This window comes from Bradyrhizobium sediminis (genome assembly GCF_018736105.1).
Classification (GTDB): domain Bacteria; phylum Pseudomonadota; class Alphaproteobacteria; order Rhizobiales; family Xanthobacteraceae; genus Bradyrhizobium.
The window spans coordinates 3,086,909-3,200,632 of the sequence record NZ_CP076135.1 but is presented as its reverse complement, the minus strand read 5'-3'; the positions used below and the strand labels follow the sequence as shown (position 1 = coordinate 3,200,632).

General features: G+C 63.9%; 103 protein-coding genes, 3 tRNA genes and 3 pseudogenes (1 of these 109 running past the window's edge). 76 read left to right on the top strand and 33 right to left on the bottom strand.

Annotated elements, in window-relative coordinates; translation table 11 throughout:
* Window positions 1–81: the 3' end of a hypothetical protein gene (locus KMZ68_RS15240; protein ID WP_215612096.1), read on the top strand. It extends 156 nt beyond the left edge of the window; 81 of the gene's 237 nt are visible here — the last part of the coding sequence; its start codon lies beyond the left edge, outside the window; its stop codon occupies window positions 79–81.
* A 207-nt stretch (window positions 82–288) separates the two neighbouring features.
* Window positions 289–569 (top strand): annotated as a pseudogene (locus tag KMZ68_RS15235) (antibiotic biosynthesis monooxygenase family protein).
* Between the two features lie 16 nt (window positions 570–585).
* Here KMZ68_RS15235 and KMZ68_RS15230 read toward each other — a convergent pair.
* Window positions 586–1,713 carry an AI-2E family transporter gene (locus tag KMZ68_RS15230; RefSeq protein ID WP_215612095.1) on the bottom strand — a complete coding sequence of 376 codons (1,128 nt, stop codon included), beginning with the start codon at window positions 1,711–1,713 and terminating at the stop codon, window positions 586–588.
* Window positions 1,714–1,866: 153 nt separating this feature from the next.
* Between KMZ68_RS15230 and KMZ68_RS15225 the strand changes: the two genes are divergently transcribed.
* Window positions 1,867–2,559, top strand: a complete 693-nt coding sequence (locus tag KMZ68_RS15225; RefSeq protein WP_215612094.1) for a hypothetical protein — start codon at window positions 1,867–1,869, stop codon at window positions 2,557–2,559.
* An 11-nt stretch (window positions 2,560–2,570) separates the two neighbouring features.
* On the opposite strand, the gene KMZ68_RS15220 is transcribed toward KMZ68_RS15225, so the two are convergent.
* Entirely contained in the window at window positions 2,571–3,986 is a 1,416-nt protein-coding gene (locus KMZ68_RS15220) for an amidohydrolase family protein (RefSeq protein WP_215612093.1), read from the bottom strand.
* Window positions 3,987–4,075: 89 nt separating this feature from the next.
* Between KMZ68_RS15220 and KMZ68_RS15215 the strand changes: the two genes are divergently transcribed.
* Window positions 4,076–4,717, top strand: a complete 642-nt coding sequence (locus KMZ68_RS15215) for a TetR/AcrR family transcriptional regulator (RefSeq protein ID WP_215612092.1) — start codon at window positions 4,076–4,078, stop codon at window positions 4,715–4,717.
* Between the two features lie 109 nt (window positions 4,718–4,826).
* Window positions 4,827–5,597: a gamma-glutamyl-gamma-aminobutyrate hydrolase family protein gene (locus KMZ68_RS15210; RefSeq protein ID WP_215612091.1), complete on the top strand. Its 771-nt coding sequence runs from the start codon at window positions 4,827–4,829 to the stop codon at window positions 5,595–5,597.
* Between the two features lie 77 nt (window positions 5,598–5,674).
* Here the strand turns inward: KMZ68_RS15210 and KMZ68_RS15205 are convergent.
* The 4 genes and pseudogenes from KMZ68_RS15205 to KMZ68_RS15195 all read right to left on the bottom strand — a co-directional run.
* Window positions 5,675–6,628: pseudogene (locus KMZ68_RS15205) on the bottom strand (2-dehydropantoate 2-reductase); the annotation flags it as partial.
* Between the two features lie 105 nt (window positions 6,629–6,733).
* A pseudogene (locus KMZ68_RS26035) lies at window positions 6,734–7,504 on the bottom strand (fumarylacetoacetate hydrolase family protein); the annotation flags it as partial.
* A 231-nt stretch (window positions 7,505–7,735) separates the two neighbouring features.
* Window positions 7,736–9,145, bottom strand: coding sequence for a type I glutamate--ammonia ligase (glnA, locus tag KMZ68_RS15200; protein WP_215612090.1), 1,410 nt, complete (start codon window positions 9,143–9,145; stop codon window positions 7,736–7,738).
* 119 nt (window positions 9,146–9,264) lie between these two features.
* Window positions 9,265–9,603, bottom strand: coding sequence for a P-II family nitrogen regulator (locus tag KMZ68_RS15195; protein WP_011441447.1), 339 nt, complete (start codon window positions 9,601–9,603; stop codon window positions 9,265–9,267).
* A 391-nt stretch (window positions 9,604–9,994) separates the two neighbouring features.
* Here KMZ68_RS15195 and KMZ68_RS15190 point away from each other — a divergent pair, with 391 nt between their 5' ends.
* Window positions 9,995–11,497 (top strand): NAD(P)H-hydrate dehydratase, encoded by a 1,503-nt coding sequence (locus KMZ68_RS15190; RefSeq protein ID WP_215612089.1) that lies wholly within the window; start codon window positions 9,995–9,997, stop codon window positions 11,495–11,497.
* A gap of 67 nt (window positions 11,498–11,564) precedes the next feature.
* On the opposite strand, the gene KMZ68_RS15185 is transcribed toward KMZ68_RS15190, so the two are convergent.
* Window positions 11,565–12,647, bottom strand: coding sequence for an enolase C-terminal domain-like protein (locus KMZ68_RS15185; RefSeq protein WP_215612088.1), 1,083 nt, complete (start codon window positions 12,645–12,647; stop codon window positions 11,565–11,567).
* 168 nt (window positions 12,648–12,815) lie between these two features.
* Between KMZ68_RS15185 and KMZ68_RS15180 the strand changes: the two genes are divergently transcribed.
* Genes KMZ68_RS15180 through KMZ68_RS15165 form a run of 4 tightly spaced genes read left to right on the top strand, consistent with a single transcriptional unit; the run spans window position 12,816 to window position 15,621 of the window.
* Window positions 12,816–13,211: a RidA family protein gene (locus KMZ68_RS15180; protein ID WP_215612087.1), complete on the top strand. Its 396-nt coding sequence runs from the start codon at window positions 12,816–12,818 to the stop codon at window positions 13,209–13,211.
* Between the two features lie 11 nt (window positions 13,212–13,222).
* A complete protein-coding gene (locus tag KMZ68_RS15175) occupies window positions 13,223–14,548 on the top strand; it encodes a (Fe-S)-binding protein (RefSeq protein WP_215612086.1) in 1,326 nt (441 codons plus the stop codon).
* Entirely contained in the window at window positions 14,545–15,285 is a 741-nt protein-coding gene (locus KMZ68_RS15170; protein WP_215606458.1) for a Crp/Fnr family transcriptional regulator, read from the top strand. The genes KMZ68_RS15175 and KMZ68_RS15170 overlap by 4 nt, the downstream gene beginning before the upstream one ends.
* A 36-nt stretch (window positions 15,286–15,321) precedes the next feature.
* Entirely contained in the window at window positions 15,322–15,621 is a 300-nt protein-coding gene (locus tag KMZ68_RS15165) for a DUF1330 domain-containing protein (protein WP_215612085.1), read from the top strand.
* A gap of 5 nt (window positions 15,622–15,626) precedes the next feature.
* Here the strand turns inward: KMZ68_RS15165 and KMZ68_RS15160 are convergent, their stop codons facing one another.
* Window positions 15,627–16,958, bottom strand: coding sequence for a multicopper oxidase family protein (locus tag KMZ68_RS15160; protein ID WP_249779368.1), 1,332 nt, complete (start codon window positions 16,956–16,958; stop codon window positions 15,627–15,629).
* Between the two features lie 249 nt (window positions 16,959–17,207).
* Here KMZ68_RS15160 and KMZ68_RS15155 point away from each other — a divergent pair.
* The 6 genes from KMZ68_RS15155 (at window position 17,208) to KMZ68_RS15130 (ending at window position 24,361) form a co-directional block, all read left to right on the top strand.
* Window positions 17,208–17,292 (top strand) — tRNA-Leu (locus tag KMZ68_RS15155).
* 174 nt (window positions 17,293–17,466) lie between these two features.
* Window positions 17,467–18,828 (top strand): trigger factor, encoded by a 1,362-nt coding sequence (gene tig / locus KMZ68_RS15150; RefSeq protein ID WP_215612084.1) that lies wholly within the window; start codon window positions 17,467–17,469, stop codon window positions 18,826–18,828.
* A gap of 278 nt (window positions 18,829–19,106) precedes the next feature.
* On the top strand, window positions 19,107–19,742 hold the full coding sequence (locus KMZ68_RS15145) for an ATP-dependent Clp protease proteolytic subunit (RefSeq protein WP_215612083.1): 636 nt from the start codon (window positions 19,107–19,109) through the stop codon (window positions 19,740–19,742).
* 421 nt (window positions 19,743–20,163) lie between these two features.
* Window positions 20,164–21,438 (top strand): ATP-dependent Clp protease ATP-binding subunit ClpX, encoded by a 1,275-nt coding sequence (gene clpX / locus KMZ68_RS15140; protein ID WP_028345767.1) that lies wholly within the window; start codon window positions 20,164–20,166, stop codon window positions 21,436–21,438.
* 310 nt (window positions 21,439–21,748) lie between these two features.
* Window positions 21,749–24,175: an endopeptidase La gene (gene lon, locus KMZ68_RS15135; RefSeq protein ID WP_215612082.1), complete on the top strand. Its 2,427-nt coding sequence runs from the start codon at window positions 21,749–21,751 to the stop codon at window positions 24,173–24,175.
* A 109-nt stretch (window positions 24,176–24,284) separates the two neighbouring features.
* Window positions 24,285–24,361: transfer RNA gene (locus KMZ68_RS15130), tRNA-Val, on the top strand.
* Window positions 24,362–24,463: 102 nt separating this feature from the next.
* On the opposite strand, the gene KMZ68_RS15125 is transcribed toward KMZ68_RS15130, so the two are convergent.
* Genes KMZ68_RS15125 through KMZ68_RS15115 form a run of 3 tightly spaced genes read right to left on the bottom strand, consistent with a single transcriptional unit; the run spans window position 24,464 to window position 26,430 of the window.
* The gene (locus KMZ68_RS15125; RefSeq protein WP_215612081.1) at window positions 24,464–24,667 is read right to left on the bottom strand and encodes a YgaP family membrane protein; all 204 of its coding nucleotides are present in this window, start codon (window positions 24,665–24,667) and stop codon (window positions 24,464–24,466) included.
* Between the two features lie 36 nt (window positions 24,668–24,703).
* Window positions 24,704–25,147, bottom strand: coding sequence for a thioredoxin TrxC (gene trxC, locus KMZ68_RS15120; protein ID WP_215612080.1), 444 nt, complete (start codon window positions 25,145–25,147; stop codon window positions 24,704–24,706).
* On the bottom strand, window positions 25,144–26,430 hold the full coding sequence (locus KMZ68_RS15115) for an NAD(P)/FAD-dependent oxidoreductase (protein WP_215612079.1): 1,287 nt from the start codon (window positions 26,428–26,430) through the stop codon (window positions 25,144–25,146). The genes trxC and KMZ68_RS15115 overlap by 4 nt, the downstream gene beginning before the upstream one ends.
* Before the next feature lie 127 nt (window positions 26,431–26,557).
* Between KMZ68_RS15115 and KMZ68_RS15110 the strand changes: the two genes are divergently transcribed.
* The 4 genes from KMZ68_RS15110 (at window position 26,558) to KMZ68_RS15095 (ending at window position 32,169) form a co-directional block, all read left to right on the top strand.
* The gene (locus KMZ68_RS15110) at window positions 26,558–26,866 is read left to right on the top strand and encodes an ArsR/SmtB family transcription factor (protein WP_215612078.1); all 309 of its coding nucleotides are present in this window, start codon (window positions 26,558–26,560) and stop codon (window positions 26,864–26,866) included.
* 96 nt (window positions 26,867–26,962) lie between these two features.
* Window positions 26,963–27,952, top strand: coding sequence for an efflux RND transporter periplasmic adaptor subunit (locus KMZ68_RS15105; protein WP_215612077.1), 990 nt, complete (start codon window positions 26,963–26,965; stop codon window positions 27,950–27,952).
* Entirely contained in the window at window positions 27,949–31,158 is a 3,210-nt protein-coding gene (locus KMZ68_RS15100) for an efflux RND transporter permease subunit (RefSeq protein WP_215612076.1), read from the top strand. Before KMZ68_RS15105 ends, KMZ68_RS15100 begins: the two co-directional genes overlap by 4 nt.
* Window positions 31,159–31,311: 153 nt before the next feature.
* Window positions 31,312–32,169, top strand: a complete 858-nt coding sequence (locus KMZ68_RS15095) for a class I SAM-dependent methyltransferase (protein WP_215612075.1) — start codon at window positions 31,312–31,314, stop codon at window positions 32,167–32,169.
* A 12-nt stretch (window positions 32,170–32,181) separates the two neighbouring features.
* Here the strand turns inward: KMZ68_RS15095 and pepT are convergent, their stop codons facing one another.
* On the bottom strand, window positions 32,182–33,450 hold the full coding sequence (gene pepT / locus KMZ68_RS15090; protein ID WP_371741334.1) for a peptidase T: 1,269 nt from the start codon (window positions 33,448–33,450) through the stop codon (window positions 32,182–32,184).
* Window positions 33,451–33,569: 119 nt separating this feature from the next.
* On the bottom strand, window positions 33,570–33,869 hold the full coding sequence (locus KMZ68_RS15085; protein WP_215612073.1) for an HU family DNA-binding protein: 300 nt from the start codon (window positions 33,867–33,869) through the stop codon (window positions 33,570–33,572).
* 213 nt (window positions 33,870–34,082) lie between these two features.
* Between KMZ68_RS15085 and KMZ68_RS15080 the strand changes: the two genes are divergently transcribed.
* Window positions 34,083–34,159, top strand: a tRNA-Asp gene (locus KMZ68_RS15080).
* A 125-nt stretch (window positions 34,160–34,284) separates the two neighbouring features.
* Window positions 34,285–35,904, top strand: coding sequence for a hypothetical protein (locus KMZ68_RS15075; protein WP_215612072.1), 1,620 nt, complete (start codon window positions 34,285–34,287; stop codon window positions 35,902–35,904).
* Between the two features lie 103 nt (window positions 35,905–36,007).
* Here KMZ68_RS15075 and KMZ68_RS15070 read toward each other — a convergent pair whose 3' ends face one another.
* A complete protein-coding gene (locus KMZ68_RS15070) occupies window positions 36,008–36,205 on the bottom strand; it encodes a hypothetical protein (protein ID WP_215612071.1) in 198 nt (65 codons plus the stop codon).
* Between the two features lie 586 nt (window positions 36,206–36,791).
* Between KMZ68_RS15070 and KMZ68_RS15065 the strand changes: the two genes are divergently transcribed.
* The 21 genes from KMZ68_RS15065 to KMZ68_RS14965 all read left to right on the top strand — a co-directional run bounded on the left by KMZ68_RS15065 (window position 36,792) and on the right by KMZ68_RS14965 (window position 55,972).
* Entirely contained in the window at window positions 36,792–37,157 is a 366-nt protein-coding gene (locus KMZ68_RS15065) for an NADH-quinone oxidoreductase subunit A (protein WP_215606475.1), read from the top strand.
* Entirely contained in the window at window positions 37,148–37,744 is a 597-nt protein-coding gene (locus KMZ68_RS15060) for a NuoB/complex I 20 kDa subunit family protein (RefSeq protein ID WP_215606476.1), read from the top strand. Before KMZ68_RS15065 ends, KMZ68_RS15060 begins: the two co-directional genes overlap by 10 nt.
* Window positions 37,745–37,754: 10 nt before the next feature.
* The gene (locus KMZ68_RS15055; protein ID WP_215612070.1) at window positions 37,755–38,369 is read left to right on the top strand and encodes an NADH-quinone oxidoreductase subunit C; all 615 of its coding nucleotides are present in this window, start codon (window positions 37,755–37,757) and stop codon (window positions 38,367–38,369) included.
* A 2-nt stretch (window positions 38,370–38,371) separates the two neighbouring features.
* Window positions 38,372–39,568, top strand: a complete 1,197-nt coding sequence (locus KMZ68_RS15050; RefSeq protein WP_215612069.1) for an NADH-quinone oxidoreductase subunit D — start codon at window positions 38,372–38,374, stop codon at window positions 39,566–39,568.
* On the top strand, window positions 39,568–40,524 hold the full coding sequence (locus KMZ68_RS15045; RefSeq protein ID WP_215612068.1) for an FkbM family methyltransferase: 957 nt from the start codon (window positions 39,568–39,570) through the stop codon (window positions 40,522–40,524). Before KMZ68_RS15050 ends, KMZ68_RS15045 begins: the two co-directional genes overlap by 1 nt.
* A gap of 14 nt (window positions 40,525–40,538) precedes the next feature.
* Window positions 40,539–41,150, top strand: a complete 612-nt coding sequence (gene nuoE / locus KMZ68_RS15040) for an NADH-quinone oxidoreductase subunit NuoE (RefSeq protein WP_215612067.1) — start codon at window positions 40,539–40,541, stop codon at window positions 41,148–41,150.
* A complete protein-coding gene (locus KMZ68_RS15035; protein WP_215616483.1) occupies window positions 41,147–41,362 on the top strand; it encodes a hypothetical protein in 216 nt (71 codons plus the stop codon). Before nuoE ends, KMZ68_RS15035 begins: the two co-directional genes overlap by 4 nt.
* A gap of 19 nt (window positions 41,363–41,381) precedes the next feature.
* The gene (nuoF, locus tag KMZ68_RS15030; protein ID WP_215612066.1) at window positions 41,382–42,707 is read left to right on the top strand and encodes an NADH-quinone oxidoreductase subunit NuoF; all 1,326 of its coding nucleotides are present in this window, start codon (window positions 41,382–41,384) and stop codon (window positions 42,705–42,707) included.
* Between the two features lie 11 nt (window positions 42,708–42,718).
* Window positions 42,719–44,794, top strand: coding sequence for an NADH-quinone oxidoreductase subunit NuoG (nuoG, locus tag KMZ68_RS15025; RefSeq protein ID WP_215616350.1), 2,076 nt, complete (start codon window positions 42,719–42,721; stop codon window positions 44,792–44,794).
* 4 nt (window positions 44,795–44,798) lie between these two features.
* Complete coding sequence (nuoH, locus tag KMZ68_RS15020; protein WP_215606482.1) at window positions 44,799–45,869, top strand: NADH-quinone oxidoreductase subunit NuoH; 1,071 nt, start codon at window positions 44,799–44,801, stop codon at window positions 45,867–45,869.
* A 7-nt stretch (window positions 45,870–45,876) separates the two neighbouring features.
* Window positions 45,877–46,371, top strand: coding sequence for an NADH-quinone oxidoreductase subunit NuoI (gene nuoI / locus KMZ68_RS15015; protein WP_215606483.1), 495 nt, complete (start codon window positions 45,877–45,879; stop codon window positions 46,369–46,371).
* 9 nt (window positions 46,372–46,380) lie between these two features.
* Entirely contained in the window at window positions 46,381–47,019 is a 639-nt protein-coding gene (locus KMZ68_RS15010; RefSeq protein ID WP_215612065.1) for an NADH-quinone oxidoreductase subunit J, read from the top strand.
* On the top strand, window positions 47,016–47,324 hold the full coding sequence (gene nuoK, locus KMZ68_RS15005; protein ID WP_171581897.1) for an NADH-quinone oxidoreductase subunit NuoK: 309 nt from the start codon (window positions 47,016–47,018) through the stop codon (window positions 47,322–47,324). Before KMZ68_RS15010 ends, nuoK begins: the two co-directional genes overlap by 4 nt.
* Window positions 47,325–47,332: 8 nt before the next feature.
* On the top strand, window positions 47,333–49,396 hold the full coding sequence (gene nuoL, locus KMZ68_RS15000; protein WP_215612064.1) for an NADH-quinone oxidoreductase subunit L: 2,064 nt from the start codon (window positions 47,333–47,335) through the stop codon (window positions 49,394–49,396).
* Window positions 49,396–50,904, top strand: coding sequence for an NADH-quinone oxidoreductase subunit M (locus tag KMZ68_RS14995; protein WP_215612063.1), 1,509 nt, complete (start codon window positions 49,396–49,398; stop codon window positions 50,902–50,904). Before nuoL ends, KMZ68_RS14995 begins: the two co-directional genes overlap by 1 nt.
* A 10-nt stretch (window positions 50,905–50,914) precedes the next feature.
* Window positions 50,915–52,351, top strand: a complete 1,437-nt coding sequence (nuoN, locus tag KMZ68_RS14990) for an NADH-quinone oxidoreductase subunit NuoN (protein WP_215612062.1) — start codon at window positions 50,915–50,917, stop codon at window positions 52,349–52,351.
* Entirely contained in the window at window positions 52,352–53,164 is an 813-nt protein-coding gene (locus tag KMZ68_RS14985; protein WP_215612061.1) for a biotin--[acetyl-CoA-carboxylase] ligase, read from the top strand. It begins immediately after the preceding gene.
* A complete protein-coding gene (locus tag KMZ68_RS14980) occupies window positions 53,164–54,834 on the top strand; it encodes a ribonuclease J (RefSeq protein ID WP_215612060.1) in 1,671 nt (556 codons plus the stop codon). The genes KMZ68_RS14985 and KMZ68_RS14980 overlap by 1 nt, the downstream gene beginning before the upstream one ends.
* 78 nt (window positions 54,835–54,912) lie before the next feature.
* Window positions 54,913–55,317, top strand: a complete 405-nt coding sequence (gene mce, locus KMZ68_RS14975) for a methylmalonyl-CoA epimerase (RefSeq protein WP_215612059.1) — start codon at window positions 54,913–54,915, stop codon at window positions 55,315–55,317.
* Window positions 55,318–55,319: 2 nt separating this feature from the next.
* On the top strand, window positions 55,320–55,595 hold the full coding sequence (locus KMZ68_RS14970; protein WP_215612058.1) for a DUF1467 family protein: 276 nt from the start codon (window positions 55,320–55,322) through the stop codon (window positions 55,593–55,595).
* A gap of 29 nt (window positions 55,596–55,624) precedes the next feature.
* Window positions 55,625–55,972 (top strand): hypothetical protein, encoded by a 348-nt coding sequence (locus tag KMZ68_RS14965; RefSeq protein WP_215612057.1) that lies wholly within the window; start codon window positions 55,625–55,627, stop codon window positions 55,970–55,972.
* A 5-nt stretch (window positions 55,973–55,977) separates the two neighbouring features.
* Here KMZ68_RS14965 and KMZ68_RS14960 read toward each other — a convergent pair whose 3' ends face one another.
* From KMZ68_RS14960 to KMZ68_RS26240, 5 genes are all read right to left on the bottom strand, one after another.
* Window positions 55,978–56,403, bottom strand: coding sequence for a globin (locus KMZ68_RS14960; protein WP_215612056.1), 426 nt, complete (start codon window positions 56,401–56,403; stop codon window positions 55,978–55,980).
* A 390-nt stretch (window positions 56,404–56,793) separates the two neighbouring features.
* The gene (locus KMZ68_RS14955) at window positions 56,794–57,507 is read right to left on the bottom strand and encodes a sulfite exporter TauE/SafE family protein (protein WP_215612055.1); all 714 of its coding nucleotides are present in this window, start codon (window positions 57,505–57,507) and stop codon (window positions 56,794–56,796) included.
* 87 nt (window positions 57,508–57,594) lie between these two features.
* Window positions 57,595–57,834 (bottom strand): hypothetical protein, encoded by a 240-nt coding sequence (locus tag KMZ68_RS14950; protein WP_215612054.1) that lies wholly within the window; start codon window positions 57,832–57,834, stop codon window positions 57,595–57,597.
* Window positions 57,834–58,571: an SCO family protein gene (locus KMZ68_RS14945; RefSeq protein ID WP_249779366.1), complete on the bottom strand. Its 738-nt coding sequence runs from the start codon at window positions 58,569–58,571 to the stop codon at window positions 57,834–57,836. Before KMZ68_RS14945 ends, KMZ68_RS14950 begins: the two co-directional genes overlap by 1 nt.
* A gap of 40 nt (window positions 58,572–58,611) precedes the next feature.
* Entirely contained in the window at window positions 58,612–58,938 is a 327-nt protein-coding gene (locus KMZ68_RS26240; protein WP_371741333.1) for a hypothetical protein, read from the bottom strand.
* Between the two features lie 340 nt (window positions 58,939–59,278).
* On the opposite strand from KMZ68_RS26240, the gene KMZ68_RS14940 reads away from it, so the two are divergent.
* The 26 genes from KMZ68_RS14940 to lpxB all read left to right on the top strand — a co-directional run bounded on the left by KMZ68_RS14940 (window position 59,279) and on the right by lpxB (window position 90,975).
* Window positions 59,279–59,734 carry a DUF2946 family protein gene (locus KMZ68_RS14940; protein ID WP_215612053.1) on the top strand — a complete coding sequence of 152 codons (456 nt, stop codon included), beginning with the start codon at window positions 59,279–59,281 and terminating at the stop codon, window positions 59,732–59,734.
* Between the two features lie 161 nt (window positions 59,735–59,895).
* Window positions 59,896–62,199 carry a TonB-dependent receptor gene (locus KMZ68_RS14935; RefSeq protein ID WP_215612052.1) on the top strand — a complete coding sequence of 768 codons (2,304 nt, stop codon included), beginning with the start codon at window positions 59,896–59,898 and terminating at the stop codon, window positions 62,197–62,199.
* Window positions 62,200–62,380: 181 nt separating this feature from the next.
* Window positions 62,381–62,761, top strand: a complete 381-nt coding sequence (locus KMZ68_RS14930; RefSeq protein WP_215612051.1) for a DUF2946 domain-containing protein — start codon at window positions 62,381–62,383, stop codon at window positions 62,759–62,761.
* A 93-nt stretch (window positions 62,762–62,854) separates the two neighbouring features.
* Complete coding sequence (locus KMZ68_RS14925; protein WP_215612050.1) at window positions 62,855–65,074, top strand: TonB-dependent receptor family protein; 2,220 nt, start codon at window positions 62,855–62,857, stop codon at window positions 65,072–65,074.
* A gap of 147 nt (window positions 65,075–65,221) precedes the next feature.
* Window positions 65,222–65,755: a copper chaperone PCu(A)C gene (locus KMZ68_RS14920; protein WP_215612049.1), complete on the top strand. Its 534-nt coding sequence runs from the start codon at window positions 65,222–65,224 to the stop codon at window positions 65,753–65,755.
* 8 nt (window positions 65,756–65,763) lie between these two features.
* Window positions 65,764–66,285 (top strand): YcnI family protein, encoded by a 522-nt coding sequence (locus KMZ68_RS14915; protein ID WP_215612048.1) that lies wholly within the window; start codon window positions 65,764–65,766, stop codon window positions 66,283–66,285.
* 9 nt (window positions 66,286–66,294) lie between these two features.
* Window positions 66,295–67,869, top strand: coding sequence for a copper resistance CopC/CopD family protein (locus KMZ68_RS14910; RefSeq protein ID WP_215612047.1), 1,575 nt, complete (start codon window positions 66,295–66,297; stop codon window positions 67,867–67,869).
* A 187-nt stretch (window positions 67,870–68,056) separates the two neighbouring features.
* Window positions 68,057–69,376, top strand: a complete 1,320-nt coding sequence (gene proS / locus KMZ68_RS14905; protein ID WP_215616348.1) for a proline--tRNA ligase — start codon at window positions 68,057–68,059, stop codon at window positions 69,374–69,376.
* Window positions 69,377–69,451: 75 nt separating this feature from the next.
* Window positions 69,452–70,732: a lipoprotein-releasing ABC transporter permease subunit gene (locus KMZ68_RS14900; protein ID WP_215612046.1), complete on the top strand. Its 1,281-nt coding sequence runs from the start codon at window positions 69,452–69,454 to the stop codon at window positions 70,730–70,732.
* Entirely contained in the window at window positions 70,713–71,438 is a 726-nt protein-coding gene (locus KMZ68_RS14895; RefSeq protein ID WP_371741332.1) for an ABC transporter ATP-binding protein, read from the top strand. Before KMZ68_RS14900 ends, KMZ68_RS14895 begins: the two co-directional genes overlap by 20 nt.
* A gap of 219 nt (window positions 71,439–71,657) precedes the next feature.
* Window positions 71,658–71,858, top strand: a complete 201-nt coding sequence (locus KMZ68_RS14890; RefSeq protein WP_215612045.1) for a hypothetical protein — start codon at window positions 71,658–71,660, stop codon at window positions 71,856–71,858.
* A gap of 471 nt (window positions 71,859–72,329) precedes the next feature.
* Entirely contained in the window at window positions 72,330–75,842 is a 3,513-nt protein-coding gene (gene dnaE / locus KMZ68_RS14885; protein ID WP_215612044.1) for a DNA polymerase III subunit alpha, read from the top strand.
* 182 nt (window positions 75,843–76,024) lie between these two features.
* Window positions 76,025–77,023 carry a 30S ribosomal protein S2 gene (locus tag KMZ68_RS14880; RefSeq protein WP_215612043.1) on the top strand — a complete coding sequence of 333 codons (999 nt, stop codon included), beginning with the start codon at window positions 76,025–76,027 and terminating at the stop codon, window positions 77,021–77,023.
* Between the two features lie 134 nt (window positions 77,024–77,157).
* A complete protein-coding gene (gene tsf, locus KMZ68_RS14875) occupies window positions 77,158–78,081 on the top strand; it encodes a translation elongation factor Ts (RefSeq protein WP_215612042.1) in 924 nt (307 codons plus the stop codon).
* Between the two features lie 70 nt (window positions 78,082–78,151).
* A complete protein-coding gene (gene pyrH / locus KMZ68_RS14870) occupies window positions 78,152–78,868 on the top strand; it encodes a UMP kinase (protein ID WP_215612041.1) in 717 nt (238 codons plus the stop codon).
* A gap of 72 nt (window positions 78,869–78,940) precedes the next feature.
* Window positions 78,941–79,504 (top strand): ribosome recycling factor, encoded by a 564-nt coding sequence (frr, locus tag KMZ68_RS14865; RefSeq protein ID WP_215601784.1) that lies wholly within the window; start codon window positions 78,941–78,943, stop codon window positions 79,502–79,504.
* Window positions 79,505–79,520: 16 nt separating this feature from the next.
* Entirely contained in the window at window positions 79,521–80,279 is a 759-nt protein-coding gene (locus KMZ68_RS14860; protein WP_215601785.1) for an isoprenyl transferase, read from the top strand.
* A complete protein-coding gene (locus KMZ68_RS14855; protein WP_215612040.1) occupies window positions 80,276–81,121 on the top strand; it encodes a phosphatidate cytidylyltransferase in 846 nt (281 codons plus the stop codon). Before KMZ68_RS14860 ends, KMZ68_RS14855 begins: the two co-directional genes overlap by 4 nt.
* Window positions 81,122–81,125: 4 nt before the next feature.
* A complete protein-coding gene (gene dxr, locus KMZ68_RS14850) occupies window positions 81,126–82,349 on the top strand; it encodes a 1-deoxy-D-xylulose-5-phosphate reductoisomerase (protein ID WP_215612039.1) in 1,224 nt (407 codons plus the stop codon).
* 44 nt (window positions 82,350–82,393) lie between these two features.
* Entirely contained in the window at window positions 82,394–83,545 is a 1,152-nt protein-coding gene (gene rseP, locus KMZ68_RS14845; RefSeq protein WP_215612038.1) for an RIP metalloprotease RseP, read from the top strand.
* A gap of 172 nt (window positions 83,546–83,717) precedes the next feature.
* Complete coding sequence (bamA, locus tag KMZ68_RS14840; RefSeq protein WP_215612037.1) at window positions 83,718–86,243, top strand: outer membrane protein assembly factor BamA; 2,526 nt, start codon at window positions 83,718–83,720, stop codon at window positions 86,241–86,243.
* A gap of 127 nt (window positions 86,244–86,370) precedes the next feature.
* The gene (gene lpxD / locus KMZ68_RS14835) at window positions 86,371–87,438 is read left to right on the top strand and encodes a UDP-3-O-(3-hydroxymyristoyl)glucosamine N-acyltransferase (RefSeq protein WP_215616346.1); all 1,068 of its coding nucleotides are present in this window, start codon (window positions 86,371–86,373) and stop codon (window positions 87,436–87,438) included.
* Window positions 87,438–87,899: a 3-hydroxyacyl-ACP dehydratase FabZ gene (gene fabZ / locus KMZ68_RS14830; protein WP_215612036.1), complete on the top strand. Its 462-nt coding sequence runs from the start codon at window positions 87,438–87,440 to the stop codon at window positions 87,897–87,899. Before lpxD ends, fabZ begins: the two co-directional genes overlap by 1 nt.
* Before the next feature lie 205 nt (window positions 87,900–88,104).
* The gene (gene lpxA / locus KMZ68_RS14825; RefSeq protein ID WP_215612035.1) at window positions 88,105–88,908 is read left to right on the top strand and encodes an acyl-ACP--UDP-N-acetylglucosamine O-acyltransferase; all 804 of its coding nucleotides are present in this window, start codon (window positions 88,105–88,107) and stop codon (window positions 88,906–88,908) included.
* Window positions 88,909–88,930: 22 nt separating this feature from the next.
* Entirely contained in the window at window positions 88,931–89,785 is an 855-nt protein-coding gene (locus KMZ68_RS14820) for an LpxI family protein (RefSeq protein WP_215612034.1), read from the top strand.
* Window positions 89,785–90,975, top strand: coding sequence for a lipid-A-disaccharide synthase (lpxB, locus tag KMZ68_RS14815; RefSeq protein WP_215616345.1), 1,191 nt, complete (start codon window positions 89,785–89,787; stop codon window positions 90,973–90,975). Before KMZ68_RS14820 ends, lpxB begins: the two co-directional genes overlap by 1 nt.
* A gap of 77 nt (window positions 90,976–91,052) precedes the next feature.
* Here the strand turns inward: lpxB and gltA are convergent, their stop codons facing one another.
* Both gltA and gltX read right to left on the bottom strand, forming a co-directional pair.
* Window positions 91,053–92,354, bottom strand: coding sequence for a citrate synthase (gene gltA, locus KMZ68_RS14810; protein WP_215612033.1), 1,302 nt, complete (start codon window positions 92,352–92,354; stop codon window positions 91,053–91,055).
* Window positions 92,355–92,513: 159 nt separating this feature from the next.
* Window positions 92,514–93,938, bottom strand: a complete 1,425-nt coding sequence (gene gltX / locus KMZ68_RS14805; RefSeq protein ID WP_215612032.1) for a glutamate--tRNA ligase — start codon at window positions 93,936–93,938, stop codon at window positions 92,514–92,516.
* A gap of 135 nt (window positions 93,939–94,073) precedes the next feature.
* Here gltX and KMZ68_RS14800 point away from each other — a divergent pair, with 135 nt between their 5' ends.
* Together KMZ68_RS14800 and KMZ68_RS14795 are read left to right on the top strand one after the other, a co-directional pair.
* Complete coding sequence (locus tag KMZ68_RS14800; protein ID WP_215612031.1) at window positions 94,074–95,756, top strand: glutamine--tRNA ligase/YqeY domain fusion protein; 1,683 nt, start codon at window positions 94,074–94,076, stop codon at window positions 95,754–95,756.
* Between the two features lie 26 nt (window positions 95,757–95,782).
* Entirely contained in the window at window positions 95,783–96,169 is a 387-nt protein-coding gene (locus KMZ68_RS14795; protein WP_215612030.1) for a YybH family protein, read from the top strand.
* Window positions 96,170–96,199: 30 nt separating this feature from the next.
* Here KMZ68_RS14795 and KMZ68_RS14790 read toward each other — a convergent pair whose 3' ends face one another.
* On the bottom strand, window positions 96,200–96,535 hold the full coding sequence (locus KMZ68_RS14790) for a hypothetical protein (protein ID WP_249779365.1): 336 nt from the start codon (window positions 96,533–96,535) through the stop codon (window positions 96,200–96,202).
* Between the two features lie 143 nt (window positions 96,536–96,678).
* Here KMZ68_RS14790 and KMZ68_RS14785 point away from each other — a divergent pair, with 143 nt between their 5' ends.
* Window positions 96,679–98,958: a ComEC/Rec2 family competence protein gene (locus KMZ68_RS14785; RefSeq protein WP_215612029.1), complete on the top strand. Its 2,280-nt coding sequence runs from the start codon at window positions 96,679–96,681 to the stop codon at window positions 98,956–98,958.
* A 38-nt stretch (window positions 98,959–98,996) separates the two neighbouring features.
* On the opposite strand, the gene KMZ68_RS14780 is transcribed toward KMZ68_RS14785, so the two are convergent.
* From KMZ68_RS14780 to KMZ68_RS14750, 7 genes are all read right to left on the bottom strand, one after another.
* The gene (locus KMZ68_RS14780) at window positions 98,997–99,227 is read right to left on the bottom strand and encodes a hypothetical protein (RefSeq protein ID WP_249779682.1); all 231 of its coding nucleotides are present in this window, start codon (window positions 99,225–99,227) and stop codon (window positions 98,997–98,999) included.
* 61 nt (window positions 99,228–99,288) lie between these two features.
* Complete coding sequence (locus KMZ68_RS14775; protein ID WP_215612028.1) at window positions 99,289–99,708, bottom strand: hypothetical protein; 420 nt, start codon at window positions 99,706–99,708, stop codon at window positions 99,289–99,291.
* 248 nt (window positions 99,709–99,956) lie between these two features.
* A complete protein-coding gene (gene lexA / locus KMZ68_RS14770) occupies window positions 99,957–100,664 on the bottom strand; it encodes a transcriptional repressor LexA (RefSeq protein WP_215601799.1) in 708 nt (235 codons plus the stop codon).
* A gap of 215 nt (window positions 100,665–100,879) precedes the next feature.
* Window positions 100,880–102,091, bottom strand: a complete 1,212-nt coding sequence (locus KMZ68_RS14765) for a molybdopterin molybdotransferase MoeA (RefSeq protein ID WP_215612027.1) — start codon at window positions 102,089–102,091, stop codon at window positions 100,880–100,882.
* A 134-nt stretch (window positions 102,092–102,225) separates the two neighbouring features.
* A complete protein-coding gene (locus tag KMZ68_RS14760) occupies window positions 102,226–102,855 on the bottom strand; it encodes an HAD-IA family hydrolase (protein WP_215612026.1) in 630 nt (209 codons plus the stop codon).
* Between the two features lie 67 nt (window positions 102,856–102,922).
* Window positions 102,923–104,146 (bottom strand): MFS transporter, encoded by a 1,224-nt coding sequence (locus tag KMZ68_RS14755; RefSeq protein WP_249779364.1) that lies wholly within the window; start codon window positions 104,144–104,146, stop codon window positions 102,923–102,925.
* A gap of 192 nt (window positions 104,147–104,338) precedes the next feature.
* Window positions 104,339–104,581: a hypothetical protein gene (locus KMZ68_RS14750; protein WP_215612025.1), complete on the bottom strand. Its 243-nt coding sequence runs from the start codon at window positions 104,579–104,581 to the stop codon at window positions 104,339–104,341.
* Window positions 104,582–104,817: 236 nt separating this feature from the next.
* Between KMZ68_RS14750 and KMZ68_RS14745 the strand changes: the two genes are divergently transcribed.
* Window positions 104,818–105,990 carry an NADH:flavin oxidoreductase/NADH oxidase gene (locus KMZ68_RS14745; protein WP_215612024.1) on the top strand — a complete coding sequence of 391 codons (1,173 nt, stop codon included), beginning with the start codon at window positions 104,818–104,820 and terminating at the stop codon, window positions 105,988–105,990.
* 81 nt (window positions 105,991–106,071) lie between these two features.
* Here KMZ68_RS14745 and moaC read toward each other — a convergent pair whose 3' ends face one another.
* The 4 genes from moaC to KMZ68_RS14725 are packed head-to-tail and all read right to left on the bottom strand — an operon-like array spanning window position 106,072 to window position 110,354.
* A complete protein-coding gene (gene moaC, locus KMZ68_RS14740; RefSeq protein WP_215612023.1) occupies window positions 106,072–106,581 on the bottom strand; it encodes a cyclic pyranopterin monophosphate synthase MoaC in 510 nt (169 codons plus the stop codon).
* Between the two features lie 3 nt (window positions 106,582–106,584).
* A complete protein-coding gene (gene trpC / locus KMZ68_RS14735) occupies window positions 106,585–107,406 on the bottom strand; it encodes an indole-3-glycerol phosphate synthase TrpC (RefSeq protein ID WP_215612022.1) in 822 nt (273 codons plus the stop codon).
* 15 nt (window positions 107,407–107,421) lie between these two features.
* Window positions 107,422–108,435, bottom strand: a complete 1,014-nt coding sequence (trpD, locus tag KMZ68_RS14730) for an anthranilate phosphoribosyltransferase (RefSeq protein ID WP_215612021.1) — start codon at window positions 108,433–108,435, stop codon at window positions 107,422–107,424.
* 17 nt (window positions 108,436–108,452) lie between these two features.
* The gene (locus KMZ68_RS14725; protein ID WP_215612020.1) at window positions 108,453–110,354 is read right to left on the bottom strand and encodes a peptidylprolyl isomerase; all 1,902 of its coding nucleotides are present in this window, start codon (window positions 110,352–110,354) and stop codon (window positions 108,453–108,455) included.
* 245 nt (window positions 110,355–110,599) lie between these two features.
* On the opposite strand from KMZ68_RS14725, the gene tpiA reads away from it, so the two are divergent.
* The 3 genes from tpiA (at window position 110,600) to KMZ68_RS14710 (ending at window position 113,700) form a co-directional block, all read left to right on the top strand.
* Window positions 110,600–111,358 (top strand): triose-phosphate isomerase, encoded by a 759-nt coding sequence (gene tpiA, locus KMZ68_RS14720; protein ID WP_215612019.1) that lies wholly within the window; start codon window positions 110,600–110,602, stop codon window positions 111,356–111,358.
* 148 nt (window positions 111,359–111,506) lie between these two features.
* A complete protein-coding gene (gene secG, locus KMZ68_RS14715) occupies window positions 111,507–111,902 on the top strand; it encodes a preprotein translocase subunit SecG (RefSeq protein ID WP_215612018.1) in 396 nt (131 codons plus the stop codon).
* 166 nt (window positions 111,903–112,068) lie between these two features.
* The gene (locus tag KMZ68_RS14710; RefSeq protein WP_215612017.1) at window positions 112,069–113,700 is read left to right on the top strand and encodes a CTP synthase; all 1,632 of its coding nucleotides are present in this window, start codon (window positions 112,069–112,071) and stop codon (window positions 113,698–113,700) included.
* Window positions 113,701–113,724: the final 24 nt, after the last annotated feature.

Genomic DNA, 113,724 nt, shown 5'->3' with positions numbered 1-113,724 from the left:
ACGCCGCGCAGCCGCTTGCCGCTGGCGACGTTCGCCGGCTGCACGCTGGTGGTCGCCGTCACGGTGCTGCTCTTCAGCTAGGCTTGCGCGAACGGGGAATGCCGGGGGCGCCGCAGGGCGCCCTTTTGCTTTGCAACCGGCTGGGCTAGAGACGTGAACGCTCCAGAGCCTTTTCCGTTCCGATTGAATCGGAACGGGGCTCTATCTTTTTTTGTTTTGACGCGTTTTCTTCACGCGAACCGGTATCCACTTCGCTTGAAAACGCTCCAGCGAAAGGCCGCAACCCCGATGATCACCGAAATCGCACAGATCGACATCAAGCCCGGCTCCGAGAAGGACTTCGAAGCCGCCGTCGCCAAGGCGCGCGCAGCTTTCGGCCGCTCCAAGGGGTTTCACGGGTTTGAGCTGCATCGCTCGATCGAGAAGCCGCAGCGCTATCGTCTGATGGTCAAATGGGAAACCCTTCCGCGGCTCGGAGAGTTTCACGGAATGGCGCGGGCTGGTCGGGCCGTATTTTGCTTCGCCCCCCGAGGTCGAACACCGAGACGGTGCTGACCTCGGCGAGCTGAACGGCGACGCGCCCTCTCAGGCCGCCACCGCTTCTGGCTGTCTGCCCGCCTTGAAATGATCGATCATGACTTTCGCGATCGCCATCAGGGGCAAGGCCAGCGCCAGGCCCCAGATCCCGAACACCACGCCGAGCAGGATCTGGAAGGCGAATAGCGTGGCCGGCGGGATGTCGAGGGCCTGACGCTGGACGATCGGCGTGAGGATGTAGCTCTCCAGCGCGTGGACGCCGAGAAACAGGATAAATGCGCTGAGCGCGGCGACCCATCCGGAGGCGAGGCTTGCCAGCACCACGATCAGTCCGCCGAGGATGGCGCCGACGGTCGGAATGAAGGCCAGCAGTCCCGCCTGGATGCCCAGGATGAACGAACTCTGGATGCCGATGAGCTTGAGGCCGATCCAGGTGACGAAGAAGACGGCGGCCATGGTGATGATCTGCGCGATCAGCCAGCGCTCCAGCGTCCATCCGATGCGATCGATGATGACGGTGGCGCGGGCGCGGTGTCTTGCCGGCGCCAGGAACAGCAATCCGTTTCGATAGACGCTCGGCTGCGCCGCAAAGGCCAGCCCGAGAAACAGCACGATGAAGAAGTGTCCCACCGCGCTCACAGTACCCAGCAGGAGTTTGAGCGTCTGGCCCATGATCGCGCCGCCGCTCGAGGCGATCGTACTGGCGCTCGGCAGATTATGCGTCGCCGCGGCCCCCGGCGCGGCCGGAGTCGAAGCCGCCGATGGCGCCGCTTCCTGATTGATGAAGTCGAGATAGCTGGTGTCGATGCCGTTCTTCTCGAGGAAGGCTTTGACGTTGACCAGTTGCGACTTCATCGTATCGCTCAGCACCGCCGCCTGTTGCGCGATGGTGCTGCCGCCGAGGAACACGACGCCCGACAACATTCCGGCGAGCACGAGGCACACGATGGTCAGCCGCACCGACTGCGGCAGCTTGACCGCACGGCCGAGCAGATCGCTCATGGCGTTGAGAGCGACGCCGAGCAGCATGCCGGCGAAGATCAGAAACAGCGTCGCGGCGAAATGCCAGGTGAACAGCAGCAGGGCGGCAAAGGCGACCACGCCGATGCCGCCGACCGATATCGCCCATGCCAGATCGTTGCGGGCCCGAAGTCGATCGTCAGCCGAGACTGCCAAGGTGATTCCCCTTCAAAACCGGTTCGGCCGGCACTCTTTCGCCAAATGAAGCCGGGATCAAGCGCCGAACACGCGCCGGTTTGACGCTGGCGGATTCGTTGTGCAAAGCGGGGAGCGGAATAAGAATCGCGGGGGAGACGAGGGGCTGATTGTATGAACTTCAAATGGTTCGGGCCGCTGGCGCTGCTGGCCGCGCTGGTGATCGGCGACCAGATCAGGATCAACCGGCCCGGTCATAAATTCCGGCTGACGGTCGAGGTGGAGACCCCCGAAGGGGTCAGGTCGGCCTCGGGCATGATGGCGGTTCACCCCGATCGAAGCTACAGCCGCGGCGGCAAGACCACCGCCAAGGGCGATGCCGTCTATGTCGAACTCGGCGGCGGCAAGAACCTGGTCGCATTGCTGGCCCATATCGACAAATCGGTCGACTTCGACGACATCAACTATGTGGCGCTGCGCGCCTACAAGGCCGCGGGCCGCAATGTATCCTTCAATCAGATGACCCAAATGACCGGCACGGTACCGGTCAAGGGCACGGTGATGCCGGTGCTGGTGAGCTTCACCGACCCCGCCGATCCCGGGACGGCGCGCGTGGTGCCGCCCGATGAAATGGAAACGGCTTTGGGGAAGGGCATCCGGCTCCGCGGCATTTCGGCCGAGGTGGTGCCGAACGGGGTGTGGCCGCTCGATTTCGGCGGGCCGCTCGGCGAGCCCGTGACACGTGGCATCGAAGCAAGATTGCCGTGGCTGGGCGGTGCGGACAACGCCGCGGGCAGGGCGCTGAAGGCGGCGGGATTGCAGACGGCCGATGGGATCGATGCCAGACAGGCCTTCACCCGGAAGTAGCGGCCGCAAAACTATCTCTGGCCCCGCCCGAATGCGCGATCCAGCGCTTGTTCGGCGCCGCGGCGGGCCAGCGGCCTGATCAAGGGGGAGTTGAACCAGGCCTGGCTCGATCGAAGCGCGCGATCGAGATCTGCGATGCGATACAGCCTGCCCGCCGCGACCACGGCTTCGAGGCTGGAAAGGTTGCCGATGGCTTGGGTCGGATCGCGCCGAAACAACAGAATGTCGGCCGGCGCATCGGTTTCGATGCGGCCCAACCCGCGCACGCCGAGCCGGTCGCCGGCATCTGATGTCGCGAGCTTCCAGACCTGCTCGGCATTGATTCCGGCGTCGGCAAACAGCGCCATCTCCTCAAGCAGGCTGGCGCCCGGAATGACGAACGGCTGCGCGACGTCGGTTCCGAGATATAGCTGCGCACCGGCGTCGAACAGCTTCCTTGCCAGCCGCTGTTTTTTTGCGACCGCCGGGGCCACCTGCCGCTCCAGATAGTCGCGCGCCATCCGGTTACTCGCGCGGTCGGGGTGCCAGATCACGTCGAGATAGAACGGGGGGACTCTCAGCATATCGGGATGCCGGCGGGCAGCTTCGAAATCCCGGTAACACAGCATCCGCTGGTTGGTGACGATGGTCGGAGTGTTGGCGATGCCGTACTTCAGCGTCGTTTCGACGATGCGATCCATCCGTCGCTCGTCGACGGCGTGCCAGTCGCAGGAGCGATTGACCAGCGCGTCGCGCTCCAGCGTACCTGGCTCCGGAACGCCAAAGAAATGCTGGACTTCCGCAATGCGCGCCTCTTCGTAGGTTATTCCGGCCGGCACGTGGCCCATCATCTTGAGGCCGTGCTTTTCGCAGGAGCGCTCCAGCGAGCGGATCATCAGCTCGGTCAGGCCTTCGTAGAATTTGAGGAAGCTCGCCCCGGTTGCCTTGACGCGGGCTGCGGCCGCGTCGGCCGCAGCCGCGCTGGCGTCCGCCAGCAGGATCGTATTCTTGAAGGTCGCCTTGCCGGCGCCGACGAAGGGCCCGCAGGAGAACACGCGCGGCACTGGATGAACGCCTTCGTCGCTCAATCTCCGTGCCGCGGCGACGGCGGTTCCGTCGAGGTCGCCGGCTTCGCGTACGCTGGTCACGCCGTGCAGCAGATAGAGAAGTGCCGCTGCCTGCGTAAGTTTCAAGGCATTGTCCGGCGGCAAATGGACGTGCATGTCGACCAGCCCGGGCAGGGCGAAACATCCTGCGAACTCGGACGGCGGCTCGGTCCGCGTATCGGAAATTCCCGAGATCGCCCCGTCGGAGACGGCAATCGTCGCGTCCGTGCGCCGATCGCGCGTCGGGTTGATGACGGTGACGCCATCGATCTGGAATCGTCCCTCGGCGGCCCGCCGCGGTGGACCCGGCCGCCGAAGCCCAAGACGGTTGAGAAAATTCATTGCAAGACCCGCCCGATATGCCACAACGTCCGCAGCGATAATCATGAATATGAGCATATATTCATAATGTCAACGGAGTTGTGCGCGACATGGCCAAGAAGGCGATTGGCAAACCAGCCGGGCTGCGCAAGCTGCCCACCCAGGCGCGCAGCCGGGCGCGTGTGGCTGATATTCTGAAGGCGGCCGCAGCACTGCTGAGCGAGGTCGGCTACGATGGCCTTTCAACCAATCTGGTCGCCGAGCGCGCGAAGGTCCCGGTAGGCTCGATCTATCAGTTCTTCGAGGGCAAGGACGACATCGTCGCGGCGTTGGTCGAGCAGTTCCAGGACAGTATCCTGAGGCTTGCGAGCGAACAGCTCGATGCAGCCGGCGCCAGACGAGACCGCCGCGCTTTCATCGCGAAGCTTGTCGACGGGGTCGCCGGCATTCAGGCGGAGGCGTCGGCTTTCGTATGCGTATTTTCCGGCAGCCCATCGCACCCGCGGTTCGATAGTCTGGCGCGCGAGCTTCGCGGCACGCTGATGAGCCACCTCGACCGGGTCTTCGCCGAAGCGTTTCCGCGCCTGCCCAGGGACGACCGGAGCCGGATGCTTGCCGCATGGTCGGAAATCACCGGCGCAATGATCTCGAGCCTCGACCGGAGCAGGCCGGGCGAGCGCGGCAAGCTGCTTGAAGAACTCAAGATCATCCTTTGCGCCTATCTCGACGCCAAGCTGGCGGCTGTGGGTTGAGATTCCTGCAGAGCAGCGAGGTCCTGGAAGGGGGCGTAAGATATTGATCCGGCGTCTATTGGCGGGCATGATCCGCCCAAATTCGTGATCTGAGATTGGATAATCAGCGATGAGGAGGCCGGTGGTCGGTGTGATCGCAAACGCGTATCGCATCGAGGATCGATTTGCGACACAGATGTCCGGCGAGCGAAATCTGCGCGCGGTCGCCGAGGTCGCGGGCGCGCTGCCGCTGATGTTTGCCGGCTCCCCCGAAATCACCGATATCGGCGCGCTGCTGGATACCGTTGACGGCGTGGTGCTGACCGGCGCCCGCGCCAATGTCCACCCCGCGCATTTTCGCGCCGAACCGGACCCCAAACACGAGCCCTACGACCTGCATCGCGACGACATGGCGCTGGCATTGTCGCGAGCCTGTGTCGAACGCGGCGTACCGCTGTTCGGCATCTGCCGCGGCCTGCAGGAGATGAACGTCGCCTTCGGCGGCTCGCTGCACCCGGAAATCCGGGAATTGCCCGGTCGCATGAACCATCGGATGCCGCGGCTCGAGAACGGCGAAATCCACCCCGACCCGCTGGTCGTCTTTGCCGACCGGCATGACGTCAATCTCGTTCCCGGCGGTACTTTTGCGAAAATTCTGGGGCGCGAGACCATTCGCGTCAATTCGCTCCACGGCCAGGGCATCCTCGAACCCGGCGAACGCGTCGTGGTCGAGGGGGTGGCGGAAGACGGCACCATCGAGGCGATCCGGATCGCGGACGCGCCCGGCTTTGCACTCGGGGTGCAATGGCATGCGGAATACGATCCGCAACGCAATCCGATCAACCGCGCCTTGTTTCAGGCGTTCGGCGAGGCGCTGGTGGCGCGCAAGCGCCCCACCTAGCCGTCCGCGCCGCGCGCGCTGGGCATCTCTCCGATATGATGAGTGGGCAGCATCCATCCGGAAGGGCCCAAATCTCCTCAAGCCGCCTTGTTCGCTTTCTCCACCCTCACGCCGCCGCCCTCCAGCAACATGACCTTGTTGAGGAGCTTCACCAGCGCATAGACGGCCTCTATCGCGGGCGCCGCCGTATTGGTCAGCTTTGCCATTTCCAGGATCGAACCGATCAGTGCCTCGGTTTCGAGCGAGCGGCCGGCTTCCACATCCTGCAGCATCGACGTCTTGTGCGCGCCGACCGCTTCCGCGCCGGCGATGCGCTTGTCGATGCTGACGCGGAAGCTCACGCCGAGCTTCCGGGCGATGTCCTGCGCTTCCTTCATCATGGTCGCCGCCAAAGCGCGCGTCTCGGCGAACTGGCAAATGTCCACCAGCGTGGCGTGGGTGAGCGCCGAGATCGGGTTGAACGAGAGATTGCCCCATGCCTTGAGCCAGATCTCCGAGCGGATATCCGGCAGCACCAGCGATTTCAGCCCGGCCTTGATGAAGACGTCGTGCAATTCCTTGACGCGTTCGGTCGCCTTGCCGTCGAGTTCCCCGATCGGGAAGCGATCGCCCTCGACGTGGTGGATCACGCCCGGCGCCGTTGCCGCCGCCGCGGGATAAACCACGCAGCCGATAATGCGTTTCGGGTCGATATTCCCGGTGAGGACGCCCGAGGGATCGAGGCTCTCCAGCCGGTGATTGTCGTACTCGCCGCCGAGCCTCTGGAAATACCACCATGGCAGGCCGTTCTGCACCGTCAGAACGACGGTGTCGGGACCAAGCAGCGCATCGATGTCGCGCACCACCTGATCGAGGAAATGCGCCTTCACCGCCAGCACGACGATATCCTGCTTGCCGGCCTCGGCCGGCTTGTTGACGGCCTTCATCTTGGCGGTCTGGACCTTGCCGTCGTGCCACTCCAGCTTGAGTCCGTTCTTCTGGATCGCGGCGAGATGCGCGCCCTGGTCGATGACCGTGACATCCTCGCCCGCCAGCGCAAACTTTGCCGCCAGCAGGCCGCCGATGGCGCCGGCGCCTACCACGCAAATCTTCTTCTGCCTGGGTGGGGCGCCCAACAGATACGGACTGGGCAGCACCTGGTCGAAGACATTGCTGAGGCTGCCGACGCCGTCGATCACGATATCGACGACGTTGTGGGCGTCGGCCATCGTGCCGGCGCCGAGCGAGGTGCCGCAGGCGATGATGTCGCCCGGCATCAGCGTCACGTCCCTGGAAATCGCGGCGACGAGCTTGTGCGGCGGAAAGAACATGTCGGCGACGGGATAGTTCTGCCGCTCCTTGCCGTTCAGGATGGTCTTGACTGACAGTTTTAGCGGATCGAGGCCGGTGGCGATCACAGGGCCGAACACACCGAACGTGTCAAAACTCTTCGCGCGCGCCCATTGTTCGAACGACTTATCCTTGCGCAGCAGGTCGACGGCGGTGACGTCGTTCACGCAGGTATAGCCGAAGATATAGTCGCCGGCTTCGGCTTCGCTGATGTTGAAGCATTTCTTGCCAATGACGACTCCGAGTTCGCCCTCGTAAATGATTTTTCCGGCATAGGTGGCGGGACGCTCGATCGGCTTGTTCGCGGGCCAATACGCATTCGGCGCCTTGAGAAACCACAGCGGTTCTTTCGGCTCCGTGAAATCGTTCTTGGCCGCGAGCTGGTGGAAATTGTTCCACAGACAGATCATTTTCGAAGGATCGCACGGCGTCAAAACCTGAACGGCCGAGAGCTTCAGCGTCTGGCCGCTCGGCTTCGCGCCGGCGAACAGGTCGCCGGTATGAACCGCGATGGTATCGCCATCCAGCGTGCCGAAACCGGTCTTTCCGTCCTGCTCGAAGCGGATCCACTTTGCCATATGCGACCTCCCGGTGCGGTACAGCCAGCGTCGTTTGAAAGCGCGGCCGTTGCTTATTCTAGTCCTCATGCCCGGCCCTGTAACCGTGCACCGCATCATTGGGAGCGCGACCAAGCCGCCGTGGCTTCCCAGTCCGCCGGGAAGGCGCCGCCGCAAAACAAAAGGCGCCCCTCTCGGAGCGCCTCCTGCATTCTCAGGCGGTGGCGTCGGCGGGAAAACCCGCCGGCAACATCACTGCGAATAGTACATGTCGAATTCGACCGGATGCGGGGTCATCTCGAAACGCTCGACTTCGGTCATCTTCAGCTCGATGAAGCTGTCGATGAAGTCGTCGTCGAACACGCCGCCGTTCTTGAGGAAGGCGCGGTCCTTGTCGAGATTCTCCAGCGCCTCGCGCAGCGAACCGCACACCGTCGGAATCGACTTCAGCTCTTCCTTCGGCAGGTCGTAGAGGTCCTTGTCCATCGCCGGACCCGGATCGATCTTGTTCTTGATGCCGTCGAGGCCGGCCATCAGCATCGCGGCGAAGCCGAGATACGGATTGGCCATCGGATCGGGGAAACGCACCTCGACGCGCTTGGCCTTCGGATTGGTGGTGTAGGGGATGCGGCAGGAGGCCGAGCGGTTGCGCGCGGAGTAGGCGAGCAGCACCGGCGCCTCATAGCCGGGCACCAGGCGCTTGTAGGAGTTGGTCGACGGGTTGGTGAAGGCGTTGATCGCCTTGGCGTGCTTGATGATGCCGCCGATGTAATGCAGGCAGGTCTCCGAGAGGTCGGCGTATTTGTTGCCGGCGAACACCGGCTTGCCGTCCTTCCAGATCGACTGGTGGACATGCATGCCCGAGCCGTTGTCGCCATAGACCGGCTTCGGCATGAAGGTGGCGGTCTTGCCGTAGATGTGGGCGACCTGATGGATGCAGTATTTGTAGATCTGCATCTGGTCGGCCATCAGCGTCAGGGTGTCGAACTTCATGCCGAGCTCGTGCTGGGCGGAAGCGACTTCGTGGTGATGCTTCTCGACCTTGACGCCCATCTTGGCCATCGCGCCGAGCATTTCCGAGCGCATGTCCTGCACCGAGTCCTGCGGCGGAACCGGGAAGTAGCCGCCCTTGGTGCGGATGCGGTGGCCGAGGTTGCCGCCCTCATATTCGGTGTCCGAGTTGATCGGCAGTTCCGAGGAATCCAGCTTGAAGCCGGTGTTGTAGGGCGTGGTCTGGTAGCGGACGTCGTCGAACACGAAGAATTCGGCTTCCGGTCCGACGAAAACGGTGTCGCCGATCCCCATCGACTTGACCATCGCCTCGGCCTTCCTGGCGATGCCGCGCGGGTCGCGGTTATAGGGCTCGCCGGTGGTCGGCTCCAGCACGTCGCAGGTGATGACCATGGTGGTTTCGGCGAAGAAGGGATCGATCGTCGCGGTGACGGGATCGGGCATCAGGCACATGTCGGATTCGTTGATCGCCTTCCAGCCGGCGATCGAGGAGCCGTCGAACATCGTGCCTTCGGCGAAGATCTCCTCGTCGATCATGCCGATGTCGAAGGTCACATGCTGCCACTTGCCGCGCGGATCGGTGAAACGCAGGTCGACGTATTTGACGTCGTTGTCCTTGATCGATTTCAGGACGTCTTTGGCGGTCTTCATGAATACCCCTTTTGGCTTACAGGTCATCGCGATCGGGCCGCGGGCGGCGACCGTCAGGCATGGTCAATACAATTGGGCCAAGCCCAACACAATATCAGAGTGCCGCCGAAACCGGCGATTCAGATGGCATCCAGCCCGGATTCACCGGTCCTGATGCGAATGGCTTCCTCGATGTTGGACACGAAGATCTTGCCGTCGCCGATGCGTCCGGTCTGGGCCGCGCGCCGGATGGCGTCGATCGCCTTCTCGACCAGGTCGTCGCCGATCACGATCTCGATTTTGACCTTGGGCAGAAAGTCCACGATGTACTCGGCGCCGCGGTAGAGCTCGGCGTGACCCTTTTGCCGCCCGAACCCCTTGGCCTCGGTAACGGTGATGCCCTGCAGTCCGACTTCCTGAAGCGCCTCTTTCACCTCGTCGAGCTTGAACGGCTTGATGATGGCTTCTATTTTTTTCACTGAACGCCTCCCGGGCACTTCCATATTTCAGACTGCGGTTGGTTTCCACCCGACGCACGTTGCGCAGGTGATCGATCGTTCGTCCTGGACCCTCGTGCGACGATGTCCCGCCGGCCCGGCGAGCGGGCAACCTCATACAATTGACGGTCAACACGATGGTCCAGAGCCGGCTTCCTCAAAAGCAGGGTCTATGCCAAGTTGTTAAGGTGCCTGATTTTGAAATGTTATCAGACTTTTGACGGGCATTGACCAGCGGTTAGAGCGACCGGCCTATGATACTGAAGCACACAAAATAGGCAAACAGCTCAATTGTCATGCAGTCGTCGAAGCTCTGGGATGTGTGAGAGACCGGAAATGCCTCAGGATGAGGCGCGTGGATCGGGAATTCGGCATGGAAGTTCTCACGACCGCTGAGATGGAGCGCGCTGACCGTCTGACCATCGCGGCGGGCACCCCCGGATTCGCGCTGATGCTCAGCGCCGGCCAGGCTGTTGCGGAGGCTGCGATGGACCTGGTGGAGGAGGGACCCATCCTGGTGGTCGCCGGCAGCGGCAACAATGGCGGCGACGGCTTCGTGGCGGCAGCCGAACTCGCCGCGCGCGGCCGCGAAGTCTCGGTCATCCTGCTGTGCGAGCGGGACAGCCTGCAGGGCGATGCGGCGTCCGCTGCGAAGGGGTGGAAATATCCGGTGCTGCCGTTCAATCCGCAGGCGATCGGCAGGCCCGCGCTGATCATCGACGCGCTGTTCGGCGCCGGCCTCAACCGGCCGGTGGAGGGCGCCCCCTTCGACATGATCGAGGCCATCAACGCCAACGGCGCACCGGTTCTCAGCGTCGATCTGCCGAGCGGTATCAACGGTACCACCGGCGCCGTCATGGGCGTTGCGATCCGTGCCACCGAAACGGTGACGTTCTTCCGGAAGAAGCCGGCGCATCTGCTGCTTCCGGGCAGGATGCATTGCGGACGCCGGGTGCGCGTTGCCGATATCGGCATCGATGCGAGCGTGCTCGAGGAAATCCAGCCGCAGACCTTCGAGAACGTTGCTTCGGCCTGGCACAAGTCGTTTCCGGTGCCGCGGATCGACGGCCATAAATACGCCCGGGGCCATGCGGTCATCGTCTCCGGCGATATGGCGGCGACCGGTGCCGCGCGGCTGGCGGCGCGGGGCGCCTTGCGGGCCGGCGCCGGGCTGGTGACGCTGGCATCGCCCCTTGGCGCGCTGGCGGTCAACGCCGCGGCGCTGACCGCGGTGATGGTTCGCGCCATCGACACCGTGGTGGAGTTCGGCGAGCTGTTGGCCGACAAGCGCCTCAACGCCCTCGTGATCGGCCCGGGCGCCGGCCTCGGCGACCGCACCCGCGATCTCGTCCTCACGGCGCTGTCGGCGAAGCGCGGCCTGGTGCTCGACGCGGATGCGCTGACGAGCTTTGCAGAAGCGCCCGATCGCCTGTTCGAGGCGATCAAGGCTTCGCACGATCCGCAGGTCGTCCTCACCCCGCATGAAGGCGAATTTCCGCGGCTGTTCAGCGACATCAGCAACAAGCATCCGCTTCGCTCGAAACTTGAACGGGTACGGGCCGCCGCCGAACGCAGCGGCGCCGTCGTCCTGCTCAAGGGGCCGGATACCGTGGTGGCCTCGCCGGACGGCCGGGCCTCCATCGCCGCCAATGCGCCGCCCTGGCTGGCCACCGCCGGCGCCGGCGACGTGCTGGCGGGGATCGTCGCAGGGTTCCTGGCGCAGGGCGTGCCGGCGTATGAGGCCGCCTCTATCGGCGCCTGGATGCACGGCGAGGGCGCGCGCGAGGCGGGTCCCGGCCTGATCGCGGAGGATTTGACGGAGGTGCTGCCCGCGGTGTTTCGGCGGCTCTATGACGAGTTCGGCATCGACTATTGAGAAGGGCTGCGAGCCGAGCATTCTACTTTGCATGGGGTTGTTTTAGCGATTTTTTGTAGCGAGCCGTTCAAACCAGGTATCTGGCGACTGCCGCTTCGTCCCAGACAAGCCCGAGGCCGGGCCCGCGGGCGGTGACCGCCCCGTCGACGATCGCGACGGGCTCGGCGAGGATGGCGCGAGCGATGTCGAGGACCTCCAGCCAGTGTGCGGTCGGCGTCACCGCCAGCATATGCGCGCTCGCCTCGGCGAACAGGTGGCTCGACATCGGGATCGATGCCGCCTCCGCTTGCGCCGCGACGCGCATCCAGCCGGTGACGCCGCCGCATTTCATCAGATCGGGCATGATGAAATCGCTGGCGCCGGCCGCGATGGCCTCGGCAAAGCCGCGCGGAAACCACCAGTTCTCGCCGGCCTGAATCGGGGTCGGAGAGGTTTCCCGGACCTTGGCGTGACCGAGCAGGTCTTCCTGCGGCACCGGTTCTTCGATCCAGTGCAGGTCGTAGGGCGCCAGACGTTCGATACGGCGTGTCGCTTCAGCCGGATCGAGCGATTGGTTGAAGTCGATCATGAGCGCGATATCCGGGCCGATCAGGGCGCGGACGCCCTTGACCACCCGCTCGTCATTGGCGGCGTCGCCGTCGCCGCCCTTGATCTTGATGCCCTTGAATCCCTGTTCGAGCGAACGTTTCAGGTCGTTGGCGTCGGCAACGGGGTCGACCACGCCGTAACTGTCATAGGCCCGGATCGGCCGCGCCGAGCCGCCGAGCAGGGTGACCAACGGCTGGCCCGCCGTCTGGCCCAGCGCATCCCAGAACGCCATATCGAGGCCGGACACCGCCATGCCGACCAGGCCCTGCCAGCCGAGCAACCTGAACCTGGCATCCATCGCAGCCATCAGGTCGAACGGCGCGATCGGCCTGCCGGTCAGTTCGCGGCCGATCTCTTCGACCAGATGCACCAGCGGCTTTAGCGTCATCTTCGTGTAGGCAAAGATGTAGGAGCGTCCGGTAACGCCTTGATCGGTCGTGACATCGATCAGCACCAAGGGGGCTGCCTCGATCACGCCGAAGGCGGTTTTCACGGGCCGCGCGATCGGGGCGACGACGGCGCGGGCCCTGACGCTGCGAATGGTCGGCGTAGCTGTGCTCATGGTGGTTTCCTCACTCGATACTCTACCATATTGACCATCTTGGGAGGTGCGCCGCCGCTGGCTCGCGGTCTCTTCGATCGACAGCGCCCGGCCAATGTCGAGTTGTTGGCACAGAAACCTCCGCTTTCCAGGCTATGTCAGAATTCCCCTTATGTGTGAGGAACCGGCATGTCGCGCGAACCTTTGACGCTTGGAAAGCCATTCGAAAAGAAGGTGTTGTTTTCGCTCGGCGTCGTCTCGTCAGGCCGGATGCTTCACACTGCCGGCATTACCGCCCGGGACGCCAATGGCGATCTGGTGGGCGCTGGCGATATGCGGGCGCAGGTCGAGCAGTGCTTCAGCAATCTGGGGGATGTGCTGGAAGCCGCGAATGCGAGTTTCGGCGACGTCGTGAAGTATACGATCTATACCACCGACATCGCCCTGTTCGACAGCACGACACGCGACATTCGTTTCCCTTTTTTCGTCGACCGGCCGGCCTCGACGCTGATCGAGGTGAGCCGGCTCATCGATCCCGGGATGCTGGTTGAGATCGAAGCGATCGCCTGTCTCGGTGAGTCATGAGGGGCGAGCCGTTGCTCCCGGAGCGTCCGCTCGCGGACTTCCTCAACGCCGAAGCTGCGCAGCTTGCTGAGGCCTGTACCCGGTGCGGCAAGTGCGTCGAGGTTTGTCCGGTGGTTCCGTTCGGTCCGATGGCCTCGGTGCCGCCGCAGGATGTGGTGGAGCCCGTGGCTGCCTTTCTGGCGGAGGGGCGGCCGATGTCCGAGGCCGCAGGCGCCTGGACGGCGGCCTGCAATGGCTGCGGTGCATGCCTGCCGGCATGTCCTGAAGCCATCAATCCGCGAAAGATGCTGATGCTCGCGGCCGCGAAGCAATCCCGGATATCGTCAAAGACGCCGGAGCTGTTTCGCAGGATGTCGCGCTCCATCAAGATCATGATCGCGATGCAGCTTGTGCCGCAGGAATTCGCAAAATTGTTCGTGCCGGCGCGTCCGCGCGAGGCCGCCATGGTGTTCTATCTCGGCTGCAACGCGTTGCGCACGCCGCATCTGCTGTTCAACACCATGTTTGTGCTCGACGCGCTGGATGTCGATTACGAAGTCGTCGGCGGACCTTCATCGTGCTGCGGCGTGATCAGCACCAAGTGGGAGGGGGCGATATCGACGGGTCAGCGCGTGACCAACAACACCATATCCCAATTCGAAGGGTTCAACCCCGAGAAGGTCCTCAGCTGGTGTCCGACCTGCCAACTACATCTTGGCGAAACGCTGGACGGTTATCGGAAGACGTCGTTTTCGTTCGATCACGTAACGGCCTATCTGGTTTCCCGGTTCGACGATGTGAAGCGCCGGATTGTCCGTCCGGTCGCGCGCCGGGCGGTACTGCATATCCATGCCGGTTGTATCGACGTCGGCCATGCCGTGGAGCGGCTGCTCCGGGCTGTCCCGGGCCTGGACCTTGCCGATATGGTGGTGGAGTCGGGCTATACCTGCGGAGGATCAGGCTGCAGCAGGTCGCCGGAACTGGCGGCCATCGAGCATGCAGCCTTGCTCGATCGCGTGCGGGAGAACGGCGCCGATACGCTGGTGACGCTCTATCACGGATGCCACGCGATCTTTGCCGGCGCGGAAAGCGAGGGGACGTTTGAAGTCCTCAACTTCACCGACATTCTGGTCGAGGCCATGGGCGGCATTCCGCACCAGGACATGCTGAAAAGGTACAGGCTGCTGGATGATTGGGAGATGATCGTCACCGAAGCCCAGCCCTATCTCAGGGCCAACGGGATCGAGATCGACGACGATTGGCTAAAGCGGCATGGGCCGGATATCCTGGCATCAGCCGAATTCAAGGGAGGCCTCGATTGTCTCGGCGTCGCCGCGGCAAGAGCCCAACGACCATGAGCCGCGCGGCCATCATTGCTGCGCCCGTCGCCATGGCGGAAAACGGCCTGTCGCCCAAGTGGAGCCTCGCGCTGTCCGGATTGTCCGCGGCGCAGCGCAACGACATCAGAAAGCGCATGCGGACGCAGATCCTGCCGCCGCGGTCGATTTTGTTCCGGCAGGGTGCCCCCAGCGACACGCTGGTCGTACTGGAAGATGGCCGGGTCAGGCTGCTTCAAACCCAGCGCAACGGCGAGCAATTTGCGTTCGGCGTGTTTGTAGGGGGGACCGTGCTTGGCCTTGCGGCGCTCGTCCTCGACCGGCCGCGCATTCTGACGGCAGAGGCCATCGACCAGGTCGTGATCTCGGTAATGCCGCGGAGCGACTTCGTGGCCTGCACGCGGAATGTGCCGGGCTTTCTCGACAACATCACGCGGCTGCTGGCGTTGCTTTCGGTCGAGAGCATCGAGCGCAGCGGTCCGCTCGCACTCGATGACGCCTGGGTCAGGCTCGGCTCTATCCTGGTGTCGCTGGCGCGCAACGATAGCCGGAATTCCTGCCCGACGATCTCGGGGCTGACTCAGGAGGATCTGGCCAAGATGGTCGGCGTGAGCCGCGCCTGGGTCGGCGCCGCGCTCGCCGAATTCGAACGCCTGTCGCTGATTTCGAAGCGACGCAGCCGGATCACGATCGAGCAACCCGACCGGCTGGCCGATTTCGTTGCGGCAAGCCGTAACCGTTCGCCCCTCCGGCGCTGATCGCGCCGCAACTTTCAGGAAACTGCGAGAACAGCCATGACCGTCTATGTGATCGCTCAAGTAAAATTCACCAGGGAAGAATGCTATCGGCGCTACCAATCGCGGTTCGCCGATGTTTTCAAACAGTTCACGGCGCGGCTCCTGGTCGCCGACGAGAAGCCGAAAGTTCTCGATGGCGAGTGGACGCGCGACAAGGTGGTCGTCATGCAATTTCCCGATGAGCCGGAAGCGATGCGCTTTCTGGACTCGCCGGCCTATCAGGAGATTTCAAAAGACCGCATCGCCGGCGCCGAGGTGTTGTCGCTGCTCGTGAAGGGACTGCCGTCGCCGCTTTGAGCCATTCAGCTCTCGATTGCGTACCACCGCACGAGGCGCGCCGCCGCCCAGTCGGTCGCGACGGTCTCGATCAGCCAGCGTCCGGCGAAATCCGCGGCGAATGCGATCCGCTGGGTCTGGCCGGGATCAATCGCCAGCGTATCCAGCCAGAACGGCTTCCAGCCGTCGTCGAGCCGGTCCAGCAGCCTGAAATGATGGCCGTGCAAGTGGAAGACTTCGGGGATGTCGCCGCGATTGGTCAGGGCCAGCACCACGGTGCGGCCCGTCTTGGCGCGGAAGGCGGGGGCGGCAGTGGCAGCGAACTTCGCCGGCGTCACCCAATCGCCCTGAGGGCCGCCGAGTGTCAGGTCGATGCGCAGGGCGTTCTTGAGGTCGAGCTGGGCCGGCAGGTCATTGGGGGGCAGCGCGGCGGCGATCGGCAACGGCGCGCTCCTGATCGCGGGCTCCCCGGAGGTGACCAGCCGGGCGATCGGGCGGGCCTCTCGGCCGTCATGGAGCAGGATCGATGAGACCGAGCCCGGCGGCGCCGATGCGTCGACGAAGGCGTCGACCCGGCTTCCCGGCGCCAGCACGAACCCGTCGCCGCGGGCCAGGAAAGGTTCGGCCGGCTGACCGTCGAAGGCCATCAAGCGGACCTCGTGGCCCTCAATTTTGACTGCAATGACATTGCGTTGGCTACCATTGATGAAGCGGAATCGCAGCCGTTCGTTGACGCGGGCAGGGATGTCGAGCGTCGTCAGCCCATTGATGGTGAATTGCGGCGTCGTGTCCCTGGGGTCGGTGCCAGGGGCAATGGCGGTCCCGTCCGGACGCAGACGCCAGTCTTCGATCAGGAATACCTCGTCGCGGTCGACGGCGACCGGTTCGCTCTCCCCAACGATCAGCGCCCGAACCGGCGATGGGCGCGCCTGGCCATCGCCGAGCAGGCGGAGGTCGCAAAGGAATGTGCCGGCGTGGCGCAAGGGAATAGTGATGGTCTTGCTTGCCCCGGGCGCCAATGCTGCGCGCCCGGCCAGCGGTTCGGCGGACGGAACGCCATCGATGCCGCGCCAGCTCGCTGCCGCAGCGATCGGGAGCCCGTTTCCGAGCGCGATTTCGACGGTTTCGCCGCGCTTGAACCGAAGATCGGGTCCGGCGAGCGTCCAGATCGGCGTATCCGGCCCTCCCGGCCGCAAGGCGATGGCACCATCCCTGGTCTGCAGCGCCAGCGACGGCCGTCCCTGGGCGGCCGCGACGGGAGACATGACCGGGGCGAGGGCGGTGGCACCCAATCCGGCCAAAAGCGCGCGTCGGTCCAGCCGGAGAATGCGATCTGCCATGGCCTCGATGCGGACCATTTTCCGCCGGAGATGTCCAGTTGCCGCAGGTCGGCCGGGAGGGGCTCCCGGACGGCCATTTTTTTGCTGCGAACAGGTTCGCTCATGTTATAAGCCCGCCGCAACAATCGCGTTGATGACTTAGATGATGGCATGCAAGCCATAAACACGATTGATTCCATTAACTTGGAGCATGATTGGCCGCCCGAAAACCGCTTCACACTTTTCGGCAGTCATGCGCGGGCATCGCGGCCGGACATGATGCTATCAGCGGGCGTGGCGGAACTGGTAGACGCGCTGGATTTAGGTTCCAGTGACGAAAGTTGTGGGGGTTCGAGTCCCTCCGCCCGCACCAAGCGCCGATAGCGTTTGCGAGACGAATTACGGGGGGACCGGTTTCCGAAAGGGCGATGCCCCCTGAAGAAATGGGTTCGCCGATCCACCGGCGCAGGCTTTCGGGCCGCGCGTCGACTAGATTGACAATGTTCGCGCCGTTTGGGCCGGACGAAAGCGGAAGAAGATTGACGCCATGCAGGTCACCGAAACCCTCGTTGAGGGATTGAAGCACGAATTCCAGATCAGCGTTCCCGCATCGGATCTCGATGCCAAGGCGGACGCGCGCCTCGTCGACCTCAAGGACAAGGTCCGTCTCAACGGCTTCCGTCCCGGCAAGGTGCCGGTGAGCCACCTCAAGAAGGTGTATGGCCGTTCGGTGATGGCGGAGACCATCGACCAGACCATCCGCGATACCAACACGCAGATCTTCACCGAGCGCGGATTCCGTCTTGCGACCGAGCCCAAGGTCACCATGCCGACCGAGGAAAAAGCGGTCGAGGATATCCTCACCGGCAAATCCGATCTCACCTACACGGTCGCAATCGAGGTCGTGCCCTCGATCCAGCTCGCCGATTTCAAGAGCTTTAGCGTCGAGAAGCCGGTCGTGGACGTGACTGACGCCGATGTCGACGAGGCCATCAAGCGTATCGCGGACCAGAACCGCTCCTACGCCGCGAAGAGCGAGGGCGCCAAGGCCGAGACCGGCGACCGGGTGACGATCTCGTTCAAGGGCACCATCGACGGCACCCCGTTCGACGGCGGCACCGGCGAGGGCATCCAGGTCGTGATCGGCACCGGACAGTTCATCCCGGGCTTCGAAGAGCAGCTGATCGGCATCGGCGCGGGCGAAACCCGCACCCTGAAGGTTTCCTTCCCGAAGAATTACGCCAGCGAGAAGCTCGCCGGCCAGCCGGCCGAGTTCGAAACCACGGCCACCGCGATCGAGGCGCCGCAGGATACCAAGATCGATGACGAGTTTGCCAAGACGCTCGGCCTCGAATCGCTCGACAAGCTGAAGGAAGCCGCGCGCGAGCGGCTGGTGGCTGAATTCGCCGGCGCCACCCGCCAGCGGGTCAAGCGCATGCTGCTGGACCGCCTCGACGAAGCCCATCGCTTCGAAGCGCCGCCGTCGCTGGTCGAGGAAGAATTCAACCTGATGTGGAATTCGATCAAGGCCGAGATGGAATCCAGCGGCAAGACCTTCGCCGACGAGGACACCACGGAAGAAGCCGCTAAGGAAGAGTACCAGAAGATCGCCGACCGCCGGGTGCGGCTCGGCCTGGTGCTGTCCGAGATCGGCGAGAAGAACAAGATCACGGTTACCGACGACGAAGTCAGCCGCGCGGTGATCGAGCGCGCGCGCCAGATGCCGGGCCGCGAGAAGGAAGTCTGGGACTACTATCGCAGCAACGCAAATGCGCTGGCCCAGCTTCGTGCACCGATCTACGAGGACAAGGTCGTCGACTTCATCCTGGAATTGGCCAATGTGACCGAAAAGAAGGTCACCCGTGAGGACCTCTACAAGGACGACGAGGCGGAAAAGAGCGCGGCCTGATTCCGACAATCTTGTCAGTCGGGCGTTAAGGTTGAGAAGCGAAAGGGGCGTGGCGACGGTATCCGTCGCTATGCCCGGCGGCGCGAATCAGCTTCAACTGCAACGAATTCCGCACGCTATCGACCCGGTCTTGTCACCGGGGAATTGGCCCATATCTGTGAACTGTCCTTGAAGTCCTGCATCACGGGACGTTCGTCCGCGCCCGGCAAATCCAGCCCTTCTGTCTTGCCGATGGATGTCCGCCTCCGCCAACCTGTCTACTAACCCTTGGGTGACTAATGCGCGATCCGGTCGAAACCTACATGCAACTTGTGCCGATGGTGGTCGAGCAGACCAACCGCGGCGAACGCGCCTACGACATTTTCTCGCGTCTCCTGAAAGAGCGCATCATCTTCGTGACCGGACCGGTCGAGGATGGCATGTCGACGCTGACGGTCGCGCAGCTGCTGTTCCTCGAAGCCGAGAATCCGAAGAAGGAAATCTCGATGTACATCAACTCGCCGGGCGGCGTGGTGACGTCGGGCCTTGCGATTTACGACACCATGCAGTTCATCCGCCCGCCGGTGTCGACGCTTTGCACCGGGCAGGCGGCATCGATGGGATCGCTGCTCCTGGCCGCCGGCCATAAGGACATGCGCTTCTCGCTGCCGAATTCGCGCATCATGGTCCACCAGCCTTCCGGCGGCTTCCAGGGCCAGGCCACCGACATCATGCTGCACGCCCAGGAAATCCTGAACCTGAAGAAGCGGCTCAACGAGATCTACGTGAGGCACACCGGCCAGACCTACAAGGCGATCGAGGATGCGCTGGAACGCGACAAATTCCTCACCGCCGAAATGGCCCGTGACTTCGGCATTGTCGACAAGGTGATCGACAAGCGCCAGGAAGACCCGACGCCGCCGAAAACCCCGTAATAATCCCGGCCGTAAGCACGCATTGAGCTTAACATGGGTCGTCGGCGGCCATTTCGGGCCTCCGGCGGGACAACTATGCCCCCTTATGGGCAGGAAGTTCCGCATTCGTGCTGGTTTGGCGGCGTGGCAATCGCGCAACGCTCCCCCGATTTCGACAGGTTCGCCTCGTGCGAACGGCACAAATCACGGTATTGTCACGGGTATCGGAAGCCCCGCCAATTAGCGAATTCTTGATAGTCGGGTGCGACCATGATTGGCTAGGGGAGCTTGGCGGGGGATTCGAGTTAGCCGCGATTCGTGCGGTATCTGAAGCGTAGGGTCTTTTTTGGTACGGATTTTGCTCTATCTAAATCTCTACCCCGGTTTAGTGCCGGAATGGGGCGATTGAGCAGACGGGATCGAACGGCGGACGGAGATAAGAATGAGTAAGGTCGGCACGAGCGACTCCAAGAACACGCTGTATTGCTCGTTCTGCGGCAAGAGCCAGCATGAAGTCCGCAAATTGATTGCGGGTCCCACTGTATTCATCTGCGACGAATGCGTGGAACTCTGCATGGACATTATCCGTGAGGAGAACAAGTCCTCGCTGGTGAAGTCGCGCGACGGCATTCCGACGCCGAAGGAAATCTGCAAGGTTCTCGACGACTACGTGATCGGCCAGAGCCATGCCAAGAAGGTGCTCTCGGTCGCCGTGCACAATCACTACAAGCGGCTCAATCACCAGACCAAGCACAACGACGTCGAACTCGCGAAGTCGAACATCCTGCTGATCGGTCCGACCGGTTCGGGCAAGACGCTGCTGGCCCAGACGCTGGCGCGGATTCTCGACGTGCCGTTCACGATGGCGGACGCGACGACGCTGACCGAAGCCGGTTACGTCGGCGAGGACGTCGAAAACATCATCCTGAAGCTGCTGCAGTCGGCCGACTATAATGTCGAGCGCGCGCAGCGCGGCATCGTCTATATCGACGAGATCGACAAGATCAGCCGCAAGTCCGACAATCCATCAATCACCCGCGACGTGTCCGGCGAGGGCGTGCAGCAGGCGCTGCTGAAGATCATGGAAGGCACCGTTGCCTCGGTTCCTCCGCAGGGCGGCCGCAAGCATCCGCAGCAGGAGTTCCTGCAGGTCGACACCACGAACATCCTCTTCATCTGCGGCGGCGCGTTTTCAGGGTTGGAGAAGATCATCTCCGCGCGCGGCCGCTCGACCTCGATCGGCTTCGCAGCCCAGGTGCTGGCGCCGGAAGACCGCCGCACCGGCGAAATCTTCCGTCACGTCGAGCCTGAGGATCTCCTCAAGTACGGCCTGATCCCGGAATTCGTCGGACGTCTGCCGGTGGTCGCCACGCTCGAGGATCTCGACGAGACTTCGCTCAAGAAGATTCTGACCGATCCGAAGAACGCGCTGGTGAAGCAGTACCAGCGGCTGTTCGAGATGGAGAACATCGAGCTGACCTTCGCCGACGAGGCGCTTGGCGCGGTCGCCCGCAAGGCGATCGAGCGCAAGACCGGCGCGCGGGGCCTGCGTTCGATCCTCGAGAGCATCCTGCTCGAGACCATGTTCGACCTTCCGGGCCTGGAAGGCGTGGAAGAGGTGGTAATCTCGCGCGAGGTGGTCGAAGGAACCGCGCGTCCCCTGTACATCTACGCCGATCGTTCCGATCGCGCCGTGGAAAGCAGCGCCAGCGCCTGATCGCGCCTTCGCGGCGGACGGATTGAGCGACCAACGAGAGCGGCTGCCGGGCCTCCGGCGGCCGTGGTGGCGTCGGTTCGATTCCGCATTCAGCCCCGATTGGCGGGCTCTTTTCAGTGACTTGACACCCCCATCGTCGATAGCCACCTAATGCTATCGGTGATGAAAGCCTAACCGTGAGATTCGCCGCTCCAACGATCCGGAGAGGTGGCCGAGAGGTGGCCATCCGACCCGGAACTTACAGGCACCTTGTGGCGGTTGCGCAAAATTGCGGGCTGCGTGCAGGGGGGCAAAACAAAAGGAACAGGCCATGACTACCGCAAAACCCCGGCCATCTATCGTTCACGGCGAAAGCCACTCTTATCCGGTGCTGCCGCTTCGCGACATCGTGGTCTTTCCGCACATGATCGTGCCGCTGTTCGTCGGCCGCGAGAAATCGATCCGCGCCCTCGAAGAGGTCATGAAGAATGACGCGCTGATCATGCTCGCGACGCAGAAGAACGCGTCGGACGACGATCCGAACCCGGATTCGATCTACGAGACCGGTACGCTCGCCAGCGTGTTGCAGCTGCTCAAATTGCCGGACGGCACCGTCAAGGTGCTGGTGGAAGGGCTCGAGCGCGCGCGCGTGCAGAAATACACCGACCGGTCGGAATATTACGAAGCCACCGCAGTCGCGCTTGCCGACACCGATGCGACGTCCGTCGAGGCGGAAGCGCTGGCGCGCTCGGTGGTGTCCGACTTCGAGAGCTATGTGAAGCTCAACAAGAAGATCTCGGCCGAAGTCGTCGGCGTGGTGCAGGCCATCACCGACTTCGCCAAGCTCGGCGACACCGTTGCCTCGCACCTCGCCGTCAAGATCGCCGATCGCCAGGGCATCCTGGAGACGCTGTCGGTCACCGCGCGCCTCGAGAAGGTGCTCGGCCTGATGGAGAGCGAGATCTCGGTGCTGCAGGTCGAGAAGCGCATCCGCTCGCGCGTCAAGCGCCAGATGGAGAAGACCCAGCGCGAATATTATCTCAACGAGCAGATGAAGGCGATCCAGAAGGAGCTCGGCGACGACGAAGGCCGCGACGAACTGGCTGATCTGGAAGAGAAGATTGCCAAGACCAAGCTTTCCAAGGAAGCGCGCGAGAAGGCGCAGCACGAACTGAAGAAGCTGCGCCAGATGTCGCCGATGTCCGCGGAAGCGACCGTCGTGCGCAACTATCTCGACTGGCTGCTGTCGATCCCGTGGAACAAGAAGTCCAAGGTCAAGAAGGATCTGGTCGCAGCCCAGGCCGTGCTCGACAGCGATCACTACGGTCTCGAGAAGGTCAAGGACCGCATCGTCGAGTATCTCGCGGTGCAGTCGCGCGCCAACAAGCTCACCGGACCGATCCTGTGCCTGGTCGGCCCTCCCGGCGTCGGCAAGACCTCGCTCGGCAAGTCGATCGCGAAAGCGACGGGGCGCGAATTCGTGCGCGTCTCGCTCGGCGGCGTGCGCGACGAGGCCGAGATCCGGGGTCACCGCCGCACCTATATCGGCTCGATGCCCGGCAAGGTCATCCAGTCAATGCGCAAGGCCAAGACCTCGAATCCGCTGTTCCTGCTGGACGAGATCGACAAGATGGGCGCCGACTTCCGCGGCGATCCGTCATCGGCGCTGCTCGAGGTGCTCGACCCCGAGCAGAACTCGACCTTCAACGACCACTACCTCGAGGTCGATTACGATCTGTCCAACGTGATGTTCATCACGACCGCGAATACGCTGAATATTCCGGGGCCGCTGATGGACCGCATGGAGATCATCCGGATCGCCGGCTACACCGAAAACGAGAAGGTCGAGATCGCCCGCAAGCATCTCATCCCGAACGCGATCTCCAAGCATGGCCTGGATTCCAAGGAATGGTCGATCGACGACGATGCGCTGCTCCTGATGATCCGGCGTTACACCCGCGAAGCGGGCGTGCGTAACCTGGAGCGTGAGCTTTCGACACTCGCCCGCAAGGCGGTGAAGGAGCTGATGATCTCCAAGAAGAAGTCGGTCAAGGTCACCGAGAAGACTCTGGAAGAGTTCCTCGGCGTTCCCAAGTACCGCTTCGGCGAGATCGAGAGCGAGCCTCAGGTCGGTATCGTCACGGGCCTGGCCTGGACCGATGTCGGCGGCGAACTGCTGACCATCGAAGGCGTCATGATGCCCGGCAAGGGCAAGATGACGGTCACGGGCAATTTGCGCGACGTGATGAAGGAGTCGATTTCGGCGGCGGCGTCTTACGTCCGCTCGCGCGCCGTCGGCTTCGGCATCGAGCCGCCCTTGTTCGACCGGCGCGACATCCACGTCCACGTGCCTGAAGGGGCGACCCCGAAGGATGGACCCTCCGCGGGTGTCGCGATGGCGACAGCGATCGTCTCCATCATGACCGGCATCCCGGTCCGGCACGATGTCGCCATGACCGGCGAGATCACCTTGCGCGGACGCGTGCTGCCGATCGGCGGGTTGAAGGAGAAGCTGCTGGCCGCGGCCCGCGGCGGCATCAAGACGGTGCTGATCCCCGAGGACAACGCCAAGGATCTCACGGAGATTTCCGATGCGATCAAGGGCGGGATGACGATCATCCCGGTGGCACGGCTCGACGACGTCGTCTCCAAGGCCCTGGTGCGGCCGCCGGTGCCGATCGTCTGGGAAGAGGACACCAAGGTGCCGGTCAAGCCCGACACGTCAGACGAGGCGGCGGGCGGCCTGACGGCGCACTGAGCGTCCGGCTTCCAATGATACACGAGCGGCGTCCTTCGGGGCGCCGCTTTTTTGTGAGGCGATACACGGCTTGCGCCCGGGGGCGGGGCAGCGGTAAACAGGCAGGCGAGGGCGGCTAGCTCAGCTGGTTAGAGCATCTCGTTTACACCGAGAGGGTCGGGAGTTCGAATCTCTCGCCGCCTACCAGCCTTCGCTCGCTGCGCGAGATCAGGCTCGGCAAGCCCCCGCGTAGCGAAGGCCGTCGCGCTGAAGTCGCGAAGCGACGGCGGCGAACCGATCCGAGCGCGTTTACGAAAACGCGTTGCCGCCGCGCAGGCCGAGCTTCTTGAAGATCATCGCCGCGGGACAGAAGCCGGTGAAGGCTGCCTGCAGCATGTTCAGCCCGGCGAAGGCGGTCAGCAGGTACCAGTAGGGATGCACCAGCCAGCCCAGCGTGAGGCCGAGAAGCACGACAAATCCTGCGAAAGCGAGCACTGCCTTATCGATGTTCATGACGTATTTCTTTCCTTCCAGGTGGGTTTGAAGTCATCAGGACCGGGCAAGCCCGGCCATCGTCCATGCAACGATTCTCTTGGTATCCATCGCGCCAGCGCTCCGTGCGATCTCCCGGCCCTTGTGCATCAGCAGCAGGGTAGGGATGCCGCTGATGCCGAGGCGGGAGGAGACGGAGGGCGCGTTGTCCGAGTTCAGCTTCAAGAGCCGAACCCTGGGCTCGAGTTCCTGCGCGGCCCGTTCGAACATCGGCGCCATGGAGCGGCAGGGGCCGCACCAGGGCGCCCAGACATCGACGAGGACGGGGATGTCGCTGCTGGCGACGTGGCGGCCGAACGCCTCCTCGTCCACCTCGATGGGGTGACCGCTGAAGATCGGCTGGTGACACGACCCGCAACGCGCGTCCGTTGCGGTCCGTTCGGCCGGCAGCCGGTTGATCTTGCCGCAATGTCCACAGACGACCTGGTGACTCGCACTCATGTTCCGGTCTTGACCTCCTTGATTTTGGCGATGTTGAGCTTGTCGAGCAGGAAGCGCTCGTAGAACGGCTCGCTCTCGCCGCGCCGGATCTTGCGCAGGAAGTATTTCTCGAACGCGACCTTGGCGAAATGAACCCATTCGCCCTTCGACGACCAGTTGACGTTGCGCGGAGGAATCTGCGGCTGCGCCAGGAAGGCGACGCCGGAGTCGCCGAAATCGGCAAGGCAGATCGCGTTCCAGGTCGGCTGCGCCGCGGGGGCCTGGCCCTTGAGCAGCGAGCCGATGTTCATCGCCGTCGCCGTCACCATCGACTCGATCATGAATCCGGTCTTCGGCACGCCGACCGGGACCGGGGTGGCTCCGACCGGCGCAATCGCCACGCAGACGCCGATCGCGAAGATGTTGGGATATTCGGGATTGCGCTGATGCTTGTCGACGATCACGAAACCGCGCGGGTTGGTCAGCTTCTCGATGCCTCTGACAGCGCCGACGCCGCGGAACGCCGGCAGCATCATCGAATAGGCGAACGGCAGTTCGTGGGTCTTGCGGATCGATCCGTCTTCGGCGATCTCCTCGACGGTCATCTTGCCCTGCTCGACGCCCTTGACCCGGGCGTTGGTGATCCATTTGACGTGCTTCTCGCGCATCTCGCTTTCGAGCAGGCCCTTGGTGTCGCCGACCCCGTCGAGACCGAGATGCCCGATATAGGGCTCCGAGGTGACGAAGGTCATGGGCACGCGGTCGCGAAGCTTGCGGCGGCGCAGCTCGGTTTCCAGGATGAACAGGAATTCGTAGGCCGGCCCGAAGCAGGAGGCGCCTTGCACGGCGCCGATCACCACCGGACCCGGATTGGCGGCGAGCTTCTCGAAGGCGTCCTTGGCGTGGGCGGCGTGATCGACGTGGCAGACCGATTGGGTGTGGCCGTCCGGCCCGAGCCCGGGGATTTCGTCGAATGCGAGTTCAGGCCCGGTAGCGACCACCAGGTAGTCGTAATCGATCGAGGCGCCGTCCGAGAGTTCGACGCGGTTTTCGGTCGGATGCACGCGCTGTGCGCCCTGCGTCAGAAGCCGGATGCCCTTGCGCTTCATGATGTCGACAAGGTCGATCTCGATATCGCCGCGCTTGCGCCAGCCGATCGCGACCCAGGGATTGGAGGGGACGAAATGATAGACCGGCCCCTGGGAGACAACGGTCAGACGATCGCCCTTCCTCAGTTGCGGTAACAATTCGTAGGCCATCAGCGTCCCGCTGAGACCGGCTCCGATAACGACAACTTCCGCCATGAAAACCTCCGTTTGCTGCATTCCCTGTTGCGGCTGCGCCAATTTGCCTTGGCTTGTTCGACCGCCTGCCTTGACTATATATTCGAATAATCGTATATACGCAAGTATGAAAATAGATAGCACGTTAATGGAGTCGGCGGCCGATCGGGCCAGCGACCTCCTGAAGGCGCTTTCCAATCGTCATCGGCTGCTGATCATCTGCCAGCTGATCGACGGCGAGCGCTCGGTTGGCGATCTCGCGGAGTTCCTGAGCCTGCGCGATTCCACGGTGTCCCAGCATCTTGCTTTGCTCCGCAAGGATGGCTTGGTGTCGGCGCGGCGTGATGCCCAGACGATCTACTACTCGATCGCCAGCGATCCCGCGCGCGAGATCCTGAAAACGCTCTATCAGGTCTATTGCGCGCCGAAAGCCAGAACCAGCAAGACTAAATTATAGGAGCGCGCAGGCGACGCCTTGAGGCAGGTCAACGTCGTCGCGGCGAACTTCAATGAGATGCCCGAACAACCGCCAGGGAGCGGAAAGGCAATGACCATGCGTAGATTGATTGCATTCGGCGTTCTTGCGGCAGCGGCATTGGGCGGCCAAAGCGCCGATGCCGAAACCCTGACCGTGGCGCTGCGGCCGGTCGCCGACGAGAAGGCGGTGTTCGCAACCGTCGAGAGCATCAGCGTGGTTCCGGCCCGCGGGCGTATCGGCGGCACCATCGTTCAGCTCAACGTTCGCGAAGGCGATCCGGTAACGCGCGGACAGGCGATCGCCACGATCGGCGACGAAAAACTTGGCCTTCAGATGAAATCGCTGGATGCGCAGATCGACGCGCTGCAGGCGCAGTCGAATCAGGCGCAGATCGATTTTTCCCGGATCGAGGGACTGGTGGAGCGCGGGACGCTTCCCCGGGTCAAGCTCGACGAGGCGCGCACCGTGCTCAACGTGGCGGAGAACGGTCTGCGGGCGAAGACCGCCGAACGTGCCGTGGTCCAGCAGCAATTCAACGAAGGGCAGGTGCTGGCGCCCGCCGGCGGGCGCGTGCTGAAGAAACTGGCGGCCGTTGGCTCCGTCGTATTGCCCGGCGACCCCGTTGCGATGATTGCGCAACAGAATTTCAAGTTGAGGCTGCGGGTGCCGGAACGGCATGCCCGCTTCCTGAAGACCGGTGACAAGATCAGGGTCGATGGCGCCGAGTTCGGCGACCAGAGTCCGAAATCGGGTGTGATCGATCTGGTTTATCCGCAGATCGAGGACGGCCGCGTGATCGCGGACGCCACCGTCGAAAACCTCGGGGAATATTTCGTCGGCGACCGTTTGCGGGTCTGGATATCCGGCGGCGAGCGGATGGCGTTCGTGATTCCATCTGATTACGTCACCACGCGCTTCGGCATCGATTACGTCCAGATACGCCAGGGCGATCGCACCGTCAGCGCGCCGGTGCAGCGCGGGCGGAATCTGGCGAGCCCCGATCTGCCCAATGGTCTCGAAATCCTGTCCGGTATTCGTACCGGCGACCAGTTGGTGCAACCGTGAATCTCGGACTTTCGGGCCGGCTCACCCGGGCCACCATCGGATCGCCGCTGACGCCATTGTTCCTGCTCGCCTCGCTGGTCGTCGGCATGATCGCCGTGGTGGTCATTCCGCGCGAGGAAGAGCCTCAGATCAGCGTCCCCATGGTCGACATCCGCATCAATGCGGACGGATTGCGCGGCCCGGATGCGGTTGAACTGGTCACCAAGCCCCTTGAAGCCATCGTCAAGGGCATCGATGGCGTGGAACACGTTTACAGCCAGACCGAAGACGATCGCGTCATGGTCACCGCGCGTTTTCTGGTCGGGACCAAGTCCGAGGACGCCATCCTTCGCGTTCATGAGAAGATCCGCGCCAATCTGGACCGTATTCCCGTGGGCATTTCCGAGCCCTCGATCGTCGGCCGCGGCATCAACGACGTCGCCGTGACCGTGCTGACGCTTTCGCCGAAGCCCGAGGCCGCCGGCCGGTGGACGGACAAGGATCTCTACGAACTCGCCGACAAGCTGCGCGCGGAGTTGATGAAGGTCGACAGCATCGGCCTGACCTATATTTCCGGCGGCGGAGCCCAGCAGATCCGGGTGGAGCCCGATCCGGAAAAGCTGTCGCTGTTCGGCGTGACGCTGCAGCAGCTCGTCGCCAAGGTGAAGGACGCCAACCGGTCGTTCATGGCGGGACAGGTCCGCGACGCCGGCAAGGTGCGCAGCGTGTCGGCGGGCCAGACGCTGACCGGCATTCCCGACATCGGCCTGCTGCTGATCTCGACGCGTGACGGACGTCCGGTCTACGTCAAGGACGTCGCCAGCGTGGTCATCGGACCCAATGCGATCGAGCACCGCATCTGGAGCGATGCGCGTGACGGCAAGGGTAAGTGGGAGCGGGTTCCGGCGGTCAGCCTGGCGCTTGCCAAGCGGGCGGGCGCCAATGCGGTGGTCGTTTCCGAAGAAATTACGCACCGGCTTGCCGGGCTGAAATCGCGCCTCATCCCGGAGGATGTCGAGGTCACCGTCACCCGCGACTATGGCGAGACGGCGAACGAAAAGGCCAACGAACTCCTGTTTCACCTCGGCCTGGCGACGATCTCGATCGTGGTCCTGATCGCGATTGCGATCGGCTGGCGCGAGGCGCTGGTGACGCTGGTCGTGATCCCGACGACCATCCTGCTGACGATGTTTGCCGCGAATTTGATGGGCTACACCATCAACCGCGTCAGCCTGTTCGCATTGATCTTCTCGATCGGCATCCTGGTCGACGACGCCATCGTGGTGGTCGAGAATATCGCCCGCCACTGGGCGATGCGCGATGGGCGGCCGCGGCTGCAGGCCACCATCGAGGCCGTCGCCGAAGTCGGCAATCCGACCATCGTTGCGACCCTGACCGTCGTTGCCGCTTTGCTGCCGATGCTGTTCGTGTCGGGGCTGATGGGCCCGTATATGGCGCCGATACCGGCCAATGCGTCCGCGGCGATGCTGTTCTCGTTCTTTGTGGCGATGGTGGTGGCGCCGTGGCTGATGCTGCGGCTGGCGCCGAAAGAGGGTGTTGCCGGCGCGGCGCATGACGCACACGACGAAGGCGTGCTCGGGCGCCTCTATCGTCGCTTCGCAACCCCGATCGTCGCCAACAGGCGTTCGGCCTGGACATTCCTGATCGGTGTCGGGGTCGCCACGCTGTTGTCGATGACCTTGTTCGCCACCAAGTCGGTGACGGTCAAATTGCTGCCGTTCGACAATAAATCCGAGATCGCGGTGGTGGTCGATCTTCCCGAGGGCGCCAGCCTCGAGGATACCGAACGAACGCTGTTTGCCGCCGCCGATGTCGCCCGCGGCCTGCCCGAGATCACCTCGGTGCAGTCCTATGCCGGCACCGCCGCGCCGTTCAATTTCAACGGCCTGGTCCGGCACTATTATTTGCGCGCGCGTCCGGAACTGGGCGAACTGCAGGTCAATCTTGCCGCGCGATCCGATCGCAAGCGGGCGAGCCATGACATTGCGCTCGATCTGCGTCAGCGGCTCAAGGCCGTCAGTGTCCCACCCGGCACCAGCATCAAGGTCGTCGAAGTGCCGCCCGGTCCGCCGGTGCTGGCGACGTTGCTGGCCGAGGTCTACGGACCCGATGCGGCGACCCGCCGGGCGGTGACGGGCGAACTGAAGAAGATCTTCGCCGAAGTGCCGTTCATCGTCGATATCGACGATTCGATCGGGGAGAAGCGGCCGCGGCTGCGGCTTTCGATCGACCAGGACCGGCTCGAATTCTTCGGCGTCGAGCAGCGCGATGTCTACGACACCATCCAGACGCTGTTCGGCGGCGTCTCCGTGGGCTATTCGCACCGCGGCGAGGACCGCAATCCGATCGAGATCGCGGTCCGGCTGCCGAAGCGCGACCTCGCCTGGACCGAAGCGCTGGCTTCCACACCGGTGCCCGCCAACACGCTTCCCGGCAGCAAGACCGTCGTCGAGTTGGGGCAGCTGGTCAAGGCGACCGTCGAAGAAGGATCGCCGACGATCTTTCGTCGCGACGGCCGGTTCGCCGACATGGTGATGGCAGAACTGGCGGGCCGCTTCGAGGCGCCGCTTTACGGTATGCTCGCGGTTTCCGACCGGATCGACGCGCACGATTGGGGCAAGCTGCAGAAGCCCGTCATCGGCCTACACGGACAGCCGGCCGATGAGTCCCGGCCGACGCTGTTGTGGGACGGCGAATGGGAGATCACCTATGTCACCTTCCGGGACATGGGCGCGGCGTTTGGCGCGGCGATCCTCGGGATCTACGTGCTGGTGGTGGCGCAGTTCGGCAGTTTCCGGCTGCCGCTGGTGATCCTGACGCCCATACCGCTGACCCTGATCGGCATTCTGCTCGGGCACTGGCTGCTGGGCGCGCCGTTCACCGCGACTTCCATGATCGGCTTCATCGCGCTTGCCGGCATCATCGTCCGCAATTCGATCCTGCTGGTCGACTTCATCCGCCACAGCGGGGGCGAGAACAGGTCGATGCGCGATGTCGTGCTGGAAGCCGGCGCCGTGCGCTTCAAGCCGATCCTGCTTACCGCGCTGGCCGCCATGATCGGCGCCGCGACCATCCTGCTCGATCCGATCTTTCAGGGGCTCGCGATTTCGCTGCTGTTCGGCCTGGCTTCGTCGACCCTGCTGACGGTTCTGGTCATTCCCGCGATCTACATCGCGCTACGCGACAGATCGCCCAAGGCATCCTGAACGGCTCGAGCGGCGGTGGCCGACAGCACCGGTTCCCTCATGGATCGATCGGTGTCGGCATGCTAAACGTCAGGCAAAGAGCAAACGCATGAGAATCGTCCCCGCTGCAGCCGTGATCGCGGCTATGGCCGGGCCTGCGGTGGATTAGGCGCGATGGATATTCCCACAGGCCACCAACAAAACGCCGACCAGATTGCGTACTGGAACGGCCCCGCCGGCCAGCGCTGGACCGACCGGCAGGCGGGGCAGGACATCGTGCTCGCGCCGGTCTCCGAGATCCTGATCGACCGCGCCAAAGTCAGGGCAGGCGAGCGGATCATCGATGTCGGCTGCGGCTGCGGCGCCATCACCATCGCGCTGGCGCAGCGAACCGGCCCGACTGGCCATGTGCTGGGCATCGACATCTCGGCGCCGATGCTGGCGCGCGCCCGGCAGATCGCGCCGCCGGACCTGCCGGTCGACTTTGTGCTTGCGGATGCCACCGTCTACCCGTTCGACCCCGCCAGCTTCGATCTCCTGGTCTCGCGGTTCGGTGTAATGTTCTTCGCCGAACCGGCGCTTTCCTTCGCCAATATGCGCAAGGCGTTGCGGCCGTCGGGACGACTGGCCTTCGCCTGCTGGCGCGAGCCGCGCCACAATCCCTGGATGATGGCGCCGCTGCAGGCGGTCTATAAGCACGTGCCGAAGCTGCCGCAGCAAGGGCCCGAGGACCCCGGTCCGTTCGCGTTTGCCTCCGAGCAGCGCGTGACGAGGATTTTGAGCGAGGCCGGATTTTCTGACATAGCCATGGAGCCGTGCAATCTGTCGCTCGACATCGCGATCGGCCGCGGTCTCGACGCCGCGGTCGATTCTGCGCTCGAAATCGGACCGTCCAACCGCGCGCTGGAGGGGCAGCCGGCAGAGGTGCGAACGGCCGCCAAACAGTCGATACGCGAGGCGCTGGCGCCCTTTGTCCAGGGCCAAACAGTGCCGCTCGGCGGATCGATCTGGATCGTGACGGCAAGCGCCTAAGGCGAGCGCGCGTCAGGCCCGCTCTTCCCAGATCATCGCCAGATGCACGATGGTCTGCATGGCTTTTTCCATGTCCTGCACGCTGACCCATTCCAGCCGCGAATGAAACGCGTGCTCGCCGGCGAAAATGTTGGGGCAGGGCAGTCCCATGAACGACAGCCGCGAGCCGTCGGTGCCGCCGCGGATCGACGTCTTCACCGGCGTGAGCCCGGTGCGGCGGATCGCTTCCATCGCATTGTCGATGATTTCGGGGTGACGATCGATCACCTGCTTCATGTTGCGGTACTGCTGCTTGACCTCGAGCCGGTAGGTCGAGCGCGGAAAGCCCTTCATCACGTCCTTGACGATGCCTTCCAGCAGGGCTTCCTTCTCTTTCAGGCCTGCTTCAGTGAAGTCGCGCACGATGAAGCCGATCGTGGCTTGCTCCAAAGCGCCTGAAATGCCGATCGGATGCAGGAATCCTTCCTCGCCTTCGGTGGTTTCCGGCGAACAGGTGGTCTTGGGCAAGCGCTCGACGATGGCAGCTGCGATCTTGATCGCGTGCTCCATCTTGCCCTTGGCGAAGCCCGGATGGGTGCTGACGCCTTCGATTGAAATGGTGGCGCTGTCGGCGGAAAACGTTTCGTCCTCGATATTCCCGGCGGTTTCGCCGTCGATGGTGTAGGCGAAATCGGCGCCGAGCTTTTTCAGGTCGGCCTTGTCGACGCCGCGTCCGATCTCTTCATCGGGCGTGAACAGGATCTTGATGGCGCCGTGCTTGATCTGCGGATTGTGGATCAAGAAATGCGCCGCATCCATGATTTCGGCGAGGCCGGCCTTGTTGTCGGCGCCTAACAGAGTGGTGCCGTCAGTGGTGATGATGTCGTTGCCGATCTGATCCGCGAGCGCGGGATGGTCGGCGGCGCGGATCACCTGCGTGGGGTCGGCGGGCAGCACGATGTCGCCGCCGCGGTAATTCCTGACGATCTGCGGTTTGACGTCCTTGCCGGTGCAGTCGGGCGAGGTGTCCATATGCGAGCAGAAGCAGACCACTGGAACCCGCTTGTCGGTATTCGCCGGGATCGTCGCATAGACATAGCCGTGTTCGTCGAGATGGGCGTCGCGCAGCCCCATCGCCTGCAACTCGCTCGCGAGCAGGCGGCCTAGATCTTTCTGTTTTTCGGTGGAAGGGCAGCTGGGGGAGGCCGGGTCCGACTGGGTGTCGATGACGACGTAGCGCAGAAAGCGCTCGGTCACGGTGTGCGTGAACCCTAACGGCGAAGCTGCAGAGGGCGAAACCACAATCAAAACCGCCGACAGGGAGGGGGGAGACTGAACCTGGAACCAAGCGTCATAACCGGGCGTCATTCCGGGGGCCGCTACGCCGGAATGACGCCAAGTCGGGACAGAAACCTGTCTTATCAGACGGCTTCCTTGAGTTCCTTGGCCGCGCGGAAGGCGACCTTCTTGCTGGCCTTGATGTGGATGGCTTCGCCGGTGGCGGGATTGCGGCCCATACGGGCGGCGCGCTTGCGCACCTGCAGGATGCCGAGGCCGACGATACGGATGCGTTCGCCCTTCTTCAGGTGCTTGGTGATCCGGGTGACCAGGTCGTTCAGGATCGATTCGGCCTGCTTCTTCGACAATTCCTGCTCATCGGCGATCGCCGCCGCCAGATGCTTGAGCGTCACGGTGGTCGGGGTCGCTGCTTTCTTCGCCATGTTTGGCCCTCCTCGTTGTTGATGGCTTACGGAAAGTAAGGCGTATCAGGCCTTAAATGATTCGGGGGCGGAATGACTACGCTGTTTTGCCTGCAAACAGGCCATTATTTGCATCGACGTCCCAAAAATGCCCGAGTGACAGGGGGATTCGCAACAACCTTGACTTGGATTGGTCCCGCCTTTAAGTCCCACCTCGCGCGGTTTCGAAATCACGCGGGAGTAGCTCAGTTGGTTAGAGCGCCGGCCTGTCACGCCGGAGGTCGCGGGTTCGAGCCCCGTCTCTCGCGCCATTGAATCAATGGCTTAGCCCCGGTCCGCGAGTTCCCCTTCGGTCCGCCGGCGCCGACGCCCGCTTTCCCGGCTGTTCTTCTGCAGGCTCTCGAATTCGGCTCGTCTTTGGTGGGGCAGGCAGGTCATGAAATATTTTCCGGATGAGCCGGCCAGCGGCATCTGGGCGAGATACGCGGTTGCCGCGCTCCCGCTCGTCTATCTCGCGGTGGCTCTGCTCTATTCGGCCTGGTCGGCGCCGTGGGGGCAGCAGGTCGACCCGGAATCCGCCTATGCGATGAACGGTCTCGCCTGGGCAGCAGGCTATCCCATGATCAAGAACGATCATCCCGGAACGACCACGATCCTGCTGATCGGGTTGATCGTCAAACTGTGGACGTTCCTTGCCGGCCGTTCGGATGTCGTCGAATTCGGGCTGAAGAACTACGACGCGATCATCTACGCCTCGCGTGCGGCCGAGGCATTGATCCTGTCCGGCGCGCTGCTGGCATCCGGCATCATCGTCAGGAACGCGACGCGGAGCGCGCTGGCGGCCTTGCTGTTCCAGGTCGCGCCGTTCGTGCATCTCGAAGCCATGCATTTCGAGATACTGCTGATTCCCGAAAGCCTGATGGTTTCCTCGGCGATTTTCGGGACGGCGCTGGTGCTCAAGGCAGCGCTCGACGAAACGCCGCCGAGCGTCCGCCTCGGCTTCGCCCAGGGACTGGTATTCGCGCTCGGCCTGTCATCCAAATATTTGTATGCCCCGCTGGCCATCCTGGGGGTGAGTCTGCTGCGAAACCGACGGGCGTTCGCAACAGCGACGCTGGTCGGCGTGATCGCGTTCTTCATCTTCAACCGGGTTCTCAATCCCTACGTTTTCACGAGCGGCTTTCGCTGGCTCGTCAATCTGGCGACCCACAAAGGTGTCTACGGCGAAGGCGAAGCAGGCTTCATCGACTTCAACGTTTTCTGGCCGAACATGGCCCAAATCATTTCGTCCGGACCGCTTCTGTTCGCCGTGTTCGTGACCGGCGCACTGGCCGCGCTGGCACAGATGCTGACCAGCCGCCGCCTTTTCGATCCGGTCAGCCTGACACTGGTGGCATCGTTCATGGCCTTTGCCGCGCTACTCGTGGCGACCTCGAAGCATTTCCACCTGCACTACATGGTCGCTTCGTGGGTGCTGACCGGCGGCGTTCTGGTCCTGACCTCGATCGAGGTCAGAAGGTTGATCCCCAGGCTTTCGCCGTCGGTGACGTTCGGCGCTGCCGCTCTGGTTTGCGTCGGATTGATCGCGACGACGTTGCTCGAGGTCAGGAGCCGGGCGCTCGGTTGGCGCGCCCTCAACGATATCGGGGCAAGGCTGTCGAAGGCCGTGGTGGCGGCCGGTCCGTCATGCGCCAACGTCTCCGGCATGTTCGTGCGGGCCCCTGAGAATGAACTGAACCACGGCGCGGACATGACGCTGGCCACCCCGCAGATGGAACACAGGTTTTCCGAAGCCTACCTCCGCGTTTTCGATGTGCCTCTGCTGGATCACAGCTATTACCGCCACCTGCTGCTCAAGAACCTGCTTCCCTACAGCTATGCCAGGCTCGCCGCGGAATATCCCTGCATCGTGGTGCGGACCTCCGAGAAGCTCAACGCAAAGACGTCGGCTGGATTGCTGGAATTGAAGCCGGAGCATTGCGTGGTCGAGGGCATTCAGGTCTACACGGTCGGAATCGCCTGCGCGAAGATCAAGGACGCCATGCAGAGCCGGTGAAGACGGCCCTTTTGGCCATTCCAGGGGTGAGGAACGTGGCCGGAAAGCAAAAGGCCGCCCGAAGGGCGGCCACCTGCCAAATCGCTGGATATCCGGTTTTGTCCTAGCGGACCAGCGAGGCGTTGGAACTGGTCACTGTCATCAACTTGCCGGCCTTAACGACCTGGGCGGTCTGGGTGTAGTCCGACGAACTGGTGCGGGCGGAGATGCCGAAGGCTGCCACCGCGATACCGGCCACGAGGGCGACGACCACGATCTTCAGGTGGGTGGAGCGGTCCGCTGAGTGAATTGAATGGTTCATCTGAGCCTCCTGGCGACTTCTGCCGCCTCGCCGTTGGCTGCAGGAGTACGCCGGCTCTGTTTCAGGATCGTTTCGCGGGTTCCCCAAAATGGTTTCGTGGGTATTTCCGGGCTATTTCGGGCTCCCGCCGGTCCGGTCTGCCAGGAAGGTCAGGTCGCCCGCTGGATATCGTTGCGGATGGAGCGTGCCGCCCACCCGAACAGCAGGGCGCCCGGCGTGGTCGTGACCGCCGCCAGCGGATCTCGCCCGATGCCCGCCTGGCAGGCGGGCTCATCCGCCGGCGGCCTCCGAAAATCGCGATGGCACCGGGGTCATGTATTCCGCAGCTTTCCTGGCTGTTGTGTCTTTGATCCCGGTCAAATCTTGCGGTCACCCGGGGAGCAGTCGGTGCTCAAGTTGGCGTCGATCGGCCGCAATTATCCCTCGAACGCATCCGGCATTCCTGAGTTATCCCGCCGCATCTGGGGCCGGACGGAGCCTCAAAAATAGCTTGTCTTGCGCCCCTTGTTGCGCTGCGCTAAGGCTCAGAACAATTCCAATTAACGAATCTGCGGTCCCCCGAAACCGCGGAATAAGGGCACCGCCGATGACCGGCATTCTGCAGAATTACCTTCCCCTTGTGGTGTTTATCGGGGTCGCGGCCCTGATCGGTTTGGCGTTGTTGATCGCTCCCTTCCTGCTGGCCTTCCAGCAGCCCGACCCGGAAAAGCTGTCCGCCTATGAATGCGGATTCAACGCTTTTGACGATGCCCGCATGAAGTTCGACGTCCGGTTCTATCTGGTGGCCATCCTCTTCATCATCTTCGACCTCGAAGTGGCATTCCTGTTCCCTTGGGCGGTGGCGTTCGGGAAACTCGGGGCCACCGGTTTCTGGTCGATGGTGGTTTTCCTCGCCGTCCTCACCGTCGGCTTTGCTTATGAATGGAAGAAAGGCGCGCTCGAATGGGATTGAGCCCCACCGCCGCAACGCCGGGATTTGCACCAGCGGTAGCACCTGCCGCCACCGGCATCCTCGACCCGCGCACCGGCCGGCCGGTCGGCGCCAACGACCCGTATTTTCTCGAGGTCAATCACGAACTGTCCGACAAGGGCTTCTTCGTCACCGCCACCGATGACCTGATCACCTGGGCGCGCACGGGATCGCTGATGTGGATGACCTTCGGTCTCGCATGCTGCGCGGTCGAGATGATGCAGATGTCGATGCCGCGCTACGATGCCGAACGGTTCGGCTTTGCGCCGCGCGCTTCGCCGCGGCAGTCCGACGTGATGATCGTCGCCGGCACCCTGACCAACAAGATGGCCCCGGCGCTGCGCAAGGTCTACGACCAGATGCCGGAGCCGCGCTACGTCATCTCGATGGGATCGTGCGCCAACGGCGGCGGCTACTATCACTACTCCTATTCGGTGGTGCGCGGCTGCGACCGCATCGTGCCCATCGACATTTACGTGCCCGGCTGCCCGCCGACGGCGGAAGCGCTGCTTTACGGCGTGATGCTGCTGCAGAAGAAGATCCGGCGCACCGGAACCATCGAACGCTAAGGGTTTGGGTATGGACGACGGCAGGCTCGACGCCCTGGGGCAGACGATCGTTGGCGCACTAGCGGGTGCCGCGATCGACCACAGGATCGCGTTCAATCAGCTCACGGTGACGGTGCAGGCCGGCAAGATCGTGGAAGTCGTCAAGTTCCTGCGCGACGATCCCGGCTGCCGCTTCGTCAGCCTGATCGACGTCACCGCGGTGGACTATCCCGGCCGCGAAAAGCGCTTCGACGTGATCTATCACTTCCTGTCTCCGACGCTGAACGAGCGCATCCGCCTGCGCGCGGAAGCCGATGAGACCACCCAGGTGCCTTCGATCATCGAGGAGTTCCCTGGCGCCGACTGGTTCGAGCGCGAGACCTACGATCTCTACGGCGTGATCTTCACCGGCCATCCGGATATGCGGCGGCTGTTGACCGACTACGGCTTCGACGGCCATCCGCTGCGCAAGGATTTCCCGCTCACCGGCTTTGTCGAGGTGCGCTACGACGACCAGGAGAAGCGGGTGGTCTACGAACCCGTCCGCCTCAACCAGGAATTCCGCAAATTCGATTTCCTCTCGCCGTGGGAAGGCGCGGACTATCCGGTCCTGCCGGGCGATGAGAAGGCGGGGCCGAAGGTCTGACCATGAACGAGCAAAGCCAGAACCTCCGCAATTTTACCATCAATTTCGGCCCGCAGCATCCCGCGGCGCACGGCGTGCTGCGTCTGGTGCTGGAGCTTGACGGCGAAGTCGTCGCCCGCGTCGATCCGCATATCGGGCTGTTGCATCGCGGCACCGAAAAGCTGATCGAGCACAAGACCTATCTGCAGGCGATCCCATATTTCGACCGGCTCGATTATGTGGCGCCGATGAACCAGGAGCACGCGTTCTGCCTCGCGGCGGAAAAGCTGCTCGGCATATCAGTGCCGCGCCGCGGACAGCTGATCCGGGTGCTGTATTGCGAGATCGGCCGCATCCTGTCGCATCTGCTCAACGTCACCACGCAGGCGATGGACGTCGGCGCGCTGACCCCGCCGCTGTGGGGCTTCGAAGAGCGCGAGAAGCTGATGGTATTCTACGAGCGCGCCTCCGGCAGCCGCATGCATGCGGCTTATTTCCGCATCGGCGGCGTGCACCAGGACCTGCCGCCGAAACTGATCGACGATATCGACGCCTGGTGCGATCCGTTCCTGCAGGTGGTCGCCGATCTCGAGACGCTGCTCACCGGCAACCGCATCTTCAAGCAGCGCAACGTCGACATCGGCGTGGTGACGCTGAAGCAGGCCTGGGAATGGGGCTTCTCCGGCGTGATGGTGCGCGGCTCCGGCGCGGCCTGGGATCTGCGCAAGGCGCAGCCCTATGAGTGCTACGCCGAGATGGATTTCGATATTCCGATCGGCAAGAACGGCGATTGCTACGACCGCTACTGCATCCGCATGGAAGAGATGCGCCAGTCGGTGCGGATCATGAAGCAGTGTATCGCAAAGCTGCGCGCGCCGGACGGGCAGGGGCCGGTTGTGGTCGAAGACAACAAGATCGCGCCGCCGCGCCGCGGCGAGATGAAGCGCTCGATGGAAGCGCTGATCCACCATTTCAAGCTCTACACCGAGGGCTTCCACGTGCCGGCCGGCGAGGTCTATGCCGCGGTCGAGGCGCCGAAGGGCGAGTTCGGCGTCTATCTGGTCGCCGACGGCGGCAACAAGCCCTACAAATGCAAGATCCGCGCGCCGGGTTTTGCCCATCTGCAGGCGATGGATTTCATCTGCAAGGGCCATCTCTTGGCCGACGTCTCCGCCATCCTCGGCTCGCTCGATATCGTGTTCGGAGAGGTCGATCGGTGATGGCGATGCCGCCCATCCAGTTTGACCGGGCTACCGGCGTGCTCCAGGGCGCAAATGCGTGGGAGCGTCTGGCTGCGGTTGCTCTGTCGGCGGGTTCGAAGGTGGCGTCGTCGTTTTCGCATCGCGGCTACAACATGTGCGCCAATATGCTGCGCAGGACGCTGCCCGAGCGCGACATTGACATCAGGCTCAACGCGGACGCGACCTTCGCGTTTCCCTATGGCGACGGCTACTGGAGCAAGCTGCTCAACCGCTCGTTCTCGTATGAAAACGAACTCGAACTGCTGTTTCGGGATTCCGCCGATGTCGATTATACGCTGCTCGATTGCGGCGCCAATTACGGCTACTGGTCGGTGCTGATCTCGAGCGCGCCCTACGGCTCGCACAAGGCGATCGCGATCGAGCCGTCGTCGCAGAATTTCGCCAAGCTCAAGCACAACGCCGAGATCAACGGCAACCGTTTCGAAGCGATGAAATGCGCGATCGGCGCGGCGCGGGGCACCGCGCGGCTGTCCGGGACCAAGCACGAGGCGCTCAGCATCGCCGGCGCCGCCGCTGACGGCGGCGAGGACGTGCCGGTGATCGCGCTCGACAACCTGCTCGACGACGGCAAGGTTTCCGCCGGCGGAAAATTCCTGATCAAGCTCGACGTCGAGGGCGTCGAGATCGAGGCCATCAAGGGCGGCACGCGGCTGTTGCAGGGCGACAGCGTGCTGCTGTGCGAGGAGCACGGCAACGATCCGCATCATACCGTGTCGCGCTACATCCTCGAACAGACGCCGCTCAAGCTGATCGTCTACGATCCCCGCTCAAGTCGCATGGAGACGGTGACCGAGCTTTCGATCCTCGATCGCATCAAGGTTTCAACCCACGTTGGCTATAACGTGTTCGGCACCGCAAGCGTTTTCTGGCTCGACCGGATCAGCGCTCTGAACGCTAAGCGCCGCGCGCAATGAGAGACTGAGAGACCATGTCCGTCCGCCGCCTTGCACCGAAGGAACTTCAGCCCGCGAGCTTCACGTTTACAGCGGAGAACCTCGCTTGGGCAAAACAACAGATCGCCAAATATCCGGAAGGCCGGCAGGCCTCGGCCGTGATCGCGATCCTGTGGCGGGTCCAGGAACAGCATGAAGGATGGGTCTCGGAAGCGGCGATCCGCGCCGTCGCGGACCTGCTCGAAATGCCCTACATCCGCGTGCTCGAAGTCGCGACCTTCTACACCATGTTTCAGCTGCAGCCGGTCGGCAAGAAGGCCCATGTGCAGGTCTGCGGCACCACCCCGTGCCGGCTGCGCGGCGCCGGCGACATCATCGAGGTGTGCCAGAGCCGCATCCACCACGATCCCTTCCATCTGTCGAAGGACGGCAATTTCAGCTGGGAAGAGGTCGAGTGTCTCGGCGCCTGCGTCAACGCGCCGATGGTGCTGATCTGGAAGGACACCTACGAGGATCTGACCAAGGAGAGCTTCGGCAAGGTGCTGGACGGCTTTGCCTCCGGCAATCCGCCGAAGCCGGGACCGCAAATCGACCGGCAGTTCTCGGCGCCGGTGGGCGGACCGACCACGCTGAAGGAAACCACATGAAGCGGGACCGCACATCACAGGCGGCCGGACAGGGGAGTGTCGGTACGATGAAGCACTGGCGCTATATCGCTCTGCATACGGTGGCGGCGGCCGCGTTCATTTTCCTGCTGCAGCGTTACGCGCTGAGCGCGACGCTTGAATCAAGCCTGCTTTGGGCGCTGACCTTCGGCGGATGCGCCGCAGGTCTCGCCTACATGCAGTCCAATCGCTGACCTTAGGAAGCTTCACGTCATGCTCGCTGACAAGGACCGCATCTTCAAGAACCTCTACGGCCTCCACGACTGGGGCCTCGAGGGTGCGCGCCGCCGCGGCGCCTGGGACGGCACCAAGGCGATCATCGACAAGGGCCGCGACTGGATCATCAACGAGATGAAGGCTTCGGGCCTGCGCGGACGCGGCGGGGCGGGATTTCCGACCGGGCTGAAGTGGTCGTTCATGCCGAAGGAATCGACCGACGGCCGGCCGAGCTATCTCGTGGTCAACGCCGACGAATCCGAGCCCGGCACCTGCAAGGACCGCGAGATCATGCGGCACGACCCGCATCTCTTGGTCGAGGGCTGCCTGCTCGCGAGCTTCGCGATGGGCGCGCACGCCTGCTACATCTATGTGCGCGGCGAATTCATCCGCGAGCGCGAGCATCTGCAGGCTGCGATCGATCAGGCCTATGAGGCCAAGCTGGTCGGCAAGGACAACGTCAACGGTTGGCCGTTTGACGTCTACGTCGCGCATGGCGCCGGCGCCTATATCTGCGGCGAAGAGACCGCGCTTCTTGAAAGTCTCGAGGGCAAGAAGGGCCAGCCCCGGCTGAAGCCACCATTCCCGGCCAATGTCGGCCTCTACGGCTGTCCGACCACGGTCAACAACGTCGAGTCGATCGCGGTGGCGCCGGACATTCTGCGGCGCGGTGCGGCGTGGTTCGCCGCCATCGGCCGGCCCAACAATGTCGGCACCAAGCTGTTTTGTATTTCCGGCCATGTCGAGCGGCCCTGCAACGTCGAAGAGGCGATGGGGATCCCGTTCCGCGAATTGATTGAGCGCCATTGCGGCGGCATCCGCGGCGGCTGGGACAATCTCAAGGCCGTGATCCCCGGCGGCTCCTCGGTGCGCATGGTGCCGGCCGAGCAGATCATCGATACGCCGATGGATTTCGACAGTCTCGGCAAATTGCGCTCCGGCCTCGGCACTGCCGCTGTGATCGTGATGGACAAGTCGACCGACCTGATCCGGGCGATCGCGCGGATCTCCTATTTCTACAAGCACGAGAGCTGCGGCCAGTGCACGCCATGCCGCGAAGGCACGGGGTGGATGTGGCGGGTGCTGACGCGCATGGCCGAGGGCCGTGCCCACAAGCGCGAGATCGACATGCTGTTGGAAGTGTCCAAGCAGGTCGAAGGCCACACCATCTGCGCGCTCGGCGACGCCGCGGCCTGGCCGATCCAGGGCCTGATCGCGCATTTCCGTCACGAGATCGAGGCGCGCATCGACGAATATTCGCACAAGGCGGACGTTGACGATGTCGGCGTGCGCGATCCCGCGCACATGGTCGCGGCGGAGTAGTTACGATGGCAATGACCAAACTCATCGTCGACGGCAAAGAGATCGAGGTTCCCGCGGAATACACGCTGCTGCAGGCGTGCGAAGCTGCCGGCGCGGAAATTCCCCGCTTTTGCTACCACGAGCGGCTGTCGATCGCCGGCAATTGCCGGATGTGCCTAGTCGAGGTGAAGGGCGGCCCGAAGCCGGTCGCGAGCTGCGCCTGGGGCGTGCGCGATTGCCGGCCCGGCCCCAAGGGCGAGCCGCCGGAAATCTCGACCCGCTCGCCGATGGTGAAAAAGGCGCGCGAAGGCGTGATGGAATTCCTGCTGATCAACCATCCCCTGGATTGCCCGATCTGCGATCAGGGCGGCGAATGCGACCTGCAGGACCAGGCGATGGGCTACGGCGTCGACACCAGCCGTTTTGCCGAGAACAAGCGCGCGGTCGAGGACAAGTATCTCGGCGCGCTGGTCAAGACCTCGATGAACCGCTGCATCCAGTGCACGCGTTGCGTCCGTTTCTCCGCCGAAGTCTGCGGCGCGCCGGAGATGGGCGCAACCGGTCGCGGCGAGGATATGGAGATCACGACCTATCTGGAATCGGCGTTGACCTCCGAACTGCAGGGCAACCTCGTCGACATCTGTCCGGTCGGCGCGCTGACCTCGAAGCCCTATGCGTTCGCCGCACGGCCCTGGGAACTCGGCAAGACCCAGTCGATTGATGTGATGGACGGCGTCGGCTCGGCGATCCGGGTCGACACCCGCGGCCGCGAGGTGATGCGGATCCTGCCGCGCGTCAACGAGGCGGTGAACGAGGAGTGGATTTCCGACAAGACCCGCCATGTCGTTGATGGCCTGCGCACGCAGCGGCTCGACCGGCCCTATGTCAGGGAGAACGGCAAGCTGCGCGCGGCGTCGTGGCCGGAGGCCTTCGCGGCGATTGCCGCCAAGGCCGGCCGCATCGACGGCAAGCGGATCGGCGCCATCGCGGGCGATCTGGCCGCGGTGGAAGAGATGTTCGCGCTGAAGGAGCTGCTGGCGAAATGCGGCTCCGCCAATCTCGCGGTACAGGGCGGCGATGGCTTCGACGTCAAGGCGGGCCGCGCCTCCTATATCTTCAATCCGAGCATTGCCGGGATCGAGCAAGCCGACGCATTGCTGATCGTGGGCTCGAACCCGCGCAAGGAGGCGGCGCTGCTCAATGCGCGCATCCGCAAGCGCTGGCGCACCGGCCAGCTCAAGGTCGGCGTGATCGGCGCCAAGGCCGATCTCACCTACACTTACGATTATCTCGGCGCGGGCACGGATTCGCTCGGCGAACTCGCCGCCGGCAAGCATGCCTTCTCAAGCGTGCTGAAGGACGCCAAGAACCCGATCGTGCTGGTCGGCGCCGGCGTGGCAGCGCGGCATGACGGCGCGGCCGTCCTCGCAGCGGCCGCCAAGCTTGCGCTCGATGTCGGCGCGGTCAAGGACGGCTGGAACGGTTTCGGCATCCTGCACGACACCGCCTCGCGGGTCGGCGCGCTCGATATCGGCTTTGCTGCCGGTGCCGGCGGCCTCAGCGCGGCGCAGATGGCGACGTTCGGCACGCTCGACGTGCTGTTCCTGCTCGGCGCCGATGACGTCAAGGTGCCGGACGGTACCTTCGTGGTCTACATCGGCACCCATGGCGACCGCGGCGCGCATCGCGCCGACGTGATCCTGCCGGGGGCGGCCTATACCGAAAAATCCGGCATCTACGTCAACACCGAGGGCCGGGTGCAGATGGCCAACCGCGCGGCATTCCCGCCGGGGGAGGCGCGAGAGGATTGGGCGATCATCCGCGCGCTGTCGGACGTGCTGGCCAGGAAGCTGCCCTACGATTCGCTTGCCGCGCTGCGGCAGGCGATGTTCAAGGCGGTGCCGCACCTGATGCGCATCGACCAGATCGAGGCCGGCAAGGCGGATGACGTCAAGAAGCTCGCGGGCAAGGGCGGCAGTGTCGAGAAGGCGCCGTTCAGGATTACCGTTGAGGATTTTTACCTGACCAACCCGATCGCGCGTGCGTCGGCGGTCATGGCGGAATGTTCCCGCCTGGCCTCCGGTCAGATGCTGACGGCGGCGGAGTGAGCTGATGGCTGAATTTTTAGCAAGCGGATTCTGGACCGGCTTCCTGTGGCCGCTGATCGTCATGCTGGCGCAGAGCGTGCTGCTGCTCGTGGTGCTCCTGATCGCGATCGCCTACATCCTTCTGGCCGACCGCAAGATCTGGGCGGCGGTGCAGATCCGGCGCGGACCCAATGTGGTCGGGCCCTGGGGCCTGTTACAGTCATTTGCCGATCTCCTGAAGTTCGTGCTGAAGGAGCCGATCATCCCCTCCGGCGCCAACAAGGGCGTGTTCCTGCTGGCGCCGCTGGTGAGCTGCGTGCTGGCGCTGGCGGCCTGGGCGGTGATCCCGATGGATCTCGGCTGGGTGATCTCCGACATCAATGTCGGCGTGCTCTATATTTTTGCGATCTCGTCGCTGTCGATCTACGGCATCATCATGGCCGGCTGGTCGTCGAACTCGAAATACCCGTTTCTCGCGGCACTTCGCTCGGCGGCGCAGATGGTGAGCTACGAAGTCTCGATCGGCTTCGTCATCATCACGGTGCTGCTGTGCGCGGGCTCGCTCAATCTGTCGGCCGTGGTCGAGGCGCAGAATGCCCATGGGCTCGCCAGCCTGATCGGCCTGCCCAAGCTGACGTTCCTGAACTGGTACGTGTGGCCGCTGTTCCCGATGTTCGTGATTTTCTACGTTTCGGCGCTGGCGGAAACTAACCGCCCGCCGTTCGATCTGGTGGAAGCCGAATCCGAACTGGTCGCGGGCTTCATGGTCGAATACGGCTCGACGCCGTATCTGTTGTTCATGCTCGGCGAATACGTCGCGATCACCACGATGTGCGCGATGGCCGCGATCCTGTTCCTGGGCGGCTGGCTGCCGCCGGTCGCGGTGGTGCCGTTCACCTGGGTACCCGGCGTGATCTGGTTCACGCTCAAGGTATTTTTCATGTTCTTCCTGTTTGCGATGGCGAAGGCGATCGTGCCGCGCTACCGCTACGATCAGTTGATGCGGCTCGGCTGGAAGGTGTTCCTGCCGTTGTCGCTGGCGATGGTGGTCGTCGTTGCCGGCGTGCTGCACTTCGCCGACATCGCGCCGAAATGAGGTCGCTATGAGTGTCAATGTAAACGCCACGGCCCGCTCGCTTCTGCTGTCCGAATTCGTGTCGGCGTTCTTTCTCGCCATGCGTTATTTCTTCCAGCCGAAGCCGACGCTGAATTATCCGTTCGAGAAGGGGCCGATCTCGCCGCGCTTCCGCGGCGAACACGCGCTGCGCCGCTATCCCAACGGCGAGGAACGCTGTATCGCCTGCAAGCTGTGCGAGGCGATCTGCCCGGCGCAGGCGATCACGATCGAGGCCGGCCCGCGCCGCAACGACGGCACCCGCCGCACGGTGCGCTACGACATCGACATGGTGAAATGCATCTATTGCGGGCTGTGCCAGGAGGCCTGTCCGGTCGATGCCATCGTCGAGGGACCGAATTTCGAATTCGCGACCGAGACGCGCGAGGAACTCTATTATGACAAGGCGAAACTGCTCGCCAATGGTGACCGCTGGGAGCGCGAGATTGCGAAATCAATCGAACTCGATGCGCCGTACCGGTGAGGTGAGGGCATGATCCTTCCAGCGCTGTTCTTCTATCTGTTCGCCGGCATCTGCGTTGCCTCGGCGGTGATGGTGATTGTGTCGCGCAATCCCGTGCACTCCGTGCTGTATCTGATCCTGGCCTTCGTCAACGCATCCGGGCTGTTCGTGCTGATGGGTGCCGAATTCCTGGCGATGATCCTGGTCGTGGTCTACGTCGGCGCCGTCGCGGTGCTGTTCCTGTTCGTGATCATGATGCTCGACGTCGACTTCGCCGAACTGCGCGAGGGCTTCCTTGAATACCTGCCGATAGGCCTCGTGATCGGCGCGATCTTCCTCGCCGAACTGCTGCTGGTTGGCGGCGGCTGGGTCATCAGCCCCAATGTCGCGAAGTCGATCACGGCGGCGATCCCGGCCAATGTCAGCAACACCGAGGCGCTCGGGCTCGTGCTGTATACGAAGTACATCCACTACTTCCAGATCGCCGGCATGGTGCTGCTGGTGGCGATGATCGGCGCCATCGTGCTGACGCTGCGCCACAAGGTCAGCGTCAAGCGGCAGGACATCAACGTGCAGAACGCGCGGACGCCCGAGCTTGCCATGAGCGTGCGCAAGGTGGCCTCGGGGCAGGGCCTGCAGGACGCGGACGCTGCGGAGTGGGTGAAATGACGATCGGTCTCGGACACTACCTCGCAGTCGGAGCGATCCTGTTCACGCTCGGGATTCTCGGCATCTTTCTCAACCGCAAGAACATCATCGTCATCCTGATGTCGATCGAGCTGATCCTGCTCGCGGTCAACATCAACCTGGTGGCGTTCTCGACCTTCCTCGGCGACATCGTCGGGCAGGTATTTGCACTGCTGGTGCTTACGGTGGCCGCGGCGGAAGCGGCGATCGGGCTCGCGGTGCTGGTGGTGTATTTCCGCAACCGCGGCTCGATCGCGGTTGAAGACGTCAATCTGATGAAGGGTTAACGCGCCAAATGATCCAGGCAATCGTCTTTCTGCCGCTGATCGGCGCGATTCTCGCGGGCCTGATCTCCATCTTCGGTGCGCATGCGCGCAACCCGAGCGGCGACACGGTCGAGCATCATGATGACGGGCACGGTCATGGCGCCGACGCCCATGCGCCGGATGCGCATGGCGACCACGGCCACGACGACCATCATGCGGCCGAGCCGGCGGCGGCGGGGTCGCGGGCGGCCGAACTGATCACGACCGGCCTGCTGCTGGTCTCGGCCGGCCTGTCCTGGGTCGCCTTGGTCGACGTCGGCTTCATGCATCATGACGCGCGGATCGCGCTGTTCTCCTGGATCAATTCCGGCGACCTGCAGGTAGCGTGGTCGCTGCGGGTCGATACGCTGACCGCCGTGATGCTGGTGGTGGTCAACACCGTGTCGTCGCTCGTGCACCTCTATTCGATCGGCTACATGGACGAGGATCCGTACCGGCCGCGGTTCTTTGCCTATCTTTCGCTGTTCACCTTCGCGATGCTGATGCTGGTGACCGCGGACAACCTGGTGCAGATGTATTTCGGCTGGGAGGGCGTCGGTCTCGCCAGTTACCTCCTGATCGGGTTCTGGTACCAGAAGCCGTCGGCGAACGCCGCCGCCATCAAGGCCTTCGTGGTCAATCGGGTCGGCGATTTCGGCTTCGCGCTCGGCATCTTCGCAATCTTCATGCTGGTCGGCTCGACCGATTTCGAGACCATCTTCGCCGGCGCGCCGGCGCTGACCGGCAAGACCATCAACTTCTTCGGCTGGCACGCCGACGCGCTGACGCTGACCTGTCTGCTGCTGTTCATGGGTGCGATGGGCAAATCCGCCCAGTTCCTGCTGCACACCTGGCTGCCGGACGCCATGGAAGGCCCGACGCCGGTTTCGGCGCTGATCCACGCCGCGACCATGGTCACCGCCGGGGTCTTCATGGTGGCGCGGCTGTCACCGTTGTTCGAACTCGCGCCCAATGCGCAGGCCGTCGTGATGTTCTTCGGCGCCACCACCGCGTTCTTCGCTGCCACCGTCGGCCTCGTGCAGAACGACATCAAGCGCATCGTGGCGTATTCGACCTGTTCGCAGCTCGGCTACATGTTCGTGGCGATGGGGGCGGGGGCCTACTCCGTCGGCATGTTCCACCTGTTCACGCACGCGTTCTTCAAGGCGCTGCTGTTCCTGGGCTCCGGCTCGGTGATCTACGCGATGCACCACGAGCAGGACATCCGCAACATGGGCGGGTTAAAGGATCGGATTCCCTTCACCTACATCGTGATGGTGATCGGCACCCTGGCGCTGACCGGCTTCCCGCTCACCGCCGGCTACTTCTCCAAGGACGCGATCATCGAATCCGCTTATGTCGCGCACAATCCGTTCGCGTTCTACGGCTTCCTGATGACCGTGATCGCCGCGGGCCTGACCTCGTTCTATTCATGGCGCCTGATCTTCAAGACCTTCCATGGCGAGCCGCACGATCAGGAGCACTACGAGGCCGCGCATGAGAGCCCGCTATGGATGCTGGTGCCGATCGGCATTCTCGCCGCCGGATCCATCCTGGCCGGGTTCCCGTTCAAGGAATTGTTCGCCGGCCACGGCGTGGCGGAATTCTTCCGCGAATCCGTCAAGATGCATCCGCACATCATCGACGAGATGCACCACATCCCGCAGACCATCGCGTTCCTGCCGACGGTGATGATGGCGCTGGGATTCGTGGTGTCGTGGCTGTTCTATATCCGCCGGCCCTACCTCCCGGTCGAACTCGCCAGCCAGCACCAGGTGCTCTACCGGTTCCTGCTCAACAAATGGTATTTCGACGAGCTCTACGATTTCATCTTCGTGGGCCCGGCGAAGTGGCTCGGCCGCTTCCTGTGGAAGAAGGGCGACGGCTACGTGATCGACGGCTTCGGCCCCGATGGCGTGTCGGCGCGGGTGCTCGATATCACCCGTAACGTGGTGAAGATCCAGACCGGCTATCTCTATCACTACGCTTTCGCGATGCTGATCGGGGTCGCAGGCCTGATCACCTGGTTCATGTTCGGCGCGGGAGCCCAGTGATGACAACCTGGCCCATTCTTTCCGTTGTCACCTTCCTGCCGGTGGTCGGCGCGGCACTGGTCTATCTGAGCCGCGGCGACGACGAGGCCGCGCGGCGCAATTCGCGCTGGATCGCGCTGTGGACCACGGTGATCACCTTTGTCGTGTCGCTGATCCTGGTCTGGCGTTTCGATCCCGCCCAGCCGGATTTCCAGTTCGTCGAAAAGGCGCCATGGCTCGCCAATACCATCACCTATCACATGGGCGTCGACGGCATTTCGCTGCCGTTCGTGATCCTGACAACTGCATTGATGCCGTTCTGCATCCTCGCGAGCTGGAAATCGGTCACCGTGCGGGTGCGCGAATACATGATGGCGTTCCTGCTGCTGGAGACGCTGATGGTCGGCACCTTCGCCGCGCTCGACCTCGTGCTGTTCTATTTGTTCTTCGAGGGCGGCCTGATCCCGATGTTCCTGATCATCGGGGTGTGGGGCGGACCGCGCCGGGTCTATGCTTCCTTCAAGTTCTTCCTCTACACGCTGCTCGGCTCGGTCCTGATGCTGCTGGCGATCATGGCGCTGTACTGGAATGCCGGTACCACCGATATCCCGACCCTGATGCACACCGCCGTGCCGCGGTCGCTGCAAACCTGGGCGTGGCTGGCGTTCTTTGCTTCCTTTGCGGTGAAGATGCCGATGTGGCCGGTCCATACCTGGCTGCCGGACGCGCACGTCGAGGCGCCGACCGCGGGGTCGGTGATCCTGGCCGCGATCCTCCTGAAGATGGGCGGCTACGGCTTCCTGCGCTTCTCGCTGCCGATGTTCCCGCTGGCGTCGCATGATTTCGCGCCGCTGATCTTCACGCTCTCGGTCGTCGCCATCATCTACACCTCGCTGGTGGCCCTGATGCAGGAAGACATCAAGAAGCTGATCGCATACTCGTCGGTCGCCCATATGGGGTTCGTCACCATGGGCATTTTCGCCGGCACCACCCAGGGCGTCGCCGGCGGCGTGTTCCAGATGGTGTCGCACGGCATCGTCTCGGGCGCGCTGTTCCTCTGCGTCGGCATCGTCTACGACCGAATGCACACCCGCGAGATCGCGGCCTATGGCGGTCTGGTCAATCGAATGCCGCTCTACGCGCTGGTGTTCATGGTGTTCACCATGGCCAATGTCGGCTTGCCCGGCACCTCCGGCTTCGTCGGCGAGTTCATGACGCTGATCGGCACCTTTAAGGTCTCGATCCCGACCGCGACCGCGGCGACGTTCGGCGTCATCCTGTCGGCGGCCTATGCGCTGTGGCTCTATCGCAAGGTGGTGTTTGGCGCGCTGACCAAGCCGACCCTCGCCAGCATCAAGGATCTCACCTTCCGCGAGAGTCTGATTCTGATGCCGCTGGTGGCGCTCACGATCCTGTTCGGCGTCTATCCGAAGCCGGTGCTCGACATGTCGGCGTCGTCGGTGCAGCAACTCGTCAACAACTACAACACCGCAGTGACTGCCGTTAAGGCAGCCGCGCTGCTGCAGTAAGGCCTTAGACATGAGCTTCCAGAGTGCAGGATATCAACTGCTGCCCGTGCTGCCGGAGCTGGTGCTCGCCGTCGGCGCCATGGTGCTGCTGATGCTAGGTGCCTATCGCGGGCAGGAGACGACGCGGCTCGTCACCGGCCTTGCGGTCTGTCTGCTGGTCCTGACCGGCGTGCTGGAACTGACACTGCCGGCCGGCAGGCTCACGACCTTCGGCGGCAGTTTCATCGTCGACGACTTCGCCCGCTTCATGAAGATATTGGTGCTGATCGGCTCGGCGGCGACGCTGATTCTCTCGGTGGAGTTTCTGGCCGACCCGTCCCGGCGCATCTTCGAATATTCGATCCTGGTGCTGCTCTCGACGCTCGGCATGATGGTGCTGGTCTCGGCCGGCGACCTGATCATGCTCTATCTCGGGCTTGAACTGATGTCGCTCGCGCTCTACGTGGTCGCCGCCAGCAACCGCGACAACGCGAAGTCGACCGAGGCCGGCCTGAAATATTTCGTCCTCGGCGCGCTGTCGTCGGGCATGCTGCTGTACGGCGCCTCGCTGATCTACGGGTTCACCGGCACGGTCGGCTTCGCCGGCATCGCGGCGGCGGCGAAGACCGGCAATGTCGGCCTGGTGTTCGGTCTGGTGTTCCTGCTCGCGGGGCTCTGCTTCAAGATCTCGGCGGTGCCGTTCCACATGTGGACGCCCGACGTCTATGAGGGCGCGCCGACGCCGGTGACGGCATTCTTCGCCTCGGCGCCGAAGGTCGCGGCGCTTGCCATGTTCACCCGCGTCACCCTGACGGCTTTCCCAGGCATTGTCTCGCAATGGCAGCAGATCGTGGTGTTCGTGGCGATCGCCTCGATGGTGCTGGGGTCGTTCGCCGCCATCGGCCAGACCAACATCAAGCGGCTGATGGCCTATTCGTCGATCGGCCATATGGGCTTCGCGCTGGTGGGGCTCGCCGCCGGCACGGTGGAGGGCGCGCAGGGCGTGCTGGTCTACATCACGATCTATGTGGCGATGACGCTCGGCACCTTCGCCGTCATCCTGACCATGAAGCGCAACGGCCAGAACGTCGAGAGCATCAGCGATTTCGCCGGGCTGTCGCGCACCAATCCGCTGCTGGCGTTCTTCTTTGCGATGCTGCTGTTTTCGCTGGCCGGCGTCCCGCCGCTGGCGGGCTTCTTCGCCAAGTTCTACGTCTTCGTCGCGGCGATCAAGGCCGGGATGTTCACGCTGTCCGTGGTGGGTGTCCTCGCCAGCGTGGTCGGAGCCTACTACTATCTCCTGATCGTCAAGGTGATGTATTTTGACGAGCCGCTCGCTCAGGTCGATCCGATGCGGATGGAACTGCGCACAGTGCTGGCGGTGGCGGGCCTCTTCAACATCCTGTTCTTCGCCTATCCGGGACCGCTGGTCAGCGTGGCCACGGTCGCGGCGAAGTCGCTTTTCTAGATGACATTCAAGCTCGGTCCTCGAGCCATATCGGCGGGTTACCGGCTCGCCACCTTTGACAAGACCGGCTCGACCAACGCCGAAGCGATGGCGCGGGCGCGCGATGGGGAGCGCGGGCCGATGTGGTTCGTGACGTCGGAGCAGACGGCCGGACGCGGGCGACGGCATCGTCCCTGGGTGGCGCCGCGTGGTAACCTCGCCAGCAGCATCCTCGAAGTCATCGATGTATCGCCGGCTGTCGCGGCGACACTCGGCTTTGCCGCGGGACTTGCACTGGAGGCGGCGCTACAAAGGGTAAGCGTCGAGGCGTCGCTGAGGTCAGCGGGATCGGATCATATGAAATACCAGCTGAAATGGCCCAATGACGTGCTGGCGGGACGGCAAAAGATTGCCGGCATCCTGCTGGAAGCCGAGGCCGTGGCCGACAATCGCCTGGCCGTCGTGGTCGGCATCGGCACCAACGTCATCGCCGCACCGGAGGGCACGCCGACGCCGGCGACGTCGCTGGCAGCGCTCGGGGTCCAGGTCGGCGCGGAGGAACTGTTCGCGGAGTTCTCGGACGCCTGGGTGGAGTTCCGCGGCCTCTGGGACGACGGGCGCGGCTTTGGCGAGATCCGGCGGCTTTGGCTGGAACGCGCGGCCGGGCTGGGACAGCCGGTCGCGGTGCAGGCGGGCGGCGCGACCGTCGAAGGGACCTTCGACACCATCGATGAGCAGGGTTGCCTGATCGTCCGCAAAGCGGACGAGAGCCGGGTTCCGGTATCGGCGGGCGACGTCTATTTCGGTTCGGCGGCGTCGGCGGGGGCAGCCTGATGGCGCGGCCGGATGAACTGACCTTTGCGCCGCTCGGCGGCGTCGGCGAGATCGGCATGAACCTGTCGATCTACGGCCTCGGTAACCGCCACCAGCGCAGCTGGCTCGCGGTCGACCTCGGCGTATCCTTCGGTGACGAGGAACATCTGCCGGGGATCGATCTCATCATGCCCGATATCCGCTTTCTGGAAAAAGAGCGGAAGAACCTCGTCGGCCTGGTGCTGACCCACGCCCATGAAGATCATTTCGGCGCCATCATCGACCTGTGGCCGAAACTGAAGTGCCCGATCTACGCGACCCAATTCAGCGCATCGCTGTTCGAGGCCAAGTGCAATTCCGAGCGCAACCCGCCGAAAATTCCGGTGACGGTGGTGCCGTCTGGCGGGCGGATCGATCTCGGGCCGTTCAATGTCGAGTTCATTCCGGTGGCGCATTCGATTCCGGAATCCCACGCGCTGGCCATCCACACCTCCGCCGGCACGGTGCTGCACACCGGCGACTGGAAGATCGATCCGACCCCTATCATCGGCAAGCCGACCGACGAGCGGCGGCTGCGCGAACTCGGTGACGCCGGCGTGCTGGCGCTGATCGGCGATTCCACCAACGCGGTGCGGGAAGGGCGCTCGCCGTCGGAGGCCGAAGTCGCCAAGACCATCACCGAACTGGTAAAGAACGCCAAGGGCCGGGTCGCCGTGACCACCTTTGCGTCCAACGTCGCACGGCTGCGCGCGGTGGCGGACGCCGCCAAGGCCGCCGGCCGCGAGGTGGTGGTGGTCGGCCGCGCCATGGAGCGCGTGGTGCAGGTGGCGCGCGAGACCGGTTTTCTCGACGGCGTGCAGAATTTCCGCGGCGCCGATCTCTACGGCCACTTTCCGCCGGACAAGGTGCTGGCGATCTGCACGGGAAGCCAGGGCGAGCCGCGCGCGGCGCTGTCGCGCATCGCCAATGACGATCATCCGCAGGTCACGCTGAACAAGGGCGACTGCGTGATCTTTTCCTCGCGCACCATTCCCGGCAACGAGAAGGCGGTCGGCGCCATCATCAACGGCCTGGTGACGCAGGGTATCGAGGTCATCACCGACCGCACCGATCTCGTCCACGTGTCGGGCCATCCGCGCCGCGACGAATTGCGTGACATGATTTCTTGGGTGCGTCCGCAACTCCTGATCCCCGTCCATGGCGAGGCGCTGCATCTGTCCGAGCACGCCAAGCTGGCGCGTGCCGCCGGCGTGCCCAAGGTCCTGATCTGCCGCAACGGCGATCTGGTCAAGCTCGGGCCCGGGGAGCCCGCCATCATCGATGAATTGCCCTCGGGGCGGCTCTACAAGGACGGCTCGATCCTCGAGGAGTCCAAGTCGCGCGCGGTCGTCGAACGGAAGAAACTGGCCTTTGCCGGCTGCGCCTTCGTGGCGGTCGCGGTGACCGAAAAGGGCGAACTGGCCGACGATCCCGAGGTTGATCTGGTCGGAATCCCCGAAAAGAATACTGCCGGAGAGATCATCGACGAGATCGTGTTCGACACCGTGGTGTCGACGGTCGAGGGCCTGCCGCGGGCGCGGCGCCGCGACCCCGACGCGATGGCGGAGTCGGTACGTCGGGCGGTGCGTGCCACGATCAACCAGCATTGGGGCAAGAAACCCCTGTGCTACGTTCACGTTCTGACGGTGTAGGATTTGGCGCGTGTTCCGCAAAGGCGGGGTACCGCTTTTGCGATCAGGACACGCGCAAACGCAAAGCGGAGGAGTTCCATGCTGGGCCGGCTCAATCATGTGGCGATCGCGGTCAAGGACGCCGAGAAAGCCGCTAGGATCTACGGCGCGGCGTTCGGCGCCGAGATCTCTGCGGCGGTGCCGTTGCCGGAGCACGGCGTCATCACCGTGTTCGTGACGCTGCCCAACACCAAGATCGAATTCATCCAGCCGCTCGGTGAGACTTCGCCGATCGCCAAGTTTCTCGAGCGCAATGCCGACGGCGGCATCCACCATGTCTGCTACGACGTGCCGGACATCGTCGCGGCGCGCGACACCCTGATCAAGGAAGGCGCGCGGGTGCTCGGCGACGGCGTGCCCAAGATCGGCGCCCATGGCAAGCCGGTGCTGTTTCTGCACCCGAAGGATTTTTCCGGCGCGCTGGTCGAAATCGAGCAGGCCTGACCATGGCCTATTCGATCTCAACCGCGCTGGCGATCTACTTCGTGCTGTGGTGGGTCACCCTGTTCCTGACGCTGCCGTTCGGCGTGCGCAGCCAGCATGAAGATGGCGAGGGTTCACCCGGCACCGATCCCGGCGCACCGATCAAGAGCCAGATGGGGCGCAAGCTGATCTGGACCACATTGATTTCCGCGGTCATCTTCGGCATCGGAATGGCGGCCTATCGTGCCGGCTACCTGAATATCGAACGGCTGTCGAAGCTGATGGGGTTTCCGCTCTGAGTGCTGGATTTCCGGGTGGGGGGAAGGAAATGACGTTTCAAAGATTGATTGTCGGGGTGTTGGTCCTGCTGATCGCGGGTCTTGCGGGCGCCTTCTACATGAACTGGAAAACCCTCACCCAGCTTCGGACCATGAAAGCCTTCGTCGAGGGCTATGTTTTTGCCGAAGCCGTGGCGGCCTGCGAAAGGGCCCAGAGCACCACCCCGTTCAAATGGAACGACGGCACCAGGACGTCGATCCTCGGCTTGAACTCGGTCAAGCTGGACAAGTACACGGTGATTGCGAGCTACACGCTGGTCGCCGACGGCGTCTATTGCGATTACGACCCGATCAAGAAGAAGGCCAATATCGGTTCGAATTTCCTCGAGCGGGATTGAGGACGTCAGGCCTCGATCTGCGCCTGGCTCTCGGCGACCAGGCGATCGATCTCATCCAGCAATTGGCGCCACGCGTTATCGACCTCCGGCGTCCAATCGTGCCCGAGGACCTCGCGCATCGTGTCGGCGACTACGCCGAAGAACGATCCGAACAGGTCGCGCGGCGTGCCGTAGGCGTCGTGCGACTGCACCTCGCAGCCGATCAGGCGGAAATGGCCGGTGCGCTCGCCGGCCAGGTCCAGCATCGCATCGATGGCCAGCGCCAGCATCGAGCCCTTCACCAGATCGCCGCCTTCGCTGCGAAACAACGATTCGGCTTCGGGGTGCTCGCGGAACAGGCGGCGATAGACCAGCGGCGTCAGATCCTCGCAACGTTCCGCGGCGAGCTCGAAACTGTGCTGGATCGGATTGGCCGGTGTCGTCGTGTCCATTGCGTTGCGATCCCGATGCGTCGGCGACGTCCAAGCTTCACGAAAGCCACTTCGCGAAAAAAAAGAGCAGGGCGCAAGCCCTGCTCTAAAAATTGTGTCGACCCTATTTCCCCGAAAATTTGGATTTGATCTTGATTGACGGGGCGACGCTGCTTGTGCGCGCCAGGGCTCCTCCCGAGACTTGGACCACCAGACTTAACCTCTCGGCCAGCCTGAGCCCGAACACGTAGACTAATTTTTTCGTCTTGTCACCAATTTCAGCAACGATTGTTCAAAATTCGAGCAATCTGCGAAATGATCGGAATTCTACCACTGCGGGTTGTGTTCGGCTGTAGGAATTAGCACTGAGGGCAAGAAAAGCAGGGGAGCGGACTGACTTGCCGGGACGCTTCAGCCAGACCGGCACCACGCCGCAAACTCGGCCGGCGATATGCCGGCGCTGGCGATTCCCACCAAGATAATGGCGATTCCGACCCCGTTCCGCAGCCATACCGAGGTCGCCCGGCGGCGCAGCAGCGGAAGCCCGAGGCCGGAGCCGGCCAGAACCGGCAGGGTGCCTAGTCCAAAACCGGACATCGCCAACGCCCCGCCGAGCCATGAGCCCGAGAGCATCGCGTAGAACAGGGCAGCGTAGACCATGGCGCAGGGAAGGAAGCCCCACACCGTCCCGCTTACGAAGAGCCCCAGCGCCGGCGGCAATCGTGCCGCACCCGCGACGGCGTCCATCGCCTTGCTGACGCGTGAGCCGAGCCGATACAGCATGACGGGGAGCGGCAGGACCTCGAGCATCGAAAGCCCGATCCAACCCAGCGCCGCCGCGGCGGCCCAGCGCAGAACCGCGTGGCTGAATGATTGGTCGAACGCGCCGAATACGCTCGAACCGACGCCGCCGACGATCGCGCCCGCGATCACGTAGCCGGCGATCCGCCCCGCGTTGATCAGCAACGTCGTTGCCAGGAGATCGCGTGCGGGACGATGGGAATCGAGACCGGCGGCGAAATGGAGGCTGGCTGCGATGCCGGAGCACATGCCGAAGCAGTGCAGGCTCGATGACAGCCCCAGCAGCAGTCCGGCAACAAACAGCGGTTGGTCGAAGTCGAACATCGGAGGGTCCATAGCTAGACCGAACTTGTATCCGACACCGGAGCCGCGGGATCATTGCGCTGTATCAAATTGCGTTGTGATCCCCTGTCAATTATCGATCAGGAAGCCAATCGCCTGGTTGGTGCCGATCGCCAGCGAACCGAAGGCGCAGGCGATCGGGATGAGGCCGATGTCGAGGATGCTGCCTCCGCTCGCGGTGACCAGCGTTCGCATGCTGCCCACGTCCAGGTAATACACGGCGCACAGGAAGAACGCGCCCAATCCGGCCCCGGTCGCAAATGGAATAGCGACATGGGCGGTCAGTAACCTCAGGTTCGTCCGGCTCATCACTTGGCCCCCAGATCGATCAGTCGCCGAAGTTTCACGCGCGCCGTCATTTCCGGCTCCTGATAGTTCATCAGGCCGGTGAATTGCCCCTTGCTGTTCATCATGTAGATCGTTGCCGTATGATCCATGGTGTAATCGCCGCCTTCCAGCGGGACCTTTCGCGCGTAGGCACGGTACCCGGCCATGGCGTCGGATATCTTCTCGGGCGTTCCGGACAAGCCGGTGATGCGCGCGTCGAACGACGAGAGATAGAGCGCGAGTTGCTGCGGCGTATCGCGCTCTGGATCAACAGTGATGAACACAACGTTCAATCGGTCGGCGTCGGGACCGAGCTCCTTGAGCCTCGTCGTCAATTCAAACAGCGTCGTCGGGCACACATCCGGGCAATGGGTGAACCCGAAGAAGGTCAGCGTAGGTTTGCCCAGATAGTCTCGCTCGGTGACGGATTTGCCGCGGTGATCGACGAGCGTGAACGGCCCGCCGATTCCGGTCATCGCCGGCAATTTGTTATCCTTGCGTGTGGCCAGCCAGATCATGGTAATCGCGAAAACAACGATCGGAATGGCAAGCGCCGCCCCGATCCGTGCGGCCTTCAGATTGGTTGCAGGCATCGCTAAGTAACCGTGTGTTCGAGTTGAAGCCAAGCCTCGCGGCGGCGGCCGCGGTAGGAGGAATTCGCATGCATTTGGCGCTCCGCGCATTGCGCCCATGTCCAGCAGCGTCGCTGCCGGGTTCAATCAGTGGGGAGACGTAGGCCGCCAAGGGCCGCAAAGCGCTTCAGGTCAAGTGTGGAGGCGCGCGGGGTTTGATTGGCAACAGTTCGGCTGCACCAAGCGGGCCCAGTGCGATGCGCGGCGTCGGCGGAAAAGAGCGCGACGATGGATAGTTCGGTGCCGCAACGCCAATTTCGTCACCGGCCGCAGCCAGCCCGGGGACCATGCAAAGGATGCAGCATGCGTCGTGCGGGTGATCGGCGGGCGTATCGGGAGCCTGGTCCTGGGTCGCTGCGGTGCCTGACGACAGGCAGATGATGGACAGGCTGTCGAGCGGATTGGCCTTTCCCTGGGGCTGCGGGGCAAGGTTGGATAGCAGAGCCGAAAGCATCAGCGCGCAGGCCGCGACAAGCGCGACATACGCTCTCCAGTGCGGTTGCCGTCGATCCATCATGCCTTAGACATACAGAGCAGGCCTATCGCTGCGATGACACACTATAGAGGACGTGGCTCCGTCCGGCGAGAGCCCATCTCGTTGGAAGTGTATCGCGAAGAGATCTATTCTGCCTCGAACGCTTCAACCGGAAGTCATTTGTCGAATACCAGCTCGTGCAAAAAAGCGGTTGCATGGGGGATTGCTGTCCGGTCTATTCCATGTTTAGGGGAACCGGCATCGGTAAGGGGCTCGATTGAAGACGGGGCGGCACCAGCGTCAACTTATCCGGAAGCGGATGAATCGGCCTGCGCGCGAGCGCGCGGGCCTTTGGCGCATGCTCCGGGATGTTGCCGCGGCTGCTCGCGGCTTTCCGGGCAGCAGGAATGTTCTCGGCGCCGTCCGTTTTGCCGTCATCTGGTTCGCAACGCTCGCGTTGATTTTTCAGACCTCCCTTGCGGCGGTTTCGACGGCGGCAAACGCAGGCCAGTCGAATATGCTGGCGCTCTCGGCGATCTGCAGATCTGTTGACCAGCAAGACCCTTCGGATTCCCACGATCGGGTCGCAGCAGGCCATCTCAAATGCATCGCCTGTGTGATCGGGCACAGCTTTGCGCCGCCATCGCTGTTGATGACGCCACGGCCGGCGCTGGCCGTTGTCGGCGTTTTTTATGCGTTGCCGTTTTCCGTGCCGGCCCTGTACACGGCCCCGTACTATTCTCACTCAGCACGCGGACCACCCGCAGCGGCGTAAGCCAACAAATTCATTCGCTTGGATGTCGCGTGAGCGGCAGTCCGCGATGGATTAGGCCATCCGCTGTTGTCACGCCGACCATGCCGTTCCTCGGCGGTTCTGCGGACGATTGTCCTGCGGGCAGTGAATCGCTGCTTGCGAATTCAACTCGAGAAATAATCATGCAGTCCATCGCTCAGCCCGGCGCTCGCCGATCTTTGCTCGTCACCAGCGCCCTCTTGTCGCCATCCATGGCGCTCGCGCTCCTGTCAGCGGCGTCGTTAACGCCCGCTACGGCTTACGCACAGGCCTCCAGCGTCATTCCTCCTGTCTTGGTGGACGCGCCGAAGCCGAGGCCCAAATCGCGGGCTGTGCCGTCCCGTCGCACCACACAGCGCGGCCCCGCCGTGAATGCTTCGAATCCGGTCCCGCTTCGGAGCCCTGAAGGGCTCGCCGTGCCCGCCAACACCGCAACGATTTCCGGCGAGAGTGCATTATCGCGCGGCCTCGGCACCAGCGATTCCGCGTCGCTGATTGCTGATATTCCCGGCGGAGCGGTTTGGGGCGCAGGCGGCGTATCGAGCCTGCCCGCGATCAACGGTCTCGGCGCCGACCGGATCCAGGTCGCGATCAACAGCATGCTGATCAGTCCAGCCTGTCCCAACGAGATGAATCCGCCGCTCTCGTTCGTCAACCCCGCCATGATCGCCAGGATGCGCGCCTATCTCGGGGTCGCGCCGGTCAGCGTGGGGGGCGACTATATCGGCGGCAAGATCGACGTGACGACAGCGCCGCCGCAATTCGCTACGGGTGGCGGTTGGCAGTCGAGCGTCATGGTGTCCGGATTTTTCCGCAGTATCAGCAACGCCTATGGCGTCGATGCGACAGCCACGCTTGCCAACAAGGATACCAGCGTCACCTACACCGGCGGCTGGGTTCGCGCCGGCGACTACAAGGCGGCCGACGGCACCAAGGTGAAGTCAACGCTGTACGAGACGCAGAACCATGCGTTGAGCATCTCCAAGGAAAGTTTCGGAAACCTGTTTACGGTGCAGGTCGGCGGTCAGTTCATTCCGTATCAGGGCTATGTCAACCAGTACATGGACATGGTCTACAACCGGAGCGCCTTCATCAATGGGCGTTACGAGGGGGTGTTCGACTGGGGCAAACTCGAAGCCAGCGGCTTCTATCACCAGATTCGCCACACCATGGGCTTCATCGCGCCCGACAAGGTCAGCCAGATGCCGATGGATACCAGGGCGTCCGATATCGGCTACGCGCTGAAGGCGACCTTCGCGGCTTCGCGGCAGGACTTGGTCCGCGTCGGCAACGAATTTTACCACAACCGTCTCGACGACTGGTGGGATCCCGTTGCCGGTTCAATGATGATGGGACCCAACAGCTTCATCAACATCAATGACGGCCGCCGCAGCCGGCTCGGCACCTTCGTGGAGTGGGAGCGGCGCTGGGATCGCGAGTGGACGACGCTGGTGGGGCTGCGCAACGACGTGGTCTGGATGAACACCGGCAATGTCCAGGGGTACAACGCGATGATGTATGGCGCCGATGCCGCGGCGTTCAACGCGCTCGACCATGCCAGGACGGATATCAATCTCGACGGTTCCGCGTTGGTGCGCTACGAGCCCGACCAACTGAGCCAGTTCGAACTGGGCTTCGCCCGCAAGACGCGTTCGCCCAATCTCTATGAGCGCTACGCCTGGTCAACCTCGGGCATGGCCATGAACATGATTGGCTGGTTTGGCGACGGCAACGGCTATGTCGGCAATCTCGACCTCAAGCCCGAGAAAGCCCACACGGCGAGCTTCACTGCTGCCTGGCATGATCCCGCCCAGAAGGTCTGGGAATTCAAGGTCACGCCGTACTACAGCTACGTGCAGGACTATATCGACGTCGATCGCTGCGCGGTCCAGATGATGTCGGCGTGCACCGCGGCGAATCTAACCAAGACCAACGACTTCGTGTTCCTGCGGTTTGCCAACCACGATGCGTGGCTCTATGGCGTCAATCTCGACGGCAAGCTCGCGCTGTGGGACGATCCGCTGTACGGCCGGGGCGTGTTCCGTGGCCAGCTCGGCTATGTCCGCGGCCAACGCACTGATGGCGTCAACCTCTATCACGTGATGCCGATCAACGCGAAGCTGGCGTTCGACCATACGCTCGGCGGTTGGAACAACGGCGTCGAGCTGCAACTGGTCGGGTCGAAAGATCAGGTGAACCAGGTCCACAATGAATTGACCGCGCCGTCTTATGCGCTGGTCAATCTGCGCTCGGGCTATCAGTGGCAGGCGGTCCGGGTCGATTTCGGTGTCGATAATCTGTTCAACCGCTATTATGTGTTGCCGTTGGGCGGCGCCGATCTCGTCGATTACAGGGTCGTGTCAATGATGGGTTCGTCGCCTGCTTACGGGTACAACGTGCCGGGTCCGGGGCGTTCGTTCAACGGTCGCCTGACAGTGAAGTTTTGAGCCGCGGCTCGCCGACACACCAATATCCCGGCCCGGGAGTGTCCGGACCGGGATATTGAAATGTGGCCCGTCAGCCTGTGCCCCGGGGAGTTCCTCTGGCATCGAGATTCGGCGCGCGCGGCGAAAATCTCGACAAGCGGTGAGACGAGTGCTACCAAACCCGAGTGTTTTGGGGAAAATCATGCGACGGCGGCTGGAAGTAATCATTCCAATCGTGCTGCTCTCGATCATGGTGCAAGTGATTGCGCCGATCGGGGCTTTTCGCGCGGTCGCTCACGCCGTATCGGATCCCCTCTATATGGCGTCGATCTGCTCCGGAACGGCTTCCACTCCGGACGATACGCAGACGGCTCCGGCCAACACTCAGCACGACCGCGGCGATTGCTGCGCATTTTGCGCGGCCGGTCATGGCGGCGGCAATGCCGTCGAACCGCCCCCGCTGCTCTTTGTAAGTCTGCAGCGCCAGTACCAGCAAGTGTCGTGGCTGCAAGCTGCAGACCCGATGCCGGCCCTGAGGGTCGGCTCGAACGCGCAGGCGCGCGCGCCACCCTCCATTTCCTGACCTAGCGAACACCCGAACGATCGGTGCGGTCACTCCCGCGCCGGTCGGCGCCGTTCAACAAGCTGGCCATGGCGCCAGTGTCAGGAATGTTAAATGTCCAGTGTCTATAAGATATCGCGCGTGTTCGCGCGCAACGTGGTGCTTTCGTCGGCCGCTATTTTCATTCCCGTTTCAGCTGGGGCCCAAAGCAATCCACAAGGCCAGCTGCCGCCGGTCACCGTAGAGGCTCCCCAACAAAAGCGGGCTGCCGCGGTCCGTCCGCCGCAACGCAGCGGCGCGCGAACGCCGCGGGCAGCCCGCGTCGGCAACGCGACGGTTGCACCAATCGCCAACGATCTGGCGAGGGGGCCCGCGCTGACGGTGCTCACCGTGCAACAGGCGCTGCGCGATATTCAGCAGACCCCGGGCGGCGTCGCCATCGTTCCCGCCGCGGCCTACCGGAACTCGACCGTCGCCAATACCATCAAGGATGTTCTCGATTACGTTCCCGGCGTGTTTGCGCAGCCGAAATGGGGCGACGACACGAGACTTTCGATCCGGGGCTCCGGCCTGTCGCGCAACTTCCATCTGCGCGGCGTCCAGCTCTACATGGACGGCGTTCCGATCAACACCGCCGACGGTTACGGCGATTTCCAGGAAATCGATCCCACCGCCTACAAATATGTCGCGGTCTACAAGGGCGCCAATGCGCTGCAGTTCGGTGCCAATTCGCTCGGCGGCGCCATCAACTTCGTCACACCGACCGGCCGCGATCCCTTTCCCAACGGCGTGTCGGCTGATCTCGGAGGGTTTGGATTCCGCCGCTTGCAAGCCAATGCGGGCGGTACGAATGGCCCGTGGGATGGCTTCATTACCGCATCCACCCAGGCGGCAGAGGGATTCAGGGATCACAGCAGCGGGCAGGCCACGCGGGTCAGCGGCAATGTCGGCTATCAATTTTCACCGGATGTCGAGACCCGGTTTTATCTGAACGCGAACGACGTTCGGCAGCGCATCCCGGGCTCCGTCACCAAGCCTATCGCTCTTTCCTCGCCGGAGACGGCGGCGGTCGGAAACGTCATCAATGACTGGCAACGCAACATCGACACCGTCCGCGTCGCCAACAAGACCACCATCCGCTTCGAGAATACGATCCTCGATCTTGGCGCGTTTGCGGTCGACCGGCATCTGATGCACCCGATCTTCCAGTGGCTCGATTATCGCTACAAGGACTATGGCGGCTTCGCAAAGGTCACCGACGACCGGATCATCGGCGGTTTCCGCAACCGGTTCGTGGCCGGGGTCAACATTCTCAACGGCACCAACGATGCCCGGCAATTCGTCAACACCGGCGGGTTCAAGGGAACGCCCACATCCTCCCTGACACAGAAGCCGGAAAACTATTCGGCCTTTGCGGAAAACTCGTTCTATTTCGTGCCGAATGTCGCCTTCGTGGCGGGAACGCAATATCTCTTTGCCGTGCGCGACCAGGTCGTCAACTTCTCGACCAATGGCGACGTCAACGGCCGCAGCACCTTCAGCCTGTGGAGCCCCAAGGTCGGCCTGCTGTGGGACGTCGATCCGACCTGGCAGGTTTTCGGCAACATTTCGCGCAGCGCCGAGGTGCCGAGTTTCGGGGAGAGCGTCAGCCCGAATTTCCTCAATCCGAACTACCCAACCATTCCATTCTTCCTGATCAGGCCGCAGATCGCGACGACCTACGAAATCGGCACGCGCGGCAAACGTCCCGACTTCACCTGGGAATTGGTCGCCTATCGTGCCAACATCCGCGACGAGCTGCAGTGCCAATACAGCTCGTTCGGCAATTGCAACGTCACCAATCTCGACCGCACCATTCATCAGGGCATCGAGGCGGGTGTCGGCGCCGCGGTGTTCAGGAACATCTTCGTCGCGGGAAATGCGCCGGACAAGGTCTGGCTCAACCTCGCCTACACGTTCAACGATTTCCGCTTCGACAATGACCCGACCTTCGGCAACAATCAGCTGCCGGGCGCCCCGCGTCATTATCTGCGGGCCGAGATGCTCTATAAGCATCCGAGTGGCTTCTATATCGGCCCCAATCTCGAATGGGTGCCTGAGTCCTATTTCGTCGACAGCGCCAACACGCTGAAGACCGAACCCTATGCGATCTGGGGACTCAAGGCAGGCGTCGACAACGGCGGAACCTATTCGATGTATGTCGAAGCCAGGAACATCGGCAACAAGGCCTACATTGCCTCCGCCAGCGTCATCGACCGGGCCAATCCGGCATCGCCGCTGTTCGAGCCGGGTAACGGTCGTGCCGTGTATGCCGGCGTCAAGGCGCGCTGGTGAAGTGGACCGCAGGCCCGGCGGACGGAGATCGGGCATGGAATCGTTGACAATCGCCGCCATAAGGGAAACCCGATCGTTCTCAAATTCTGACGCGACGTCACCCCATCATGGCGACCTACTCGTTCACGCAAGAAAAGGAAGAGACACATGAAACACATCGCACGTACCCTCGCTTATGCCGTTGCCTTCGCAACTCTGCTGGCCGCGCCCGCGGGCGCCGAGGAGGTCAAGGCCGGCGACCTCGTGATCACGCAGGCATGGAGCCGTGCCACGCCGGGCGGCGCCAAGGTGGCGGGTGGGTACCTCACCATCGAGAACAAGGGCTCGGCAGCGGATCGTCTGATCGGCGGTGCTGTGGATGTTGCCGCCAGGGTCGAGGTCCACGAGATGTCCATGAAGGACGGCGTCATGATCATGCGCCAACTCGACAAGGGTCTCGCCATCGAGCCCGGCAAGACGGTCAAGCTTGCGCCGGGCGGCTATCACCTGATGCTGATGGATCTCAGGAGCCCGCTCAAGCAGGGCGACAAGCTGCCGGTCACGCTGGAGTTCGAGAAGGCGGGCAAGGTGAAACTGTCGCTCGATGTGCAGGGCGTGGGCGCGCAAGCTCCCGCGGGCGCGGGCCATTCCGGCGGTCACGACATGAAGGGCATGCCCGATCATTCCGGCATGAAGAAGTGAGGCCGACGATGTCGAGGGCTATCTTTCTCGCGGCCATTGCCGCGCTCGCAGCGTCTCGGGCCGGCGCGCATGTCTCATTGGAAAACAAGCAGGCGACGATCGGCGCATCCTACAAGGCGGTGTTCGCCGTGCCGCATGGCTGCGCCGGTTCGGCCACCGTCAAGATCCGCATTCAGATTCCCGAAGGCGTGATTGCGGTGAAACCGATGCCGAAGGCCGGCTGGAGCGTCGAGGCGATCAGCGGAAAATACGCCACCGAGTACGACTACCACGGCAAGAAATTCTCGGAAGGCGTCAAGGAAGTGGTGTGGAGCGGCGGCAAGCTGGCCGACGGCAATTACGATGAATTCGTCGTCAGCACCTATCTGACCGGCGGGCTCAGGCCCAACAGCACGCTGTATTTTCCGGTGGTGCAGGAATGCGAGCAGGGCGTGAGCCGCTGGATCGATATCCCGGCCGAAGGCCGTGCCGGCCATGGCCATGATGGCAAGTCGCCGGCGCCGGGGGTCAAGCTGGTGCCCAAACCATAGGGTTTCGCGATGCGTCTCATCGCCGGCCTCGCCGCGTTGCTGTTGGTTCTCGGGTCGGCAACCGGCGCGTCGGCGCATGCCGTGCTGGTGTCGATGGAGCCCGGCGACGGCAGCGTCCTGTCGCAGGCGCCGAAGTCGGTTCAGTTGCGTTTCAACGAAGCGGTGACGCCGGCGGTCGTCGGGCTGATCGATGCCGAGGGCAGGGCGCGCGACGACGCGACGGTGAGCGGGGTTGGTGAAACCATCGTCATCGCGCTGCCCGACCAGCTGCCGCGCGGCACCCAGGTCGTCAGCTATCGCGTGATCTCGGAAGACGGCCACCCGGTCGCGGGATCTCTGGTGTTTTCGATCGGCGCCCCGACGGGATCGGCGGCGAATCCGGCAAGGGCCGGCCCGTTGAACGGCCTGATCTGGCTGGCGCGGATCGGCGTCTATCTCGGGCTGTTCGCGGGCATCGGCGGGACGTTCTTCGCCTGCTGGATCGGGCGCGTGCGGATTGGTGCGCGGCTGACCGCCGCTACCCTGACGTTGGGGCTTGTCAGCGCGGCGGCATCGCTCGGGGGGCAGGGGCTCGATCTGCTGGATCTGCCGCTCGGCGGCATCCTGACGGCGGCGCCGTGGAAAGCCGCGGCGCTGACGAGCTTGTTTCCGTCCTTGCTGATATCAGCGGTGGCGATGATCGCCGCCATCGTTGCCCTGCGAAGCGAGGTCACGGGCACCGCCGCCATGCTGTCGGCGTTGGCGTTGGCCGGCGTCGGCCTGTCGCTGGCATCCAGCGGTCATGCCGCCAGCGCATCCCCGCAATGGCTGACCCGGCCTTCGATGTTCCTGCATGGCGCAGGCGTTGCCTTTTGGGTCGGCGCGCTCGCGCCGCTGGCGGCGATGGCGTGGCAGCGGACCGAGGGGCTGCTTTTCGTATTGCAACGTTTCTCGCGCGCGGCGGTGCCGGTGGTGGGCCTGCTGGTGCTGACCGGGCTCACGCTCGCGCTCAATCAGCTGCAGGGTTTTCGCGACCTGATCGAGACGAAATATGGAATGATCCTCTCGATCAAGATCACGCTCGTGCTCCTGCTGCTGGGCCTCGCGGCGCTGAACCGCTATCGCCTGACCCCTCGGCTGGCCCGCGATCCCGCCAACACGCGCCCGCTGCTGCGGTCGATTCTGGCCGAATGCATCGTCGTCGTGGCGATCCTGGCGGTCGTCGCCGGCTGGCGCTTCGCGCCGCCGCCACGCGCGCTCGCTGCCGCCGCCGTCACCCCGCTCGCGATCCATATCCACACCGAGACGGCGATATTCCAGGTTCTGGTTTCGCCGGGCAAAGTGGGCACCGACAGTTTTATACTGCAGTTGATGAACGGCGACGGCAGCCCGTTGCCCGCCAGGGAGGCGACCCTGGCGCTGAGCCTGCCCGAGCGCGGCATCGAGCCGCTGGAGCGCAAGGCGCTGCTGGGCGCCGACGGCTACTGGCACGTCCGCGATGTGCCGATCCCCGTGGCCGGCCGCTGGCATCTCCGCATCGACGCCCTGGTCACGGATTTCGAGAGGATCACGCTCGAGGACGAATTCGACGTGCCGGGGCCCTGATCGGGATGTCCCCGGCGGGTTTCACTTGAGCCCCGTTTGCGCCTTAATCGCAGGGTCAATGTCGGGCGTTAAAGATGGCGGGTAATCTGCTGTTTTAGCGGCTTTTTCCGGCGCCGCCCTTGTGTTTTTGCAGCCGATCCGGTTTCACTGGCACTCTCCCGTGTCCGACCGATTCTTCTGGTGCCCCATGCGATTGTCGCGGTTCTTTCTGCCCATCCTCAAAGAAAATCCGAAGGAGGCCGAGATCGTGTCGCATCGATTGATGCTGCGCGCGGGCATGATGCGGCAGGAGGCGGCGGGCATTTATGCCTGGCTGCCGCTGGGCTTGCGGGTCCTGAAGAAGATCGAGCAGATCGTCCGCGAGGAGCAGAACCGCGCCGGCGCCCTCGAGCTCCTGATGCCGACGCTGCAGCTCGCCGATCTCTGGCGCGAAAGCGGCCGCTACGACGCCTATGGTCCGGAAATGCTGCGCATCACCGACCGGCACAAGCGCGAACTCTTGTACGGGCCGACCAACGAGGAAATGATCACCGAGATCTTTCGTTCCTACGTCAAGTCCTACAAGAGCCTGCCGCTCAATCTCTATCATATTCAATGGAAATTCCGCGACGAGCAGCGCCCGCGTTTCGGCGTGATGCGCGGCCGCGAGTTCCTGATGAAGGATGCCTATTCCTTCGACATCGACGAGGCCGCGGCGCGGCGTTCCTACAACCGGATGTTCGTCGCCTATTTGCGCACCTTCGCGCGGATGGGGCTGAAGGCGATCCCGATGCGCGCCGAGACCGGCCCGATCGGCGGCGATCTCAGCCACGAATTCATCGTGCTGGCGGAGACCGGGGAGTCCGCGGTCTATTGCGACAGCGACGTGCTCAATCTTCCGGTGCCCGGCGAGGAGGTCGACTACGAGGCCGATCTCAGCCCGATCATCAAGCAATGGACTTCCGTTTACGCCGCCACCGAGGACGTCCACGACGCCGCGCGCTTCGATCGCGAAGTGCCCGTCGACAAGAAGGTGCACACCCGCGGCATCGAGGTCGGCCAGATCTTCTATTTCGGCACCAAGTATTCGGACACGATGAAGGCGCTGGTGGCCGGCGCCGACGGCGCCGAGGTGGCGATCCATGGCGGCTCCTACGGCGTCGGCGTATCGCGGCTGGTTGGCGCCATCATCGAGGCCTGCCACGACGATGCCGGCATCAAATGGCCGGAGGCGGTGGCGCCGTTCAAGGCGGCGATCCTGAATCTGAAGCAGGGCGCCGACGACACCGATGCGGTCTGCGAAAAGCTCTACCGCGAACTCGACGCCAGGGGCGTCGAGGTGCTGTACGATGACACCGACCAGCGCGCCGGCGCAAAGTTCGCCGCCGCCGACCTGATCGGCATTCCCTGGCAAATTCTGGTAGGCCCGAAGGGGCTCGCCGAAGGCAAACTCGAACTCAAGCGGCGCAGCGACGGGTCGCGCGAAAATCTGACCCCGGCGGAAGTGGTGGCGAAGCTCGCCTCGTGACGAATTATCCACCGCGGGCGCCGGAATATCAGACGCTACGGCCACAATTAGCCCGAATCGTGTGAAAATCGAACTATGGATGATGCCATGAGCGAGCCAGTTCGAACCCCACCTTTCGCACCGTTCGAATGGCTGTTGTCCGGGCGCTATCTGCGCGCCCGCCGCAAGGAAGGCTTCATCTCCGTCATCGCCGGCTTCTCGTTCCTCGGCATCATGCTCGGCGTCGCCACGCTGATCATCGTGATGGCCGTCATGAACGGCTTCCGCAAGGAATTGCTGGACAAGATCCTCGGCCTCAACGGGCACTTGCTGGTACAGCCGCTGGAATCGCCCTTGACCGACTGGAAGGACGTCGCCGAGCGCATCAACCAGGTCTCGGGCATCCGTCTCGCAGCCCCCGTCGTCGACGGCCAGGCGCTGGCATCCTCGCCGTTCAACGCATCGGGCGTCTTCGTTCGCGGCATTCGCGCCGACGATCTCAACAACCTCACCTCGATCGCCAAGAATATCAAACAGGGCACGCTCGAAGGTTTCGACGAGGGCCAGGGCGTTGCGATCGGGCGCCGGCTCGCCGATCAATTGTCGCTGCACGCCGGCGACAGCATCACGCTGGTGGCGCCGAAGGGCGCGGTGACCCCGATGGGCACGACGCCGCGCATCAAGCCCTACAAGATCGCCGCGGTGTTCGAGATCGGCATGTCGGAATATGACGGCACCTTCGTGTTCATGCCGCTGCCGGAGGCGCAGGCCTATTTCAACCGCAAGGACGATGTCACCGCGATCGAGGTGTTCACCACCAATCCCGACCGGATCGACGCCTTCCGCAAGAGCGTGACCGAGGCGGCGGGGCGGCCGGTGTTCCTGGTCGACTGGCGGCAGCGCAACTCGACCTTCTTCAACGCGCTGCAGGTCGAACGCAACGTGATGTTCCTGATCCTGACCATGATCGTGCTGGTCGCCGCCTTGAACATCGTCTCGGGCCTGATCATGCTGGTGAAGGACAAGGGCAGCGACATCGCGATCCTGCGCACCATGGGCGCCTCGCAGGGCTCGATCATGCGGGTGTTCCTGATCACGGGGGCTGCGATCGGCGTGGTCGGCACGCTGACCGGGTTTTTCGTCGGTCTCCTGATCTGCCTCAATATCGAATCGATCCGGCAATTCCTGTCCTGGCTCACCAATACCGAGCTGTTTTCGCCGGAGCTCTACTTCCTGTCCAAGCTGCCGGCCGAGGTCGATTTCGGCGAGACCGCCGCTGTCGTGATCATGGCGCTGACGCTGTCGTTCCTCGCCACGCTCTATCCGTCGTGGCGTGCCGCGCGCCTCGACCCCGTCGATGCGCTCCGGTACGAGTGAGGGCGAGATGGAGCAGGAGGCACAAGATGTACCGGTCGTCTATCTCCACGAGATAAAGCGCCAGTACACCCAAGGCACCGAGACCTTGAACATTCTCAACGGCGCCAAGCTTGCGCTGTGGGCGGGGCAGTCGGTCGCGCTGGTGGCGCCGTCGGGCGCTGGCAAATCGACGCTGCTGCATATCGCGGGCCTGCTGGAGACGCCCGATGACGGCGAGGTCTATATCGGCGGTGCGCCGACCTCGCAATTGTCGGACATCGAGCGAACCCTGATCCGCCGCACCGACATCGGCTTCGTCTACCAGTCGCACCGGCTGCTGCCGGAATTCTCTGCGCTCGAAAACGTCATGCTGCCGCAGATGATCCGTGGCCTCAAACGCGCCGAGACCGTCAAGCGCGCCACCGAAATCCTTGCCTATCTCGGCCTCGGCGACCGTATCAAGCACCGGCCGGCGGAACTGTCGGGCGGCGAGCAGCAGCGAGTGGCGATCGCGCGTGCGGTCGCCAATGCGCCGCGCGTGCTGTTCGCCGATGAGCCGACCGGCAACCTCGATCCCCACACCGCCGACCACGTGTTCGGGGCGATGATGCAGCTGGTCAAGGCGACGCGCGTCGCGATGCTGATCGTGACCCACAATATGGAACTGGCCGGCCGCATGGACCGCCGCGTGTCGCTCGAAGAGGGTCAGGTCGTCGAGCTGGACTAGCTTGAGGGCTGGGCACGGCGTCCCCCCGGCAGTGCAGGGCGGCCTGGACAAAAAACGCGAAAACGACCCCATGCACAGTAAGGTGGCCCCCTCGCTCGCAGTACTCGTGCTGCGCTGCGTCAGGGGCACTGGCTCAATCGGAACCGGCTCCGGGCCGGATCGCCGTCATCCTGCGATAACGGCTTGAACCGCTTCCCTCCAGGCAGGCATAGTTAGGCCATGCAGAATTCCATCGGGACCATCATCGCCGCGGTCGTGATCAGCGTGGCGCTCCTCGTCCTGTTCCGGTGGGAACTGGTCGCCGCGGGCGCCGGCATGGCCACCAATGGCGTCTACCGGCTGGATCGCTGGACCGGGGCGATCGTCGCCTGCGGTCAGCGCGCCAACCCGCCGGTCACGCTGGATTGCGAGTCGAAATAGAGGTCCCTGCCCAAGGGACCGCCGGGGCGGTCCAGGACGGGTGTCGGCTCAACTTCGGAATTAACCACGGGGCTCGCTTCCCAATCCGACCCATATGCCGCCCCTTGACTCCGAGAACAAAAAAGGAACAATGTTCCTCATATGTTCTCACTTTCAGGAGTCGGGCATGTTGAAGACATTCGTGGAAGAAGCGGCAGCGCTGGCGTCGATCACGCTGTTTGTCGGGATGATCGCGGTGTGGGCGCAGCTGATTCCCCAGCTCTGAGCGTTCGGGGACATGGCCGACACCCGTTCGGGACATCGCGGCCACCCTGGGGAAAAGCCGGACGGCGGACTGGAAGGGGGCCTTCTGCGTGGACACGTCCGGGCTGAGGCATCACCATTGCGGGGCGAGTCGGCCCTTGAGGGCGGACTGCCCCCCTCACGCCAGTTGATCGCTTGACCGCCATGACCTCAAGACCGTCGGCAACCATGTCCAATGCCGGATTTGTCCATCTCCACGTCCATTCCGCCTATTCGCTGCTGAAGGGGTCGATCAAGATCCAGAAGCTCGGCGAACTGGCGAAAGCGGACCGCCAGCCGGCGCTGGCGCTGACCGACACCGACAACATGTTCGGGGCGCTGGAATTCTCCGACAAGATGGCCGGCTACGGCATCCAGCCGATCATCGGCTGTGAGCTGGTGATCGATTTCGGCGACCAGGACCCGAACGCGCGCAATGCGCTTGCCGCAGGACCATCGCGGATCGTGCTGCTGGCGGCGCGCGAGCGCGGCTATCGCAGCCTGATGCGGCTGAACTCGCGGGCGTTCCTGGAGACGCCAATCCATCAGGCCCCGCACATCAAGTTCGAATGGCTGCAGGGCGACGCCGAGGACCTGATCGCGCTGACCGGCGGTCCCGACGGCCCGATCTCGCTGGCGCTCGGCGCCGATCACGCAGCACTGGCGGCCACCCGCTGCGACCGGCTGGCGAGCCTGTTCGGCGACCGGCTCTACGTCGAATTGCAGCGCCACGGCATCGACAAGGAGCGCCGCACCGAGGCCGGCCTGATCGATCTGGCCTACGCCAAGGGCCTGCCGCTGGTCGCGACCAACGAGCCGTATTTCGCGGCCACCGACGACTATGAAGCCCATGACGCGCTTTTGTGCATCGCCGGCGGACGTCTGATCGCCGAAACCGATCGCGAGCAGCTCACCCCGGACCACCGCTTCAAGACCCGCGCCGAAATGGCGGTGCTGTTCGCCGATATTCCGGAAGCGCTGGCATCGACCGTCGAGATCGCCGAGCGCTGTTCGTTCCGCCCGAGGACGCGCAAGCCGATCCTGCCGCGCTTCACGGTCGGCGCGAGTTCGAATGCCGCCGAAGCGGAGAGCGAGGAGGCGGCCGAGCTGCGCCGTCAGGCCGAGCAGGGCCTCGGCAACCGGCTCAAGGTCCATGGCCTCGCGCCGGGCCAGACCGAGGAAAGCTATCGCGCCCGGCTCGCCTTCGAACTCGATGTCATCACCCGCATGAACTATGCGGGCTACTTCCTGATCGTTTCCGACTTCATCAAATGGGCGAAGTCGGAGGGCATTCCGGTCGGACCGGGCCGCGGCTCCGGAGCGGGCTCGCTGGTCGCCTATGCCCTGACCATCACCGATCTCGATCCGATCCGGTTCGGCCTCCTGTTCGAGCGCTTCCTCAATCCGGAACGCGTGTCGATGCCCGACTTCGACATCGACTTCTGCCAGGACCGGCGCGGCGAGGTCATCGACTATGTTCAGCGCCGCTACGGCCGCGATCAGGTCGCCCAGATCATCACCTTCGGCACCTTGCAGGCGCGCGGCGTGCTGCGCGACGTCGGGCGCGTGTTGCAGATGCCCTATGGGCAGGTCGACAAACTCACAAAACTTGTGCCGCAAAATCCCGCCGCACCGGTGACGCTGGCGGCGGCGATCGCGAGCGAACCGAAGCTGCAGGCGTTCCGCGACGAGGATCCGGTGGTGGCGCGCGCCTTCGACATCGCGCAGCGATTGGAGGGGCTGACCCGGCACGCTTCCACCCACGCCGCGGGCATCGTGATATCGGACCGGCCCCTGAGCGAGCTGGTGCCGCTCTACCGCGATCCGAAATCCGACATGCCGGTGACCCAGTTCAACATGAAATGGGTCGAACCTGCAGGGCTGGTGAAGTTCGACTTCCTCGGCCTGAAGACGCTGACGGTGCTCGATGTCGCCGTGAAGCTGCTGAAGCAGCGCGGCGTCGAGGTCGATCTCGCGACCCTGCCGCTCGACGACGCCAAGAGCTACCAGATGCTGGCGCGCGGCGACGTGGTCGGCGTGTTCCAGGTTGAAAGCCAGGGCATGCGGCGGGCGCTGGTCGACATGCGGCCCGACCGTTTCGAGGACATCATCGCGCTGGTGGCGCTCTACCGCCCGGGTCCGATGGCGAACATCCCGACCTATTGCGCGCGCAAGCACGGCGACGAAGAGCCGGAATACCTTCACCCGATGCTCGAGCCGATCCTGAAGGAGACCTTCGGCGTCATCATCTACCAGGAACAGGTGATGCAGATCGCGCAGGTCATGGCCGGCTATTCGCTCGGCGACGCCGACCTGCTGCGCCGCGCGATGGGCAAGAAGATCCGCTCGGAGATGGAACAGCAGCGCGCGATCTTCGTCGCCGGCGCGATGAAGAACAATGTGACGAAAGGCCAGGCCGACACCATCTTCGAACTGCTGGCGAAGTTCGCCGACTACGGCTTCAACAAGAGCCACGCCGCCGCCTACGCGCTGGTGTCGTATCACACCGCCTACATGAAGGCGCATTACCCGGTCGAGTTCCTGGCGGCGTCGATGACACTCGATCTCTCCAATACCGACAAGCTCAGCGAGTTTCGTGCCGAAGCGCAGCGGCTCGGCATCAAGGTCGAGGCGCCCTCGGTCAATCGCTCCGGCGCCACCTTCGAGGTCAGCGACGGCACCATCTATTACGCGCTAGCGGGCCTGAAGGGCGTCGGCCACCAGGCGGTCGAACTGATCGTCGAGGCGCGCAAGGACGGCCTGTTCACCTCGCTGGCCGATTTTGCCGCGCGGGTGAATCCGCGCGCGATCAACAAGCGCGTGATCGAGAGCCTGGCTGCGGCCGGCGCCTTCGACGCGCTGGATTCCAATCGCGCGCGGGTGTTCGCGGGCGCGGAGGCGATCCTCAGCGCGTGCCAGCGCAGCCACGAGGCCGCGACCATGGGGCAGAACGACATGTTCGGAGGCGCCGCCGACGCGCCGACCATCATGCTGCCGCAGATCGAACCCTGGCTGCCGGCCGAACGGCTGCGGCGCGAATATGACGCCATCGGCTTCTTCCTCTCCGGCCATCCGCTCGACGACTACGCCACGGTGTTGAAGCGGCTGCGGGTGCAGTCCTGGGCGGAATTTTCCCGCGCGGTCAAAACCGGCGCCACCGCCGGCAAGGTTGCCGCCACCGTGGTGTCGCGCATGGAGCGGCGGACCAAGACCGGCAACAAGATGGGCATCATGGGGCTGTCGGATCCGACCGGCCATTTCGAAGCGGTGCTGTTTTCCGAGGGGCTCGCGCAGTATCGCGACGTGCTGGAGCCAGGGGCTGCGGTGCTGCTGCAGCTCGGTGCCGAGCTGCAGGGCGAAGACGTGCGGGCGAGGGTGCTTCACGCCGAGCCGCTCGACGCCGCCGCGGCCAAGACCCAGAAGGGTCTTCGCATTTTCGTCCGCGACACCCGGCCGCTCGAGTCGATCGCCAGGCGGCTGCAGATGCCCGAGGCCGCGCCGCCGGGCGGACCGGCCCGCGGCCTTCAGGCCAAACCGGCTCCCGCGCCCGCGGGCGGCGCCGACGGCGACGTCTCGCTGGTGATGATGCTCGACCTCGAAACCGAGGTGGAAATGAAGCTTCCCGGCCGTTTCAAGGTCTCGCCACAGATCGCGGGCGCAATCAAGGCGGTTTCGGGCGTGGTGGACGTGCAGCAGTTGTAGGTGGGCGAGGGGACGATTGCCCCCCCCAAACCGGCCATATTTCCTTGCTTCTCGCGAAAATACCGCTATATACCGCGCCATCTCACACGGAAGCATGGCTCAAAAGGCCGTCCGGTGGCAGCCGGGCCGAGAAGGCTCGTATGCTCACACGCTTCCGGAGGAACCAACCGGAGAATTGAACCATGGCGCTACCCGAGTTTTCTATGCGTCAGCTGCTCGAAGCTGGCGTTCACTTTGGCCACCAATCGCACCGCTGGAATCCGAAGATGGCGGATTACATTTTCGGTGCCCGCAACAACATCCACATCATCGATCTCGCCCAGACCGTGCCGCTGCTGCATCGCGCGCTCCAGGCGGTCAGCGATACCGTCGCCAAGGGCGGCCGTATCCTGTTCGTCGGCACCAAGCGCCAGGCGCAGGACGGCGTGGCCGAGGCCGCCAAGCGCTCGGCGCAGTACTTCGTCAATTCGCGCTGGCTCGGCGGCACGCTGACCAACTGGAAGACGATTTCCGGTTCGATCAAGCGGCTGCGCCATCTCGAGGAAGTGCTCAATTCGGGCGACGCCAACGCCTACACCAAGAAGGAGCGGCTGACGCTGCAGCGCGAGCGCGACAAGCTCGACCGTTCGCTCGGCGGCATCAAGGACATGGGCGGTCTGCCCGACATGATCTTCGTGATCGACACCAACAAGGAAGACATCGCGATCCAGGAAGCCCAGCGGCTCAACATTCCGGTCGCCGCGATCGTCGATACCAATTCGGACCCCAAGGGCATCACATACGTGGTCCCGGGCAATGACGACGCCGGCCGCGCCATTTCGCTGTATTGCGATCTGATCGCGCGCGCCGTGATCGATGGTATCTCACGCGCGCAGGGCGAGTCCGGGATCGATATCGGCGCCTCCGTGCAGCCGGTTCGCGAAGCGATTCCCGCGGCATCCCAGCCCACCGGTTTCCAGGGTCTCGCCGGGCCGCGCGGCACCGCCGACGACCTCAAGAAGCTTACCGGCGTGTCCGGCGCGATCGAGAAGAAGTTCAACGATCTCGGCATCTTCCATTACTGGCAGCTGGCCGAACTCGATCACGACACCGCGCACAAGATCGGCGAAGAGGTCGGGCTCCCGTCCCGCGCCGATGGCTGGGTAGCCCAGGCCAAGGCGATGACCGCGGAAGCGGAATAACAACCTGATGCGTGCGGCCGGAATTTCCCGGCCGCAAATTCGGTTTCAAATACGACATTCCCTGATGGTGGACGGCGGCGAGGCGGCAACGGCCGCGCCGCGGTCGCCCTGACAGGCAGGAAGGACGTTCAACGATGGCAACGATTACAGCGGCGATGGTCAAGGACCTGCGCGAGACGACCGGCGTCGGCATGATGGACTGCAAGCAGGCGCTTGCCGAGAACGACGGCGACATGCAGGCGGCGATCGACTGGCTTCGCAAGAAGGGCCTGTCGAAGGCCGCCAAGAAGGCCGGCCGCGTCGCTGCGGAAGGCCTGATCGGCACGCTGATCGCAGGGACCAAGGGCGTCGTGGTCGAGGTCAATTCCGAGACCGATTTCGTTGCGCGCAACGAGCAGTTCCAGGGACTGGTCAAGATGATCGCCCAGGTCGCGCTCGAAGCCGGCGCCGACGTGGAAAAGATCAAGGCCGCGAAGGTCGGCAGCGTGACGGTCGAGACCGCGGTCTCGGACGCGATCGCGACCATCGGCGAAAACATGACGCTGCGCCGCGCGGCTTCGCTCGAAGTCGGCAAGGGCGTGGTGTCGAGCTATGTGCACAACGCCGTGGTCGAAGGCGCCGGCAAGATGGGCGTGATCGTGGCGCTGGAATCCACCGGCAAGACCGAGGAGCTGGCCGCGCTCGGCCGTCAGCTCGCGATGCACGTGGCCGCCGCCAACCCGCAGGCGCTGGATCCGGCAGGGCTCGATCCCGCGGTCGTGAAGCGCGAGAAGGACGTGCTGGCCGACAAATACCGTCAGCAGGGCAAGCCCGAGAACGTGATCGAAAAGATCATCGAGTCCGGTTTGAAGACCTATTACAAGGAAGTCTGCCTGCTCGAGCAGGCCTTCATTCATGACAACGCCAAATCGGTCGCCCAGGCGGTCAAGGAATCCGAGGGTAAGATCGGCGCGCCTGTGAAGATCACGGGATTTGTGCGCTATGCTCTGGGCGAGGGAATCGACAAGCAGGAATCCGATTTCGCGGCCGAGGTCGCCGCCGCCAGCGGCAAGAAATAACGGCCGGAAGTGTTCCTTCCGGCGTGCTCGCGCCGGAGCGGCCGCGCTGGCCAGGGGAAAGCGACTAACAATGGCTGAGCCGGTCTATCGTCGGGTGGTGATCAAGCTTTCGGGCGAATATTTTGCCGGCGCGCATTCGTTCGGAATGGATCAGCCGACCATCGACCGGATCGCCGGCGACCTGATCGCCGCCAGGCAGCTTGGCGTCGAGGTCGCGGTCGTTGTCGGCGGCGGCAACATGGTGCGGGGCGTCGAAGTATCCTCCCGCGGCGTATCCCGTCCGACCGGCGACACCATGGGCATGCTGGCCACCGTGATGAACTGCCTTGCGCTCGAAGCCGCAATCGAGCGGCGCGGGGCCCCGGCCAAGGCCCTGTCGGCGTTCGTGATGCCGCAGGTCTGCGAACTCTATACCCGGGGTGCGACGCACAAATATCTCGCCGAGGGCCGAATCGTGCTGCTCGGCGGCGGGACCGGCAATCCGTTCTTCACCACCGATACCACGGCGGTGTTGCGGGCAGCCGAAATCGGCGCCCATGCGGTGCTGAAGGCCACCAATGTCGACGGCGTCTACACCGCCGACCCGAAAAAGGACCCGTCCGCCAAGCGGTTCGACCGCTTGACGCATTCACAGGCGATCGAAGGCGGCTACAAGGTGATGGATGCGACCGCATTCGCGCTTGCCCGCGAGACGTCGCTGCCTATCATCGTGTTCTCGATCGCCGAGCCGGGTTCGATAGGCGCGATCCTGCGCGGCACCGGCCACGGCACCATCGTCGCCGGCTGATGGGCTGGTGACGCATCCCGCGTGCGCGAGCCGGACGGCCTCGACGATCAGTTTTCAGGAGGGGAGAGCGTAATGCCCACGGGTAGTTTCGACATCAACGAATTGAAGCGCCGCATGCAGGGCGCCACCCAGGCGCTCAAGCACGAGCTGGGCGGTCTGCGAACCGGCCGTGCCGCAGCCTCGATGCTGGAGCCGGTGCAGGTCGACGCCTACGGCACCCACATGCCGCTCAACCAGCTCGCCACCATCAGCGTTCCCGAACCGCGGCTGCTTTCCGTGCAGGTATGGGACAAGTCGATGGTCAAGGCGGTGGAGAAGGCGATCGTCGATTCCAATCTGGGTTTGAGTCCCGCCACCGAAGGGCAGGTGCTCCGCTTGCGAATTCCCGAGCTCAACGAGGAGCGCCGCAAGGAGCTGGTCAAGGTCGCGCATAAATATGCCGAAGCCGCGCGTGTCGCGGTTCGCCATGTCCGTCGCGATGGCCTCGATACGGTCAAGAAGCTCGAGAAGAATCACGAGATTTCCGAGGACGATCAGGAGCGTCTCGCCACCGATGTGCAGAAGGCGACCGACGGGACGATTTCGGAAATCGATCAGTTGCTTGCGGCCAAGGAAAAGGAAATCCTCACCGTTTAGCCCTAAGGATTGACCGATGACGAACGCCGCCGCCCCCGCAACCGAAGCACCGGATCCGTCCGGCGCTCCCTTGCATGTGGCGATCATTATGGACGGGAACGGGCGCTGGGCGGCGGCGCGCGGTTTGCCGCGCGCGGAAGGCCATCGCCGCGGCGTCGATGCGTTGCGGCGGGTGGTTCGTGCCGCCAACGAACTCGGCATCCTCTATCTGACGATTTTTTCCTTCAGCTCCGAAAACTGGTCGCGTCCGGCGACCGAAATCGGCGACCTCTTCGGATTGCTTCGACGCTTCATTCGCAACGACCTTGCCACGTTACACCGCGACGGGGTGCGGGTGCGGGTGATCGGCGAGCGCGACGGACTGGAACCGGATATCTGCGCGCTCCTGAACGAGGCGGAAGAACTCACCAAGGCCAACACCAAGCTCAATCTCGTGGTCGCCTTCAACTACGGATCGCGCCAGGAGATCGCCCACGCCGCGCAGCGGCTGGCGCGCGAGGTCGCGGAGGGCAAGCGCGATCCGTCGTCGATCGATGCCGAAACGCTCGGCCGCTATCTCGACGCCCCCGACATTCCCGATCCCGATCTGATCATTCGCACCAGCGGGGAGCAGCGGCTTTCGAATTTCCTGATGTGGCAGGCCGCCTACAGCGAACTCGTCTTCGTGCCGATCCACTGGCCCGATTTCGACAAGGCCGCGCTCGAGGAAGCGATTGCCGAATATGCCAGACGGGAGCGCCGTTTCGGCGGTCTGGCCGCGAAAACCGGATCGTGACCGAGGGCAAAGCCGCGCCGGCGGCGAGCGAGCAGGGATCGCGCAATCTCGTGATGCGCGTCGCCGCAGCCTTTGTGCTTGCGCCGCTGGCGATTGCCATCGCCTATGCCGGCGGATGGCTATGGGCCGCGGCGGCGACTTTCGCCGCGGTCGGTCTCTATGTCGAATGGCTGATGATCGTGGGAGCGGCGCGCGAGATGCGCGTGATGGCGCCGGGCGCTGCAGCCCTTGCCGCTGCCGGGCTCTGCTTCGCAGTGGGGCGGATCGATGCCGCGCTGATTGTCCTCGCCATTGGTCTTGCGGCGGTCGCGCTGCTCTCGCCGGAACGTCGCATCTGGACGGCGACCGGATTTGCCTACGCTGCCGCAGCCGAGATCGCATCGGTGCTGGTGCGTCTCGATCCGGCGCAAGGGTTTGCCGCGCTGATGCTGGTCCTTCTGGTGGTGTGGGTGACCGATATCGGCGGCTATTTCGCCGGCCGCGGCATTGGCGGACCCAAGCTGTGGCCGCGGGTCAGTCCCAAGAAGACCTGGGCGGGCGCGATCGGCGGCTTTGCGGCGAGCCTGGCGATCGCCGCCGCCTTCGCGGCGCTGGGACTCGGCAAAACCGTCCCGCTGCTGCTATTGGGGGCGGTGCTCTCGATTGCGTCCCAGCTCGGCGATCTCTTTGAGTCCGCAGTAAAAAGGCGCTTCGGCGTCAAGGATTCCAGTCACATCATTCCCGGGCATGGCGGGTTGATGGATCGTCTCGACGGCTTCATCGCCGCGATCGTCCTGGCGGCGATTTTCGGCCTTTTGCGGGGTGGCGCGGATGGCGTCGGCCGCGGTCTTATGGTTTGGTGAAAAAATGAGCGCAGTCCCGTTGCGTAACAACAAGGCCACGGCTTCCACCGTGCGCACCGTGACCGTGCTGGGCGCCACCGGCTCGATCGGCGACAGTACGATGGATTTGCTTCGGGCCTCGCCCGACCGCTATCAGGTCGAGGCTTTGACCGCGAATACCAATGTCGAGGGACTGGCGAAGCTCGCAAAAGAATTCGGCGCGCGATTTGCGGCGGTCGCCGATCCCGAACGCCTCGGCGCGTTGAAGGACGCGCTGGCCGGTACCCGCACCGAATGCGGCGCCGGCGAGAGCGCCATCATCGAGGCCGCCGCGCGTCCGGCCGATTGGGTGATGGCCGCCGTCAGCGGCGCCGCCGGACTGAAGCCCGCGCTTGCCGCGGTCGATCGCGGCGCAAGCGTGGCGCTCGCCAACAAGGAATGCCTGGTCTGTGCCGGCGATTTCTTCATGCAGCGCGCGGCGAAAGCCGGGGCCTGCATCCTGCCGGCGGATTCCGAGCATAACGCGCTGTTCCAGGCGCTGGGTTCGGGCAATCGCGAAGAACTGGTTCGTGTCATCATCACCGCTTCAGGCGGGCCGTTCCGGACCTGGGCCGCCGCCGACATCGAACAGGCGACGCTGGCGCAGGCCTTGAAGCATCCGAACTGGAGCATGGGGCAGAAGATCACCATCGATTCCGCGTCGATGATGAACAAGGGCCTCGAGGTGATCGAAGCCTCCTATCTGTTCGCGCTGACGCCCGACGAAATCGACGTGCTGGTGCACCCGCAGTCGATCATCCACGGCATGGTCGAATTCTCGGATCGTTCCGTCGTCGCCCAATTGGGCGCGCCCGACATGCGCACGCCGATCGCGCATTGCCTGGGCTGGCCCGACCGCATCGTCGGACCTGCCGCCAAGCTCGACCTTGCCAAGATCGGCCAGCTCACCTTCGAGGAACCCGACTTCGGCCGGTTCCCGGGACTTCGGCTGGCCTATGACGCGCTGCGGACCGGGCGCGGCGCGACCACGGTTTTCAACGCCGCCAACGAGGTCGCGGTGGCGGCGTTCATCGGCGGCAAGATCAGGTTCGGTGCGATCGCGAGGCTGGTCGAAGCCACCATGAACGACTGGGTTCGCTCCGGAAATCTGGCCCCGCTGACCTCGGCGGACGATGCCATTGCCGTTGACCATATTGCGCGAAATAGAGCTGCCACCCTATTGCCTCAAATTGCCTTAAAGGCATCCTAGAGGGTTGGGGGACAGGGCTTTCGGCTCTGCTTGAGGGGAATCGAATGTCCGAGTTTTTTCTTCATAGTTTCAATACGTTGAGCCATGGATTCGTTGGCTACATCATTCCCTTCCTGTTCGTCCTGACCATCGTCGTCTTCTTCCATGAGCTCGGCCACTTCCTGGTCGCCCGCTGGGCCGGCGTGAAAGTGTTAACGTTCTCGCTCGGCTTCGGGCCGGAACTCGCCGGGTTCAACGACCGCCATGGCACCCGCTGGAAGATTTCGGCCATTCCGCTCGGCGGCTATGTGAAGTTCTTCGGCGACGACAGCGAGGCCTCCACGCCGTCGTCGGAAACGCTTGCCGGCATGACCGAGGAAGAGCGGGCGGGCAGCTTCCATCACAAGAAGGTCGGACCGCGCGCCGCGATCGTGGCGGCCGGCCCGATCGCCAATTTCCTGCTCGCGATCGTGATCTTCACCTGCCTGTTCACCTTCTTCGGCAAGCCGAGCACGACGGCGCGCGTCGACAAGGTCGAGGTGGGCAGTGCCGCGGACAAGGCCGGCTTCCAGGCCGGCGACGTCGTGACGTCGATCGACGGCAAGACCATCGGAAGTTTCACCGATATGCAGCGGATCGTCGGCACGCGGGCCGGCGAGCAGCTGTCGTTCACGATCAAGCGCGGTGATTCCACGCTGCAATTGCAGGGCACGCCGCAACTCAGGGAAGTGAAGGATTCGTTCGGAAACGTTCACCGGCTCGGCGTTCTGGGAATCACCCGCGCGACTGCACCCGGCGATGTCCTGACCGAGCGGGTCGATCCCGCGACCGCACTGTGGCTCGGCGTCAAGGAAACCTGGTTCGTGGTCGAGCGCACCACGGCCTATATCGGCGGCGTCTTCACCGGGCGCGAAGCCGCCGATCAGGTCGGCGGACCCCTGCGGATCGCCCAGATATCGGGACAGGTCGCCACCATCGGCGTTGCCGCGCTGATTCACCTGGCCGCCGTGCTCTCGATCTCGATCGGGCTGCTCAACCTGTTCCCGGTGCCGCTGCTCGATGGCGGTCACCTTTTGTTCTATGCGGTGGAAGCCCTGCGTGGGCGCCCGTTGTCGGAGAGGGCGCAGGAAATGGGATTCCGAATCGGACTGGGCCTGGTCCTCATGCTGATGGTGTTTGCGACCTATAACGACATCCTGCACCTGGCGGCATCGTGAAACGGCTTTTTTGTGACGTGGCCGATGGGCAACGTCTTGGAATGAAATTGAAATTGCACTGCGATAGGACGTTTGCCCCTCCGGCAAAATTGGCTACAAGCAGAGCAGCAAATGGGAATCTGCCGGTTCGTGGGGTGCGGGCCGGCACTGGAATGACAAGGGCGCGTTGCGCATGAATGTTGGAATGCGAGTGCGGGGGGGCTTGTTTGCCGCCCTGATCATGTTCGCGATGCCGGTGGCTGGGACGCTGGCCGCTGTGCTGGTGCCGTCTTCGGCGATCGCGCAGACTGCTGCCTCGATTCAGGTCGAGGGGAACCGGCGGGTCGAGGTCGAGACCATCCGTTCGTATTTCAAGCCGGGTCCGGGCGGGCGCCTCGATCAGGGCCGAATCGATGATGGCCTGAAGGCGCTGATCGAAACCGGCCTGTTCCAGGACGTGCGAATCAACCAGGCGGGCGGGCGGCTGGTGGTGACCGTGGTCGAAAACCCGGTGATCGGCCGCATTGCCTTCGAGGGCAACAAGAAGGTCAAGGACGAGCAGCTTTCGGGGGAAATCCAGTCCAAGCCGCGGGGCACGCTGTCGCGCCCGATGGTGCAGTCCGACGCCCAGCGCATCGCCGAAATCTATCGCCGCTCCGGCCGCTATGACGTGCGCGTCACCCCTGAAATCATCGAGCAGCCGAACAACCGCGTCGATCTGATTTTCACGGTCGCCGAGGGCGGGAAAACCGGCGTCAAATCGATCGAATTCATCGGCAACGTCGCCTACTCCTCGTATCGCCTCAAGGACGTCATCAAGACCCGCGAATCGAACCTGCTGAGCTTCCTGGGCGGAAATGACGTCTACGATCCGGACCGCGTCGAAGCCGACCGCGACCTGATCCGCCGCTTCTATCTGAAGCACGGCTATGCCGACGTCCAGGTGATCGCCGCGCTGACCGAATACGATCCGGAGCGCAAGGGCTTCCTGGTGACTTTCAAGATCGAAGAGGGTCAGCAATACCGGGTTGCCCAGGTCAATTTCGCCTCCAGCATCGGCACCCTCGACGGCAATACGATGCGCAGCTTCTCGCGCGTCAATGTCGGCTCGCTCTACAATGCCGAGGCGCTGGAAAAATCCGTCGAGGAAATGCAGATCGAGGCGTCGCGTCGCGGTTACGCCTTCGCGATCGTGCGTCCGCGCGGCGATCGCAATTTCGAGGCGCATACCGTCTCGATCACCTTTGCCATCGACGAAGGCCCGCGGACCTATATCGAGCGCATCAATGTGCGCGGCAATACCCGCACCCGCGACTACGTGATCCGCCGCGAATTCGATCTGTCCGAGGGCGATGCCTACAACCGCGCGCTGGTCGATCGCGCCGAGCGCCGCCTGAAGAATCTCGATTTCTTCAAGTCGGTCAAAATCACTTCCGAGCCGGGGTCCTCCAGCGACCGCGTAATCCTGGTGGTCGATCTCGAGGAGAAGTCGACCGGCGATTTCTCGGTATCGGGCGGCTATTCGACGACCGACGGCGCGCTCGCCGAGGTCAGCATTTCCGAGCGTAACTTCCTCGGCCGCGGCCTGTTTGCGAAGGCGTCGGTGACCTATGGCCAGTACGCGCGCGGTTACACGCTGTCGTTCGTGGAGCCCTATCTGCTGGACTATCGCGTCGCGCTCGGGCTCGACCTGTTCCAGCGCGAACAGCTCGCCAACTCCTATATTTCCTACGGCACCAAAACCATCGGCTTCAGCCCGAGGCTCGGCTTCGCGTTGCGCGAAGATCTGTCACTGCAGGTCCGCTATTCGATCTACCAGCAGAACGTCTCGCTGCCGTCCAGGCTGCGCAATTGTAACAACGATCTGACGAGTTCGAGTTACAATCCCAACCCCGCATTCCTGGCCAATGGGAACCCCGCCAGCGCCTTCAATACCTCGGCGCTGGGCTGCTACGTCGACGGTGAAGCGTCGCTGCCGGTCCGCAAGGAACTGGAGAACGGCAAGACGCTGACGTCGGCGGTCGGTTATACGCTCAACTACAACACGCTGGACAACAACAAGAACCCCACCGAGGGCCTGCTGGTCGATTTCAAGCAGGACTTCGCCGGCGTGGGCGGCGACGTCAGCTATCTGAAGACCGCGGTCGACGCGAAGTATTACACCCCGCTGGTTTCCGACATCGTCGGATTGATCCACGTCCAGGGTGGCGTCCTGACCCAGGTCGGGAACACCAGCCTCCGGATGCTGGATCATTTCCAGATGGGTCCCAATCTCGTCCGCGGCTTCGCCCCTAACGGTATTGGTGCGCGCGACATTAACCCCTACGGCACGGGCGACTCGCTGGGCGGCACCAAATATTGGGGCGTGTCGGCGGAGCTGCAGATGCCGTTCTGGTTCCTGCCGAAGGAGATCGGACTCAAGGGTGCGGTCTATGCCGACGCGGGCGGGCTATATGATTACAAGGGGCCGACATCCTGGGCCTTTACCAACGAAGTTAACGCGCCCGGCTGTATTCCCGGAACGACTGTTCCGCTGCCGGCCGGATCCTGCACGGGATTGGTGTATGACAGCGGCAATGTCGTCCGCTCCTCGGTCGGCGTCGGCCTGATCTGGGCGTCGCCGTTCGGCCCGCTGCGCTTCGATTACGCGGTTCCGCTGACCAAGGGCCAGTATGACCGGGTGCAGCAATTCAAGTTTGGCGGCTCGTCATCGTTCTAAAGCCTCTTCAAGCGAAGTGGATACCGGTTCGCGTGAAGAAAACGCGTCAAAATAGTGATAGACCCCGGTTGTGATTCATCAGAACCGGGGCTCTCGTTCAATGACCGGCCAGACCGCGACGGGTGGAATGGCGCAGCCGACATTCTCCAAACAACCGCCTTCCATGACATTGGCCGAACTCGCCGCGCTGACCAATGCGGCTCTGGTCGATCCGTCGCGCGGTGGCCAACAGGTCAAGGGGCTGGCTTCGCTCGAAGAAGCCGGCCCGATGCATCTGGCGTTCTTCGACAACCTGAAATACGCCGACCAGCTCGCTGCGACGAAGGCGGGCGCCTGTCTGGTCAGCCCCCGGTTCGAGGCCAGCGTTCCCGCCCATGTCGCGGTTCTGCGCGCGGCGCAGCCTTTCCGCGAGTTCGTCAAGATCGCGCGGGAGCTCTACCGCGACGCCCTTCGCCCGCAATCCTGGTTCGGCAATGACGGCATCGCACCGTCCGCCGTGATCGATCCGACGGCGCATCTGGAGGACGGCGTGGTGGTCGATCCCCTGGCCGTGATCGGGCCGAACGTCGAAATCGGCGCGGGGACGGTGATCGGCTCGGCGGCGGTGATCGGCGCCAATGTCCGGATTGGCCGGGACTGCAATGTCGGCGCGCATACGGCGATCCAGTCGGCGTTGATCGGCAACAACGTCCTGATCCATCCCGGCTGCAGCATCGGGCAGGACGGCTACGGCTTCGTCTTCTTCGGCCCGGATGGCCATCTGAAGGTGCCGCAGACCGGCCGTGTCCTGATCCAGAACGACGTCGAAATCGGCGCCGGAACCACCATCGATCGCGGCAGCCTGCGCGACACCGTAATCGGCGAAGGCACCAAAATCGACAATCAGGTCCAGATCGGCCACAATGTGACCATCGGCAGGCGTTGTCTGCTCGCGGCCCAGATCGGGCTCGCGGGCAGCCTGACGATTGGGGACAATGTGGCGTTGGGCGCCAAGGTGGGGATCAACAACCACCTCAAGATCGGCGACGGGGCCCAGGTCACGGCGATGAGCGCGGTCAAGGACGACATCCCAGCAAACGGGCGCTGGGGAGGTCACTTTGCCAAGCCGACCCGGCAGTGGTTCCGGGAGATCGTTGCAGTGGAGCGTCTGGTGCGCGATAGCGCAGCGGATCCGAAGGGCGAGGGGCGGGAGTGATGGTGGAGGAGGCAGCGGTCAGATTCGAGCTCGTGGATATCAATGAGATCCTCAAGACGCTCCCGCACCGTTATCCGATGCTGCTGATCGACCGGGTCGTCAAGATCCGGACCGATTACAGCGGCATCGGCATCAAGAACGTCACCATCAACGAGCCGCCGTTCCTCGGGCACTTTCCTGATCGTCCGGTCTACCCGGGGGTGTTGATGATCGAAGCCATGGCGCAGACCGCCGGCGTGATCGGCATCAAGTCGGTCGAAGGCACCGAGAAGCCGCGCGCGGTTTATTTCCTCACCATCGACAAGTGCAAATTCCGCAAGCCGGTGATGCCCGGCGATACCATCGAATACCACATGCGCAGCATCGGCCGCCGCAAGGCGATGTGGTGGTTTCACGGCGACGCCATCGTCAACGGCGTGACCGCTGCCGAGGCCGACGTTGGCGCGATGCTGACCGACTGATCAACGCGATCGGCGGCAGGCCTCGGGGCGCGCCGCTTCGGTAAATCAGCTCATTTCTGAAGCGCAGCCGATGCCGGGCCGATCGTCTTCGAACCAAGCGTGCCGAAACACAGCGTAACCATACGTCACTAGACAGTATCGGGACGTCGCGGTAACCACCGGAAAACCTGAGCACATCAACGGCGATATTGGCGAATAGCGGACAATGATCAGGATCGATCCCACCGCGCGGATTGAGGACGGCGCCGTGATCGGCGAGGGCACCTCGATCGGTCCCTATTGCGTCATCGGCCCCCACGTCGTGATCGGCGCCAACTGCAAGCTGCTGGCGCATGTCTACGTCACCGCGCAGACCACGATCGGTGAGGGCTGCACGATCTATCCGTTCGTTTCGCTGGGAACGCCGCCGCAATCGCTGGCCTATCGCGGCGAACTGACCAGGCTCGAGATCGGCCAGGGCTGCACCATCCGGGAGCAATCGACCATGAGCGCCGGGACGCTCGGCGGCGGCGGCATCACTAGCGTCGGCGATCGCGGCTATTTCATGAACTGCAGCCATATCGGACATGACTGCGTGGTCGGCAATGATGTAATTTTCGCGACCTCCGCTACGCTGGGCGGTCACTGCGAGGTCGGCGATTTCGTTTTCATGGGCGGCCTGTCGGCGGTGCATCAGTTCGGCCGCGTCGGCTCGCAGGTGATGGTCAGCGCCCTTACTGCCGTGCGCGGTGATGTCATTCCGTACGGCCTTGTGAACGGCCAGTTCGCTCACCTCACCGGCCTCAACGTCGTCGGCATGAAGCGCCGCAAGTTCAGCCGCGAGCGCCTCGCGAAAGTGCGGTCATTTTACCTGAAGCTGTTTCACGGCCCGGGCGTGTTTGCCGAGCGCCTGGATGCGGCACGGCATCTGGCGGGCACGGATCCCGCGATTGCCGAAATTCTCGATTTCATAGATGCCGGAAAGCATCGCGAGTTGTGTCAGCCCTCGAAGGCCGGCAAAGCTGCCTGATGCTGCCGTCCCGGGGGCAGTCATGACGAACGCGGCTTTGGACCCATCGCCCGTAGGCATCGTCGCGGCCGGCGGCGTCATGCCGTTCGCGGTCGCGGACTCGCTGATCGCACGCGGCATCCATCCCGTCCTGTTCGCGCTGAAGGGCGCCTGCGATCCGGTACGGGTGACGCGCTTTCGCCATCACTGGATCTCGGTCGGCCAGGTCGGCCGGGCGGTGAAGCTGTTTCGCAGCGAGAACTGCCGCGATCTGGTCTTCATCGGCACGCTGGTGCGGCCGGCGCTGTCGGAGATCCGGCTGGACTGGGGCACACTACGCGTCCTCGCCCGTCTGTGGGCGGCGTTCCGCGGCGGCGACGATCACCTGCTGTCCGGCATCGGCCGCATTCTCGAACAGGACGGATTCCGGATGGTGGGAATCAAGGACGTCGCCCCGGACCTGCTGGTGCCCGAGGGATGTCTGACCCGGAAGGCGCCGGATGAAAGAGCCGCCGCCGACATCGCCAGGGGGCGCGACGTGCTGCGGGCGCTGAGCCCGTTCGATATCGGTCAGGCCGCGGTGGTGATCGACGGCCACGTGGTCGGGGTCGAGGACATCGAGGGCACCGACGGCCTCCTGGCGCGCGTCGCACGGCTGCGCGACGAGGGCCGGATTCGCGCCAAGGCGGCGCGGGGCGTGCTGGTGAAGGCGCCGAAGAGCGGCCAGGACTTGCGCTTCGATCTTCCGACCATCGGGCCGCGAACCGTCGAAGGCACCATCAAGGCCGGACTTGCCGGGATCGCCGTCGTCGCCGGCAATACGATTGTCGTCGAGCCGCAGGCCATGATCGAGGCCGCAGACGCGGCAGGCCTGTTCGTGACGGGGTTGCCCGCGTGATTCCGGCACGAGCCCCCGCCAATGTCGCGCGAAAGATATTCCTGATTGCGACCGAGGAATCCGGCGACCGGCTCGGCGCCAGCCTGATGAAGGTGTTGCGCCAGCGGCTCGGTGGCGCCGTCCACTTCGAAGGCATCGGCGGCCAGGCGATGGCGCGCGAAGGACTGGTGTCGCTGTTTCCGATCGAACGGCTGTCGATCATGGGACTGGCGGCGGTCGTCAAGCAGTTGCCGATGATCCTGCGGCATATCAGGGAGACCGCCGCGGCGGTGATGCAGGCGTCCCCTGACGTGCTGGTGATCATCGACAGCCCCGATTTCACCCATCGCGTGGCGCGGCGCGTCCGGGCGAAGGATCCTGCGATACCGATCATCGATTACGTTTCGCCCTCGGTCTGGGCCTGGCGGCCCGGCCGGGCACGCGCGATGTGCGCCTATGTCGATCACGTGCTGGCGCTGTTGCCTTTCGAGCCCGAGGAATATCGCAAGCTGCGCGGCCCGCCCTGCAGCTATGTCGGCCATCCCCTGATCGAGCAGCTCGGGAGCTTGCGGCCCGGGGCCGACGAGCAGAAGCGCCGCGATGAAGCGCCGCCGGTCCTGCTGGTGTTGCCGGGAAGCCGCCGCAGCGAGATCAGGCACCACATGGCGGTGTTCGGCAAAACGCTCGGCCTGCTGCAGGCACAGAACGTGGCGTTCGAGTTGATCCTTCCGACCATGCCGCATCTGCTCGAGGCGGTGAGGCAAGGCGTGGAGGGCTGGCCGGTCCAGCCGCGGATCGTGCTCGGCGAGCAGGACAAGCGCGCGGCGTTCCGGATTGCACGCGCAGCACTTGCCAAGTCCGGCACGGTGACGCTGGAGCTGGCGCTTTCCGGGGTGCCGATGGTCACGGCCTACCGGACCGGTGCCCTGGAGGCCTGGATCATGCTGCGCCTGATCGAGGTGAAGTCGGTCATTCTGGCCAACCTGGTGGTCGGCGAGAACGTCGTGCCGGAATTCTTGCAGCAGGACTGCACGCCGGAGAAGCTGTCGCGCGCGCTGCGCGACGTGCTCGAAGATTCGCCGCTGCGGCGGCGGCAGCTCGAAGCCTTTACCGGGATCGACCGGATCATGTCGACCGGCGACCAGTCGCCCAGCGCGCGGGCCGCCGATATCGTGCTGGCGGCGTTGCGAAAGGCGCGGCGGACGAATTGAAATCGCAGAACTGAAAAATGCGGAAGCCGGATGCAGCGACTGCATCCGGCTTCCAAAATGCAATCTCTTGGCTGCGCCTACTTGCGCTTGGCCATGTCGACGTAATCGCGGCGGGCGACGCCGGTATAGAGCTGGCGCGGCCGGCCGATCTTCTGCTGCGGATCCTCGATCATCTCGCTCCACTGGCTGATCCAGCCGACCGTGCGGGCGACCGCGAACAGCACAGTAAACATCGAGGTGGGGAAGCCCATCGCCTTCAGCGTGATGCCCGAATAGAAGTCCACGTTCGGATACAGCTTGCGGTCGATGAAATACTGATCGCTCAGCGCGATCCTCTCCAGTTCCAGCGCGACCTTCAGCATCGGATCGTCGCCGTGGCCGGTCTCCGCCAGCACGGCGTGACACATCTTCTGCATGATCTTGGCGCGCGGATCGTAGTTCTTGTAGACGCGATGCCCGAAACCCATCAGGCGGACTTCGCTGTTCTTGTCCTTCACCTTCTTGATGAAGTCCGGAATCTTGTCGACGGTGCCGATGTCGGCAAGCATCGCAAGGGCCGCTTCATTGGCGCCGCCATGCGCCGGACCCCACAGGCAGGCGATTCCGGCGGCGATGCAGGCGAACGGATTGGCGCCGGAGGAGCCGGCGATGCGCACCGTCGAGGTCGAGGCGTTCTGCTCGTGGTCGGCGTGCAGGATGAAGATCTTGTCGAGCGCGTCCGCCAGCACCGGATTGATCTTGTAGTCCTCGCAGGGCACCGCGAAGCACATATGCAGGAAGTTCTCGGCGAAGGAGAGCGAGTTCTTCGGGTACATGAAGGGCTGGCCGACGGTGTATTTGAACGCCATCGCCGCCAGCGTCGGGATCTTGGCGATCATCCGCATCGAGGCGATCATGCGCTGCCGCGGATCGTTGATGTCGGTGGAGTCGTGATAGAACGCGGCCAGCGCGCCGACCGCCGCCACCATGATCGCCATCGGATGGGCGTCGCGGCGGAAGCCCTGGAAGAAGCGGGCCATCTGCTCGTGAACCATGGTGTGATGGATCACGCGGTTGTCGAAATCGGCTTTCTGCGCCTTGGTCGGGAGTTCCCCGTAGAGCAGGAGGTAGCAGGTCTCGAGGAAGTCGCCTTTTTCAGCGAGCTGCTCGATCGGATAGCCCCGGTACTCCAGGATGCCGGCGTCGCCGTCGATATAGGTGATCTTGGACTGGCAGCTCCCGGTCGAGGTGAAGCCCGGATCGTAGGTAAACATTCCGGCCTGGGCGTAGAGCTTGGCGATGTCGATGACATCGGGCCCGACCGTGCCGCTCAAAATCGGGAAATCAAAGGTCTTGTTGCCAACCGTCAGCGTTGCGGTTTTTTTGTTGGATGCGTCCATCGTGAAGTCCCCGATGAGATCGTTGCGAAAACCGGCGGCCGGGAGCGCCAAGACGTTGGAGATGGCGCAGGAAACCGGGTGTTCTGGGAGTGCCTCAGAAATGGGTATCTTATTGCTGTTTGCACTGCAAGACGGCCACTCCGGGCCCCCAATACCACCTTATGAGGGGGTCTGGTCGCCAAGCCGGGCCAGGCATTCCTGCCGTCCCAGCACCGCCAGGACGTCGAAAATTCCCGGCGACGTGGTCCGGCCGGTCAGCGCTACCCGGAGTGGCTGGGCCACCGCCCCAAGCTTGAGGTTGTTGGCTTCGGCAAAGGCGCGCATCGCTGCCTCGGTGGTTTCCGAGGTCCACGATGAAACCGGCTCCAGCGCGAGCCGGAGCCTGCCGATCAGTTGGCGGTTTTCCGGCGTCAGCAGGGCCGCGGCTTTCGGCTCGACCTCGAGCGGCCGGTCGGCAAAGATGAAATAGGAACTGTCGATCAGCTCGATCAGCGTCTTGGCGCGCTCCTTGAGGCTCGGCATCGCCTGCAGCAGTTGCGCCCGCGTGGTGTCGTTGAGCTTGGCCTTGAGGTGAGACCGGTCCGGAACATAGTCCAGTACGTCTTCGAACATCGCCACCAGCGCTCGATCGTCGGCGTGACGGATGTAGTGGCCGTTGAGGTTTTCCAGCTTGGCGAAGTCGAACCGCGCGGCCGACCGTCCGATCGCGGGCAGGTCGAAGGCGTCGATCATCTCCTGGGTCGAAAAGATCTCCTGGTCGCCATGGCTCCATCCAAGCCTGACCAGGTAATTGCGCAGCGCCGCCGGCAAGTATCCCATCGCGCGATAGGCATCCACCCCCAGCGCCCCATGGCGCTTCGAGAGCTTCGATCCGTCGGGACCATGGATCAGGGGAATGTGGGACATGCTCGGCAGGTCCCATTCCAGGGCATCGTAGATCTGCTTCTGGCGGGCGGCGTTGATCAGGTGGTCGTCGCCCCGGATGACATGGGTGACGCCCATGTCATGGTCGTCGACCACGACCGCGAGCATGTAGGTCGGGTTGCCGTCGCCGCGCAGCAGCACGAGGTCGTCGAGGTTTTCGTTCTGCCAGACCACGCGGCCCTGGACCTGGTCCTCGATCACGGTTTCGCCGGTCTGGGGCGCCTTGAGCCTGATCGTCGGCTTCATGCCGGCCGGCGCCTCCGACGGGTCGCGGTCGCGCCACAGGCCGTCATAGAGCCGCGTACGGCCCTCGGCGCGGGCCTTTTCGCGCATCGCCGTCAGCTCTTCGGCAGTCGCATAGCAGCGATAGGCCTTGCCGCCGGCCAGCAAGGCTTCCGCGACCTCGCGGTGGCGTGCGGCCCGGCTGAACTGGTAAATGACGTCGCCGTCCCAATCGAGCCCGAGCCATTTCAAGCCGTCCAGGATCGCCGCGATGGCCGGTTCCGTCGACCGCTCCCGGTCGGTGTCCTCGATCCGCAACAGCATCTTGCCGCCGCGCTTTTTGGCATAAAGCCAGTTGAACAGCGCCGTGCGGGCGCCTCCGATATGGAGAAAGCCGGTCGGTGAGGGGGCAAAGCGGGTGACGACGGAATCGGGCATACCAACTGCATTTCGGGGACAATAAGGGGTTGCGCAAGGCGCGGTGGTGTATAGCAGGAACCAAGCATAACTAAAGCCTTCCTTGGAAGGTGCGGATTTGGCAGAAGGTCCGCTGATTCCGAACGGGAACCAAGCATGACAGCAGAAACGGTGGCGGCAGAGGCAGGCCGCGATTTCATTCGCGACATCATCCAGGCCGATCTCGACGCCAAGAAATACCGCCAGATCGTGACGCGCTTCCCGCCGGAGCCGAACGGCTATCTGCATATCGGCCACGCCAAGTCGATTGCCCTCAATTTCGGCATCGCGCAGGAATTTGCCGGCCGCTGCCACCTCAGGTTCGATGACACCAATCCGACCAAGGAAGAGCAGGAATATATCGATTCGATTCAGGCCGACGTGCGCTGGCTCGGCTTCGACTGGGGAACCGACCTCTATTACGCGTCGGACTATTTTGAGCAGCTTTACCAATGGGCCGAGGGCCTGATCCTCGCCGGTCATGCCTATGTCGACGACCAGTCGCAGGAGGAAATCCGCCTCTCGCGCGGCACGCTGACCGAGCCCGGCAAGAACTCGCCGTTCCGCGACCGACCGGTCGAGGAGAACCTCGATCTGTTTCGCCGCATGAAATCAGGCGAATTCCCGAACGGCGCGCGGGTGCTGCGCGCCAAGATCGACATGTCCGCGGGCAATATCAACCTGCGCGATCCCGTGCTCTACCGCATCCTGCACGCCACCCATCCGCGCACCGGCGATGCCTGGTCGATCTATCCGAGCTACGACTATGCGCACGGGCAGTCCGACGCGATCGAGGGCATCACCCATTCGATCTGCACGCTGGAATTCGAGGATCACCGGCCGCTCTACGAATGGCTGCTCGACAAGCTGCCGGTGCCATCGAAGCCGCATCAATACGAGTTCGCGCGGCTTAACCTGACCTACACGCTGCTTTCGAAGCGGGTGCTGACTGAGCTGGTGCGCGGCGGCCACGTCGCAGGCTGGGACGATCCGCGCATGCCGACCATTGCCGGGCTGAAACGGCGCGGGGTGCCGCCGGCGGCGATCCGCGAATTCGTCAAGCGCATCGGGGTTGCGAAAGCCAACAGCGTGGTCGACGTCGGCATGCTGGAATTCTGCATCCGCGAGCTTCTCAACAAGAGCTCGCTGCGGCGGATGGCGGTGCTGCGGCCGCTGAAAGTCGTGATCGAGAATTATCCGGAAGGTGCGAGCGAAGAACTCGAGGCGCAGAACCATCCGGACGATCCGGCCGCCGGCACGCGAAAGATCGCGTTCGGCCGCGAGCTCTATATCGAGCGCGACGATTTCATGGAAAATCCGCCGAAGAAATTCTTCCGGCTGTCGCCGGGCATGGAAGTGCGGCTGCGCTACGCCTATTTCATCAAGTGCACGGGCGTGATCAAGGACGCGGCCGGCGAGGTCGTCGAGCTGCGCTGCAGCTACGATCCCGCCACCAAAGGTGGCAACGCGCCCGACGGGCGCAAGGTCAAGGCCACCATGCACTGGCTGCCGGCCAAGCAGTCGCTGCCGGCCGAAATCCGCATCTACAACCAGCTGTTTTCGAAGCCCAATCCGGATGCGGCCAACTTCGCCGGAGATCTCAACCCGCAGTCGCTGGAGGTCCTGAGCGATGCGCGGATCGAGCCCGCGATCGCGGCCAGCAACTCGTCGGAGGTGATGCAGTTCGAGCGGCAGGGCTATTTCACGCGCGATGCGGATTCGACGCCGGATCGTCTGGTCTTCAACCGGACCATCGGCCTGCGCGATACCTTTGCAAAGGAAGTCGGGGCTAAGGGCTGAGGCGGCTCTGTTGACGGGATCGACCGATGCGAAGCACCGCCGACGACATCGTGTCTGTCATCATCGAACAATGGTCGGCGAATTTCAGCAGGCTCGACGTCGACGCGCTCGCGTCGCTCTATTCAAGCAATGCTTTGTTCTTCGGTTCGAACCCGTCGCTGTATCGCGGCAGGGAGGGTGTCGCGGCCTACTTCAACGCGCTGCCGCGATGGCGCGCGCCCGCCGTTCAATTCACGGATATCGTGGCCGCGCCGGTCGGCTCCGATCTGATCAACATGGCGGGCACCGCGTCCTTCGTCGTCGAAGAAGGCGAGGCGACCCTGTCGGTCAAGATCACCTGGGTGATCGTGCGCGAAGACGGCTATTGGAAAATCCTCAGCCATCACGTTTCGTCGCAAGTGCCGCTGCTCTAGCGGCAGGGCTCATTCAAGCGGCCGGGATCGTCAGCAATAACCGTAGAAGCCGCAGACATAGGGCAGGCGCGCGCCGTCCCAATAATAGGGCCCGCCGTAATAGGGGCCCGGGTAATAGAACGACCACGACGAGCCGTAGTTATAGATGCCCCGGTTCCACGGCGGATTGGGCAGCTGATTGTAGGGAATGATCGGCGCCACATATTCAGCCGTCCGGTAAACGACCACAGGGGGCGGAGGCTCCGCAAAGATCGCGCCAAGCCGGCTCTGGGTCGGCAGATCGGCGGCATCGGCGGTCATCGCGCTGACGGCGAGCGCGAAAGCGGCAAAAACGGCAAGAACGGAAAGCATGATCCGGTGTGGCATGGCCGAGCCCCGATTGATTCGGGAATCCTATCCCTTGCCCCGTTAGTAATAGTTAACGGAATTCTCCATCCGTTCCGCTAGCCGCCCGGCAACAGCTTCCGGTAGCCTGACGATCTCCAAGGGATCGCAGGGTGTAGTACCCGATGGCAGAGCGGGGCAGGTCTCCAGGCCGGACGCAGGGATTTGCCGGCACCTGGCCGCCGCGCGGGGCGGCGCAGGCCGGCGGCCTCGCGCCATCGGGCCTCGATGCATGGCCGGCCCTGGTCGCAAAACTGCGGGCGTGGCTCGCCGCCGAAGCCGGCGCCGGCCGCTTGCTGCCGTGGGTGCCGGTCGCCTTCGGCGCCGGGATTGCCTTCTATTTTGCCGCCGACCGCGAGCCGGTTCTGTCGGTCGCGGCGGCCGCGGCGGCCGGGTTCTGCCTCGCGGCATTCCTGCTGCGGCGGCACAAGCTATTTCCCGTCGCCGTGATGATCGCCGCTGTCGCCGCCGGCTTTGCGGTCGCGACCTGGAAAACCGCGCGGGTCGCGCATGGCATATTGGCGAGGCCGATGTATTCGGTGTCGCTGTCGGGCTTCGTCGAGACCCGCGACATCCGCGAACGCACCGACCGGTTCGTGCTGCGCGTGACCAGGATGGAGAGCCCGCGCGGCGCCACGACACTGCAACGCGTGCGGCTGTCGGTGCGCAAGGGCACAGCGCCTGCGGTCGGCAGCTTTGTCGAATTGAAGGCCCGGCTGCAGCCGCCGCTCGCGCCGTTGCGGCCGGGTTCCTACGATTTCGGCCGCGACATGTATTTCGCCGGCATCGGCGCCTCCGGTTTCGTGATGGGCGCCATCAAGTCCGCGCAGCCGCCCGACAGCGGCGGCTTGTCGCTGCGCTACGCTGCCTTGATGCAGGGCTTGCGCGATGCGATCGACGCCCGGATCCGGACTACGCTGGAGGGCGACCGCCGCGCGATCGCGACCGCGCTTCTGACCGGACGCCGCGACGCCATCTCGCCGCCCGTCAACGATGCGATGTTCATCTCCGGGCTCGGCCATGTGCTGTCGATCTCGGGCTATCACATGGCTGTGGTCGCCGGCGTGGTGTTCTTCGCGGTCCGCGCGCTGCTGGCGCTGATCCCGCAACTCACCGTCGGCTCTCCGATCAAGAAATGGTCGGCGGCCGCGGCGCTCGCTGCCGCCGCGTTCTATCTCTTGCTGTCCGGTGCCGAGGTCGCCACCCAGCGCTCGTTCTTCATGACCGCGGTGGTGCTGATCGCTATCATGGTCGACCGCCGCGCCGTGACCTTCCGCACGCTGGCGGTGGCGGCGATGATCGTGCTCACGATCGCGCCGGAAGCGCTGGTGCATCCGAGCTTCCAGATGTCGTTCGCGGCGACGCTCGGGCTGGTGGCGCTGGTGCAGATCGGCATGCCCGCTCTGTTCGCCGCGCCCGACAATTCGGCCACCGCGCGGGCGGCGCTGTGGGGCGGGCGGGAGGTCGCGATGCTGGCGCTGGCCTCGCTGGTGGCGGGGCTCGCGACCATGCCCTATGCCGCCTTTCACTTTCACCGGGTGACACCCTTTGGCGTCATCGCCAATCTCGCGGCGATGCCGGTGGTGTCGGCTGTGGTGATGCCGGCGGGCCTGCTCGGCATGGTCGCGATGCCCTTCGGCTTCGACGGCGTGTTCTGGCAGGTCATGGGCTGGGGCATCGACTGGATGATCACGGTGGCGCAATGGGTCGCCGCACTGCCGGGCGCGATCGGCCGCATCGCGGCATTCGGGACCGGGCCGCTGGTCGCGGCCAGCCTCGGCATCATCCTGATGGGGCTGCTGCGCACGCCGCTGCGCTGGGCGGGCGCAACCCTGGTGGTGCTGGCGGTGGCATGGGCTCTGGTCCGGCCGCAGCCGGATATCCTGATTTCCGCCGACGGCCACAATATCGGCGTCCGCGGCAGGGACGGACGCCTGCATCTGATCCGAAGCGCCAAGGAGGCTTTTCTGCTGCGGGAATGGCTGGCGGCCGACGCCGACGGCCGCGTCCTTACGGATTCCTCGCTCGCCGAAGGCGTATCATGCGACCAGGCCGGCTGCGTGGCGCAACTGGCCGATGGCGGCTTGGTCGCGCTGGCGTTGCGGCCCGAGGCGCTGGCGGACGATTGCGAGCGCGCGGCGCTGCTGGTCACGGCGCGGCCGGCATCGCCGGGCTGCGGCGCGCTCGTGGTCGACCAGGATCGCCTGCGCCGGCAGGGCGCGCTGGCGCTGCGGCGAACCCGCGACGGATTTGCGGTCGATGCGGTCAGGCCGAAAGGCGTCGATCGGCCGTGGTCGCCAGCGGTGGCGGGCGATGCGGAGGACGGGACCAGCCTGGTGCGCCCGGCCATCGCGAAGCCGGCGGACGCGACGCCGTCGGAAGCCGACCTGCAGGCGGACGACTGAGGCGGTGAGGCCAGTCAATCGCCAAGTCGCTGATCAAGTCAGCTTTCACCGCTGGATTGCGGATTTTCCGGCAGTTCGAAGGCGCCGAGATGAAACTCGTCGACGTCGTCCGTAGTCGTCATTTTGACCAGCGTGAAAGACGCATCCGGGAACTGCTGCCAGATGACAAGATCCTCCGCCGCAACGGTGAGCCAGCCGAACGTGAACATGTACCGGCCGGGCTCCGTCACCCGCCCGGCTTTTTGCCATGTCACCTTGCGAACCGCCAACAGCGTCCCCTTCGCGAGCGGCCCTGCCGGCCTGGACCGGCAGGGTTATCTACATGGCCATTCAGGCGGAGATCGCCGCCGCTGTTGGCGTCGCGGCTGCCGGTCGTTCCTGCGCCGTCACCTGCTGCGCAACAGGCAATTGCAGCACAGTGGCGTGCTGACCTTCGCAGAGCTGCGTCACCAGCACACTGCTTCCATCCGGAAATTCGATCGAGTCATGGTGGCGCTGCGGGACGTTCGGCTCGACCGCGCCGAATTTTCCAACCCGGAAATTGAGGGCCTTGGTCCAGATCCACCCGTTGTCGTATTTGACGTTGTCAGCGAACGCCAGTTCGGTTCCGGGAAGGATGCAGACCGCCACCTCGGGCTCGGCTTCCGAGGCGAAGCCGCGCGTCGAGGTGCCGCGGAATGTCGTGGTCGTCAGCGTCTCTCCGACTTTGGCGGGGCGTGACGCTACGGCGTGGAGACTATAGTCACACATCGGATCGCTCCTCATTCGAGATAGCCAACCCGCGCCCCTTGAGAGGCGCAGGCCTCTATCAGAGTGGACGGCAATCAAAATATGCCTGATTGTGGGCAATTCTACGGCTCTCGACGGCGAGTTCGATCACAAATGCGTTTGAGGATTTGGCGGAAATAGCTTCGCCGCGCGCGCGACAGATGCATTCACCGCGGCCGCCATTGGACTGCCGCGGTTTCCCTGCCTGGGAACGACCGATCCGGGGCGGATCAGTACTTCCGGTACAGTCCGATCAGCTTGCCCTGAATCCTGACCCGGTTCGGCGGCAGGATGCGGACTTCGTAGGAGGTGTTGGCCGGCTCCAGCGCGATCGACGCGCCGCGGCGGCGGAAGCGCTTCAGGGTTGCTTCCTCCTCGTCGATCAACGCCACCACGATGTCGCCGGTGTCGGCACTGTCGTTGCGCTGGATCAGTGCCATGTCGCCGTCGAGAATGCCGGCGTCCACCATGGAATCGCCGCGCACCTCGAGCGCGTAATGCTCGCCGGAGCCGAGCATGTCCGGCGGCACGCTGATGGTGTGACTGCGGGTCTGCAGCGCTTCGATCGGCGTGCCTGCGGCGATGCGGCCCATGACGGGAACCGCGACCGGACGCTCGCCGTCACTCTCGGAACCGGCACTGCTGGAACGCACCTTGCCGAGCGTGCCTTCGATCACGCTGGGCGTGAAACCGCGGCGGCCGTTGCCGGCGCCGGCGCCTGAAATCTCGGGCAGCTTGATGACCTCGATCGCGCGGGCGCGATTGGGCAGCCGGCGAATGAAGCCGCGCTCTTCCAGAGCGGTGATGAGGCGATGGATTCCCGACTTCGAGCGCAAATCCAGCGCGTCCTTCATCTCGTCGAAGGAAGGCGGAACGCCGGATTCCTTCAGGCGTTCGCTGATGAATCGCAGGAGTTCATATTGTTTGCGCGTGAGCATCTCGACCAATCCCCAGTTTGACGGTGTCATTCGATTCCGAGAGGCGTTTTCCGGGAATCGAGGCGTTCAGGGAATCAAAGACTCCAGAACTTCGATTAGCTGGCACCAATACTCGAAACAAATCATGAACAGACACTATATGTTCCATATGTGTTCCGCAACCACTTAATTTATCGTCAACGCAGCAGGATTTGTTGGGACAGGTGGTTTTGGGGTCAGTCCGGAAGCCGCAGGATCTCGCAGGGCGTGCCAGCGGCAGCGGCAGGCGCAAACGGGCGGCGCATCACGAGCGCCGCTGCCGCAGCGAGATTTCCGAGCAGCGAGCTGTCCTGATGGTTGACCGGAGTGGCGATCAGGACGCCGTCGGCGCGCCGCTCGAGACGCGCGCGAAGATAGTCCTCGCGCATGTCGTTGGCGGCGACGTCGGACCCGAGCAAAGCCGTTTCGCTGACGTGGTGGACGGCCGACCGGCCGGACAGCGCGCGAATCAGCGGCGCCAGGAACAGGAAGCCGCAGACATAGGACGACACGGGATTGCCGGGCAGGCCGATCACCCGCATCGCGCCGAGCCGCCCGTGCATCATCGGCTTGCCCGGCCGCATCGCGATCCGCCAGAACGCCATGGCGACGCCCTCGGCCTCCAGCGAGCGCTTGACCAGGTCGTGGTCGCCGACCGATGCGCCGCCCATGGTGACGAGGATGTCGGCGCCGCTGTCGCGGGCGCGGCGGATGCCTGACGTGGTGGCCTCGACGGTGTCGGCGGCGATGCCGAGATCGACGGTCTCGGCGCCTGCACCCCGGGCCAGCGCCCGCAGCGCGTAGCCATTGGAATAGACGATCTGTCCGGGGCCGGGGATCGAGCCTGGCATCACAAGCTCGTCGCCGGTGGCGAGCATCGCCACTTTCGGCCGGCGATGCACGGCCAACTCCGGGTGGTTCATGCCCGCGGCCAGCGAGAGATCGCGGTCGGTGAGGCGGGTTCCGCGCGGCAACAACACGTCGCCCTCGCGAAAGTCGATGCCGGCCGGGCGGATATGCCGCCCGGGCCGCGCGGCTTCCGTGATCGTGATGCCGCCGTCCTCGACGACGGTATCTTCCTGGATGATGACGGCGTCGGCGCCCGCAGGGATCACGCCGCCGGTAAAAATCCGCACCGCCTCGCCCGCGCCGACCGTCCTTTCGAACGGGCGGCCGGCCGCGACCTCGCCGATCACCTTGAGCCGCGCCGCCACATGAGAGGCGTCGGCGGCGCGCACCGCATAACCGTCCATCGCCGACATCGCCTGCGGCGGCTGGGTCCGCAACGCCGCGACGTCGCGCGCCAGCACTCGGTGGTAGGCCGCATCCAGCGCGACCATTTCCTCCGGCAGCGGCTCGACGCCGGCGAGAACCGCGGCGAGGGCGTCGGCGACGGGCATCAGTGCCACGGTGAAACTCCCACTTTGACGTCATTGCCTGCGACAAACGCGAAGCGTTTGCGCAAGGGAGCGCATGCGACGAAGCAATCCAGCTTGCTGCTCCATGGATTGCTTCGCTGCGCTCGCAATGACGGTCTCATAGCTTAAATCCCGAGCTCCGCCAGCGCCTTCGCCACGTCATCGGTCGACCTCACGTGAACCCCGATCAGGCCCCGCGCCCGCGCGCCCTCGATATTATCGGCCAGATCGTCGAAGAACACGATGCGTGAGGCCGGCACGCCGATCGCCTTCACCACATGGTCATAGGCGTCAGCGTCGGGTTTCCGCAGCCCGATCGCGGAGGACAGAAACATTTCCCGGAAATGGCCGAGCACGTCGGCATAGGCGACCGGAAAATAATCGACATGGGCGTTGTTGGTGTTGGAGAAGGCATAGAGCGGCAGACGCTTTGCGGCGCGGGCCAGCAGCGCTGCGATGCCGGGCATTTCGCCGACGAAAATCGCATTCCAGCCTTCCAGCAGTTGCCGGTCGGAAAGCCCGATGCCGAGCGATTGGCGCAGGCTTTCAAAATACGCGGCATCGTCGATCTTGCCGACCTCATGACGCCGGTAGGATTCCTCGCGGACAAAGCGCGCGGCGATCTCGGCAGGCGCGCAGCCAGCGTGACCGGCCCAGCAGGTGAGCGCCTTGTTGAAATCGATATCGAGCACGACGCGGCCGAGATCGAACAGCAGCACGTCGGCGGCGCCGGGGGTGAGGAGAGGCGGGCTCATGGAGGCGGTGTACGAAAAACGAACGAAGCGGGCAACGGTGATAAGCGCTTGAAGCCCTGCAAAGCCTTCAATCCGATCGCAAAACCTCTTCCGGCGGTTTGGTGTGGCGGAACATCCGCAGCAGGGCCAGGTCGTAGCCGATCTTCAAGACTCCGCACACCACCAGCGGCAGGCCGGAGAACGGACCGGCCAGCATGAAGCCGGCGATGGCGGGGCTGATCGAGGAGGCGAGGCTGCGCGGCACTGCGGTGACGCTTGCCGCCGCGGTGCGCTCGGCGGGGGTCACCACGGCCATGACGTAGGATGACCGCGTCGGCACGTCCATCTGCGACAGCGCCGAGCGAACCAGCAGCAGCGCCAGTACCACGGTCAGGTCGGACGAAAACGCCGCCGCGATCAGGCAGAGGCTGGAGGGGATGTGCGTGAACACCATGGTGTTGATGAGGCCGATGCGGCCGGCGAGCCAGGCCGCCACCGGGAATGACATGGCGCCGAGCAGGCTCGAGAAAAAGAAGTAGACGCTCGCCGCCTCCAGCGACAGGTTGAAACGCTGAAACAGCCACAGCGCCAGCAGCGACTGCACCACGAAGCCGCCGGCAAAGGCGTCCATGCTGAACAAGGCGGCGAGCCGGTAGACGATGTTGCGGGATGGCCCGAGTGCTGGCTTCGGAACGTCCGCCGCGTGGCTGTGGTCGCGCGGCAGACGCCGGTAGAGCAAAGCCGCCAGCAATCCAAGCACGGCGTACAGATAGAACATCAGCTTGATCGCAGAGAGCCTCGACCAGCCGCCGGACACCAGCGTCTCAGGCAAGGCCGCCGCCAGCGAGCCGACGGCCGCGGTGAGGGAGCCGATCAGGCTGTAGCGGGCAAAGATGGCGGTGCGGTCGCGGTCGGCGGTCTCCTTGGTCAGCAGCGCATGCTCGAGCGGAACCAGCATGCCGAGATCGCCGCCGGACGGATTGATGCTGCCGATGAAGGCGATGAGCAGGACCAGAGCCAGCGTCTCCGCCGCCGGAAATATCAGGCCGGTGAAGACCATCAGTCCGGCGCCGGCGAGGAAAAGACTTCGCAGCTCAAACCGCGGCGCGATGAAGCCGGTGATCAGGGTCAGGACCGCCGTTCCCAGCAGCGAGGTAGAGGCGACGACCCCGATCGCCTGCGGGCTGAAGCCCGCCGCGGAGAGGTAGACCGGCAGGATGATGATCGCAAAACCGTCGCCGAAGCCGCGCAGCGCGCGGGCGCCATACAAGCAAAGAATATCGGAGGGAGTTCTCATCGAGCTGCCGACCATGTCTCATCTCCACTGATGGAGCGAGACAACGCTTGGCTGCGCGCAGCTGACCGGGCGGTTGCCGTTGGCCCGAACTCGATACAGATAATCACGCCGGGCCCGGGCGTTCAAGTGCAGGTGCCGGCATAGCGGCGCAGACCTGGTCCTTTCTTGGCTCTTTGCAAAACAAGCCGATCGTGCCGGACAGCGGCCTTACCTGGAAGCGTTAGCGATCTTGTGCTCCAGGTGGCCGGTCTCATGATCGCGGCGGAGCTGGCTCAGTGAGGTTTCGTTCAGTTGAAGGAGAACCTCGCTGAGTTCCTCGGCTTCCGGATAGCCGGCAGCGAAACCCTGTCCGTAAATCTTGCGCAACGTCTTGATGGGGGTGTTGCCGTGCTTGTGGCTGATTTCGCCATCCTTGTTGCGGTGGCGATTGTCGAGACCGGGCTTGCTCATGGTGCTCTCCATTGATCCACAGCCGGCAGCATCCGCCCGCCGGGACCGAATGGCAACCTTGCACCGCAACCGGCGAGACGGATTGCTTCGCCAGCGCTCGCAATGGCGGTCCTGGAAGAATCCGGGTTCATGAAGGCTTTGCTGTCGCCGTGCCGCGCGTATACCGTCACGCCCAGAAGAAGACCGCCCGGCCAGCACGTCGGGGTAACGATGTCCGGAAGACGAGGAAACCATTCATGACCGAAACGCTGCTGTTTTCGCCGCTGACCATCCGGGGCGTCGAGCTGAAGAACCGTATCGTGGTGCCGCCGATGCACCAGTATTCCGCGATCAAGGGATTTCCGACCGACTGGCACCTGATGAATGCCGGCAAGTTCGCCGCCGGTGGCGCGGGCCTCGTCGTCGTCGAGTCCACCAAGGTCGAGCGCCGCGGCTGCGGCACGCTCGGCGATCTCGGCATCTGGGACGACAAGTTCATCGAGCCGCTGGGGCGCCTGGTCGAGTTCATCAAGCAGCAGAACGCGGTCGCCGGCATCCAGCTCGGTCACTCCGGCCGCAAGGCGCGCGCCAACCGGCCCTGGGAAGGCGACGGACCCCTGAAGCGGACGCCCGATATCGACGACTGGGACGAATGGACGCCGGTGGCGCCGAGCGCGATCGCGCACAGCGAGAAATGGCCGGCGCCGCGGGCGCTGGAGCGCCATGAAGTGAAAGACCTGGTGCAGGCCTGGGGCGAGGCGGCCCGCCGCACCGATGCGGCCGGCTTCGACGTGCTGGAACTGCACGGCGCGCACGGCTATCTCGTCCACGAATTCCTCTCGGAAAGATCCAACCAGCGCGCCGACGAATATGGCGGCTCGGAATTAAACCGCATGCGCTTCATCACCGAGGTGACCGAAGCGGTGCGCGTGCACTGGCCCGACCGCAAGCCGCTGTTCGTGCGGCTGTCGGTGGAGGACAATGCCGGCTGGGGGCCCGAGCAAAGCGTGCGGTTGGCAAAGATCCTCAAGACAAAAGGCGTCGATGTCATCGACTGCTCGTCCGGCGGCATCACCGACGTGGCGCCGATCCTCGGCAAGGAAATCAAATACAGCTATCAGGTGCCGCTGTCGGAATATGCCCGCCGCCACGCCGACATCATGACCATGGCGGTCGGCCTGATCATCCACGGCGACCAGGCCGAACAGATCCTGCGTGACGGGCAGGCCGACCTGATCGCGGTCGGACGCGAGATCCTCAACAATCCGAACTGGCCGATGGACGCGGCGTTGAAGCTCGGTGTCGAGGGGCCGTTCCGCAATGTGCCGCCGCAGTTCGGCTGGTGGCTCGGCACCCGCGCCAAGCGCGGCTTCGGCACCAGGCCGTCGACCTGGCAGAGCGGTCTGCACGATTCCGGTAAGGTCTCCTGAGTTCGGGGAGGGGGAGCGTATCGTCGGTCGGACTGATGAGGGATGAGTTCGGCGTCTGCGGCCGGCGAGCGCCATCCTTCCTCAAGCGCGGTAATGACCGGACTTGCCGCCCTTCTTCTCGACCAGATGAATACCTTCGATCCGGACCCCGCGCTCGACCGCCTTGATCATGTCGTAGATCGTGAGACACGCGACCGACACCGCGGTCAGCGCTTCCATCTCGACGCCGGTTGGGCCGGTAACCTTCACCGTGGCGCGAACGATGCAGCCGGGCAGCTTTTTGTCCGGGGCGATATCCAGCGTGACCTTCGACAGCGCCAGCGGGTGGCACAGCGGGATCAGCTCCGACGTGCGCTTCGCCGCCATGATGCCGGCGACGCGCGCGGTGCCAAGCACATCGCCCTTCCTGGCATTGCCGCTGACGATCAGTTCGAGCGTCGCCTTGCTCATAATGACGCGGCCTTCTGCCACCGCGGTACGTTCGGTTGCGGGCTTTTCGGACACGTCGACCATCCGCGCTTCGCCCTTGGCGTCGATGTGGGTGAGGGCGGAACCGGCCTTTGTGGTTTCCCTGGAGGATTTCCGCGCCATCGATCAGCGCGTCCCGGTAGCGCGCGGGGCCTCGGTTCGCGCCAGCAGCGCGCGGGTGGCGGCGGTGACATCGGCCTGCCGCATCAGGCTTTCTCCGACCAGGAAGGTCGACATGCCGACGCGCGCCAGCCGCGCCAGGTCGGCAGGCGCGAAGATGCCGCTTTCGCCGACCATCAGGCGATCTTTCGGAATCAGCGGGGCCAGCGCTTCGCTGGTCGCCAGCGTGGTCTCGAAGGTGCGCAGGTTGCGATTGTTGACCCCGATCATCGGCGAGCGGAGTTTCAGCGCCCGGTCGAGTTCGCTGCGTTCATGGATCTCGATCAGGACATCCATGCCATGCGCGATGGCGGCGTCCTCGATGTCCCTGGCCGCGGCGTCGTCGAGCGCCGCCATGATGATCAGGATGCAGTCGGCGCCGTAGGCGCGGGCCTCGACCACCTGATAGGTGTCGAACATGAAATCCTTGCGCAGCACCGGCAGCGAGGTGGCCGCGCGCGCCGCCACCATGAAGTCGAGATGCCCCTGAAACGACGGTGTGTCGGTCAGCACCGACAGGCAGGCGGCGCCGCCGGCCTCGTAGGCTTTGGCGAGAGCGGGCGGGTCGAAGTCGGCGCGAATGAGACCCTTGGAGGGCGACGCCTTCTTCACCTCGGCAATCAGCGCATATTCGCCCTGGGCGAGCTTGCGGCGGATCGCGCCGACAAAGCCGCGCGGCGCGGAAGCCGCCTTCGCCTGCGCCTCCAGCCCCGCAAGCGGATGCGCGCGCTTGGCGGCCGCGATCTCCTCGCGCTTGTAAGCCTCGATCTTGGTCAGGATGTCGGACATGCCGGGCCCTTCGGGTCAGCCGTTGGAGACCGCGATCAAACGCTTGAGCCGCGCCAATGCCGCGCCCGAGTCGAGCGACTGGGTGCCGAGATCGACGCCTTCCTTCAGATTCTTGGCGCGGCCGGCCACGACCAGCGCCGCGGCGGCGTTCAGCAGCGCCACATCCCGGTAGGGGCTCGGCATCCCGTCGAGCACGCTTTGCAGCGCGATCGCGTTGGCGTCGGCATCGCCGCCCTTCAAGGCGTCGCCGCCGACGCGCTTGAGGCCGGCTTCCTCCGGCGTCACCTCGAAGGTGCGGATGTTGCCGTTCTCGAGCGCCGCGACGAAGGTCGGACCGGAGAGGGTGATTTCGTCGAGGCCGTCGGAGCCGTGCACCACCCAGACGGATTCGGAGCCGAGATTCTTCAGCACCTGCGCCAGCGGCTGCACCCATTGCCGGGAGAACACGCCGACCATTTGCCGCTTCACGCCGGCCGGGTTGGACAAGGGGCCGAGCAGATTGAAGATCGTGCGGGTCGCCAGCTCGACGCGGGTCGGGCCGACGTTCTTCATGGCGGGATGATGCGACGGCGCGAACATGAAGCCGATGCCGGCCTCAACCACGCAGCGGCCGACATGGTCGGGCGAGATGTCGATCCTGACCCCGAGCGACGACAGCACGTCGGCCGCGCCCGAGCGCGACGACAGCGCGCGATTGCCGTGCTTGGCGACGGGGACGCCGCAGCCCGCGACAATGAACGAGGCGCAGGTCGAGACGTTGACAGAGCCGGAGCCGTCGCCGCCGGTGCCGACGACGTCGACGGCCTCGGCGGGAGCCTTGACCCGCAGCATCTTGCTGCGCATCGCCGACACCGCGCCGGTGATCTCGTCGACGGTTTCGCCGCGCACCCGCAGCGCCATCAGCAATCCGCCCATCTGCGACGGCGTGGCTTCGCCCGACATCATGCTGTCGAAGGCGGATGCCGCTTCGTCGCGCGACAGCGTCGCGCCGGTGGCGACTTTTCCGATGATAGATTTGAGGTCGTCCATCGCGTGCTTTCGGATGCTCAGTTATTCGCGCCCGTCACCTGTGCGAAGGCGGCCTGGTTGATGGTGGTGCCGATCGTGGATTCGATCTTGGTGACGTATTGCGCGACCTGTTCGTCGGTCAGCCCGCGCTGAAGGGTGTCCTTCAGTTTCTTGACGTCGTCCGAGGCGAGGTCGACCGGAGGCACGCTGATGTCGGTGACGCGGAACACGATCCATTCGCTTCCGCCGGCGCCGGCGGTTTGTCCGGCCGCGTCCTTGGCGGTGCGGAACGCCGCGGCAACGGCGCTGGCGGGCAGGCCGGGCGGGGAGGCATCACGCCGCAATCCGCTCGCGGTTTCGACTTTCGACCCGACAGCCGCCGCCTCCGCCGCGAGGGTGCCGCCCTGGCCGAGCTTCTGCACCATCTCGGTCGCCTTGGTCCGCAGCCGGCTCGTGATCTGGTCCTCGCGCCATTTGGTCTCGATCTGGTCCTTGACCTCATCAAGCTTGCGTTCGCGCGACGGGGTGATGCCGAGCACGTCATACCAGACGTAACCGCCGCTGAACTGGATCGGATCGTTGTCGACGCCGACGTCGCTGTTGAAGGCCTGCGAGACGACGTCGAGGCCGCGTGGAACGTTAGTGACGAGCTGGCCGTCGGGGAGGCGGCCGGAGCGGTCGACCGCGTCGATGGTCACGGGGGTCAACCCCAGCTTCTGGGCGGCCTCGACGACGCTGGCGCCGCCGCCACGCTCGTCTTCCATCTTGTTGTGGAGGTCGGCGACCTTGGCGCGCGCGCGTTCGGTGGCGATTTCCTTTTTCAGGGTCGCAGCGACGCTTTCATAGGAGGGCGTGACCCCCGGCTCGATCTTGCCGACCTTGACCAGGGCGACGCCGAACCGGCCGGGTACCGGCTGGCTCAACTCACCGGACGGCAGCGAAAACGCCGCGTCCGCAATCGCGGGATCGATGATGGCGGATTTCGCGATGGTGCCGAGGTCGACGTCGGACGGGTTAAGTCCGCGCTCCTTGGCGAGATCCTCGAACGACATTCCCCCAGCGATGCGGCCGCGCGCGGCTGCGGCTTCCTCCGCATTCGGGAAAACGATCTGCGACACCTGGCGCCGTTCCGGCGTGCCGAGCTTGTCGCGGCGCTGTTCGAAGACCTTCCTGGCGTCCTCGTCGGATACCTCGGACCATTTGCCGAGTTCTTCCGGCGTGACCGCGACGAAGGAAATCTTGCGGTATTCGGGGGCGCGGAACTGGGTCTTGTGATCGTCGAAATAGGCGGCCAGCGTTTCCGGCGACGGCGGATCGATGGTTCCGGCCTGCGCGGCGCCGAGTTTGACGTATTCGATCGCGCGCTGTTCGTTCTGGAAACGGCTCAGCGCATCGATCAGCACTTTCGGCGGCTCCAGGCCGGCCGAGACCGTGCCGGCGATCTGACGCCGCAACGACACCCGCCGCTGCTCGGCGATATATCGCTGTTCGCTGAAGCCGAATTGCCGGATCGTGGCCTGGAAACGTGCCGGATCGAAATTGCCGCTCACGCCCTTGAAGTTGGGGTCGCTGTAGATCATGCGCATGATCTCGGCGTCGGACTGGGCGAGCCCCATCCGCCGCGCTTCTTCGTCCAGAGCGGCTTCGGCGATGGTCTGCTGCAGGACCTGGCGGTCGAGGCCGAACGCGCGGGCCTGCTCCATCGTCAGCGGGCGGCCGAACGAACGGCCGAGCTGCTGCAGCTTCTCCGTATAGATCTGGCGGAATTGGTCGGTCGAGATTTCGGTGCCGCCGATCGTGGCCAGCGTCGACTGTCCGAACCCCTTGAAAATGTCGGCGATTCCCCAAACCGCAAAGCTGAGGATCAGCACCCCCATGACGACGCTCATGATGGTCTTGCCGAGCCAGTTTGATGAGGCTTTGCGTATTCCTCGAAGCATGGGTCCAACTTGTTTGCAGGAGGGAACCGGGTCCCGCCCAGGGGAAATTCGGTATCGAATTCCGCGAACGGGCGTCACCGGATTGATAAAGCATCATAAAGTGGCAGCCGCGCCGTCGCAACCTTGGCGGGGAGGGCCAATTGAAGCGGTTAACGGCCTGGGCGGCCCAACCGGCATCTGGAACTGGCCGCTGTGCTCTGCTAGCGCATGCCTGACCGAACCAACATTCGCCAGGGAAGCCCGATATGACCGACGCCCTCCGGCCGCTGATTGCCGGCAACTGGAAAATGAACGGCCTTAAGGCCTCCACGGCCGAATTCGAGGCCATGCTGGCGGGCGCCGCCAAGGTGGCGGCCAAGGCCGATCTGCTGGTCTGCCCGCCGGCGACGCTGATAGCGGCATTCGCCGACAAGGCGCGCGGTTCGAAAAACCTCTCGGTCGGCGCGCAGGATTGCCACCAGAAGGCGTCGGGCGCCAATACCGGCGATATTTCGGCCGAAATGCTGGCCGATGCCGGCGCCAGCGCCATCATTGTCGGCCATTCCGAGCGGCGTGCCGATCACGGCGAGAGTGACTTCCTGGTCAGGGCGAAGGCCGAAGCGGCCTGGCGCGCCGGCCTCACCGCCATCGTCTGTATCGGGGAGACCCAGCATCAGCGCGATGCCGGGCAAACCCTCGATATCTGCCGTGGCCAGCTCAATCTGTCGCTGCCGCCGGCAGCGACCTCAGGCAATCTCGTGGTGGCCTATGAGCCGGTCTGGGCGATCGGTACCGGGTTGACGCCAACGGTCGGAGATGTTGAGCAAGTTCATAGGTTTATCCGGGAGTTCCTCATCGCCAAGTTCAACGGCGAAGGGGCCAGGATGCGGATCCTCTATGGCGGCTCGGTCAAACCCTCGAACGCGGCGGAATTGATGGCGGTCGCCAATGTCAATGGCGCGCTGATCGGCGGCGCCAGCCTGAAAGCGGCCGACTTTCTTGCGATCGCGGGCAGTTACGCCTAACTAACGGCATGGCGGTGTCGGGGTGACGATCTCTCCCCGGGGGTGACAATGCCCCTTCCAATCGTGTAACACCGCGCGACTTCAAACACCGCAAAGCCCGATCTGCAGCCGGACGCCGGCGCTTTTTGGTTTGCGACGGAAGGTAGAGATGCAGACTGTCGTTATCGTCATTCACCTCATGATCGTCGCGACGCTGATCGGCGCGGTGTTGCTGCAGAAATCCGAAGGCGGCGGCCTCGGCGTCGGCGGCGGCGCCGGCTTCATGTCGAGCCGCGGCACGGCCAACCTGCTGACGCGCGTGACGGCGGTTCTCGCGGCCGGCTTCTTCCTGACCAGCCTGCTGTTGTCCTGGCTCGCCAGCTACGACCGCAAGCCGAGTTCGATCATCAATGCCAATCCGGCCTCGCAATCGCAGCCGGCGGGGCCGGCGACGCCGATTTCGCCGCCAACAGGTGGCGGCATTCTGGATTCGCTGAAGAAGGCGGACGAGAGGCAGCAGAATCAGACCGTGCCGGCGGGCCCGCAGGCGCCGCGTTCGCAATAAAGCAGGGTGGCCATGCAGGACGCGATCTGGCGTCTTGCATCAACAATCCCCATCAACTCGCTGACAGCGCGTTAGAATTTACGTCACCCACAGCCCGACAGAATGTTCGGCGCGACCGGCGATTCGTTTTGGCGAATCGGGCCGGCAGCCTTAAAGGTTAAGCCCCATGGCGCGGTACATCTTCATCACCGGCGGCGTGGTTTCTTCGCTCGGAAAAGGTCTGGCTTCGGCGGCGCTCGGCGCCCTGCTGCAGGCGCGCGGCTACAAGGTCCGCTTGCGCAAGCTCGATCCCTATCTCAATCTCGACCCCGGAACGATGTCGCCGTATCAGCACGGCGAAGTGTTCGTAACCGACGACGGCGCCGAAACGGATCTGGATCTCGGCCACTACGAGCGCTTCACCGGCCGGCCCGCCACCAAGGCCGACAACATCACCACGGGCCGCATCTACCAGGACATCCTCACCAAGGAGCGGCGCGGCGATTATCTCGGCGCCACCATCCAGGTGATCCCGCACGTCACCAACGCGATCAAGGATTTCGTCCTCAGCGGCAACGACGAATTCGACTTCGTGCTGGTCGAGATCGGCGGCACCGTCGGCGACATCGAAGGTCTTCCGTTCTTCGAGGCGATCCGCCAGCTCAAGAACGAACTGCCGCGCGATCATGCGGTCTACATTCATCTGACGCTGTTGCCGTTCATTCCGAGCGCGGGCGAGCTGAAGACCAAGCCGACCCAGCATTCCGTCAAGGAACTGCGCTCGATCGGCATCCAGCCGGATATCCTGTTGTGCCGTACCGACCGGCCGATCCCCAAGGAAGAGCGGCGCAAGCTCGGCCTGTTCTGCAACGTGCGCGAAAGTGCCGTGATCGAGGCGCGCGACGTCGACAACATCTACGCGGTGCCGGAGGCCTATCACGCCGCCGGGCTCGACGACGAGGTGCTGGCGTCATTCGGCATCGAGGCGAGAATTCCGCCGGCGCTGCAAAGCTGGCATGAGATCAACGAGCGGATCCGCAATCCGGAAGGCAACGTCACCATCGCCATCGTCGGCAAATACACCGGCATGAAGGACGCCTACAAGTCGCTGATCGAGGCGCTGTCGCATGGCGGCATCGCCAACAAGGTGAAGGTCAAGCTCGACTGGATCGAGAGTGAGGTGTTCGAGAACGAGGATCCCGCGCCGTTTCTCGAGCACGTCAACGGCATCCTGGTGCCGGGCGGCTTCGGCCAGCGCGGCGCCGAAGGCAAGATCAAAGCGGCGCAGTTCGCGCGCGAGCGCGACGTGCCGTATTTCGGCATCTGCTTCGGGATGCAGATGGCGGTGATCGAGGCGGCGCGGAACCTGTGCGGCATCGAGCAGGCCAACTCCACCGAGTTCGGGCCGACGCCCGAACCGCTGGTCGGCCTGATGACGGAATGGCTGCGCGGCAATGAGCTCGAGAAGCGCTCGAAGGCCGGCGATCTCGGCGGCACCATGCGGCTCGGGGCGTATCCCGCAGTGCTCAAGAAGGGCAGCCGGGTGTCCGATGTCTATGGCGGCGCCACCGAGATTTCGGAACGCCACCGCCACCGCTACGAGGTCAACACCGCCTACAAGGACCGGCTGGAGCAGCACGGGCTGAAGTTCTCAGGGCTCTCGCCCGACGGCGTGCTGCCGGAAATCGTGGAATACGAGGATCATCCCTGGTTCATCGGGGTGCAATTCCATCCCGAACTGAAATCGCGGCCTTTCGAGCCACATCCATTGTTCGCGTCCTTCATTCAGGCGGCGATGGTGCAGTCGCGGCTGGTTTAATGTCATGCATCGGCGGCCTTTGAC

Bases quoted from the DNA above. Each gene is read 5' to 3' on its own strand.
- KMZ68_RS15010 (WP_215612065.1), top strand. From the start codon at position 46,381: ATGATCCTTCCAGCGCTGTTCTTCTATCTGTTCGCCGGCATCTGCGTT.
- KMZ68_RS14955 (WP_215612055.1), bottom strand. From the start codon at position 57,507: ATGTTCGACTTCGACCAACCGCTGTTTGTTGCCGGACTGCTGCTGGGG.
- KMZ68_RS14710 (WP_215612017.1), top strand. From the start codon at position 112,069: ATGGCGCGGTACATCTTCATCACCGGCGGCGTGGTTTCTTCGCTCGGA.
- trpD (WP_215612021.1), bottom strand. From the start codon at position 108,435: ATGGACGACCTCAAATCTATCATCGGAAAAGTCGCCACCGGCGCGACG.
- KMZ68_RS14930 (WP_215612051.1), top strand. From the start codon at position 62,381: ATGCGACGGCGGCTGGAAGTAATCATTCCAATCGTGCTGCTCTCGATC.
- secG (WP_215612018.1), top strand. From the start codon at position 111,507: ATGCAGACTGTCGTTATCGTCATTCACCTCATGATCGTCGCGACGCTG.
- KMZ68_RS14995 (WP_215612063.1), top strand. From the start codon at position 49,396: ATGACAACCTGGCCCATTCTTTCCGTTGTCACCTTCCTGCCGGTGGTC.
- glnA (WP_215612090.1), bottom strand. From the start codon at position 9,145: ATGAAGACCGCCAAAGACGTCCTGAAATCGATCAAGGACAACGACGTC.
- KMZ68_RS15125 (WP_215612081.1), bottom strand. From the start codon at position 24,667: ATGAACATCGATAAGGCAGTGCTCGCTTTCGCAGGATTTGTCGTGCTT.
- nuoN (WP_215612062.1), top strand. From the start codon at position 50,915: ATGAGCTTCCAGAGTGCAGGATATCAACTGCTGCCCGTGCTGCCGGAG.
- KMZ68_RS14800 (WP_215612031.1), top strand. From the start codon at position 94,074: ATGACAGCAGAAACGGTGGCGGCAGAGGCAGGCCGCGATTTCATTCGC.
- KMZ68_RS15190 (WP_215612089.1), top strand. From the start codon at position 9,995: ATGGAAGTTCTCACGACCGCTGAGATGGAGCGCGCTGACCGTCTGACC.
- KMZ68_RS15050 (WP_215612069.1), top strand. From the start codon at position 38,372: ATGAACGAGCAAAGCCAGAACCTCCGCAATTTTACCATCAATTTCGGC.
- KMZ68_RS14820 (WP_215612034.1), top strand. From the start codon at position 88,931: ATGACGAACGCGGCTTTGGACCCATCGCCCGTAGGCATCGTCGCGGCC.
- KMZ68_RS15070 (WP_215612071.1), bottom strand. From the start codon at position 36,205: ATGAACCATTCAATTCACTCAGCGGACCGCTCCACCCACCTGAAGATC.
- clpX (WP_028345767.1), top strand. From the start codon at position 20,164: ATGAGTAAGGTCGGCACGAGCGACTCCAAGAACACGCTGTATTGCTCG.
- KMZ68_RS14920 (WP_215612049.1), top strand. From the start codon at position 65,222: ATGAAACACATCGCACGTACCCTCGCTTATGCCGTTGCCTTCGCAACT.
- moaC (WP_215612023.1), bottom strand. From the start codon at position 106,581: ATGGCGCGGAAATCCTCCAGGGAAACCACAAAGGCCGGTTCCGCCCTC.
- KMZ68_RS14980 (WP_215612060.1), top strand. From the start codon at position 53,164: ATGGCGCGGCCGGATGAACTGACCTTTGCGCCGCTCGGCGGCGTCGGC.
- KMZ68_RS15145 (WP_215612083.1), top strand. From the start codon at position 19,107: ATGCGCGATCCGGTCGAAACCTACATGCAACTTGTGCCGATGGTGGTC.
- rseP (WP_215612038.1), top strand. From the start codon at position 82,394: ATGTCCGAGTTTTTTCTTCATAGTTTCAATACGTTGAGCCATGGATTC.
- KMZ68_RS14725 (WP_215612020.1), bottom strand. From the start codon at position 110,354: ATGCTTCGAGGAATACGCAAAGCCTCATCAAACTGGCTCGGCAAGACC.
- KMZ68_RS14795 (WP_215612030.1), top strand. From the start codon at position 95,783: ATGCGAAGCACCGCCGACGACATCGTGTCTGTCATCATCGAACAATGG.
- KMZ68_RS15055 (WP_215612070.1), top strand. From the start codon at position 37,755: ATGGACGACGGCAGGCTCGACGCCCTGGGGCAGACGATCGTTGGCGCA.
- KMZ68_RS14750 (WP_215612025.1), bottom strand. From the start codon at position 104,581: ATGAGCAAGCCCGGTCTCGACAATCGCCACCGCAACAAGGATGGCGAA.
- KMZ68_RS15160 (WP_249779368.1), bottom strand. From the start codon at position 16,958: ATGGTCCGCATCGAGGCCATGGCAGATCGCATTCTCCGGCTGGACCGA.
- KMZ68_RS14745 (WP_215612024.1), top strand. From the start codon at position 104,818: ATGACCGAAACGCTGCTGTTTTCGCCGCTGACCATCCGGGGCGTCGAG.
- KMZ68_RS15180 (WP_215612087.1), top strand. From the start codon at position 12,816: ATGTCGCGCGAACCTTTGACGCTTGGAAAGCCATTCGAAAAGAAGGTG.
- KMZ68_RS15060 (WP_215606476.1), top strand. From the start codon at position 37,148: ATGGGATTGAGCCCCACCGCCGCAACGCCGGGATTTGCACCAGCGGTA.
- dxr (WP_215612039.1), top strand. From the start codon at position 81,126: ATGAGCGCAGTCCCGTTGCGTAACAACAAGGCCACGGCTTCCACCGTG.
- KMZ68_RS15220 (WP_215612093.1), bottom strand. From the start codon at position 3,986: ATGAATTTTCTCAACCGTCTTGGGCTTCGGCGGCCGGGTCCACCGCGG.
- KMZ68_RS15115 (WP_215612079.1), bottom strand. From the start codon at position 26,430: ATGGCGGAAGTTGTCGTTATCGGAGCCGGTCTCAGCGGGACGCTGATG.
- KMZ68_RS14895 (WP_371741332.1), top strand. From the start codon at position 70,713: ATGCGCTCCGGTACGAGTGAGGGCGAGATGGAGCAGGAGGCACAAGAT.
- KMZ68_RS15105 (WP_215612077.1), top strand. From the start codon at position 26,963: ATGCGTAGATTGATTGCATTCGGCGTTCTTGCGGCAGCGGCATTGGGC.
- tpiA (WP_215612019.1), top strand. From the start codon at position 110,600: ATGACCGACGCCCTCCGGCCGCTGATTGCCGGCAACTGGAAAATGAAC.
- nuoF (WP_215612066.1), top strand. From the start codon at position 41,382: ATGCTCGCTGACAAGGACCGCATCTTCAAGAACCTCTACGGCCTCCAC.
- KMZ68_RS14890 (WP_215612045.1), top strand. From the start codon at position 71,658: ATGCAGAATTCCATCGGGACCATCATCGCCGCGGTCGTGATCAGCGTG.
- lpxD (WP_215616346.1), top strand. From the start codon at position 86,371: ATGGCGCAGCCGACATTCTCCAAACAACCGCCTTCCATGACATTGGCC.
- KMZ68_RS14985 (WP_215612061.1), top strand. From the start codon at position 52,352: ATGACATTCAAGCTCGGTCCTCGAGCCATATCGGCGGGTTACCGGCTC.
- KMZ68_RS15110 (WP_215612078.1), top strand. From the start codon at position 26,558: ATGGAGTCGGCGGCCGATCGGGCCAGCGACCTCCTGAAGGCGCTTTCC.
- nuoG (WP_215616350.1), top strand. From the start codon at position 42,719: ATGACCAAACTCATCGTCGACGGCAAAGAGATCGAGGTTCCCGCGGAA.
- dnaE (WP_215612044.1), top strand. From the start codon at position 72,330: ATGTCCAATGCCGGATTTGTCCATCTCCACGTCCATTCCGCCTATTCG.
- KMZ68_RS14775 (WP_215612028.1), bottom strand. From the start codon at position 99,708: ATGTGTGACTATAGTCTCCACGCCGTAGCGTCACGCCCCGCCAAAGTC.
- KMZ68_RS15170 (WP_215606458.1), top strand. From the start codon at position 14,545: ATGAGCCGCGCGGCCATCATTGCTGCGCCCGTCGCCATGGCGGAAAAC.
- KMZ68_RS14960 (WP_215612056.1), bottom strand. From the start codon at position 56,403: ATGGACACGACGACACCGGCCAATCCGATCCAGCACAGTTTCGAGCTC.
- KMZ68_RS14925 (WP_215612050.1), top strand. From the start codon at position 62,855: ATGTCCAGTGTCTATAAGATATCGCGCGTGTTCGCGCGCAACGTGGTG.
- proS (WP_215616348.1), top strand. From the start codon at position 68,057: ATGCGATTGTCGCGGTTCTTTCTGCCCATCCTCAAAGAAAATCCGAAG.
- KMZ68_RS14910 (WP_215612047.1), top strand. From the start codon at position 66,295: ATGCGTCTCATCGCCGGCCTCGCCGCGTTGCTGTTGGTTCTCGGGTCG.
- KMZ68_RS26240 (WP_371741333.1), bottom strand. From the start codon at position 58,938: ATGCTTTCGGCTCTGCTATCCAACCTTGCCCCGCAGCCCCAGGGAAAG.
- KMZ68_RS14790 (WP_249779365.1), bottom strand. From the start codon at position 96,535: ATGCCACACCGGATCATGCTTTCCGTTCTTGCCGTTTTTGCCGCTTTC.
- KMZ68_RS14935 (WP_215612052.1), top strand. From the start codon at position 59,896: ATGCAGTCCATCGCTCAGCCCGGCGCTCGCCGATCTTTGCTCGTCACC.
- KMZ68_RS15210 (WP_215612091.1), top strand. From the start codon at position 4,827: ATGAGGAGGCCGGTGGTCGGTGTGATCGCAAACGCGTATCGCATCGAG.
- lon (WP_215612082.1), top strand. From the start codon at position 21,749: ATGACTACCGCAAAACCCCGGCCATCTATCGTTCACGGCGAAAGCCAC.
- lpxA (WP_215612035.1), top strand. From the start codon at position 88,105: ATGATCAGGATCGATCCCACCGCGCGGATTGAGGACGGCGCCGTGATC.
- nuoK (WP_171581897.1), top strand. From the start codon at position 47,016: ATGACGATCGGTCTCGGACACTACCTCGCAGTCGGAGCGATCCTGTTC.
- nuoH (WP_215606482.1), top strand. From the start codon at position 44,799: ATGGCTGAATTTTTAGCAAGCGGATTCTGGACCGGCTTCCTGTGGCCG.
- KMZ68_RS14940 (WP_215612053.1), top strand. From the start codon at position 59,279: ATGAATCGGCCTGCGCGCGAGCGCGCGGGCCTTTGGCGCATGCTCCGG.
- KMZ68_RS14965 (WP_215612057.1), top strand. From the start codon at position 55,625: ATGACGTTTCAAAGATTGATTGTCGGGGTGTTGGTCCTGCTGATCGCG.
- lexA (WP_215601799.1), bottom strand. From the start codon at position 100,664: ATGCTCACGCGCAAACAATATGAACTCCTGCGATTCATCAGCGAACGC.
- nuoL (WP_215612064.1), top strand. From the start codon at position 47,333: ATGATCCAGGCAATCGTCTTTCTGCCGCTGATCGGCGCGATTCTCGCG.
- nuoE (WP_215612067.1), top strand. From the start codon at position 40,539: ATGTCCGTCCGCCGCCTTGCACCGAAGGAACTTCAGCCCGCGAGCTTC.
- KMZ68_RS15065 (WP_215606475.1), top strand. From the start codon at position 36,792: ATGACCGGCATTCTGCAGAATTACCTTCCCCTTGTGGTGTTTATCGGG.
- KMZ68_RS15035 (WP_215616483.1), top strand. From the start codon at position 41,147: ATGAAGCGGGACCGCACATCACAGGCGGCCGGACAGGGGAGTGTCGGT.
- KMZ68_RS15225 (WP_215612094.1), top strand. From the start codon at position 1,867: ATGAACTTCAAATGGTTCGGGCCGCTGGCGCTGCTGGCCGCGCTGGTG.
- mce (WP_215612059.1), top strand. From the start codon at position 54,913: ATGCTGGGCCGGCTCAATCATGTGGCGATCGCGGTCAAGGACGCCGAG.
- bamA (WP_215612037.1), top strand. From the start codon at position 83,718: ATGAATGTTGGAATGCGAGTGCGGGGGGGCTTGTTTGCCGCCCTGATC.
- KMZ68_RS15215 (WP_215612092.1), top strand. From the start codon at position 4,076: ATGGCCAAGAAGGCGATTGGCAAACCAGCCGGGCTGCGCAAGCTGCCC.
- frr (WP_215601784.1), top strand. From the start codon at position 78,941: ATGCCCACGGGTAGTTTCGACATCAACGAATTGAAGCGCCGCATGCAG.
- KMZ68_RS15085 (WP_215612073.1), bottom strand. From the start codon at position 33,869: ATGGCGAAGAAAGCAGCGACCCCGACCACCGTGACGCTCAAGCATCTG.
- KMZ68_RS14880 (WP_215612043.1), top strand. From the start codon at position 76,025: ATGGCGCTACCCGAGTTTTCTATGCGTCAGCTGCTCGAAGCTGGCGTT.
- KMZ68_RS14900 (WP_215612046.1), top strand. From the start codon at position 69,452: ATGGATGATGCCATGAGCGAGCCAGTTCGAACCCCACCTTTCGCACCG.
- KMZ68_RS14950 (WP_215612054.1), bottom strand. From the start codon at position 57,834: ATGAGCCGGACGAACCTGAGGTTACTGACCGCCCATGTCGCTATTCCA.
- trpC (WP_215612022.1), bottom strand. From the start codon at position 107,406: ATGTCCGACATCCTGACCAAGATCGAGGCTTACAAGCGCGAGGAGATC.
- KMZ68_RS15045 (WP_215612068.1), top strand. From the start codon at position 39,568: ATGGCGATGCCGCCCATCCAGTTTGACCGGGCTACCGGCGTGCTCCAG.
- KMZ68_RS14915 (WP_215612048.1), top strand. From the start codon at position 65,764: ATGTCGAGGGCTATCTTTCTCGCGGCCATTGCCGCGCTCGCAGCGTCT.
- KMZ68_RS15075 (WP_215612072.1), top strand. From the start codon at position 34,285: ATGAAATATTTTCCGGATGAGCCGGCCAGCGGCATCTGGGCGAGATAC.
- KMZ68_RS15095 (WP_215612075.1), top strand. From the start codon at position 31,312: ATGGATATTCCCACAGGCCACCAACAAAACGCCGACCAGATTGCGTAC.
- KMZ68_RS14760 (WP_215612026.1), bottom strand. From the start codon at position 102,855: ATGAGCCCGCCTCTCCTCACCCCCGGCGCCGCCGACGTGCTGCTGTTC.
- pyrH (WP_215612041.1), top strand. From the start codon at position 78,152: ATGGCTGAGCCGGTCTATCGTCGGGTGGTGATCAAGCTTTCGGGCGAA.
- KMZ68_RS14785 (WP_215612029.1), top strand. From the start codon at position 96,679: ATGGCAGAGCGGGGCAGGTCTCCAGGCCGGACGCAGGGATTTGCCGGC.
- trxC (WP_215612080.1), bottom strand. From the start codon at position 25,147: ATGAGTGCGAGTCACCAGGTCGTCTGTGGACATTGCGGCAAGATCAAC.
- gltX (WP_215612032.1), bottom strand. From the start codon at position 93,938: ATGCCCGATTCCGTCGTCACCCGCTTTGCCCCCTCACCGACCGGCTTT.
- gltA (WP_215612033.1), bottom strand. From the start codon at position 92,354: ATGGACGCATCCAACAAAAAAACCGCAACGCTGACGGTTGGCAACAAG.
- KMZ68_RS14755 (WP_249779364.1), bottom strand. From the start codon at position 104,146: ATGGTCGGCAGCTCGATGAGAACTCCCTCCGATATTCTTTGCTTGTAT.
- KMZ68_RS15185 (WP_215612088.1), bottom strand. From the start codon at position 12,647: ATGAGCACAGCTACGCCGACCATTCGCAGCGTCAGGGCCCGCGCCGTC.
- KMZ68_RS14860 (WP_215601785.1), top strand. From the start codon at position 79,521: ATGACGAACGCCGCCGCCCCCGCAACCGAAGCACCGGATCCGTCCGGC.
- tig (WP_215612084.1), top strand. From the start codon at position 17,467: ATGCAGGTCACCGAAACCCTCGTTGAGGGATTGAAGCACGAATTCCAG.
- nuoI (WP_215606483.1), top strand. From the start codon at position 45,877: ATGAGTGTCAATGTAAACGCCACGGCCCGCTCGCTTCTGCTGTCCGAA.
- KMZ68_RS15165 (WP_215612085.1), top strand. From the start codon at position 15,322: ATGACCGTCTATGTGATCGCTCAAGTAAAATTCACCAGGGAAGAATGC.
- KMZ68_RS14970 (WP_215612058.1), top strand. From the start codon at position 55,320: ATGGCCTATTCGATCTCAACCGCGCTGGCGATCTACTTCGTGCTGTGG.
- tsf (WP_215612042.1), top strand. From the start codon at position 77,158: ATGGCAACGATTACAGCGGCGATGGTCAAGGACCTGCGCGAGACGACC.
- fabZ (WP_215612036.1), top strand. From the start codon at position 87,438: ATGGTGGAGGAGGCAGCGGTCAGATTCGAGCTCGTGGATATCAATGAG.